81 protein-coding genes and 1 pseudogene (1 of these 82 cut by a window edge) are annotated in these 83,188 nt (G+C 53.4%); 46 read left to right on the forward strand and 36 right to left on the reverse strand.

The genetic code is table 11. From position 1 onward, the window contains the following. The 4 genes from flhA to bglB all read left to right on the forward strand — a co-directional run. A protein-coding gene (gene flhA, locus ACS603_RS01110; RefSeq protein WP_182061513.1) for a flagellar biosynthesis protein FlhA crosses the window boundary here: on the forward strand, positions 1-1,720 show its 3' portion. It extends 359 nt beyond the left edge of the window; only the last 1,720 of its 2,079 coding nucleotides appear in the window; its start codon lies off the left edge, out of view; the stop codon is at positions 1,718-1,720. After that, a complete protein-coding gene (gene flhE / locus ACS603_RS01115) occupies positions 1,720-2,112 on the forward strand; it encodes a flagellar protein FlhE (RefSeq protein ID WP_474943611.1) in 393 nt (130 codons plus the stop codon). The genes flhA and flhE overlap by 1 nt, the downstream gene beginning before the upstream one ends. A 260-nt stretch (positions 2,113-2,372) precedes the next feature. Then, positions 2,373-3,956, forward strand: coding sequence for an MFS transporter (locus ACS603_RS01120; protein WP_395677143.1), 1,584 nt, complete (start codon positions 2,373-2,375; stop codon positions 3,954-3,956). 4 nt (positions 3,957-3,960) lie between these two features. After that, complete coding sequence (gene bglB, locus ACS603_RS01125) at positions 3,961-5,100, forward strand: beta-galactosidase BglB (RefSeq protein WP_182061511.1); 1,140 nt, start codon at positions 3,961-3,963, stop codon at positions 5,098-5,100. A gap of 35 nt (positions 5,101-5,135) precedes the next feature. Here the strand turns inward: bglB and argS are convergent, their stop codons facing one another. Continuing rightward, the gene (argS, locus tag ACS603_RS01130) at positions 5,136-6,869 is read right to left on the reverse strand and encodes an arginine--tRNA ligase (protein WP_315686064.1); all 1,734 of its coding nucleotides are present in this window, start codon (positions 6,867-6,869) and stop codon (positions 5,136-5,138) included. Positions 6,870-7,107: 238 nt separating this feature from the next. Here argS and ACS603_RS01135 point away from each other — a divergent pair, with 238 nt between their 5' ends. Then, positions 7,108-7,668 (forward strand): VOC family protein, encoded by a 561-nt coding sequence (locus tag ACS603_RS01135; protein ID WP_474943612.1) that lies wholly within the window; start codon positions 7,108-7,110, stop codon positions 7,666-7,668. 85 nt (positions 7,669-7,753) lie between these two features. Beyond that, positions 7,754-8,497 carry a copper homeostasis protein CutC gene (gene cutC / locus ACS603_RS01140; protein ID WP_474943613.1) on the forward strand — a complete coding sequence of 248 codons (744 nt, stop codon included), beginning with the start codon at positions 7,754-7,756 and terminating at the stop codon, positions 8,495-8,497. Positions 8,498-8,638: 141 nt separating this feature from the next. Here cutC and cmoB read toward each other — a convergent pair whose 3' ends face one another. The 5 genes from cmoB to ACS603_RS01165 are packed head-to-tail and all read right to left on the reverse strand — an operon-like array spanning position 8,639 to position 12,219. After that, a complete protein-coding gene (gene cmoB / locus ACS603_RS01145) occupies positions 8,639-9,610 on the reverse strand; it encodes a tRNA 5-methoxyuridine(34)/uridine 5-oxyacetic acid(34) synthase CmoB (protein WP_182061507.1) in 972 nt (323 codons plus the stop codon). Beyond that, entirely contained in the window at positions 9,607-10,350 is a 744-nt protein-coding gene (gene cmoA / locus ACS603_RS01150; RefSeq protein WP_182061506.1) for a carboxy-S-adenosyl-L-methionine synthase CmoA, read from the reverse strand. The genes cmoB and cmoA overlap by 4 nt, the downstream gene beginning before the upstream one ends. 40 nt (positions 10,351-10,390) lie before the next feature. Further along, on the reverse strand, positions 10,391-10,786 hold the full coding sequence (locus tag ACS603_RS01155) for an MAPEG family protein (protein WP_182061505.1): 396 nt from the start codon (positions 10,784-10,786) through the stop codon (positions 10,391-10,393). 51 nt (positions 10,787-10,837) lie between these two features. Then, the gene (locus ACS603_RS01160) at positions 10,838-11,656 is read right to left on the reverse strand and encodes a DUF72 domain-containing protein (RefSeq protein WP_446493426.1); all 819 of its coding nucleotides are present in this window, start codon (positions 11,654-11,656) and stop codon (positions 10,838-10,840) included. Next, a complete protein-coding gene (locus ACS603_RS01165; protein ID WP_315686060.1) occupies positions 11,653-12,219 on the reverse strand; it encodes a hydrolase in 567 nt (188 codons plus the stop codon). The genes ACS603_RS01160 and ACS603_RS01165 overlap by 4 nt, the downstream gene beginning before the upstream one ends. 266 nt (positions 12,220-12,485) lie before the next feature. Between ACS603_RS01165 and aspS the strand changes: the two genes are divergently transcribed. The 6 genes from aspS (at position 12,486) to ruvB (ending at position 17,848) form a co-directional block, all read left to right on the forward strand. Continuing rightward, positions 12,486-14,258, forward strand: a complete 1,773-nt coding sequence (gene aspS, locus ACS603_RS01170; RefSeq protein ID WP_474943614.1) for an aspartate--tRNA ligase — start codon at positions 12,486-12,488, stop codon at positions 14,256-14,258. 1 nt (position 14,259) lies between these two features. After that, positions 14,260-14,703, forward strand: a complete 444-nt coding sequence (nudB, locus tag ACS603_RS01175; RefSeq protein ID WP_182061501.1) for a dihydroneopterin triphosphate diphosphatase — start codon at positions 14,260-14,262, stop codon at positions 14,701-14,703. 139 nt (positions 14,704-14,842) lie between these two features. Beyond that, complete coding sequence (locus ACS603_RS01180) at positions 14,843-15,583, forward strand: YebC/PmpR family DNA-binding transcriptional regulator (protein ID WP_014070693.1); 741 nt, start codon at positions 14,843-14,845, stop codon at positions 15,581-15,583. Positions 15,584-15,616: 33 nt separating this feature from the next. Further along, on the forward strand, positions 15,617-16,138 hold the full coding sequence (gene ruvC, locus ACS603_RS01185) for a crossover junction endodeoxyribonuclease RuvC (protein ID WP_182061500.1): 522 nt from the start codon (positions 15,617-15,619) through the stop codon (positions 16,136-16,138). A 79-nt stretch (positions 16,139-16,217) separates the two neighbouring features. Further along, entirely contained in the window at positions 16,218-16,829 is a 612-nt protein-coding gene (gene ruvA / locus ACS603_RS01190) for a Holliday junction branch migration protein RuvA (protein ID WP_014070691.1), read from the forward strand. 8 nt (positions 16,830-16,837) lie between these two features. Continuing rightward, positions 16,838-17,848 carry a Holliday junction branch migration DNA helicase RuvB gene (gene ruvB, locus ACS603_RS01195; protein ID WP_315686059.1) on the forward strand — a complete coding sequence of 337 codons (1,011 nt, stop codon included), beginning with the start codon at positions 16,838-16,840 and terminating at the stop codon, positions 17,846-17,848. Positions 17,849-17,907: 59 nt separating this feature from the next. Here ruvB and znuB read toward each other — a convergent pair whose 3' ends face one another. Next, positions 17,908-18,693 (reverse strand): zinc ABC transporter permease subunit ZnuB, encoded by a 786-nt coding sequence (znuB, locus tag ACS603_RS01200; protein WP_474943615.1) that lies wholly within the window; start codon positions 18,691-18,693, stop codon positions 17,908-17,910. Further along, a complete protein-coding gene (gene znuC, locus ACS603_RS01205; RefSeq protein WP_182061497.1) occupies positions 18,690-19,445 on the reverse strand; it encodes a zinc ABC transporter ATP-binding protein ZnuC in 756 nt (251 codons plus the stop codon). Before znuC ends, znuB begins: the two co-directional genes overlap by 4 nt. A 77-nt stretch (positions 19,446-19,522) precedes the next feature. Between znuC and znuA the strand changes: the two genes are divergently transcribed. The 3 genes from znuA to lpxM all read left to right on the forward strand — a co-directional run bounded on the left by znuA (position 19,523) and on the right by lpxM (position 22,893). Further along, positions 19,523-20,467, forward strand: a complete 945-nt coding sequence (znuA, locus tag ACS603_RS01210) for a zinc ABC transporter substrate-binding protein ZnuA (protein ID WP_182063597.1) — start codon at positions 19,523-19,525, stop codon at positions 20,465-20,467. Positions 20,468-20,482: 15 nt separating this feature from the next. Continuing rightward, positions 20,483-21,802, forward strand: coding sequence for a murein DD-endopeptidase MepM (gene mepM, locus ACS603_RS01215; RefSeq protein ID WP_315686058.1), 1,320 nt, complete (start codon positions 20,483-20,485; stop codon positions 21,800-21,802). 119 nt (positions 21,803-21,921) lie between these two features. Beyond that, positions 21,922-22,893, forward strand: coding sequence for a lauroyl-Kdo(2)-lipid IV(A) myristoyltransferase (gene lpxM / locus ACS603_RS01220; RefSeq protein WP_182061495.1), 972 nt, complete (start codon positions 21,922-21,924; stop codon positions 22,891-22,893). Positions 22,894-23,164: 271 nt separating this feature from the next. Here lpxM and pyk read toward each other — a convergent pair whose 3' ends face one another. Both pyk and ACS603_RS01230 read right to left on the reverse strand, forming a co-directional pair. Next, positions 23,165-24,607, reverse strand: coding sequence for a pyruvate kinase (gene pyk, locus ACS603_RS01225; protein WP_182061494.1), 1,443 nt, complete (start codon positions 24,605-24,607; stop codon positions 23,165-23,167). A 123-nt stretch (positions 24,608-24,730) separates the two neighbouring features. Next, entirely contained in the window at positions 24,731-25,600 is an 870-nt protein-coding gene (locus tag ACS603_RS01230; protein ID WP_041162241.1) for a MurR/RpiR family transcriptional regulator, read from the reverse strand. 356 nt (positions 25,601-25,956) lie between these two features. Between ACS603_RS01230 and zwf the strand changes: the two genes are divergently transcribed. The 3 genes from zwf to kdgA all read left to right on the forward strand — a co-directional run bounded on the left by zwf (position 25,957) and on the right by kdgA (position 30,157). Further along, positions 25,957-27,432, forward strand: a complete 1,476-nt coding sequence (gene zwf / locus ACS603_RS01235) for a glucose-6-phosphate dehydrogenase (RefSeq protein ID WP_182061493.1) — start codon at positions 25,957-25,959, stop codon at positions 27,430-27,432. Positions 27,433-27,666: 234 nt separating this feature from the next. Next, positions 27,667-29,478, forward strand: a complete 1,812-nt coding sequence (edd, locus tag ACS603_RS01240; RefSeq protein WP_474943616.1) for a phosphogluconate dehydratase — start codon at positions 27,667-27,669, stop codon at positions 29,476-29,478. 37 nt (positions 29,479-29,515) lie between these two features. Further along, positions 29,516-30,157, forward strand: coding sequence for a bifunctional 4-hydroxy-2-oxoglutarate aldolase/2-dehydro-3-deoxy-phosphogluconate aldolase (gene kdgA / locus ACS603_RS01245; RefSeq protein ID WP_014070680.1), 642 nt, complete (start codon positions 29,516-29,518; stop codon positions 30,155-30,157). A 59-nt stretch (positions 30,158-30,216) separates the two neighbouring features. Here kdgA and purT read toward each other — a convergent pair whose 3' ends face one another. Beyond that, positions 30,217-31,395: a formate-dependent phosphoribosylglycinamide formyltransferase gene (purT, locus tag ACS603_RS01250; RefSeq protein ID WP_182061491.1), complete on the reverse strand. Its 1,179-nt coding sequence runs from the start codon at positions 31,393-31,395 to the stop codon at positions 30,217-30,219. Positions 31,396-31,593: 198 nt separating this feature from the next. On the opposite strand from purT, the gene ptrB reads away from it, so the two are divergent. Beyond that, positions 31,594-33,654 (forward strand): oligopeptidase B, encoded by a 2,061-nt coding sequence (gene ptrB / locus ACS603_RS01255; RefSeq protein WP_474943617.1) that lies wholly within the window; start codon positions 31,594-31,596, stop codon positions 33,652-33,654. Here the strand turns inward: ptrB and exoX are convergent. The 3 genes from exoX to ACS603_RS01270 form a co-directional block, all read right to left on the reverse strand. Beyond that, the gene (exoX, locus tag ACS603_RS01260; protein ID WP_182061489.1) at positions 33,651-34,313 is read right to left on the reverse strand and encodes an exodeoxyribonuclease X; all 663 of its coding nucleotides are present in this window, start codon (positions 34,311-34,313) and stop codon (positions 33,651-33,653) included. The two genes, ptrB and exoX, sit on opposite strands and share 4 nt — an antisense overlap. 24 nt (positions 34,314-34,337) lie before the next feature. Then, positions 34,338-34,988 carry a nitrilase-related carbon-nitrogen hydrolase gene (locus ACS603_RS01265; protein ID WP_315686055.1) on the reverse strand — a complete coding sequence of 217 codons (651 nt, stop codon included), beginning with the start codon at positions 34,986-34,988 and terminating at the stop codon, positions 34,338-34,340. Positions 34,989-35,097: 109 nt separating this feature from the next. Then, positions 35,098-35,328: a DNA polymerase III subunit theta gene (locus tag ACS603_RS01270; protein WP_182061487.1), complete on the reverse strand. Its 231-nt coding sequence runs from the start codon at positions 35,326-35,328 to the stop codon at positions 35,098-35,100. Positions 35,329-35,466: 138 nt separating this feature from the next. Between ACS603_RS01270 and yobA the strand changes: the two genes are divergently transcribed. Genes yobA through ACS603_RS01285 form a run of 3 tightly spaced genes read left to right on the forward strand, consistent with a single transcriptional unit; the run spans position 35,467 to position 37,065 of the window. After that, positions 35,467-35,841: a CopC domain-containing protein YobA gene (gene yobA, locus ACS603_RS01275; protein ID WP_182061486.1), complete on the forward strand. Its 375-nt coding sequence runs from the start codon at positions 35,467-35,469 to the stop codon at positions 35,839-35,841. A gap of 1 nt (position 35,842) precedes the next feature. Continuing rightward, a complete protein-coding gene (gene copD, locus ACS603_RS01280) occupies positions 35,843-36,712 on the forward strand; it encodes a copper homeostasis membrane protein CopD (RefSeq protein ID WP_474943618.1) in 870 nt (289 codons plus the stop codon). Positions 36,713-36,726: 14 nt separating this feature from the next. Continuing rightward, complete coding sequence (locus ACS603_RS01285; RefSeq protein ID WP_446493407.1) at positions 36,727-37,065, forward strand: YebY family protein; 339 nt, start codon at positions 36,727-36,729, stop codon at positions 37,063-37,065. 528 nt (positions 37,066-37,593) lie between these two features. Here the strand turns inward: ACS603_RS01285 and ACS603_RS01290 are convergent. After that, the gene (locus ACS603_RS01290; protein WP_182061483.1) at positions 37,594-38,535 is read right to left on the reverse strand and encodes a VirK/YbjX family protein; all 942 of its coding nucleotides are present in this window, start codon (positions 38,533-38,535) and stop codon (positions 37,594-37,596) included. A gap of 178 nt (positions 38,536-38,713) precedes the next feature. Here ACS603_RS01290 and pphA point away from each other — a divergent pair, with 178 nt between their 5' ends. Next, entirely contained in the window at positions 38,714-39,358 is a 645-nt protein-coding gene (gene pphA, locus ACS603_RS01295; protein ID WP_474943619.1) for a protein-serine/threonine phosphatase, read from the forward strand. 38 nt (positions 39,359-39,396) lie between these two features. Here the strand turns inward: pphA and ACS603_RS01300 are convergent, their stop codons facing one another. The 4 genes from ACS603_RS01300 to yebS form a co-directional block, all read right to left on the reverse strand. Continuing rightward, the gene (locus tag ACS603_RS01300) at positions 39,397-39,636 is read right to left on the reverse strand and encodes a YebV family protein (RefSeq protein ID WP_014070670.1); all 240 of its coding nucleotides are present in this window, start codon (positions 39,634-39,636) and stop codon (positions 39,397-39,399) included. Positions 39,637-39,741: 105 nt separating this feature from the next. Beyond that, positions 39,742-41,184, reverse strand: coding sequence for a 16S rRNA (cytosine(1407)-C(5))-methyltransferase RsmF (gene rsmF / locus ACS603_RS01305; protein WP_474943620.1), 1,443 nt, complete (start codon positions 41,182-41,184; stop codon positions 39,742-39,744). A gap of 76 nt (positions 41,185-41,260) precedes the next feature. Next, positions 41,261-43,894: a PqiB family protein gene (locus tag ACS603_RS01310; RefSeq protein ID WP_182061480.1), complete on the reverse strand. Its 2,634-nt coding sequence runs from the start codon at positions 43,892-43,894 to the stop codon at positions 41,261-41,263. Continuing rightward, entirely contained in the window at positions 43,863-45,146 is a 1,284-nt protein-coding gene (gene yebS, locus ACS603_RS01315; RefSeq protein ID WP_182061479.1) for a membrane integrity lipid transport subunit YebS, read from the reverse strand. The genes ACS603_RS01310 and yebS overlap by 32 nt, the downstream gene beginning before the upstream one ends. 132 nt (positions 45,147-45,278) lie before the next feature. Between yebS and ACS603_RS01320 the strand changes: the two genes are divergently transcribed. The 4 genes from ACS603_RS01320 to htpX all read left to right on the forward strand — a co-directional run bounded on the left by ACS603_RS01320 (position 45,279) and on the right by htpX (position 49,705). Further along, positions 45,279-45,776: a GAF domain-containing protein gene (locus ACS603_RS01320; RefSeq protein ID WP_182061478.1), complete on the forward strand. Its 498-nt coding sequence runs from the start codon at positions 45,279-45,281 to the stop codon at positions 45,774-45,776. Between the two features lie 96 nt (positions 45,777-45,872). Further along, on the forward strand, positions 45,873-46,562 hold the full coding sequence (gene proQ / locus ACS603_RS01325; RefSeq protein ID WP_474943621.1) for an RNA chaperone ProQ: 690 nt from the start codon (positions 45,873-45,875) through the stop codon (positions 46,560-46,562). Positions 46,563-46,581: 19 nt separating this feature from the next. After that, on the forward strand, positions 46,582-48,630 hold the full coding sequence (gene prc, locus ACS603_RS01330) for a carboxy terminal-processing peptidase (RefSeq protein WP_446493403.1): 2,049 nt from the start codon (positions 46,582-46,584) through the stop codon (positions 48,628-48,630). Between the two features lie 193 nt (positions 48,631-48,823). Beyond that, positions 48,824-49,705 (forward strand): protease HtpX, encoded by an 882-nt coding sequence (gene htpX, locus ACS603_RS01335; protein WP_182061475.1) that lies wholly within the window; start codon positions 48,824-48,826, stop codon positions 49,703-49,705. 49 nt (positions 49,706-49,754) lie between these two features. Here the strand turns inward: htpX and ACS603_RS01340 are convergent, their stop codons facing one another. Then, entirely contained in the window at positions 49,755-51,128 is a 1,374-nt protein-coding gene (locus ACS603_RS01340) for an MFS transporter (RefSeq protein ID WP_182061474.1), read from the reverse strand. Positions 51,129-51,306: 178 nt separating this feature from the next. Here ACS603_RS01340 and kdgR point away from each other — a divergent pair, with 178 nt between their 5' ends. Then, positions 51,307-52,098 (forward strand): DNA-binding transcriptional regulator KdgR, encoded by a 792-nt coding sequence (gene kdgR / locus ACS603_RS01345; protein WP_182061473.1) that lies wholly within the window; start codon positions 51,307-51,309, stop codon positions 52,096-52,098. A gap of 62 nt (positions 52,099-52,160) precedes the next feature. On the opposite strand, the gene ACS603_RS01350 is transcribed toward kdgR, so the two are convergent. Continuing rightward, positions 52,161-52,400, reverse strand: coding sequence for a YobH family protein (locus ACS603_RS01350; protein WP_182063596.1), 240 nt, complete (start codon positions 52,398-52,400; stop codon positions 52,161-52,163). Positions 52,401-52,560: 160 nt separating this feature from the next. Here ACS603_RS01350 and mgrB point away from each other — a divergent pair, with 160 nt between their 5' ends. The 7 genes and pseudogenes from mgrB (at position 52,561) to rlmA (ending at position 57,788) form a co-directional block, all read left to right on the forward strand. After that, entirely contained in the window at positions 52,561-52,704 is a 144-nt protein-coding gene (gene mgrB / locus ACS603_RS01355) for a PhoP/PhoQ regulatory lipoprotein MgrB (protein ID WP_474943622.1), read from the forward strand. A gap of 74 nt (positions 52,705-52,778) precedes the next feature. Beyond that, positions 52,779-53,066, forward strand: a complete 288-nt coding sequence (locus ACS603_RS01360) for a YebO family protein (RefSeq protein ID WP_182061472.1) — start codon at positions 52,779-52,781, stop codon at positions 53,064-53,066. Between the two features lie 23 nt (positions 53,067-53,089). After that, entirely contained in the window at positions 53,090-54,079 is a 990-nt protein-coding gene (locus ACS603_RS01365; protein ID WP_474943623.1) for an MBL fold metallo-hydrolase, read from the forward strand. Between the two features lie 527 nt (positions 54,080-54,606). After that, positions 54,607-54,751: pseudogene (locus ACS603_RS01370) on the forward strand (DUF2627 domain-containing protein). Positions 54,752-54,763: 12 nt separating this feature from the next. Further along, positions 54,764-54,973, forward strand: coding sequence for a transcription antiterminator/RNA stability regulator CspE (gene cspE, locus ACS603_RS01375; protein WP_001062678.1), 210 nt, complete (start codon positions 54,764-54,766; stop codon positions 54,971-54,973). A gap of 218 nt (positions 54,974-55,191) precedes the next feature. Then, positions 55,192-56,910, forward strand: coding sequence for a peptidoglycan glycosyltransferase FtsI (ftsI, locus tag ACS603_RS01380; protein ID WP_182061470.1), 1,719 nt, complete (start codon positions 55,192-55,194; stop codon positions 56,908-56,910). A 65-nt stretch (positions 56,911-56,975) separates the two neighbouring features. Beyond that, complete coding sequence (gene rlmA / locus ACS603_RS01385; protein WP_474943624.1) at positions 56,976-57,788, forward strand: 23S rRNA (guanine(745)-N(1))-methyltransferase; 813 nt, start codon at positions 56,976-56,978, stop codon at positions 57,786-57,788. On the opposite strand, the gene mntP is transcribed toward rlmA, so the two are convergent. The 5 genes from mntP to manX form a co-directional block, all read right to left on the reverse strand. Next, positions 57,785-58,351, reverse strand: a complete 567-nt coding sequence (mntP, locus tag ACS603_RS01390; RefSeq protein WP_182061468.1) for a manganese efflux pump MntP — start codon at positions 58,349-58,351, stop codon at positions 57,785-57,787. The two genes, rlmA and mntP, sit on opposite strands and share 4 nt — an antisense overlap. A 399-nt stretch (positions 58,352-58,750) precedes the next feature. After that, positions 58,751-59,209 (reverse strand): DUF986 family protein, encoded by a 459-nt coding sequence (locus tag ACS603_RS01395; RefSeq protein WP_446493398.1) that lies wholly within the window; start codon positions 59,207-59,209, stop codon positions 58,751-58,753. Positions 59,210-59,269: 60 nt separating this feature from the next. Next, a complete protein-coding gene (locus tag ACS603_RS01400; protein WP_014070653.1) occupies positions 59,270-60,121 on the reverse strand; it encodes a PTS mannose transporter subunit IID in 852 nt (283 codons plus the stop codon). Positions 60,122-60,133: 12 nt separating this feature from the next. Then, entirely contained in the window at positions 60,134-60,934 is an 801-nt protein-coding gene (manY, locus tag ACS603_RS01405; protein ID WP_008500490.1) for a PTS mannose transporter subunit IIC, read from the reverse strand. Between the two features lie 47 nt (positions 60,935-60,981). Further along, on the reverse strand, positions 60,982-61,944 hold the full coding sequence (manX, locus tag ACS603_RS01410) for a PTS mannose transporter subunit IIAB (RefSeq protein WP_474943625.1): 963 nt from the start codon (positions 61,942-61,944) through the stop codon (positions 60,982-60,984). 463 nt (positions 61,945-62,407) lie between these two features. Here manX and yoaE point away from each other — a divergent pair, with 463 nt between their 5' ends. After that, on the forward strand, positions 62,408-63,967 hold the full coding sequence (gene yoaE / locus ACS603_RS01415; protein ID WP_315686045.1) for a CNNM family cation transport protein YoaE: 1,560 nt from the start codon (positions 62,408-62,410) through the stop codon (positions 63,965-63,967). A 6-nt stretch (positions 63,968-63,973) separates the two neighbouring features. Here the strand turns inward: yoaE and ACS603_RS01420 are convergent, their stop codons facing one another. The 4 genes from ACS603_RS01420 to pabB all read right to left on the reverse strand — a co-directional run bounded on the left by ACS603_RS01420 (position 63,974) and on the right by pabB (position 69,194). Then, complete coding sequence (locus ACS603_RS01420) at positions 63,974-65,572, reverse strand: EAL domain-containing protein (protein ID WP_315686042.1); 1,599 nt, start codon at positions 65,570-65,572, stop codon at positions 63,974-63,976. 132 nt (positions 65,573-65,704) lie between these two features. After that, positions 65,705-67,069, reverse strand: coding sequence for an L-serine ammonia-lyase (gene sdaA, locus ACS603_RS01425; protein WP_474943626.1), 1,365 nt, complete (start codon positions 67,067-67,069; stop codon positions 65,705-65,707). 184 nt (positions 67,070-67,253) lie between these two features. After that, on the reverse strand, positions 67,254-67,832 hold the full coding sequence (locus tag ACS603_RS01430; protein WP_014070648.1) for a CoA pyrophosphatase: 579 nt from the start codon (positions 67,830-67,832) through the stop codon (positions 67,254-67,256). A 3-nt stretch (positions 67,833-67,835) separates the two neighbouring features. Next, positions 67,836-69,194, reverse strand: a complete 1,359-nt coding sequence (pabB, locus tag ACS603_RS01435; RefSeq protein ID WP_474943630.1) for an aminodeoxychorismate synthase component 1 — start codon at positions 69,192-69,194, stop codon at positions 67,836-67,838. A 61-nt stretch (positions 69,195-69,255) separates the two neighbouring features. On the opposite strand from pabB, the gene ACS603_RS01440 reads away from it, so the two are divergent. Continuing rightward, entirely contained in the window at positions 69,256-69,441 is a 186-nt protein-coding gene (locus ACS603_RS01440) for a YoaH family protein (protein ID WP_182061461.1), read from the forward strand. A gap of 6 nt (positions 69,442-69,447) precedes the next feature. Here ACS603_RS01440 and ACS603_RS01445 read toward each other — a convergent pair whose 3' ends face one another. Next, the gene (locus ACS603_RS01445) at positions 69,448-69,792 is read right to left on the reverse strand and encodes a RidA family protein (protein ID WP_182061460.1); all 345 of its coding nucleotides are present in this window, start codon (positions 69,790-69,792) and stop codon (positions 69,448-69,450) included. Positions 69,793-69,924: 132 nt separating this feature from the next. Here ACS603_RS01445 and ACS603_RS01450 point away from each other — a divergent pair, with 132 nt between their 5' ends. From ACS603_RS01450 to rnd, 5 genes are all read left to right on the forward strand, one after another. After that, positions 69,925-71,835 carry a DNA repair helicase YoaA gene (locus ACS603_RS01450; protein ID WP_182061459.1) on the forward strand — a complete coding sequence of 637 codons (1,911 nt, stop codon included), beginning with the start codon at positions 69,925-69,927 and terminating at the stop codon, positions 71,833-71,835. A gap of 66 nt (positions 71,836-71,901) precedes the next feature. Beyond that, positions 71,902-72,597 (forward strand): tRNA (adenosine(37)-N6)-threonylcarbamoyltransferase complex dimerization subunit type 1 TsaB, encoded by a 696-nt coding sequence (gene tsaB, locus ACS603_RS01455; protein ID WP_474943627.1) that lies wholly within the window; start codon positions 71,902-71,904, stop codon positions 72,595-72,597. Positions 72,598-72,634: 37 nt separating this feature from the next. Next, complete coding sequence (locus ACS603_RS01460; protein WP_182061457.1) at positions 72,635-73,216, forward strand: Slp family lipoprotein; 582 nt, start codon at positions 72,635-72,637, stop codon at positions 73,214-73,216. Between the two features lie 203 nt (positions 73,217-73,419). Then, the gene (gene fadD, locus ACS603_RS01465; protein ID WP_182061456.1) at positions 73,420-75,105 is read left to right on the forward strand and encodes a long-chain-fatty-acid--CoA ligase FadD; all 1,686 of its coding nucleotides are present in this window, start codon (positions 73,420-73,422) and stop codon (positions 75,103-75,105) included. Between the two features lie 83 nt (positions 75,106-75,188). Further along, positions 75,189-76,304, forward strand: coding sequence for a ribonuclease D (gene rnd, locus ACS603_RS01470; RefSeq protein ID WP_474943631.1), 1,116 nt, complete (start codon positions 75,189-75,191; stop codon positions 76,302-76,304). 82 nt (positions 76,305-76,386) lie between these two features. Here the strand turns inward: rnd and minE are convergent, their stop codons facing one another. The 3 genes from minE to minC are packed head-to-tail and all read right to left on the reverse strand — an operon-like array spanning position 76,387 to position 78,200. Continuing rightward, positions 76,387-76,653 (reverse strand): cell division topological specificity factor MinE, encoded by a 267-nt coding sequence (gene minE, locus ACS603_RS01475; RefSeq protein WP_003859937.1) that lies wholly within the window; start codon positions 76,651-76,653, stop codon positions 76,387-76,389. A gap of 3 nt (positions 76,654-76,656) precedes the next feature. Next, positions 76,657-77,469: a septum site-determining protein MinD gene (gene minD / locus ACS603_RS01480; RefSeq protein WP_182061455.1), complete on the reverse strand. Its 813-nt coding sequence runs from the start codon at positions 77,467-77,469 to the stop codon at positions 76,657-76,659. A 23-nt stretch (positions 77,470-77,492) separates the two neighbouring features. Beyond that, complete coding sequence (gene minC, locus ACS603_RS01485; protein WP_182061454.1) at positions 77,493-78,200, reverse strand: septum site-determining protein MinC; 708 nt, start codon at positions 78,198-78,200, stop codon at positions 77,493-77,495. 124 nt (positions 78,201-78,324) lie between these two features. On the opposite strand from minC, the gene ACS603_RS01490 reads away from it, so the two are divergent. The 3 genes from ACS603_RS01490 to ACS603_RS01500 all read left to right on the forward strand — a co-directional run bounded on the left by ACS603_RS01490 (position 78,325) and on the right by ACS603_RS01500 (position 79,841). Then, positions 78,325-78,600, forward strand: a complete 276-nt coding sequence (locus tag ACS603_RS01490) for a YcgL domain-containing protein (protein WP_182063594.1) — start codon at positions 78,325-78,327, stop codon at positions 78,598-78,600. 47 nt (positions 78,601-78,647) lie between these two features. Further along, positions 78,648-79,307, forward strand: coding sequence for a fumarylacetoacetate hydrolase family protein (locus tag ACS603_RS01495; protein ID WP_182061453.1), 660 nt, complete (start codon positions 78,648-78,650; stop codon positions 79,305-79,307). Between the two features lie 93 nt (positions 79,308-79,400). Then, positions 79,401-79,841, forward strand: coding sequence for a YcgN family cysteine cluster protein (locus ACS603_RS01500; RefSeq protein ID WP_315686031.1), 441 nt, complete (start codon positions 79,401-79,403; stop codon positions 79,839-79,841). 124 nt (positions 79,842-79,965) lie between these two features. On the opposite strand, the gene dsbB is transcribed toward ACS603_RS01500, so the two are convergent. After that, positions 79,966-80,496 (reverse strand): disulfide bond formation protein DsbB, encoded by a 531-nt coding sequence (gene dsbB, locus ACS603_RS01505; RefSeq protein ID WP_014070634.1) that lies wholly within the window; start codon positions 80,494-80,496, stop codon positions 79,966-79,968. Between the two features lie 143 nt (positions 80,497-80,639). Further along, positions 80,640-82,178, reverse strand: coding sequence for a Na(+)/H(+) antiporter NhaB (nhaB, locus tag ACS603_RS01510; protein ID WP_182061451.1), 1,539 nt, complete (start codon positions 82,176-82,178; stop codon positions 80,640-80,642). 201 nt (positions 82,179-82,379) lie between these two features. Between nhaB and fadR the strand changes: the two genes are divergently transcribed. Beyond that, positions 82,380-83,099 carry a fatty acid metabolism transcriptional regulator FadR gene (gene fadR, locus ACS603_RS01515; RefSeq protein ID WP_182061450.1) on the forward strand — a complete coding sequence of 240 codons (720 nt, stop codon included), beginning with the start codon at positions 82,380-82,382 and terminating at the stop codon, positions 83,097-83,099. Positions 83,100-83,188 lie beyond the last annotated feature (89 nt).

Genomic DNA, 83,188 nt, shown 5'->3' on the forward strand with positions numbered 1-83,188 from the left:
CGGTAACTTTGCCATCGGTATCGTGGTGTTCGTGATCCTCGTTATCATCAACTTTATGGTTATCACCAAAGGTGCAGGGCGTATCGCAGAAGTCGGTGCGCGCTTCGTGCTGGACGGGATGCCGGGTAAGCAGATGGCGATCGACGCCGACCTTAACGCGGGTCTTATTGCTGAAGATGAAGCCAAAAAGCGCCGTTCGGAAGTGACTCAGGAAGCCGACTTCTACGGTTCGATGGACGGTGCGAGTAAGTTTGTGCGTGGGGATGCCATTGCGGGCATCCTGATTATGGTTATCAACGTGGTGGGCGGCCTGCTGGTCGGTGTTTTGCAACATGGTATGGACATGGGCCACGCGGCGGAAAGCTATACGCTGCTGACCATCGGTGACGGTCTGGTTGCACAGATCCCGGCGCTGGTTATCTCTACTGCTGCGGGTGTTATTGTTACCCGCGTCAGTACGGACCAGGACGTTGGCGAGCAGATGGTTGGCCAGCTGTTCAGCAACCCACGCGTGATGCTGCTGGCTGCGGCTGTGCTGGGGCTGCTCGGTATGGTTCCGGGGATGCCGAATCTGGTGTTCCTGCTGTTTACCGCCGCTCTGCTTGGCCTTGCCTGGTGGATGCGCGGGCGTGAAACCCAACCCGCTGCCGAGCCTGTTCCCGTTAAAATGCAGGAGAATACCCAGGCGGTCGAAGCCACCTGGAACGATGTCCAGCTGGAGGATTCACTGGGGATGGAGGTGGGCTATCGCCTGATCCCGATGGTGGATTTCCAGCAGGATGGTGAACTGCTTGGGCGTATTCGCAGTATTCGTAAGAAATTCGCGCAGGAGATGGGCTTTTTGCCTCCGGTTGTTCATATCCGCGACAACATGGATTTACCGCCAGCGCGATACCGTATTCTGATGAAAGGTGTGGAAATTGGCAGCGGTGATGCTTATCCGGGACGCTGGCTTGCTATCAACCCGGGCACGGCTGCCGGTACTCTGCCGGGTGAACAAACCATCGATCCGGCCTTCGGTCTGGCCGCTATCTGGATCGAGAGCGCGCTAAAAGAGCAGGCGCAGATCCAGGGGTATACCGTGGTGGAAGCCAGTACCGTAGTGGCAACCCATCTTAACCATCTGATTGGGCAATTCTCGTCTGAACTGTTTGGCCGCCAGGAAGCGCAGCAACTTCTTGACCGCGTCACGCAAGAGATGCCGAAGTTGACCGAAGATCTGGTACCTGGTGTGGTGACCTTGACTACGTTGCACAAAGTGCTGCAAAACCTGCTCGACGAGAAAGTGCCCATCCGTGATATGCGCACCATTCTGGAAACCCTGGCGGAACATGCCCCGCTGCAAAGCGATCCGCATGAGCTGACGGCGGTGGTTCGTGTGGCGCTGGGACGTGCTATTACCCAACAGTGGTTCCCGGGAACAGGTGAAGTGCAGGTAATTGGTCTTGATACTCCGCTGGAACGCTTACTGCTCCAGGCCTTGCAGGGTGGTGGCGGTCTTGAACCTGGGCTTGCAGACCGACTGCTGGCACAAACCCAGGAAGCGCTGGGGCGTCAGGAGATGCTGGGTGCGCCACCTGTTCTGCTGGTGAACCATGCCCTGCGTCCGTTGTTGTCCCGCTTCCTGCGCCGCAGCCTGACGCAGCTGGTGGTGCTGTCGAACATGGAGCTGTCGGATAACCGCCATATCCGCATGACGGCAACCATTGGAGGTAAATAATGCATAAGTGGTTATGGGTACTGTTCTTCCCGCTGGCGGCACAGGCCGCAGGCGAGGGGACATGGCAGGCCAGCAGCATGGGGATTACGCTCAATCATCGTGGTGAGTCGATGTCTTCACGCCCGCTATCGCCTTCAGAACCTGCTTCTGGCCAGATAACGATGGTGGCATGGAATTACAGACTGATTGGCCCAACGCCCGCAGGGTTGCGCGTACGTTTGTGTACACAGACCCGCTGCGCGGAAATCGACGGGGAAAATGGCACAACTCAGGCGTTTGACGGCGTATCGGCCCTCGAACCACTGCGCTTTATCTGGGAAGTTCCTGGCGGCGGGCGTTTGATTCCGGCGCTGAAAGTTCAGAGCAACTCTGTCATCGTCAACTACCGCTAACTGCCCGCTTTAACGCCCGACATCAGGTGATTCTGATGGCGGGCTCGCAAAAATGACACCTGCTTTTGATGCAAAAGAAACGCTGTTTTATAAATCAGTGACACGCGTAGCGACACTCTTTGCATTTTTGCCATCCCCTTGTTTGAGGTGGCAAAAACAGAAAGGTATCACCCTGACGATACTTTTACTGTAGCCGTGTAAAAACTCCCGGATGAGGTTGCTTACAGGGAGTCTCCCAACACTGATTAGGGTTGACGGCAATGAAAACACGTAAAATTGGACTCGCAAATTACCTTGCTTATGGCTCGGGCGATTTCCTTGGCGCAGGGACGACTGCGCTGACCTCCGCCTGGCTTTTATATTTTTATACGACCTTCTGTGGACTCTCGCCGATTGAGGCAACATTTATCTTTGCTGCTGCAAGGGTACTGGATGCTGTGGTCAGCCCGTTAATGGGCTTTTTAACCGATAACTTTGGCACGACCTGGTTTGGAAAACGCTTCGGTCGGCGTAAGTTCTTTATCCTGCTCGGCATTCCTTGCGTGTTCAGCTATTCACTGATGTGGGTAGGGGACATGAATTTCTGGTACTACCTGTTGACCTATCTGGTGTTCGATGTCGTCTACACCATGATTCTGGTGCCATACGAAACGCTGGTACCGGAGATGACCGATGACTTCAAACAGAAAACCAAATTCTCTGGCGCGCGTATCTCAATGGCGCAGATGTCGGCCATTCTTGCTTCATTCCTGCCGGGTGTCTTACTGACTCACTTTGGTAAAGACAACGCGGTTTCCTTCTTCTATGCAAGCCTGGTCTTCTCTGTGCTCTGCGCGGTGATGCTGACCTTCGTCTGGTGCTTTACCTGGGAACGCCCGCGCGAAGACTGGACAGAAGCGGCGCTGCGTGCCGAAGAAGAGAAGAAAAAACTGTCTCTGAAACAGAGTCTCAACCGCCTGTTTGTGGAGTTAAGCTCTACGCTGCGCATTAAAATCTTCCGTCAGCACCTGGGGATGTACCTGGGGGGTTACATCGCGCAGGACGTGTTCAATGCGGTATTCACCTACTACGTGGTGTTTGTCCTGATGCAGGAAGCGTCAATGGCGTCGACCCTGCTCGGCACGATGGCGAGCTTCCAGTTTATTGCGGTCATCGCCATGATCCCGTTGTGCATCCGCTTCGGACCTGCGCCGTCCTACCGCATGGTGGTGGTGCTGTTTGGCCTGGCGTCTGTTTCGTATGCCGTGCTTTATTACGCCGGACTGAGTGACATCTTCTCACTGCTGTTGCTGGTTTCCGCGGTGGCGGGGCTGGGCCGCGGTGGTATCAACTACGTGCCGTGGAATACCTACACCTACATTGCTGACGTGGACGAAGTGATCACCGGTCAGCGCCGCGAAGGGATCTTTGCCGGCATCATGACCCTGACACGTAAAGCATCTCAGGCGGGTGCGGTAATGCTGGTGGGGATCGTGATGCAGATGTCCGGCTTTGTCAGCGGGCAGAAGGTTCAGCCTGCTGAAGTGAGCCACACCATTCTGATGATACTGAGTGTGGGAACCGTTCTGGTGCTGTTCTGCGGCTTCCTGGTGTCCCTGCGGTTCAAACTCAATTTGCAGACCCACAGTACGCTGCGTGAAGAGACCGCCAAAATGCGTGAGTCTGGCAGGGCGATGCCTGAAGCCGCAACCCCGCAAGCCCGTGCGACGGTGGAGATGCTCGCCGGGATGCCATTCGAGTCACTGTGGGGCAACAACAACATCGGTTACCTGAATCGTAATAAGCCAGCGGCACCTTCTCTGAAGGATGGCGCAGTACTGAATTCGACATACAACAGAGGTTAAGATTATGAAAGTTTGGCCTGTCAAACAGAGTCCGTTACTGCGTCAGCCTGAGCGTTTTATCGCCAGGGATGAGCTGAAGTCACTGATTCAGAAGGTGACACATAATCTGGTGAACATTCACGATAAAACGGGCGAATTTTTACTGCGACTGGACGACGGGCGCGTGATCGACACCAAAGGCTGGGCGGGATGGGAGTGGACGCATGGCGTCGGCTTATACGGCATCTGGCAGTATTACTGCCAGACCGGCGACGTAGCGATGCGTGACATTATTGACAGCTGGTTTACCAACCGCTTCGCGGAAGGGGCGACCACCAAAAACGTCAACACGATGTCACCGTTTCTGACCCTGGCTTATCGCTACGAAGAGACGAAAAACCCGGCCTGGCTGCCGTGGCTGGAAAGCTGGGCAGAATGGGCGATGAACGAGATGCCGCGCACCGATCACGGCGGGATGCAGCACATCACACTGGCTGAAGAGAACCATCAGCAGATGTGGGATGACACGCTGATGATGACGGTGCTGCCGCTGGCGAAAATCGGTAAGTTGCTGAACAAACCGGAATACGTTGAGGAAGCGGTGTATCAGTTCCTGCTGCACGTGCAGAACCTGATGGACAGGGAAACCGGGTTGTGGTTCCACGGCTGGAATTACGAAGGAAACCACAACTTTGCCAGGGCCCGCTGGGCGCGCGGCAACAGCTGGCTGACCATCGTCATCCCGGATTTCCTCGAGCTTGTGGATCTGCCGGAAAACAGCGCCGTGCGTCGTTATCTGGTGCAGGTGCTGAACGCACAGATTACCGCTCTGGCAAAATGTCAGGACGACAGCGGCCTGTGGCACACGCTGCTTGACGATCCAGATTCCTACCTCGAGGCATCAGCAACTGCGGGGTTTGCTTACGGTATTCTGAAAGCAGTGCGTAAGCGCTATGTCGGGGCGGAGTATGCCGACGTCGCCGATAAAGCGATTCGCGGAATTGTGAAAAATATTTCGCCGGAAGGGGAGTTACTGCAAACGTCATTCGGTACGGGGATGGGGAGCGACCTGGCGTTTTATCGCCAGATCCCGTTGACGTCGATGCCGTACGGCCAGGCGATGGCAATCTTGTGTTTAACGGAATATTTGCGTAAGTACTTCTGATAATAAAAAACCCGGCGCTTGCCGGGTTTCTTTTTTTACATACGCTCTACGGTTTCGATACCCAGGGTATCCAGACCCAGTTTCAGGGTCTTCGCCGTCAACTGCGCCAGCTTCAGGCGGCTGTTGCGCACCTCTTCGCTTTCTGCTGACAGGATAGGGCAGTGCTCGTAGAAGCCAGAGAACAGGCCAGCCAGATCGTACAGATACGCACACATCACGTGCGGGGTGCCATCGCGGGCAACGACTGACAGCGTCTCTTCGAATTGCAGCAGGCGGGCGGCCAACTGGGCTTCACGATCTTCGCTGATCTGAACCGCGGCATTGGCCAGTACGCTTTCGTCGATATTCGCTTTACGGAACACAGACAACACACGGGTGTAGGCATACTGCATATACGGCGCAGTGTTACCTTCGAACGCCAGCATGTTATCCCAGTCGAACACATAGTCGGTGGTACGATTCTTGGACAGATCCGCATATTTCACGGCACCAATACCTACCGCGTTAGCCAGTTTTTCCAGTTCATCGGCTGGCATATCCGGGTTTTTCTCAGCCACCAGACGACGGGCGCGTTCCAGCGCTTCATCCAGCAGGTCAGCCAGTTTTACTGTGCCGCCAGCGCGGGTTTTGAATGGTTTACCGTCTTTGCCGAGCATCATCCCGAACATGTGGTGTTCCAGTGGAACAGAATCAGGCACGTAGCCTGCTTTACGCACAATCGTCCACGCCTGCATCAGATGCTGGTGCTGACGGGAATCGATGTAGTACAGCACGCGATCGGCATGAAGGGTTTCGTAACGGTATTTCGCGCAGGCAATATCGGTGGTGGTGTACAGATAGCCGCCATCCTTTTTCTGGATGATCACGCCCATCGGTTCGCCTTCCTTGTTTTTGTACTCATCAAGGAACACAACCGTTGCGCCTTCGCTCTCTACCGCCAGACCTTTCGCTTTAAGGTCAGCCACAATACCTGGCAGCATTGGGTTGTACAGGCTTTCACCCATCACATCGTTACGGGTCAGAGTCACGTTCAGGCGGTTATAGGTTAACTGGTTCTGGGACATGGTGATGTCTACCAGTTTGCGCCACATATCGAGGAAGTACGCATCGCCGCCCTGCAATTTCACCACGTAGCTACGGGCACGCTCGGCGAAGACTTCGTCTTCGTCGTAGTGTTTTTTCGCTTCGCGGTAGAAACCTTCCAGGTCTGACAGCGCCATTTCGCCTGCATTTTCCTGCTGCTGTTTTTCCAGGTAAGCAATCAGCATCCCGAACTGCGTACCCCAGTCACCCACGTGGTTCGCACGGATAACGTTGTGGCCGAGGAACTCCAGCGTGCGCACGGACGCATCACCAATGATGGTGGAGCGCAGGTGACCGACGTGCATCTCTTTCGCCACGTTTGGCGCAGAGTAGTCAACCACGATGGTCTGCGCTTCTGGCTGCGTTACGCCCAGACGGTCAGACTTCAGCGCTGCATCAACGTTGCCTGCCAGGAATGTCGGGTCAAGGAAGATATTGATAAAGCCAGGGCCGGCAATTTCAGTTTTGCTGGCAATACCGGTGAGATCCAGATGAGTCAGCACCTGCTCAGCGAGTTGTCGCGGCGGCATGCCCAGTTTTTTAGCTACTGCCATCACGCCATTAGCCTGATAGTCGCCAAACTGTACTTTTGCTGACTGACGAACCTGCGGTTCGCAATCCGCAGGTGCGCCTGCGGCAATCAGTGCCTGACTGACTTTTTCTGAGAGAAGAGCCTGAATATTCACCTGGATACCTTACATTTTTGATGCGGACTCAACACATCCGCGCCAGTTTAAGAATTTAGGGCGGGAGTATACTGCAAATGCCTTCTGGCGTCAGCACTGCGGGGGCCTTTGATTGTACAGAATCCAGGCTAAGGCAGCATGCATAATCATGCAGTCATAAAAACCGCAACGCTGCGGTTGGTAGAAACGAGGCAACAGAGTAAATTAGCGGCTTTGCGACATATTGAGAGACGATTTTATGGCGAACTGGCAATCCATTGACGAACTGCATGATATTTCCGCAGATCTCCCGCGTTTCACCCAGGCGTTCACAGAACTTGCCACCCGTCTTGGTCTGGATATTGCGCCGCTTGAGGCCGATCACATTTCGCTGCGCTGCCACCAGAATGCCACCGCCGAACGCTGGCGTCGTGGGTTTGAGTTGTGCGGGGAGTTGCTGTCAGAAAACATCATCAACGGACGCCCAATTTGCCTGTTTAAGCTGCACGAACCGGTTTGCGTTGCCCACTGGCAATTCAGCGTTGTTGAGCTGCCGTGGCCGGGTGAAAAACGCTACCCGCATGAAGGCTGGGAACACATCGAAATTGTGCTGCCGGGCGAGCCTGAAAACCTGAATGCCCGCGCGCTGGCCCTGTTGTCTGACGAAGGATTAAGCAAGCCGGGTATCTTCGTGAAAACCAGCTCACCAAAAGGGGAGCGCGAGCGTTTGCCAAACCCGACGCTTGCCGTGACAGACGGGCAGGTTACCGTGAAGTTTCATCCGTGGACGATTGAACAGATTGTTGCCAGCGAAGCCTGAGTGTAAGACTTGTGAGTTCACGCCAGGACCCACGGCGGCAGGCGTGTCATGATAGTTCGTTTCGTGGATTTTTAAGGAGGATTGAATGGCGCTGCTGGAGATTTGTTGTTACAGCGTGGAGTGTGCCGTGACCGCACAACAACATGGGGCCGATCGCATTGAACTGTGCGCGGCGCCCAAAGAAGGGGGCTTAACACCCTCTTACGGGATGCTGAACTCTGCCCGTCAGGCGGTTTCCATTCCGGTTCACCCGATCATTCGTCCGCGCGGCGGTGATTTTTGTTACACGGCGGGTGAATTCAGTGCCATGCTGGAAGATATCGCCCTCGTTCGCGACCTGGGATTCCCGGGCCTGGTTATCGGCCTGCTTGATGAAGACGGCAATGTCGATATGCCGAGGATGCGTCAGGTCATGGATGCGGCGAAAGGGCTGGCAGTCACTTTTCATCGTGCATTTGATATGTGTAAAAATCCAGTGCAAGCCTTTGATAATCTGGCAGAACTTGGCGTTTCGCGTATCCTGACATCGGGTCAGCAGTCGTCCGCAGAAAAAGGACTGCAATTAATTACGGAACTAAAAGCACATTCCGGTGTTCTAACAATAATGGCAGGTGCAGGAGTTCGCACCAGCAATCTGAATCTGTTTTTAAACGCAGGGGTAGAAGAGCTTCATAGCTCAGCAGGCAAATGGATGCCTTCGCCTATGCGTTATCGCAATACAGGGTTGTCAATGTCGACGGATGCTGAGGCGGATGAGTATTCACGCTACGGTGTAGATGGAGAGTCGGTTGCGGTAATGAAATCGATGATTGAACGTCATCACGTGTAGCAACGTACCGATTTTTACCGCGCATCATGTCGCCCAATATGATGCTTGCTTGTACCAGGCCCCTGCCAATTACACAGGGGCCTTTTTTTCTTCTTCATATTTCAAGCCGCAGCTGCGTTAGCCGCCACCCGGCAAAAAAGACTACGGCTTCGTCGCAATCAGCACCGCACGCATCGGTGCCGGATAGCCTTCAATCGTTTTACTGTGGTCTGCCGGGTCGAGGAACTGCTCCAGCGATTCGGTAATCATCCAGTCTGTACGGCGCTGCTCTTCGATTGAGGTCACGCTCACATCGGCAATGCGCACATCCACAAAACCGCACTTCTCAAGCCAGTTTTTCAGCGCCAGCGCGGAAGGAATAAAGTACACGTTGCGCATCTGCGCGTAGCGGTCACCAGGCACCAGAACGGCATTCTCGTCACCTTCGATAACCAGCGTTTCCAGCACCAACTCACCACCGCTGACCAGCTGATCTTTCAGCTGCCACAGATGCTCAAGCGGGGAACGACGGTGATAAAGCACGCCCATAGAGAACACGGTATCAAAGGCTTTCAGCGCCGGTAATTGCTCGATACCCAGCGGCAGCAGATGCGCTCGCTGGTCATTGCCGAGCAATTTACGCACGGCTTCAAACTGACACAGGAACAGCTGCATAGGATCGATGCCGACCGCCAGATGCGCGCCTGCACCAATCATGCGCCACATGTGGTAACCGCTGCCGCAGCCCACATCCAGAATGGTGCGCCCGCTGAGGTCAGACAGATGCGGCAGAACGCGATCCCATTTCCAGTCTGAACGCCATTCCGTGTTGATGTTCACACCGTAAAGCGAAAACGGCCCTTTGCGCCACGGCATCAGGTTACGCATCAGCGTTTCGATACGGTTCGTCTGGCCTGCGGAGAGGGGCTCTTCGCTTTCGGCCGTTACACTGTGAAGCAAATCAAGACGATGAGGAGCCAGTTCCGGCAAAAACTCCACCGCATTCGACCACTGCTTTAACAGACCATGCTGCTGATCGCGCTGCCAGGTGGCGATTTGCGCAGGCAGTGTTTCCAGCCAGTGAGAAAGGTGATTTTTGGCGATCAACTGATAGAAATTACCGAACTCGATCATGCTGCGTCTCCGGCTTTCAGCGCCACCAGAGAGCCAAAGTTGAAGCACTGGAACCACAGTTCGCTATGCTCAAACCCGGCTTTGCGCAGACGCGCTTTGTGGGTATCAACGGAGTCTGTCAGCATGACATTTTCAAGCATACTGCGCTTCTGGCTGATCTCCAGCTCGCTATAGCCGTTCGCCCGTTTAAAGTCGTGGTGCATGTTAAACAGCAGCTCACCCACATCGGCATCCTCGAAACTGAATTTCTCGGATAACACCAGCGCGCCGCCCGGGTTTAGGCCTTTATAAATCTTGTCCAGCAGCAGCTGGCGGTCTTCCGGCACCAGGAACTGAAGGGTGAAATTCAGTACTACCATTGAGGCGTTCTGAATGTCGATATCGCGGATATCGCCTTCAACAACCTCAACCGGCGTTGGGGCTTTATACGCGTCAATATGGCGACGGCAGCGTTCAACCATGGCCGGAGAATTATCAACAGCGATGATTTTACAACCTTCGTGATGAACGTTACGACGAACCGACAGCGTTGATGCGCCAAGCGAACACCCCAGATCGTAGACCTGCGTGCCGGGCTGAACAAAACGTTCAGCCAGCATCCCAATCATGGAGACAATATTGGAGTAACCAGGAACAGAGCGCTGGATCATGTCAGGGAAGACTTCGGCTACCCGTTCATCAAAGGTCCAGTCGCCCAGACTGGCGATAGGCGCGGAAAAAAGCGTGTCGCGATCAGACATAACGTAAAAATCCGGGAAAAATAAAGTGGCGTATTGTGCGCTAATGGAAGGAGAAAACCAACTCCCACGGCATATACCAAAGGTTAGCCAGCACCATCAGCAAAAGCGAACACCAGGTTGCGCTCATGCCGGAACGACGCCAGCGGAATAAGCGGTGGTGAAAGCCGTAATAATGCATTAACCGGCCTGCAATCAGAAGCAGACCACAGATGTGGACCATCCAGGTTTCCGCGCCGTTCATCTCCATAAACAGCAGCAATATCAGCGCAACGGGAATGTACTCAACCGCATTACCGTGGACGCGGATCGCGCTTTGCAGCTCGGAAAAACCACCGTCGCCGTAGGACACGCGGTACTGCATTCTGAGGCGCACAACATCAAACGAAAACTTAATCAGCAGTAATGCACCTAACACCGCATAGAGCGCGCTGACCATACAAACTCCCTGTTTTTGGCAGATGGCACGTCTATATGATAGGGGGTGATATCAGAAAAGAGAAGATTGTTGTGGGATAGAGGGCGCGTCGCCTACAGACGGAACTGCATTCTGCAAGGCCTGCCAGAGCGCATCGACCAGTTCGGGAGCCTGGGCAATATCAGGCGTATGCAAAAAAAGGAACGGGGTTGTTGTCTGTTCCCATTTCGGCAGGGTTTGCAGCCAGACGGCGAACATCTCCTGATTTTGCAGCATGTTATCGCTGCCGATAAACCGCACTATCGGGTTACTGGCCGTTACCACGGCATGGACGGGAACCTTGGGTTTCTTACGCTGCGCGTCAATAATGGCCTCGTTATGCGCAATGGCACTATGCACCGGGCGGCTATCGAGGATCACGCGGTTAACCGCGCGTTCATGCAAACCGCGATTGAGGGCTGTTTCAGCCTCGCCTTTGGCAAAAAAATCGGGATGCCGCACTTCAACGCCGTAGGTAAATTCTCGGGGCAGGGCATCGAGAAACTGCCACAGGGCGGGGAGGTCGCGAGGGCCAAATGTCGCAGGAAGCTGGAGCCAGTACTGGCCGATACGATGTGCCAGCGGCGACATCCGAGCAAAAAATTCAGCGGTTAAATCACCACAGTTACGCAATGCCGCGGTATGACTTATGGTTGCCGGAAACTTAAAGCAGAAGCGGAAGTCATCGCTGGTTTGCTCCCGCCAGCGTTCGACGATCTCTGCTCTCGGAAGGGCATACAGGGTGGTATTGCCCTCTACGCAGTTAAAGTAGCGGGCATACTCTTCGAGGCTGGTTATCCCAAGACGCACCCATTTCGGGTGCGACCACTGGGGCAGACCCACATACATCATAGGGCGCTTAAAACCTCATCGGTGCTGCGCACACGACCAATGCGCGGGAAGATATTGGTCATGCTCCCCTGGTGTTGTTCCGCAGAGCCTGCGCTGCACGCATCTTCCACGATGACCAGATTAAAGCCCAGCTCCCATGCGTTACGGGCGGTGGACTCGACGCCGATATTGGTGGAGATCCCGCACAAAATGATGGTGTCTATCCCGCGACGACGCAGCTGTAACTCCAGGTCGGTGCCATAGAAGGCGCCCCACTGGCGTTTAGTGACTTCGATATCGCTGTCGCGTTTGCCAAGGGATACCGGATATGTCCACCAGTTTTCCGGCAGCGCATGTCCTGCTGCCTGTGCATCGACAGGCTGTTTTAACGCTTCGGCGAAATCCGCAGACCAGCCGACACGCACCATGACAACAGGCGCGCCACTGGCGCGGCATTTTTCCGCCAGACGGGCGGCACGGCTGACTACGTCATCAGCCGCGTGCGGGCCGCCGGCAAATGGCAGGATCCCTTCCTGTAAATCAATCACCACAAGTGCGGTTTTGGCGGCATCGAGTGTAAACATAGTAACTCCAGTCAAATTAATCGCTTCGGCTACACCTTACGATGTTCCGGCCTGTTACCGGGCGGATAATTTTGTTAATTTTTGTGAGAATGCGCAATAAGAGTGCAGCAAACGTGCCTCAGACAGTGCTTCTCTCTTATCGTCGGGCGGAATTTCCAGTATAATAGCCGCCTTTTTTCATCCAGTTGTGACATACAGTTAAAGCTGCGACAACGTAGCCTGATTTAAAGGCGACAAACAGCCTGCGGCTAAATAAGGGATATCTCATGCGTACAGAATATTGCGGGCAGCTGCGTCAGTCCCACGTCGGGCAGCAGGTTACCCTGTGTGGTTGGGTCAACCGTCGTCGTGATCTTGGTAGCCTTATCTTCATCGATATGCGCGACCGCGAAGGTATCGTTCAGGTGTTCTTCGATCCTGATCGCGCAGAGGTGTTGAAACTGGCTTCTGAGCTGCGTAATGAGTTCTGCATTCAGGTCACTGGCACCGTTCGTGCGCGTGACGAGAAAAATATCAACGCGGACATGGCGACCGGCGCAATCGAAGTGCTGGCATCTGACCTGGTTATCATCAACCGTGCTGAAGCGCTGCCGCTGGACTCCAACCACGTCAACACTGAAGAAGCGCGTCTGAAATACCGCTATCTTGATCTGCGTCGCCCGGAAATGGCTCAACGCCTGAAAACGCGCGCGAAGATCACAAGCCTTGTGCGCCGCTTTATGGACGACCACGGTTTCCTCGATATCGAAACCCCGATGCTGACCAAAGCCACGCCGGAAGGCGCGCGCGATTACCTGGTCCCGTCCCGCGTTCATAAAGGCAAATTCTACGCGCTGCCGCAGTCACCACAGCTGTTTAAACAGCTGCTGATGATGTCCGGCTTCGACCGTTACTATCAGATTGTTAAGTGCTTCCGTGACGAAGACCTGCGTGCTGACCGTCAGCCTGAATTTACCCAGATCGACGTAGAAACCTCCTTCATGACTGCAGAGCAGGTGCGTGAAGTGATGGAAGCGCTGGTGCGTAGCCTGTGGAACGACGTAAAAGGTGTTGAGCTGGGCGATTTCCCAATCATGACCTTTGCTGAAGCCGAGCGTCGCTACGGCTCTGATAAACCTGACCTGCGTAACCCGATGGAGCTGGTGGACGTGGCAGACCTGGTGAAAGCCGTTGAGTTCGCGGTGTTCTCTGGCCCGGCTAACGATCCGAAAGGCCGTGTTGCTGCCCTGCGTGTACCGGGTGGCGCAAGCTTAAGCCGTAAGCAGATTGACGACTACGGCAACTTCATCAAGATCTACGGCGCGAAAGGTCTGGCCTATATTAAAGTTACCGAGCGTGCAAAAGGTCTGGAAGGCATTACCAGCCCGGTTGCTAAATTCCTGAACGCAGAGATCGTAGAAGCTATCCTTGAGCGCACTGGTGCGCAGGACGGCGACATGATCTTCTTCGGTGCAGACAACAAGAAAGTGGTTGCCGATGCGATGGGTGCGCTGCGTCTGAAGCTCGGCAAAGACCTGAACCTGACCGACGAAACCAAATGGGCGCCGCTGTGGGTTATCGACTTCCCGATGTTTGAAGACGACGGTGAAGGCGGCCTGACTGCGATGCACCACCCGTTCACCTCGGCAAAAGACATGAGCGCGACAGAGCTGAAAGCGGCACCGGAAGAGGCTGTGGCGAATGCCTACGACATGGTTATCAACGGCTATGAAGTGGGTGGCGGTTCCGTACGTATTCATAGTGGCGAAATGCAGCAGACCGTGTTCGGTATTCTGGGCATTAACGAGCAAGAGCAGCGCGAGAAGTTCGGCTTCCTGCTGGATGCCCTGAAATACGGCACGCCTCCGCACGCGGGTCTGGCATTCGGTCTTGACCGTCTGACCATGTTGCTGACCGGTACCGACAACATCCGTGATGTTATTGCCTTCCCGAAAACGACCGCCGCGGCGTGCCTGATGACGGAAGCACCAAGCTTTGCCAACCCGGCCTCACTGGCTGAACTGGGCATCGACGTGGTGAAAAAGGAAGAGAAAAACTGATATGACATATAAGCTTCCCGTTTCTGTCTTAGTTGTCATTTATGCCCTGGACACGAAGCGGGTGCTGATGTTGCAGCGGCGTGACGATCCTGATTTCTGGCAGTCGGTTACCGGCAGCCTGGAAGAGGGTGAAACTGCACCGCAGGCCGCCGCGCGCGAAGTAAAGGAAGAGGTCGCCATTGATGTTGCTTGCGAGCAATTGACCCTGAAGGACTGTCAGCGCACGGTGGAGTTTGAAATTTTTAGCCATTTACGTCATCGCTATGCTCCGGATATCGAGCGCAATACGGAATCGTGGTTCTGTCTCGCGCTCCCCCATGAACGGGAGATCGTGTTCACTGAACACCTGAGCTACCGCTGGGTGGATGCGGCGGATGCCGCCGCACTGACCAAGTCGTGGAGCAACCGGCAGGCGATTGAAGAATTTGTAATTAATGTTAATTAATTTCCAGGCATTTCAGTTTCCAGGAAGGCGGCAAGGCCGTGAAGTGCCAGGAGCTTACATTAGTAAGTGACTGGTATGAGCGGGCGCAGCCAACGCATCTGGAAGCTGAAAGGCGCAGGATAATTTTGGAGAACTTTTTATGGCAGGTCATAGTAAGTGGGCCAACACCAAACACCGCAAAGCGGCACAGGATGCCAAACGCGGTAAGATCTTTACCAAAATCATTCGTGAGCTGGTAACAGCAGCACGTCTGGGTGGCGGCGATGCGGGTTCTAACCCACGTCTGCGTGCAGCGATTGATAAAGCACTGTCTAACAACATGACGCGTGACACCCTGAACCGTGCAATCGCTCGTGGCGTGGGCGGTGATGACGACGCGAACATGGAAACCATCATTTATGAAGGTTACGGCCCTGGCGGTACTGCGGTCATGGTTGAATGTCTGTCTGACAACCGTAACCGTACCGTTGCCGAAGTGCGCCACGCGTTCACCAAAACCGGTGGCAATCTGGGTACTGATGGCTCCGTCGCTTACCTGTTCAGCAAAAAAGGCGTGATTTCTTTCGAGAAAGGCGACGAAGATGTGATCATGGAAGCGGCGCTGGAAGCCGGTGCTGAAGACGTTGTGACCTTCGATGACGGTGCTATCGACGTGTACACCGCGTGGGAAGAGATGGGTGCGGTACGTGATGCGCTGGAAGCGGCGGGTCTGAAAGCAGACAACGCTGAAGTCTCTATGATCCCGTCAACCAAAGCGGACATGGACGCAGAAACTGCACCTAAACTGCTGCGTCTGATCGACATGCTCGAAGACTGCGACGATGTGCAGGAAGTGTACCACAACGGTGAAATCTCTGATGAGGTTGCAGCGACTCTCTGATGAGAGCGTTTAAACCGTTACAGGAGGCGCGTGATGTCGATTATCCTCGGGATTGACCCCGGCTCACGCGTCACCGGTTATGGCGTCATCCGCCAGGTTGGACGCCAGCTAACCTACCTGGGCAGTGGCTGTATTCGTACCAAAGTGGACGATCTGCCATCACGTCTTAAGTTGATCTACGCAGGCGTGTCAGAGATTATCACTCAGTTTCAGCCTGACTATTTCGCTATCGAGCAGGTCTTTATGGCGAAAAACGCCGATTCGGCGTTAAAGCTTGGCCAGGCGCGCGGCGTAGCGATTGTTGCTGCCGTGAACCAGGATCTTCCGGTGTTCGAATACGCGGCAAGACAGGTTAAGCAGACGGTGGTAGGAAATGGTGGCGCGGAGAAAAGCCAGGTGCAGCACATGGTGCGCACGCTGTTGAAGCTCCCCGCAAACCCGCAGGCTGACGCCGCCGATGCGCTGGCGATTGCGATAACCCACTGTCATGTCAGCCAGAACGCGATGCAAATGAGTGATTCGCGGCTCAATCTGGCGCGAGGCAGGTTACGATAATGACAAATCAGGCTGGATGTTTATCCAGCCTTTTTTTATTATACCCGCAGTTAACTCTTCCAGAACGCAGGAGCGTCATGTGATAGGCAGACTCAGAGGCATCATCATTGAAAAACAACCCCCGTTAGTGCTGCTTGAAGCGGGAGGCGTAGGCTATGAAGTCCATATGCCAATGACCTGTTTCTATGAACTTCCTGACGCGGGCAAAGAAGCCATTGTCTTCACCCAGTTCGTCGTGCGCGAAGATGCGCAGCTGCTTTACGGTTTTAATAACAAGCAGGAACGCACCCTGTTCCGGGAGCTTATTAAAACCAATGGTGTCGGGCCGAAACTGGCGCTGGCGATTTTATCCGGCATGTCTGCACAGCAGTTTGTGAATGCCGTAGAGCGCGAAGATCCAGTGGCGCTGATTAAACTGCCTGGCATCGGTAAGAAGACCGCAGAGCGCCTGATTGTTGAAATGAAAGACCGCTTTAAAGGCCTGCACGGCGATCTGTTTACCCCTGCGGCAGACCTGGTGCTGACATCGCCGGGTGCGCCAACGGCTGATGATGCCGAGCAGGAAGCGGTTGCTGCCCTGGTGGCGCTGGGCTATAAACCTCAGGAGGCCAGCCGTATGGTGAGCAAAATCGCCAAACCGGATGCCAGCAGTGAAACCCTGATTCGTGAAGCGCTGCGCGCTGCATTGTGAGGTAAAGGATGATTGAAGCAGACCGCCTGGTATCGGCAGGCACCCTTCAGGCAGAAGACGTCGTGGATCGCGCGATCCGCCCGAAACTGCTTGATGAGTACATTGGCCAGCCGCAGGTTCGTTCCCAGATGGAGATCTTCATCCAGGCGGCAAAACTGCGTGGCGATGCGCTCGATCATCTGCTGATTTTCGGCCCGCCGGGGTTAGGTAAAACCACGCTGGCAAATATCGTTGCCAATGAAATGGGCGTAAATCTGCGCACCACTTCAGGCCCGGTGCTTGAAAAAGCGGGCGACCTGGCAGCGATGCTGACCAACCTTGAACCGCATGATGTGCTGTTCATTGATGAGATCCACCGTCTTTCCCCGGTAGTGGAAGAGGTACTCTATCCGGCGATGGAAGATTACCAGCTGGACATCATGATTGGTGAAGGCCCGGCTGCGCGCTCCATTAAAATCGACCTGCCGCCGTTTACGTTGATTGGTGCCACAACCCGCGCTGGTTCATTAACATCACCACTGCGTGATCGCTTCGGAATTGTGCAGCGCCTTGAGTTTTATCAGGTTCCTGATCTCCAGCATATCGTCAGCCGTAGCGCGCGTTACATGGGGCTGGAGATGAGCGATGAAGGGGCGTTTGAGGTTGCAAAGCGTTCTCGAGGCACGCCGCGTATTGCTAACCGTCTGCTGCGACGCGTCCGTGACTTCGCTGAAGTGAAGCACGACGGCACTATCTCGTCAGATATCGCTTCACAGGCTCTGGACATGCTGAATGTGGATGCGGAAGGTTTCGACTATATGGACCGCAAGCTGCTGCTGGCGGTGCTGGATAAATTCTTTGGCGGGCCGGTGGGGCTGGATAACCTGGCGGCAGCGATTGGTGAAGAGCGCGAAACCATAGAAGATGTGCTGGAGCCGTATCTTATCCAGCAGGGCTTTTTACAGCGCACCCCGCGTGGACGCATGGCGACGGTGCGGGCGTGGAATCACTTTGGGATTACGCCACCGGCAATGCCGTAGCCTTATTTTCCCTCTCCCTGTAGGAGAGGGTTAGGGTGAGGGCATCAGCGCCCTCGATGTTAACCTGCAGCCTTCTTCATCATACTGAAGATAAACAGCACCGCTGCACAGAGAACCACTGACGGCCCCGCTGGCGTGTCGTAGAACGCCGAGAAGGTCAACCCGCCTGTTACTGCAATCATCCCTACAATAACGGCCACAACGGCCATTTGTTCTGGCGTACGGGCAAAACGACGTGCGGTCGCAGCCGGGATGATCAGCAGGGACGTAATAATCAACGCCCCGACAAACTTCATCGCCACACCAATGGTCAAGGCGGTTACCAGCATCAGGAGCAGTTTCACGCGCTGAAGCTTAACGCCATCGACGAATGCCAGATCCGGGCTAACGGTCATCGCCAGCAGGTTGCGCCACTGCCATAACAGAATAGCCAGCACCACTACCACACCGATGGCGATAGAGATCAGGTCTTCCGGGGTAACGGCCAGCAGGTCACCAAACAGGTAGGCCATCAGGTCGACACGAATATTCGACATCAGACTCACAACGACCAGACCCAGTGACAATGCGCTGTGCGCCATAATGCCGAGTAAAGTATCAATGGCGAGGTGCGGCCGTTTTTCCAGCCACACCAGACCGGCTGCCAGCATCAGCGTCACCGCGATCACCGCATAAAACGGGTTTACATTCAGCAGCAGACCAAAGGCAACGCCGAGCAGCGAGGCGTGCGCCAGCGTATCGCCGAAATAGGACATTCTGCGCCACACAACAAAAGAGCCCAGCGGCCCTGCGGCGCAGGCGAGCATAATCCCGGCCAGCCAGCCGGGCAGTAACAATTCAATCATGAGTGTCCATTTCCCCGACGCAGCACAATTCGTCCCTGTAAATCATGGCGGTGATTGTGGTGATGGCGATAGATGCCAAGTTGTTCGGCTCCGCGAGGGCCAAACATAGAGATAAATTCCGGGTGCATCGACACCACTTCCGGCGTGCCGGAGCAGCAGATGTGGTGGTTCAGGCACAGCACTTCGTCGGTTTTTGCCATCACCAGATGCAGGTCGTGAGAAACCATCAGCACTGCGCAGTCAAGTTCACGGCGAAGCTGATCAATCAAATCGTACAGCGCAACCTGGCCGTTCACGTCAACACCCTGGGTCGGTTCATCGAGGACCAGCAATTGCGGACTGCTCAGTAATGCGCGAGCCAGCAGAACACGCTGCGTTTCGCCGCCAGAGAGCTTTTGCAAGGGTGCCTCGATCAGATGCCCTGCCTGCACGCGTTTCAGGGCTGGCAGAATTTCGTCTTTACGTGTGCCAGGGCGCAGGCGCAGGAAACGGCTCACCGTGAGTGGCAGGGTGGCGTCCAGGTGTAATTTTTGCGGCACATAGCCAATACGCAGTTTGTTATCACGTTTGATAACACCTTCATCGGGTGCAACCAAACCCAGAACCACGCGCACCAGGGTGGATTTCCCGGCACCATTAGGGCCGAGCAGCGTCAGTATTTTACCGGGTTTCAGTTCCAGCGAAACGTCAGAAAGGACGCGACGCTGACCGAATGACACCGAAATATTTTCGAGAGAAACCAAAGTCGTCATGTCAATTTAAGCTTGCAGAAGTCATCGAATGTTATAATATCACATTCCCCGAACTTATTACGATGAATAGTCGCATTATGTTACATAAAAATACGCTTCTTTTCGCAGCATTATCCGCTGCCCTTTGGGGTACAACAGCACAAGATGTTAACGCTGCCGTTGTCGCTTCGCTTAAACCCCTTGGCTTCATCGCATCTGCCATTGCAGAGGGCGTAACGGAGACCCAGGTTTTGCTCCCTGATGGTGCCTCTGAGCATGATTATTCTCTGCGTCCGTCAGATGTAAAACGCTTACAAAACGCGGACTTAGTCGTTTGGATCGGTCCGGAAATGGAAGCGTTTATGCAGAAGTCTGCCCAACAGGTTCCGGCGCAAAAGCAGGTCACCATTGCGGACCTTGCAGGCGTGAAACCGTTACTCATGAAAGGGGCTGACGACGACGAGCACGAAAGTGAGCATAACCACGCTGAAGGTGAAAAAGGTGACGACCATCACCATCACGGCGAGTACAACATGCATCTTTGGCTCTCGCCAGAGATAGCGCGGCTTTCGGCGGTTGCAATCCATGACAAATTAGTGGAACTTATGCCGCAAAGTCGAGCCAAATTAGACGCCAACCTGAAAGATTTTGAGGCAAGTTTAGCCGCAACCGATAAACAGGTGGGTAACGAGCTCGCACCGCTGAAAGGCAAAGGGTATTTCGTTTTTCATGACGCTTATGGCTACTACGAAAAACACTACGGTTTGACCCCGCTCGGTCACTTTACCGTCAACCCTGAAATTCAGCCTGGTGCGCAGCGTTTACATGAAATCAGAACACAGTTGGTTGAGCAAAAAGCGACATGCGTTTTTGCTGAGCCACAGTTCAGGCCAGCGGTCGTAGAAGCCGTGGCCAGGGGAACATCCGTGCGCATGGGTACCCTTGACCCGCTAGGAACGAACATCCAGTTGAGCAAAGCGAGCTATTCGCAGTTCCTCAGCCAACTGGCGAACCAGTATGCGAGCTGCCTGAAAGGAGATTAACGAGGAAGTGAATACGTGCAACAGATAGCCCGCTCTGTCGCTCTGGCATTTAACAATCTGCCCCGACCCCATCGCGTTATGCTGGGGTCGCTTACAGTTCTCACTCTGGCGGTCGCCGTATGGCGGCCCTATGTCTACCACCCGAGTTCTACCCCTGTCATCAAAACCATCGAGCTTGAGAAGAGCGAAATCCGTTCTCTGTTGCCTGAGGCCAGTGAGCCTATCGATCAGGCGGCCCAGGAAGATGAAGCTATTCCGCAGGATGAGCTTGACGACAAAACCGATACCGAAGCGGGTAACCACGAATACGTGGTATCCACCGGAGATACACTCAGTAGTGTACTGAACCAGTACGGCATCGAGCTGGGGGATATCAGCCAGCTTGCCGCCGCAGATAAAGATTTACGTAACCTCAAAATCGGTCAACAACTCTCCTGGACCTTAACCGCAGAGGGCGATTTACAACGTCTGACGTGGGAAGTTTCCCGCCGTGAAACCCGTACTTACGATCGCACTGCAAACGGTTTCAAAATGAGCAGTGAAATGCAGCAGGGCGACTGGGTTAACAGCGTGCTGAAAGGCACGGTAGGGGCGAGTTTCGTCAGCAGCGCGCGTGATGCGGGCCTGACCAGCGCGGAAATCAGCTCGGTGATTAAAGCGATGCAGTGGCAGATGGACTTCCGCAAGCTGAAAAAAGGCGATGAGTTCTCAGTGCTGATGTCTCGTGAGATGCTGGACGGTAAGCGTGAGCAAAGCCAACTGGTGGGCGTGCGTCTGCGTTCTGATGGCAAGGATTACTACGCAATCCGCGCTGAAGACGGCAAGTTCTATGACCGAAACGGTACGGGGCTGGCGAAAGGCTTCCTGCGATTCCCGACTGCGAAGCAGTTCCGTGTCTCTTCTAACTTTAACCCGCGTCGTCTGAACCCGGTTACTGGCCGCGTTGCGCCGCACCGTGGTGTTGACTTCGCCATGCCTCAGGGGACCCCTGTGCTGGCGGTGGGTGATGGCGAGGTGGTCATGGCGAAACGCAGTGGTGCCGCAGGTTACTATGTTGCCGTGCGCCACGGTCGTACCTACACCACCCGCTATATGCACTTGCGTAAACTGCTGGTTCAGCCGGGGCAGAAGGTAAAACGTGGCGATCGTATCGCGCTTTCCGGTAATACTGGACGTTCAACCGGGCCACACCTGCACTATGAAGTGTGGATCAACCAGCAGGCGGTTAACCCGCTGACGGCGAAGCTGCCGCGCACCGAAGGCCTGATCGGTAAAGATCGCACCGATTATCTGGCACAGGTGAAAGAGGTGATGCCGCAACTGCGTTTTGACTAAGCTCGTGTTTTGCAAAGCCGGTGCCCTCGCGCGCCGGCTTTTTCTTTTGTACGTAAGCGCCAGCCTCGCTACACTATCCGCATTGTTCTTTATTTTGCGTCACCTTCCCTGGAATCAGCATGGAAACAAAAAAAAATAACATTGAGTACATTCCTGAGTTTGAGCCGTCGTTTCGCCATCCGTCTAACTGGGGCGCCTGGCTGGGTGTCTATGCGTTTGCCGGTATCGCGCTGCTCCCGGCGGCCGTCCGCGATCCCATTCTGGGCAAAATAGGCCGCCTTGCCGGGCGGATGGGTAAAAGCGCCCGTCGCCGCGCACAAATTAACCTCTACTACTGCTTCCCTGAGAAAAGCGACGCCGAGCGTGAAGCTATCATTGATGCGATGTACACCACAGCACCGCAGGCAATGGCGATGATGGCAGAGCTGGCGCTGCGCGGGCCGGAGAAGCTGCTCAGCCGCGTTGACTGGAAAGGGCTGGAAATCATTGAAGAGATGCGCCGCAATGACGAGAAGGTGATCTTCCTTGTTCCTCACGGCTGGGGTGTTGATATCCCGGCCATGCTTATGGCATCGCAAGGTCAGAAGATGGCTGCCATGTTCCATAATCAGGGCAATAAGATCTTTGATTATGTGTGGAACACCGTCCGCCGTCGTTTTGGTGGTCGCCTGCACGCGCGTAACGACGGCATTAAACCTTTTATTCAGTCTGTGCGTCAGGGCTACTGGGGATACTATCTACCGGATCAGGACCACGGTCCTGAGCACAGTGAGTTTGTCGATTTCTTTGCCACTTACAAAGCCACGCTGCCTGCGATTGGCCGCCTGATGAAAGTGTGTCGCGCCCGCGTTATTCCGCTGTTCCCAGTTTATGACGGCAACACGCACCGCCTGAGCATTGAGGTGCGCCCGCCAATGGATGACCTGCTAACGGCAGACGATCACACCATTGCGCGCCGGATGAATGAAGAGGTTGAGCTGCTGGTGGGGCCGCATACGGAACAGTACACGTGGATACTCAAGCTGCTTAAAACGCGTAAACCGGGCGAAAAAGAGCCTTATAAACGCAAAGAGCTTTTCCCGAAGAAATAAAAAAACCTCGGCAAGGAGCAATGCCAGTCAGTTAAACGATATTAAGCCACTCTGTTATTTTCGTGGCATCGTTCCGTTCACTCAGACTTTCCTGCTACCTGCATAATCCGCTGCGGTGAACGTGCTAAGGGGGCCGCGGTGGCCCCCTTATCCCGTTCACGTGTGCTGAACGAATTATTTTCTGCGGATGTTAAGGTGAACGGAATCCTGCACCGTACTTAACTGGCAAGCCTAACCTCCGCAAGGAGGAGGCTTTTTAACAGCATCGGGATTATTCGACGGTCATAACACGGGTAGTGTTGGTTGAACCCACGGTGCTCATCACGTCACCCTGAGTCACGATAACGATATCACCGGACACCAGGTAGCCTTTGTCGCGCAGCAGGTTAACGGCATCGTTCGCAGCGGCAACGCCATCGCTGGTGCTGTCGAAGTAAACCGGGGTCACACCACGATACAGCGCAGTCAGGTTCAGGGTGCGCTCGTGACGGGACATAGCAAAGATTGGCAGACCGGAGCTGATACGGGACGTCATCAGCGCGGTACGGCCAGATTCGGTCATGGTGATGATAGCAGTAACACCTTTCAGGTGGTTTGCCGCGTACATTGCGGACATCGCAATGGCTTCTTCCACGTTGTCGAACTGCACGTCCAGACGGTGTTTAGACACGTTGATGCTTGGGATCTTCTCAGCGCCCAGGCACACGCGCGCCATGGCAGCAACGGTTTCAGCCGGGTACTGGCCTGCCGCAGTTTCAGCAGACAGCATGACCGCATCGGTACCATCCAGCACGGCGTTTGCCACGTCCATGACTTCTGCACGGGTTGGCATTGGGTTGGTAATCATTGACTCCATCATCTGGGTCGCAGTGATCACCGCGCGGTTCAGCTGACGCGCACGGCGGATCAGCGCTTTCTGGATACCTACCAGTTCCGGGTCGCCGATTTCAACGCCCAGGTCACCACGGGCAACCATCACCACGTCGGAGGCCAGGATAACGTCATCCATCGCGTCCTGATCGCAAACGGCTTCTGCACGCTCAACTTTGGCAACGATTTTCGCATCGCAACCTGCATCACGCGCCAGACGACGAGCGTAGTTCAGGTCTTCACCACAGCGTGGGAAGGAGACCGCCAGGTAATCCACACTAATCTGGGCGGCAGTAACGATGTCGGCTTTGTCTTTATCGGTCAGCGCTTCAGCAGAGAGACCGCCACCGAGTTTGTTAATACCTTTGTTGTTGGAAAGCGGGCCACCCACGGTCACTTCGGTGAACACTTTCATGCCCTGAACTTCCAGCACTTTCAGCTGAACGCGGCCATCGTCGAGCAGCAGAATGTCGCCAGTCACCACGTCAGCAGGCAGACCTTTATAGTCGATGCCCACTTTCTCTTTATCGCCTTCACCTTTGCTCAGGTTGGCATCAAGCAGGAACTTATCGCCAACATTAAGGAAAACTTTGCCTTCTTTAAATGTTGATACACGGATTTTTGGCCCTTGCAGGTCACCGAGGATAGCAACATGGCGGCCCAGTTTAGCCGCGATCTCACGTACTTTATCTGCACGCAGTTTATGGTCTTCTGGCGTACCGTGAGAGAAGTTCATACGTACCACGTTGGCGCCTGCGGCGATAATTTTCTCGAGGTTATTATCGCGATCGGTAGCCGGGCCTAAGGTGGTTACGATCTTGGTTCTGCGAAGCCTTCTGGACATGTAATACTCCGTTGACTGAAACAATTTTGGTGTTGCGTGAACATTGAATCGGCGTTCTGCCTGCTGCAAGGCAACAGTGAACTGACCGAGTGCCGTGAATCGTTAAAACATCATTATTAACTATTAGGGAACATCGCTCTTTATGAGCAATTCTTTATCAAAACGCGATTCCTTGAGCGCTTCCTTGACCCGCTTCAAGTTATCTCTGAATTTTGCCCCTCGACGTAAGGTAAAACCGGTCGCCAGTACGTCAATCACAGTGAGTTGCGCAAGACGTGACACCATTGGCATATACATGTCGGTGTCTTCAGGCACATCCAGAGTGATGGCGAGAGTCGCTTCTCGTGCCAACGGCGTACCTGCTGTTGTAAGCGCTATCACCATAGCATCGTTATCACGCGCCAGCTGAGCAAGTTCTACCTGGCTTTTGGTGCGTCCGGTATGCGAGATAAGAACCACCACATCATCTTCGCTACAATTCATACAACTCATGCGTTGCAGCACAATGTCATCGGAATAAATGACCGGGACATTAAAGCGAAAGAACTTGTTCATGGCATCGTGAGCAACCGCTGCGGACGAGCCCAGACCGAAGAAGGCTATCTTCTTGGCCTGGGTCAGTAAATCGACCGCGCGATTAACCGATGTCATATCCAGCGACTGCCGGACATGATCGAGCGTTGCCATCGCGGATTCAAATATTTTCGCGGTATAGGCATCAACGCTGTCGTCTTCATCTACATTGCGATTAACATACGGCGTACCGTTTGCCAGACTTTGTGCCAGATGAAGTTTAAAATCGGGGAAGCCACGCGTTTCAAGGCTTCGACAGAACCGGTTAACCGTCGGTTCGCTAACGCCCGATTCCTGTGCCAGAGCGGCGATGCTTGAATGAATCGCCTGAGCGGGGGAGGCGAGAATAACTTCAGCCACTTTTCGCTCGGATTTGCTAAGGTGTTCCAGTTGAAACTGGATTTTTTCCAGCATGTTCATCGTTAACCAGGCGCTCATGGGTGGAAACGATTTCATTGATTGATGAAATCATGATTCGATTGAGTCGATATTACCCCTCAGGCTTCCTTAAAGGGTAATGTACGACAAGAAATGTTGTTGTTTTTTTTCATTACTTGATCGCTGTCGGGTTTTGCAGTGACCGTGCAGTACAAAGATTCAACGGATCCAGCGTTTTTGCCGTGCCACAGGCGTTTTACGGGCGAAAAATCGCGGTATCGCACGTGACGATAAGCGCTAATGGTTTCGGGAATGACGTAAAAGCAGTACAGTGCATTGTAATAAAATTACAACGATACCTGGCAGAAGTACCAGGTTATCCAACTGAGGAGAATGACATGGCGGTAACGCAAACAGCCCAGGCATGTGACCTGGTCATTTTCGGCGCGAAAGGCGATCTTGCACGCCGGAAATTGCTGCCTTCCCTGTATCAACTGGAAAAAGCGGGCCAACTTCATCCGGATACCCGTATCCTGGGTGTCGGGCGCGCCGAATGGGACAAGGACGCTTATACCAAAGTCGTGCGTGAAGCGCTCGAAACTTTCATGAAAGAGAAAATCGATGAAAGTTTGTGGGATACGCTGAGCGGACGCCTCGATTTCTGTAACCTGGACGTGAACGACGTTAGCGCGTTTTCTCGTCTGGGCGAGATGCTGGACCAGAAAAACCGCGTCACCATCAACTATTTCGCGATGCCACCAAGCACCTTCGGCGCCATCTGCAAAGGCCTGGGCGAAGCGAAACTGAACGCCAAACCTGCACGCGTCGTGATGGAAAAACCGCTGGGTACATCGCTTGCGACCTCCCGCGAAATCAACGATCAGGTGGGCGAGTTCTTTGAAGAGTGCCAGGTTTACCGTATCGACCACTATCTTGGTAAAGAGACGGTACTGAACCTGCTGGCGCTGCGTTTTGCGAACTCCCTGTTTGTGAACAACTGGGACAACCGTACTATCGATCACGTGGAAATTACCGTGGCCGAAGAGGTGGGTATCGAAGGGCGCTGGGGTTACTTTGACCAGGCCGGCCAGATGCGCGACATGATCCAGAACCACCTGCTGCAAATTCTGTGCATGATCGCCATGTCTCCACCTTCTGACCTGACGGCTGACAGCATCCGCGATGCAAAAGTGAAAGTGCTGAAATCTCTGCGCCGCATTGACCGTTCAAATGTGCGTGAGAAAACCGTGCGCGGCCAGTACACCGCAGGCTTTGCCCAGGGTAAAAAAGTGCCGGGCTACCTGGAGGAAGAGGGCGCGAACAAGGCCAGCAACACTGAGACCTTTGTGGCGATCCGTGTGGATATCGATGACTGGCGCTGGGCGGGTGTTCCGTTCTACCTGCGTACCGGTAAACGTCTGCCAGCCAAATGCTCCGAAGTGGTTGTGTACTTTAAAAACCCTGAGCTGAACCTGTTCAAAGAGTCCTGGCAGGAGCTGCCGCAGAACAAGTTGACCATCCGTCTGCAACCGGACGAAGGTGTGGATATTCAGATCCTGAACAAAGTGCCAGGTCTGGATCACAAACACAACCTGCAAACCACTAAGCTTGATCTGAGCTACTCCGAGACTTTCAACCAAACACACCTTGCGGATGCTTACGAGCGTCTGCTGCTGGAAACCATGCGTGGTATTCAGGCGCTGTTCGTACGTCGCGATGAAGTGGAAGAGGCGTGGAAATGGGTCGATTCTATTACCGAAGCCTGGGCTGCCGATCAGGACGCGCCAAAACCGTATCAGGCGGGTACCTGGGGACCTGTCGCCTCTGTGGCGATGATCACCCGTGATGGCCGCTCCTGGAATGAGTTTGAGTAGGATAATCCTCTAGCCCGAAGGTGTTATTTTACCGGTAACATGATCTAACACAGTTAGTGGCACAATTTTTAATCTTTTAAGCTCCGCGTGGATTTCCCCGCGGAGCTTTTTTTATTACACTGCCGGAAGCGATTTTGCCCCTGAGCTCCGGACAGCAAGCGTTTCAGCGTTGTTAACAACTGCCAGAGACTTTGTAAACTCCCGAGCCCGGACAGATAAATTAGAGGAGCTTTTATGAATCCGACATTGTTACGCGTAACACAACGCATTATTGAGCGCTCGAAAGATACGCGTTCTGCCTACCTCGCCCGTGTTGAACAGGCCAAAAGCAACACCGTACATCGTTCACAGCTGGCCTGCGGTAATCTGGCCCACGGCTTTGCTGCCTGCCAGCCGGGTGACAAAGACTCGCTGAAAAGCATGCTGCGTAACAATATCGCCATCATTACCTCCTATAACGATATGCTCTCGGCGCACCAGCCGTATGAGGTCTACCCGAATATCATTCGTAAAGCGCTGCACAGCGTCAATGCGGTGGGGCAGGTTGCAGGTGGCGTACCGGCCATGTGCGACGGTGTGACCCAGGGCCAGGATGGGATGGAGTTGTCCCTGCTGAGCCGTGAAGTGATTGCCATGTCTGCGGCTGTAGGGCTATCGCACAATATGTTCGATGGCGCGCTTTACCTGGGCGTGTGCGACAAAATTGTCCCGGGCCTGGTGATGGCGGCGCTCTCCTTTGGTCATCTGCCTGCGATTTTCGTGCCGTCAGGCCCGATGGCAAGTGGCCTGCCAAACAAAGAAAAAGTGCGTATCCGTCAGCTGTATGCCGAAGGTAAAGCGGATCGTCAGGCGCTGCTGGAAGCCGAAGCTGCCTCCTACCACGCACCAGGTACCTGTACGTTCTACGGTACGGCCAACACCAATCAGATGGTGGTGGAATTTATGGGTATGCAGCTTCCGGGTTCATCCTTCATTCAGCCGGATGCGCCACTGCGTCAGGCGCTGACCGAAGCCGCTGCCCGCCAGGTTACTCGCCTCACCGGAAACGGTAACGAGTGGATGCCGATGGGCAAAATGGTGGATGAGAAAGTTATCGTCAACGGGATTGTTGCCCTGCTGGCAACCGGCGGCTCAACCAACCACACCATGCACCTTGTGGCGATGGCACGTGCGGCGGGCATTCTGATTAACTGGGATGATTTCTCTGACATCTCAGCCGTTGTGCCGCTGATGGCGCGTCTGTACCCGAATGGTCCGGCAGACATTAACCACTTCCAGGCGGCTGGCGGCGTACCGGTACTGATGCGTGAACTGCTCAAAGGCGGCTTGCTACATGAAGATGTGAATACGGTGGCAGGCTTTGGCTTGCAGCGTTACACCATGGAGCCGTGGCTGAACAATGGTGAACTGGACTGGCGTGATGGGGCTACTGCCTCCCTGGACGCACAGGTTATCGCAACCTTCGATACCCCGTTCTCCCGTCACGGTGGCACAAAAGTGCTGAGCGGCAACCTGGGGCGCGCGGTAATGAAAACCTCTGCCGTACCGGAAGAGAACCAGATTATCGAAGCTCCGGCTGTGGTATTTGAAAGCCAGCACGATGTTTTACCTGCCTTCGATGCCGGTCTTCTCGACAGGGATTGCGTGGTGGTCGTGCGCCATCAGGGGCCAAAAGCGAACGGGATGCCAGAATTACATAAACTTATGCCGCCACTTGGTGTATTATTGGACCGCCGTTTCAAAATTGCGTTGGTTACCGATGGACGCCTCTCTGGTGCTTCAGGTAAAGTGCCTTCAGCAATCCACGTGACGCCTGAAGCGTACGATGGTGGATTGCTGGCGAAAGTCCGTGACGGCGATATGATTCGCGTCAATGGCCAGACAGGCGAGTTAACCCTGCTGGTGGATGAGGCTGAACTTGCTGCCCGTAAACCGCATATTCCTGACCTGAGCGCATCGCGCGTGGGAACCGGACGCGAAATGTTCAGTGCGCTGCGCGAGAAACTCTCCGGCGCGGAACAGGGTGCGACCTGTATTACGTTTTAAGACGACCTGAATTATCGATCTGGCGAGAGAAACTCTGATGAAAAACTGGAAAACAAGTGCAGAAGCAATCCTGAAAACTGGCCCTGTCGTGCCGGTAATCGTGGTGAATAAGCTGGAACACGCCGTACCTATGGCAAAAGCGCTGGTTGCTGGCGGCGTTCGCGTGCTGGAAGTGACCCTGCGTACTGCCTGTGCAATGGACGCGATCCGCGCGATCGCCAAAGAAGTACCGGAAGCAATTATCGGTGCAGGCACGGTTCTGAACCCACAACAGCTGGCTGACGTGACAGAAGCAGGCGCGCAGTTCGCTATCAGCCCTGGCCTGACTGAGCCACTGCTGAAAGCCGCTACCGAAGGCACCATTCCTTTGATCCCAGGTATCAGCACCGTTTCTGAACTGATGCTGGGCATGGACTACGGTCTGAAAGAGTTCAAATTCTTCCCGGCTGAAGCTAACGGCGGCACCAAAGCGTTGCAGGCCATTGCTGGCCCATTCTCTCAGGTTCGTTTCTGCCCGACTGGCGGTATTTCACCGGCGAACTACCGTGACTACCTGGCGCTGAAAAGCGTGCTGTGCATCGGTGGTTCATGGCTGGTTCCGGCGGATGCGCTGGAAGCGGGTGACTGGGATCGCATCACCAAACTGGCTCGCGAAGCGGTTGAAGGCGCGAAACAGTAAGTTTGCTTGCCGGGTGACCCGGCCTGCGAAATAAAAAACGGGCCTTTTGGCCCGTTTTTTTATCCTGCGACGATAATATTCGCCGCGGCTACTTTGGCTCTTGCCACTGCATCGTCCACGTTATCACCGGTGGCTAGCGCCACGCCAAGACGGCGCGTGCCGTCGATTTCCGGCTTACCAAACAGACGTACCTGCAACCCTGCGCCAACGGCACCGTTGACGTTATCAAACGTCACGTTCTGACTGGTCAATTGCGGCAGGATCACCGCCGATGCTGCCGGGCCGTACTGACGAATGCCGCCAACTGGCAGGCCAAGGAATGCGCGGACGTGCAGGGCAAACTCTGAGAGATCCTGTGAAATTAACGTCACCATCCCGGTATCGTGCGGACGAGGGGAGACTTCGCTGAACACCACATCGTCGCCACAGACAAACAGCTCAACGCCAAACAGACCATAACCGCCCAGGGCCAGAACCACTTTGCGGGCGATATCCTGCGCACGCTCCAGCGCCAGTGCGCTCATCTGTTGAGGCTGCCAGGATTCACGATAATCGCCATCTTCCTGACGATGGCCGATTGCTTCGCAGAAATGCACACCGTCCACAGCGCTGACGGTCAGAAGGGTGATCTCGAAATCAAACTTCACCACGCCTTCAACAATCACGCGTCCGGCGCCTGCACGGCCACCTTGTTGCGCGTAATCCCAGGCCTTGTCCAGCGTGGTGCTGTCGCGGATAAAGCTTTGTCCTTTGCCGGAAGAGCTCATCACTGGCTTAATGATGCACGGGTAGCCAATCTCTTCCACAGCGTTGATAAAGGCCTCTTTGCTGTCGGCAAAACGGTAGCTGGAGGTCGGCAGAGCCAGCTCTTCTGCCGCCAGGCGGCGAATGCCTTCGCGATTCATGGTGAGCTTTGCCGCTTTCGCACAAGGCACAACGCGCTGGCCTTCCTGCTCAAGCGCAATCAGCGTATCGGTGGCAATGGCTTCGATTTCGGGCACCACAAAATCCGGTTTTTCTTGTGCAATCAGCGCACGCAGGGCATCGCCATCCAGCATATTTATCACATGTGAGCGATGGGCAACATGCATGGCAGGTGCATCGGCATAACGGTCGACCGCAATCACTTCCACGCCTAAACGCTGGCACTCAATGGCGACTTCTTTACCCAGTTCACCCGAGCCCAGCAGCATTACGCGGGTGGCTGCCGGACGCAGCGCAGTTCCTAAACGAATCATAACAATCCCCCTGAAAAAGTTGCGCGCAGTATAAACGAAAACGTTTGCGTCTGTCTTGTCTCTGGCCCGATGAGGGGCTTAAGAAATTGTGCTTTCGAATTTCAGGGCTAACTTGCGGGGCTGACGGCGATGTTTCGCTTGCATCGTGCGCGTGTTTTGCCAACCTTATAAGGTGTAAAACCAAAACGAATAAACAACATGTCACCAAAAGCCCGACGCGAGCCTCACGCCATTACCACGCATGGCGATACACGCATAGACAACTATTACTGGCTGCGGGACGATTCACGTTCCCGCCCGGAGGTTCTCGACTATCTTCACCAGGAAAATGACTATGGCCGCAAGGTTATGGCCAGCCAGCAGGCGCTTCAGGACCGGCTATTAGCCGAAATGGTGGAACGTATCCCGCAGCGCGATATCTCCGCGCCCTGGACCAAAAATGGCTATCGCTATCGCCATATCTACGAGCCCGGCAACGAATACCCGGTGTATCAACGCCAGTCTGCCCTGAGCGCAGAATGGGACGACTGGGAAATCCTGCTGGATGCCAATCAGCGTGCTGCCCACAGCGAATTTTATACCCTGGGCGGTATATCCATCTCGCCGGATAACGCCATTATGGCGCTGGCCGAGGATTATCTTTCGCGTCGGCAGTACGGTCTGCGCTTTCGTAATCTTGAAAGCGGGAACTGGTATCCCGAAATGCTCGACAATGTGTCACCGGATTTTGTCTGGGCGAATGATTCCGAAACGGTCTACTACGTTAAAAAACATGCGGTGACATTGCTGCCTTATCAGATCTGGCGCCATACCATTGGGACATCTGCGGTTCAGGATGAGCTGGTGTATGAAGAGAAAGACGAAACCTTTTACGTCAGCCTGAGTAAAACTACATCCCGTCATTATGTCGTCATCTCTCTTGCCAGTGCGACCACCTCAGAAGTACTGCTGCTGGATGCGGAGCTTCCTGACGCACAGCCTTTGTGCTTCCTGCCGCGTCGTAAAGACCATGAGTACAGCCTGGATCACTACCAGCACAGCTTTTACCTGCGCTCAAATCGCGAGGGTAAAAACTTCGGCCTTTATAAAACCAAAGTGCGCGAAGAGCTGAAATGGGAGGTGTTAATTCCGGCCCGCGAACAGGTGATGCTGGAAGGATTTACGCTGTTCACTGACTGGCTGGTGGTGGAAGAGCGCCAGCGTGGGCTGACCAGCCTGCGGCAGATCAATCGTAAAACGCGGGAAGTGGTGGGGATTGCCTTTGATGACCCGGCCTATGTGACGTGGATTGGCTTCAACCCTGAGCCGGAATCGTCTCGCCTTCGCTATGGCTACTCGTCAATGACCACACCTGACACGCTGTTCGAGCTGGATATGGACACCGGGCAGCGGCAGGTGCTGAAACAGGCTGCGGTTGCCGGTTTTGAGTCGGAGAATTATCGCAGTGAACACCTGTGGGTGAAAGCCCGGGATGGCGCGGAAGTGCCGGTATCGCTGGTGTATCGACCTGAACATTTTCGTAAGGGCAAAAATCCATTGCTGGTCTACGGTTACGGCTCGTATGGCGCCAGCATGGATGCCGATTTTAGCAGCAGCAGGCTAAGCCTCCTCGATCGAGGTTTCGTTTTTGCGATAGCACATGTGCGTGGCGGCAGTGAGCTGGGACATCACTGGTATGAAGAGGGGAAATTCCTCAGAAAGAAAAACACCTTCAATGACTATCTTGATGTCTGTGATGCGTTGATAGAGCAGGGCTATGGCGATCCGGGGCTCTGTTTCGGTATGGGGGGGAGTGCCGGTGGAATGCTGATGGGGGCAGTGATAAATGCGCGGCCCGAGCGTTTTAAAGGTATCGTCGCCCAGGTGCCGTTTGTCGATGTATTAACCACGATGCTGGATGAATCCATCCCGCTGACCACCGGTGAGTTTGAAGAGTGGGGCAATCCGCAGGACGAAGCCTATTACCGCTACATGAAAGAATACAGCCCTTACGACAACGTAGAGGCCAAAGCCTATCCGCATCTGCTGGTGACCACCGGATTACATGACTCGCAGGTACAATACTGGGAGCCGGCAAAATGGGTCGCTAAGCTGCGCGAGTTAAAAACCGACGATAATCTGTTGTTGCTCTGCACGGACATGGATTCCGGCCACGGCGGGAAATCGGGGCGTTTTAAATCCTACGAAGGGGTGGCGCTGGAGTATGCCTTTTTGATTGGCCTGGCGCAGGATACGCTGCCAGGCCGTGCCGGGCATTAAGATTCGCCCAGGTAGTGCCGGAGGGTTAAACGAAGCTCCGGGCTCATTCTGTCGAGGTTGTTGTACAGCCAGCGCAGATAGCCCGGATCTTTGTCGGCTATTTCGGACACCGCTTTTCCGCGATATTTGCCGAACGTAAACGTTGTCAGCAATGCCGGGCGTCCGGTTATGTTTGCCATATCATCTGGCGTCCAGCCAGAGGTATTCATAATATCGATGAGCAGTGCAGCGGTGATATAGCAATCATACAGCGCACGGTGATGGTGAAGCCCTTCCGGGGTTCTCACGCTCAGCTTGCGCGATTTGTAGAGCGCCATATTGCTGTATTTGATCCCCGGCCATAAGCGGCGGGCCAGCTTCATGGTACAGATCCACTCGCCGGGCATTTCCGGCAAGACGCGGCGGTCAAAGCTGGCGTTATGCGCCACGTACCACATGCTGCCGTAGTAGTGAGGGATGACCTCTTCAATCCAGGGCTTATCCGCCACCATCGACTCCGTAATGCGGTGAATGGCCATCGCCTGCGGGCTTATTGGACGATCGGGACGCACCAGGTGACTCATGGGATTGACTATTTTACCGTCAACCACGTCCACAGAGGCAACTTCCACAATTCCGCCCTGAAGATCGCAAGTTTCGGTATCGATTACGCGCAGCATTGATCGCTCCTGACCCTAAAACGCTTAGCCTAAAGGAATGATATCGCCTTGCCAACCCTGTCTGTCCCGGGAACCTGTCAATAACAGTTCACCTTTATCGGCCCGGACGATGAGTTGTCCTTTTTCATCCCACAGCGCGCTGCCGTTGCGGGCATTCGCCATCAACACGGCAATCGAATATTTGTGGGAAAACCGCTGTAACGTACTAATAGACTGACGCCAGCGATGGTCGCCCACATCCTGACTGCTGGTCAATAAGGCGGCCATTGGGTCGAGATTCGGCGTGTCGGAGTGGGTATCTATTATGGTGAGTTGCGTATCATCGCGGGTAATACATGCGCCACTGCCTTGCGGATAGCGCAGAGAGGTATCGCAACACGGGCTAAACAGGGCCAATCCTTTCTGGCGCTGACCCTGGTTTTCCAGCGTGATCCCGGCGATAACGGTAATACGGTAAATCTGGGCTGCGCGCAGCAGAGGTTCTAGCTGGCGATCGCTGGGGGGCGCAGGCAAATCCTCATCACCGGGGCCGGTTAACGAAAGCTCTGGGAATACCAGTAAATCGCACTGCTGTCGTGCGGCTTCGGCAATGAACCGTAAATGGTGCTCGACGTGCGCGTCCACGCAGTGATGCTGGGGGGCATACTGGGCGGCAGCAATATTCCATCGTGACATCGTGACATCCTTATACACAGAGTCGCAGAATTTAAGAATACACCTTATAACATCAGGGTTTTCTTATCCTGCCACAATCCCTGTAAGGAAATGTAACACGTCGTTAAGGTTACTTAACTTTAGGTTCGTAGGGTAAACGCGAAAGATTAACTGAGGCAAGACGGTGGGCAATAAGGCGTTCGCGGAACCAGTCGCGCAGGTGCGCAGGCTGTTCACGTTCGACAACTTCGGCCACGACAGGCATGTTGTAACGCTCTTTAAATACCACGCCAGCGGCAGCGAGATCGACATTGACTTTGTCCATCTCGTCCTGAGGAAGGGCGGCCAGATTGATCTTCATTTCCTTCTCCTTTTTTTTGCGGCGGCAACGTTACCGCGATTGCACGGCGTTGACAAGCAGGCGCAGGATGATCCTCGACTCGTTTATTATACAGAGTTATCCTCTGTCATGTAGACATAACAAAAAGGAATGATTGCGATGGTTTTTTCCTCGACCCGCGCGGTTTGCGCGTTAACCTTTCTGATTGCTTCGGTGGTAACACCTTCTGTACTGGCGCACGCGCATCTTAAACAGCAAACCCCGGCGGCAGACGCAGTGGTCGCAACGGCGCCACAGGCATTAACACTGCATTTTTCAGAAGGCATTGAACCTGCCTTTAGCGGAGTGACCGTAACGGGGGAGCAGCAGCAAACGGTCAAAACGGGCGCGGTTAAGCGTGACGAGAAAGACAAAACGCAGCTAATTGTGCCGTTAGATCAAACACTGGCGACGGGGACGTATCTCGTCGAATGGCATGTGGTTTCTGTGGATGGCCACAAAACCAAAGGCAGCTATCGTTTCAGCGTGAAATAACATGCTGGCGTTAAGCTACGTGGTGCTGCGTTTTATCCACTTCGGCGCGCTGATGCTGATTTTTGGCAATGCGTTGTACAGCGCATGGCTCGCGCCTTTTTCGCTGCACAGACTGATGACGCGGCGTTTTCAGCAACAGCAAAAAGCCATGGTAATAGTCAGCCTGCTGTCTGCCCTCCTGATGTTTGGCCTTCAGGGTGGGTTGATGGGGAATGGCTGGAGTGATGTGTTGCGCCCGGAAATCTGGAGTACGGTGGCCTCCACGCAATATGGCAGCGTCTGGGTGTGGCAGATAATTCTGGCATTAATCACCACCGCATCCGCCTGGATTGCGCCGCAGAAAGGGGCGCGATTACTTTTGCTGGCGATGGGGCAATTTTTTCTGCTGGCGGGCGTCGGCCATGCAGCAATGAATGAAGGCATTGCCGGAGGCGTGCAGCGCGTGAATCATGCAGTGCACCTGCTGTGTGCTGCAACCTGGCTCGGCGGATTGCTGCCATTGCTGTTTTGTATGCAACTGGCGAAAGGTCGTTGGCACGTTGCCGCCATCTACACCATGATGCGTTTTTCCCGCGTGGGGCATTATGCGGTGGCGGGGGTTATTGTTACCGGGGTAATCAATGCGCTGTTTATCCTCGGGTTTAATGCCCCCTGGCAGATGCACTACGGGCAACTTTTGTTGTTCAAATGTGCGCTGGTGGCAATGATGGTGGTAATTGCGCTGACGAATCGGTATTTTCTGGTTCCACGATTTCGACCGGATGCCGGACGAGAACAACAGATTTTTATCAGGATGACACAGGCAGAGGTTGTGCTGGGTGCGCTGGTGCTGGCAACTGTCAGCCTTTTTGCCACCTGGGAGCCCTTCTGAGAAGGTTAAAACATATGAAAAAGACACTACTTTCGCTCTTACTGCTGGCCAGCGCCACAAATGTACTGGCGGCGCAGCAGGTGATCACGGTTAGCCGTTTTGAAGTGGGCAAAGAGAAATGGGCGTTCGATCGTGAAGAGGTGATGCTGACCTGTCGCCCTGGTCATGCCCTGTATGCCATTAATCCAAGCACCCTGGTGCAATACCCGCTCAATGATATTGCGGAGCAGCAGGTCGCCAGCGGAAAAAGCAGCGGGAAACCTATCAGCGTGATCCAGATTGACGATCCAGCAAATCCGGGCCACAAAATGAGCCTGGCTCCGTTTATCGAGCGAGCCGACAAGCTCTGCTAGTACTCTGGTTTCCAATAAAAAAACCGCAGGCGCTTGCGAGAGCACTGCGGTTTTTCAGTTTTATGATGTTGATACGCTTTTTTTCAGGCCACTTTTACCGTGGACTGGAAAACCTGGCGCTCTCATCTATTCTTAAAAGGCAAGGCGATTTTAGCCTGCATTAATGCCAACTTTTAGCGCACGGCTCTCTCCCAAGAGCCATTTCCCTGGACCGAATACAGGAATCGTATTCGGTCTCTTTTTATGTGCTTGTTTTTTCACAGTGCTTGTCGGTGTTAACCCGAAACCACCCGAAAATTTCTCGAATTTTCCATATCCTTTCTAAACCATAACATACTCAGCACCGCGTTCGTCCAGGTATTTTTTGTCATTATTACGTTTTCGTGTTTGAGCGATTCGGTGATTGTGTTTTTAAGGTCTGAAGGACATTACTAAAGAAAAACAAGGATATTGAGGCTGGTCAAACCGTAGATGTGGGCGAGGGCAATATAAAAATGCCGCCCGAAAGCGGCATAACGTAAACCGGGCTTAAAAGCGTGATTTTACTGACGCTTCAATTTCGTCGAGCAGTTCAAAACGACGGCGGTATTCAGCACGTTTTTTACTGGCAATCTCTTCCAGAGATTTACGTTCCATCTGCAAAGGTAACTGCCAGCGGAAGGTAGACAGTTTTTTGCCGTCAATAGACTCCCAGAACTCATCGTAGCTGGCGTGGAAATGGCGGCCTTTGCTCAGACGGTAACGCAACGCGCGGAAGATGTGGCCTTCGTCGCTGACGGCGTAAATGGCTTTGATGCCAGAAAGCGTTGCCAGCTGGAACAGCACTTCCATCAGCACGCGTTTCGGGAACAGGCCATGGCAGGCGCGGGTGGCTTGCTTAATCACATCACGAGACACGCTGCGGCGCGGGCCTTGCAGACCGCCGATCACCAGCACCGGCTGGCCGTTTTCTCGGGCGACACAGAACGTCAGGCTCGCCAGCAAGGTATTTTCGTTATCACGCAGCCACAACGTACATTCACCTTCACGTTCAGCTTTGCTGGCATTCATGGCGTTGACGTTATAGCTGACGCCTTCTTTCGCATGAAACTCAACAATCGACTGTTCCTGCGGGCCCGTTAACGCCTTGACCAGACTGGCGTCTTTCAGGGAATCGATCCACTCATAGTGGCTGACGATGGCTTCGGCACGATCGTTGGCATTCATGCCGCGCATCAGATACTGGCGGTGAGTTTTGCTCGGCAAGGTGATTTGCGAGGCCAGAAGCTGATCAAAATCGTCACGGCGAGACAGTGCTTCCAGCATTCGGTGAGTTGAAGACCAGAACAGCAGCGAGCGAAGAAGAAATTTCATTCGATACTCGCGTTTTTGCCAGATTGGGCCTGGGACGAGTTTACCTTTCACCAGATCGGAAATAATAGTTGCGCGATGAGAATGTGCTACATCGTTTTGCAGGCGCGAATTTGACACGTGAGAACCTCAGATTTTATGCATTGCATATTTTAGGGGGCATGCAAAAGTGAATTAATACTGGTGAGAGATTTATTTATCCTTAGTTTACTGTTTGTTTAGCATTATGAAAAGGTGCATCACAGAGCGGCTCCGTATGGTCTTTTACGTTGCGGCTATACTCCTTTGAGGAGGGATTATGTATCAACGAATCGATGGTTCACAGTGGCGTCATGTCTGGGTGGTCAGCGATATACATGGCTGCTATCAATGGCTTATGGACGAACTCAAACGCCGGCATTTTAATCCTTATGAGGATCTGCTTATCTCGGTTGGGGATCTCATCGACCGTGGGCCAGACAGTGTTAGTTGCCTCGCACTGATGCATGAAAAGTGGTTTCGTGCGGTTCGGGGTAATCATGAGCAAATGGCCCTGGACAGCCTTCAGGATAATGATTTCGCACTCTGGACGATAAATGGCGGCATATGGTTTGCCAGGCTTGAGAGCGGGCAGCAAAAACGAGCCCTGGCGTTGCTTGAGGAGTGTCGAACGTTACCACTTATTATTGAAATCACCTGTACAAACGGCCTCAATGTGATTGCTCATGCAGATTATCCATCAGAGGAGTATGCCTGGAACAAGCCCGTTAGCGCGCAGCGGGTCTTATGGGACCGTAACCGCTTAATGGGTTTTATGGCGGGTAAAGGGCAGGGGATTAGCGGCGCGGATCACTTCTGGTTTGGGCATACGCCCCTCGATAAACGCTATGATTTTAATAACCTGCACTATATCGATACCGGCGCAGTCTTTGACGGGTATTTTACACTGGCGCAGCTACAGTAACGCATAAATAACCCGCCTTCGGGCGGGTTCTCTTTAGGTCAGACAAGCCGCATGACCCAGGCATCGGAATTACGATCGTAGTGCTCACGGTAAAGAACAGAGTGTTCGCCATCAAGAATGGCAGGAATGCTGATATCGGCATCCCAGGCATCCAATTGCATACATAAATCCGGGTCGGATTTGCAGGGAATACTTAACGTTCGGTCGCCTTGTGTTTCGCCGCGCAATTCTGCATCGTCGATTTCAAAAGCGCCAATACGCACGCTGGTTTTCGTCATAATGCTCTCCGGGGTTTAAGCTAAAAATCTGGTATGACCAGTAGGTCACCCAGATTTTAGAGTAGCCAGGGGGAGCAAAATCGCCAGTAAAAAAGTGCGCTTTTTTCAGGCGGTGCGATCATTACCGGTAAACAGGCGGCCATCGCGCACCAGTTCACGCGGGTAGCTGTTTTTCAGGCGCGAGCCCACCTTCTTCGCCAGCCCTATCGGGTATCCCTGATGGGTGACGACCACTTCGTCAGACGCAGGCGTATTTTCAGGGTAAACATCCCGGCCGCGATACCACTCTTCGGCTTCCTGATGAGTCAGGGCGAAGGTATTTGCCTCACCGGCAAGCGCAATGACCGCTTCATGTTGCCAGCGATACCCTTTGTTATGCACCTCTGCGAGGCGAATACCAATGCGCGAAAAACGAACTTTGCCGATCAGCGGCTCAATATTGACCGGGAAAAGCCAAATCTCTTTGTCACGCATCCAGAGGCGCAGGCTCTCATCCCAGGAAATCCCGGCCTTACGTGCAGCCTCTTCGGTCTGTGCCGCTTCACGTCCTTTTAACGGCGTGAAGGGGAAATTACCGACTTTGAATTTCGGGGCGGGCAGTGGTGCGATTGCGCAGATTTTACGCAGTCGGGCGACGAAGAACCCTTCGCAGTCGTAAATCTGCGGGAAAACATGCAGGAAGCCTTCAGGCGTCAGTGCCTCTTTTGCCGAAGAAAACAGCTCGCCAAGCGGCAGAAATTCGACAGCATCCGGGTATTGCGCCTTGAGCCACAGGCAGACGTCTTCGTTCTCGTCGCGGTTTAATGTGCAAGTGGAGTAGACCAGCGTGCCGCCGGGGCGCAATGCATGGAATGCGCTGTCGATAAGTTCACGCTGCGTGGCGGCGATATCCAGATTACTTTCAACGGACCAGTTCTTAAGAGCATCGGGATCTTTACGTACCACACCTTCACCTGAGCAGGGCGCATCCAGCAAAATGGCATCGAAAGCTTCAGGTAATGCCGCGCCAAACACGCGGCCATCAAAGTGCGTAAGGGCAACGTTGTGGATTCCGCAGCGGCTAATATTGGCGTGCAGTACCTTAACGCGACTGGCGGAGAATTCGTTCGCGAGTATTGCCCCATGGTTACCCATGCGTGCGGCAATCTGTGTGGTTTTTGAACCGGGCGCGGCGGCGACATCCATAACCCGGTCCGGCGTATTGCCGTCGGCGAACAACGCAGCAACCGGCAGCATTGAGCTGGCTTCCTGAATATAAAACAGCCCGCTCAGGTGTTCGGCGGTGCTGCCCAGCGGCAGGGCTTCTTCGTCATCACGCTCAATCCAAAAACCTTCTTCACACCAGGGGACGGGCGTCAGCTGCCAGTTGTAGGGCGACACCAGCGTCAAAAAATCGGTCACGCTGATTTTCAACGTATTGACGCGGATGCTGCGGCGTAACGGACGCTGGCAGGCCGCAATAAAATCGTCAAACGAAAGATGAGAAGGAAGCGCCTCGCGCATTTGCGCCAGGAATTGTTCAGGAAGAAATACGGAGTTTTGAGCCACGGGCACACCACAGGGAATAATTCAGGTGCGCAGTGTAACATAAAGGCTCCGGCGCGTTGACACCGGAGCCCTGAGATTAACGCGGTAACGCGGTTCCCCACTCACGCCACTCTTTTGGTTCGCTTTCCAGCAGCAGGAAGTGTTTATCCGGCTGCGCTTTTGGCGCAAGCGGTGTGCCCGGCGGTGTGGCGAAGGCAATACCACCGCGGATGAACTGGTTGAAGGTCCCGGTTTTCACCACGCCCCCTGTCAGACCAAAGTCCAGCGAATAACCGGATGCCAGCCAGAATACCGAGTTATTCCGCACCAGATGCTGGTAGCGTTCACTGATCCTGAGGGCAACCATCACGCGGTCAGACAATGTCCCGAGCGTCAGGCCGGTGACGGTCCCGACTTCGATGCCGCGGAACAGCACCGGTGTCCCGATGTTCAGTGAACCTGCTTCCGGCACTTCGACCACAATGCTCAGGCCGTCAAGATAACGGGAATCGGTAATGGTGGCTTCCTGGAGCTCAAAATCGCGACGCGCGTTGCCACGACCGGGTTCGACGTTGATGTACGGTTGCAGGATGGTATCCAGATGCTCAACACCCGCGGCAGAAATTTGCGGTGTGACCACCGAAAAACGGCTGCCCGTTCTGGCGAAGGTCTGCACATATTCCGGGTAAAGTACGGCGGTTGCCTGCACTTCGTTACGCGCGGTAATAAGCGTTAACTTCTGGATCTGCCCGATGTCGATACCCAGATAGCGGATAGGCATTCCTTCCGCCAGCTTGCCCGCATCGAATGCATGAAGCGTTATCTGCCCACCGACAGCGCGTGCTGCTGTCTCTGACGGGAAGAGGATACGTTTATCACCTTTACGCAGGTTAGCACCTGCACCGCTGAGGTTGTCGAAGCTGATCGCCCCTCGCAGGGCGCGGGAGAGCGGAGAGGCCTGAACGGTTAAACCGCTGCCATTGAGCTGCACTTTCGCGCCACCTTCTGCCCAGAAGACGCTATTCGGTGTCAGCAGATGGCGGTATTCCGGTTTGATATGCAATTCGATATCAAAGGCATCGGCACGCGGACGTACGGTGATCACTTCACCCACTTCAAACTTACGGTAAAGCACCACCGAGCCGGCCTGGACATCAGGCAGGGTTTCGGCGTTGAGCGTCAGTGTGGTTGTGGGTAAATCACTCAGGCTGTTTTCAATCGCCTTGTCGAGATTGGCATACAGCGGATAATTGTCGCGCAGCGGGCCTTTATCGCCCGGTAGAATACGAATACCCCCGTTGACCCATTCGCTGGCGCTGGCGCCAAGAAACTCCACGCCATCCAGACCGACCTTCACATCAACACGGCTGTTAACCACAAATTTGCTGTCGCCATGCAGCAGGTCACGATACTGCGGCTCGACGGCAACAGAGAAGGTCACTCCCTGTTCTGTCAGTTTACGCTCCAGCACCTGGCCGACCTGGACACCGTGCAAGATCAGCGGCTGACCCGCTTCGATACCGTAACTTTCCGGGGCATTCAGCGTCACGGTGATAACGCCGGGCTGTTGCAGCAGTGATTTATCTGCCGGGGCGATAACAAAACTGCTGACTGGCTCGCCGTCACCGGGTATCAGTTCAAAGGTGCTGCCGGTCAACAGACTACTGATGTTCGCATCGCTCAGGGATAACTTCGGATTACGCATTTCAATGCGCGTTTTTTCACGCAAGAGGTCGACCACGCCAGGGTCGACAGTCATCTCTCCGGTGACCGAGCCGCCAGGATTGAGCGTCATTTTGGTGAGCTGCCCCACCTGTAAGCCCTGATACATCAGCGGCGTGGAACCTGCTTTCAGACCTTTGGCATCTGGCAGAGCCAGTTTTATGATAACGCCACGCTGGCTGTGGGCAAGGTCGGCGTATAGCCCGAAGGTATCGTCTGCTGTTGCTGCGCTGGAATTGTCCGGGGAGTCGAACGCGATGGCACCATTGACAAGGGCCGCCAGACTCTCAAGTCTCACTTTGGCGCCGCTCAGGCTCAGGTCTGCGTCCACGCCAGAAACATTCCAGAAACGGCTGCCTTTTTTGACCAGATTGGTGAAACGGCGTTCGATCAGGACGTCAATAGTCACCCCCTGTTTGTTGGGGTTGATGGTGTAGTCATAGACACGCCCGACAGGGATTTTACGGAAATAGACCAGTGAACCGCTGTTCAGCGAGCCCAAATCCGGGGATTGCAGGTGAATCATCAAATCACCGTTGTTGAGACGGTATTTGGGTTGGGTATCCAGGGCGGTGAAGTGATCCTGGGGTTCGCCTTTACCGGGCATCATGCCGATGTAGTTCCCGCCCACGAGTGCATCCAGGCCCGATACGCCAGCCAGCGAGGCTTTTGGCGTAACCAGCCAGAACTGTGTTTCACTGCGCAGGGCGTCCTGCATATCGGATTTAATACTGGCGCGAACCTGAATCTTATTCAGGCTTTTTCCCAGCGTAATATCCTGAACCGTACCCACTTCCACACCCTGGAAGCGAACAGGGGTTCGTCCGGCGACAATGCCGTCCGCGGACTGGAAATCAATGGTGATGGTATTACCGCGATCTTGATAGCTCGTCCAGACGAGCCAGCCTGCAATCATCAGCGCGATGACCGGCAGCAACCAGAATGGCGAAATGCGGCGTTTTGTTTTAATTCTCGCTTCAGTCGGCGAAGCGGGCGTTTCCTGACTCATGTGCATCCCAAAGTAAGCGGCTATCCAGCCATTCCACTGCAAGAATAGTCAATATCACCGCAGAGCCGAAGTAAAAAGCTGCGGGTCCCATTGTAAAAGCAAGTAACTGATCGCGATTGATGAGCGACATCATCAACGAAATCACAAACAGATCCAACATCGACCAGCGACCAATCCAGGTGACGAGCCGCAGGAGAAGGACGCGCGTGCGTAATCCTTGCTCACATTTAAAGTGAATGCTGATAAGCAGCGTAAACATCACCACAACTTTGGTAAATGGCACCAGAATACTGGCGATGAATACAATGGAGGCCACGGCAACGTTGCTGTGACCCAGCGAGATAATACCCGAGAGGATAGTATCTTCCTGTCGACCTCCGTTAACATAAATGATTGAAATTGGAAGCATGTTCGCAGGTATCAGTAACACCACCGAAGCAATCAGTGCCGCCCAGCATTTTTGCAGGCTGTTGTTGCGGCGTAATCTTAACGGGATATGGCAGCGTTTGCAGCGATCACGGGCGTCGGGCAAGCCGGTATAGTGGCAGCCCAGACACACGCGTAGGTTGTTATCGGGGCGCGTGGCAGGTCGCTGGGGATAAAACCGCTCCCAGAGTTGTTCCACATTGAGATGGATGAGCGTCAGAATACTGAGCAACACCAGTGAGAGAAACGCCACCAGGCCAATGCCTGGCTGCAAAAATGCATAGTCCTGTACCTTAATAGAAGCAACGCCAACGCCGACCAGGTAGATATCGAGCATTACCCACTCTTTGAGCTTTTCCAGCATCAGCAGCACAGGGCGCAGGTTCATCCCCAGAATGTTGCCGAACCACAGGTAGGCAATGGACGCAACCAATACCAGCGGCGCGCCAACGGTACAAAACAGCACCATCGCTGCCGTCAACGGGTCGCCCTGACGGGTCATTTGCCAGATACCTTGCAACACGTTGGCATCAATGCGAACGCCAAGCAGATAGAGCTTGAGCAGCGGTTCGCTCCAGGCGAAAGGCATCAGCATCAGCATGGTCACCGCCATCGCCGCGAGCCGGGTTAACGACCAGTCGCGACCACTGCGGATTTTTGCGTCGCAGCGGGGACAAAATGCACTTTGGTGCGATTTCATCTTCGGCAACGTAAAAAGCGTATCGCACTGAGGACAACGCTGATAATGTGCACGAGGCAGCGCATCGCTTACCGCATGGACTGTTATCTTTTTTGCCGGCGTAATTTTGGGTGTTTTTAGAGCCATCAGTCGCGCACAGATAAGTATTGTTGAAGGTTATATTAACTCATGAACTGATTCATCTTGAGCATGAACGCATTTAATGCTTATTTTAATAGGCTATGCGGTGATTTTGTAAGACAACCAAGTGATTGTATAATGAACAAAACAGAATTCTACGCGGATCTCAACCGCGACTTCCAGGCATTAATGGCAGGTGAAACCAGCTTTTTAGCCACTCTGGCAAATACAAGTGCGTTATTGTTTGAACGTCTTTCCGGCGTTAACTGGGCCGGTTTTTATCTTCTTGAAGATAAGACGCTGGTGCTTGGGCCATTCCAGGGGAAAATCGCCTGTGTGCGCATTCCTGTAGGTCGTGGCGTATGTGGCACTGCAGTTGCGACAAACCAGGTTCAGCGTGTAGAAGACGTCCACGCCTTTGACGGACATATTGCATGTGATGCGGCCAGTAATTCTGAAATCGTTCTTCCGCTGGTGGTGAATGATCAGATTATTGGCGTTCTGGACATCGACAGTACGGTCTTCAGCCGCTTCACAACTGAAGATGAGCAGGGGCTTCGCGAGCTGGTCGCTCATCTTGAAAAAGTATTAGCAGCCACCGATTATCAAAAATTCTTTGCGAGCGTCGCAGGATAATCAACGGATAACGTAGCATTTACTGATGGCGTCATTATAATGTCGCCTGTTCATGCCTGCGCTTGTTGGCAACGTCCGTTGTAATCAGGAAATTTCATGGAAAATCAACCTAAGTTGAATAGCAGTAAAGAAGTTATCGCATTTCTGGCCGAGCGTTTCCCACAGTGCTTTAGCGCTGAAGGTGAAGCTCGTCCCCTGAAAGTCGGTATTTTTCAGGATTTGGTAGCACGCGTTGAAGGTGAGATGAATCTCAGCAAAACTCAGCTGCGTTCTGCCTTACGTCTTTATACTTCGAGCTGGCGTTACCTGTACGGTATCAAAGCGGGCGCGACGCGTGTCGATCTCGACGGCAACCCTTGCGGTGAGCTGGACGAACAGCACGTAGAGCACGCTCGTAAGCAGCTGGAAGAAGCGAAAGCCCGTGTTCAGGCACAACGTGCTGAGCAGCAAGCGAAAAAACGCGAAGCCGCAGCGGCAAACGGTCAGGAAGAAGCGCCTCGTCGTGAGCGCAAACCGCGTCCTGCCCCACGTCGCAATGAGAATAACGATCGTAAACCGCGTACCGACAAACCAGCAGCAGCGAAAGCCCCGCGTGTGCCTCGTGAAGAGCCGCGCCACACCCCAGTTTCTGACATCAACGCACTGAGCGTGGGTCAGTCGCTGAAGGTCAAAGCGGGTAACAATGCTATGGACGCCACCGTACTGGAAATCACCAAAGATGGCGTTCGGGTACAGCTGACTTCTGGTATGTCAATGATTGTACGCGCAGAACACTTGTTGTTCTGAAACGGAGGCCAAGCCTGGCATGAACACTTTTTTTAAGCTCACCGCGCTGGCGGGCCTGTTTGCTATAACAGGTCACGCTTTCGCAGTGGACGATATTACGCGTGTTGATCAAATTCCGGTTTTAAAGGAAGAGACTCAGCACGCGACGGTGAGTGAGCGTGTGACGTCACGCTTTACTCGTTCGCATTATCGTCAGTTCGATCTCGATCAGGCCTTTTCGGCCAAAATCTTCGACCGCTATTTAAACTTGCTGGACTACAGCCATAACGTGCTGTTGGCCAGCGATGTTGAACAGTTCGCAAAACGTAAGGCCGACGTGGGTGATGAACTGCGCTCCGGTAAGCTGGATCTGTTCTACGACCTGTATAATCTGGCACAGAAGCGCCGTTTTGAACGTTACCAGTACGCGCTGAAAGTGCTGGAACGTCCGATGGACTTCACCGGAAATGACACCTTTAATCTGGATCGCAGTAAATCTCCCTGGCCGAAAGATGAAGCCGAGCTGAATGCGTTGTGGGACGGAAAGGTAAAATATGACGAGCTGAGCCTTAAGCTCGCCGGCAAAGACGAAAAAGAGATCCGTGACACGCTGACGCGTCGTTATAAATCGGCCATTCGTCGTCTGGCGCAAACCAACAGTGAAGATGTGTTCTCGCTGGCAATGACCGCGTTTGCCCACGAAATCGATCCGCATACCAACTACCTTTCCCCGCGTAATACCGAACAATTCAATACTGAAATGAGCCTGTCTCTGGAAGGTATTGGTGCGGTGCTGCAAATGGACGATGATTACACGGTCATCAACTCCATGGTGGCGGGTGGCCCTGCATCCAAAAGCAAAGCGATTAGCGTTGGCGATCGTATTGTCGGTGTCGGCCAGACCGGGCAGAGCATGGTTGATGTTATCGGTTGGCGTCTGGATGATGTTGTCGCGCTGATCAAAGGACCAAAAGGCAGCAAGGTTCGCCTGGAAGTCCTGCCTGCCGGTAAAGGCACCAAAACCCGTATCGTTACCTTGACCCGCGAACGTATCCGTCTGGAAGACCGCGCGGTGAAAATGTCGGTCAAAACCGTGGGTAAAGAGAAGGTCGGTGTTCTGGATATTCCTGGCTTCTACGTTGGCCTGACGGATGACGTAAAAGTGCAGTTGCAGAAACTGGAAAAGCAAAACGTCAGCAGCATTATCATCGATCTGCGTAGCAACGGTGGTGGTGCATTGACCGAAGCCGTCTCACTTTCCGGGTTGTTCATTCCGTCTGGTCCGGTGGTTCAGGTACGCGATAACAACGGTAAAGTGCGTGAAGACTCTGATACCGATGGTGTGGTTTATTACAAGGGCCCGCTGGTGGTGTTGGTCGATCGCTTCAGTGCTTCAGCTTCTGAGATCTTTGCGGCTGCAATGCAGGATTATGGCCGTGCGCTGATTGTGGGTGAGCCAACCTTCGGTAAAGGTACTGTTCAGCAATACCGTTCTCTGAACCGTATTTACGATCAGATGCTGCGCCCTGAATGGCCAGCGCTGGGTTCCGTACAGTACACCATTCAGAAGTTCTATCGTGTGAATGGCGGCAGTACGCAGCGTAAAGGCGTAACGCCGGATATCATGATGCCTACGGGCACGGAAGAGACAGAAACCGGCGAGAAGTTTGAAGATAACGCACTGCCGTGGGATAGCATCAACGCCGCGACATATGTGAAATCCGGTGACATGACCCAGTTTGGTCCTGAACTGCTGAAAGATCATAACGATCGCATCGCAAAAGATCCTGAGTTCCAGTACATCATGAAAGACATTGCGCGTTTCAATGCCATGAAAGATAAACGGAACATTGCTTCTCTGAATTACGCACAGCGTGAGAAAGAGAACACGGAAGATGATGCAACCCGTCTGGCGCGTATCAACGATCGCTTCAAACGTGAAGGCAAACCGCTGCTGAAAAAACTGGACGATCTGCCTAAAGATTACCAGGAGCCAGATCCGTATCTGGACGAGACGGTGCATATCGCTCTCGACCTGGCGAATCTTGAAAAAGACAAGCCAGCCGTGCAGCCTGCACCGGCAAAATAACCCCCAGACAGGCACAAGTAATTGTGCCTGTTCTTTTTAGTTCTGCATCCTCCCGTCAATCAGCTTTTCAATTGTGTAAAGTTGTGTCTTTCTGGTGACTTACGCCCGTCGAATCCTTGAAAATAGATGCAATACCCATACGATGTGGGTAATCGCATAGTGCGTTTTGTTAAACTGAGGTTAAAAGAAAATTATGATGCGAATCGCGCTCTTCCTGCTCACCAACCTGGCGGTTATGGTGGTATTCGGGCTCGTGCTAAGCCTGACAGGAATTCAGTCGAGCAGCGTTCAGGGTCTTTTGATTATGGCGCTGCTGTTTGGTTTTGGTGGTTCCTTCGTTTCTCTGCTGATGTCGAAGTGGATGGCACTGAAATCTGTGGGTGGTGAGGTCATTGAGCAGCCACGTAACGATATGGAACGGTGGCTGATGAACACTGTTGCGCAGCAGTCGCAACAGGCGGGTATCGCCATGCCGCAGGTCGCCATTTACCATGCACCGGACATCAATGCGTTCGCCACGGGCGCGCGCCGCGATGCATCCCTGGTTGCGGTCAGCACTGGTCTGTTGCAGAACATGAGCCGTGACGAAGCCGAAGCGGTTATCGCTCACGAGATTAGCCATATTGCCAACGGTGACATGGTGACCATGACTCTGATTCAGGGCGTGGTGAACACCTTTGTTATCTTTATTTCGCGTATCCTGGCGCAGATTGCCGCTGGTTTTATGAGCGGAAACCGTGACGAGGGTGAAGAGAGCAACGGTAACCCGCTGATCTATCTCGCTGTGTCGATAGTACTGGAGCTGGTGTTTGGTATTCTCGCAAGCATCATTACCATGTGGTTCTCTCGTCACCGTGAATTCCATGCGGATGCGGGCTCTGCGAAACTGGTAGGGCGTGAAAAGATGATTGCCGCGTTGCAGCGTCTGAAAACCAGCTACGAGCCGCAGGAAGCAACCAGCATGATGGCATTCTGCATCAACGGTAAATCTAAATCGTTGAGTGAGCTGTTTATGTCTCACCCGCCGCTGGATAAACGTATCGAAGCGCTGCGTAGTGGGGAATACCTGAAGTAACGCAGTTTGTGATGAAGAGCCGGGCAGGAGCCACTCCGCCCGGCTTTTTTTATGCCTGAACACCGGGCTGAGTGACGCGAAGCCCGCTGATAATCGCAGCAATGGTAGCGAGTGTCCCGGCGGTAAACAGCGCCACGTGTGTGCCATTCTGACCGGCGAGGTTAAACATCAGAGCGACCAGCGCAGCCCCGGTACTTTGTCCAAGTAAACGTGCCGTACCCAGCATTCCGCTGGCACCACCGCTGCGATGGCGTGGGGCGGAAGTGATAATGGTGTGGTTGTTCGGTGACTGGAACAGACCAAACCCGGCGCCGCAGAGGATCATTCGCCAGATAATATCCAGGTCAGAGGGCGAGGAGGGGAGCAATGCCAGAGCGAATAGCCCTGTTGCCATCACCACCAGACCGAGTGCACCCAACAGCCCGGCATGAACCCGCTCAATTAAATAACCTGCCAACGGTGCCATCACCATCGTGGCCAGCGGCCACGGGGTTAACAACAGCCCCGTTTCAACCTCAGTACGGCCAATCACGCTCTGTAAGAAGAAGGGCAGAGATACCAGCGCCAGCATCTGCGCGCAGAATGAACAGATTGACGTACCAATAGAGAGTGAAAACAGTGGAATGCGTAACAAATCAACTGGCAGCAGGGGCACAGGCAAGGACAACTGGCGGCGAACAAAGAAGAAGCCGATAACCAGCATCGCGGCAATTTCTGCGGCGATTAAGGTGATGGACTGACCTTGAGCAAATCCACTCAGGGCGGTGATCAGCAGACCGAAGGTCAGCGCATTCATCACCGCACTGGGTAAATCGAATCGCGGCATGGTGTTTTTCGGGCCATTTGCCGGGAGGTAGCGCAGGGCAAAGACGATAGCAATGATGCCAAGAGGCACGTTGATGGCAAAAAGCCACTGCCACGATGCAACGGAGAGGATTGCAGCGGCAATGGTTGGCCCGGCCGCCGAGGACACCGCGACAATAAAGGAGTTTATCCCCATGCCGCGTCCCAGATGGCGCTGCGGGTAGATAAGGCGTATCAGGGCCGTATTCACGCTCATCAATGCCGCGCCGCCAAATCCCTGGGCGATACGGGCGAGAGTAAGTGTATGCAGGGAATCCGACAGGGCACAGAAAAGTGAGGTGAGCGTAAAGACCACCAGACCGCACTGATAGACCCGGCGATAGCCAAACATATCACCGAGGAAAGAGAGCGAAAGAAGAGAAACCACGATTGCTATCTGGTACGCATTCACAATCCAGATGGAACTGGCGGGTGAGGCATGAAGGTCGCTGGCGATGGTTGGCAGGGCAACGTTAGCAATTGCACCGTCAAGGACAGCCATCGAAATACCGATAATAATGGTGGCAATGGCGCCGTACCGCTGGGGTAAAGGCAGTCCATCAGAAGGAATTTTTTCCATGGGGAATAAAAAGCTCAACGTGAAATTATTCTCAGAGTAACTACTTTAGCATTGTTAATTCCGTTTTATGTCGCAGATTTGTAACGAAGTAAACAGGGATTGATTGCAGGTATCATGACAGGAATTTATAATAAAAACCGGTTCTGATTTTTATAAAACACTCTCCATGAGGTGATAAATGGCAATCGCAGATTTGGATAAGCAGCCAGATTCTGTTTCTTCCGTGCTGAAGGTGTTTGGCATCTTACAGGCGCTCGGAGAAGAGCGTGAAATTGGTATTACAGAGTTGTCGCAGCGTGTGATGATGTCGAAAAGCACCGTTTATCGCTTTTTGCAAACCATGAAGTCTTTAGGGTATGTCGCGCAGGAAGGCGAATCTGAAAAATATTCTCTGACGCTGAAACTGTTCGAACTGGGCGCCCGCGCGCTCCAGAACGTCGATCTGATTCGCAGCGCCGATATCCAGATGCGTGAATTATCTCGTTTAACCAAAGAGACGGTTCACCTGGGGGCGCTGGATGAAGACAGCATTGTTTACATCCACAAAATTGACTCCATGTACAACCTGCGCATGTATTCGCGCATTGGCCGTCGTAACCCGCTGTACAGTACTGCAATCGGTAAAGTGCTGCTGGCCTGGCGCGATCGTGAAGAAGTGACCCAGATCCTCGATGGCGTGGAATATAAACGCAGCACCGAGCGAACCATCACCAGCACTGATGAGCTGTTAACGGTTCTCGATAAGGTTCGCGAGCAGGGTTACGGCGAAGATAACGAAGAGCAGGAAGAAGGTTTGCGTTGCATCGGTGTGCCGGTGTTTGATCGCTTCGGGGTGGTGATTGCCGGCCTGAGTATTTCATTCCCGACACTGCGTTTCTCTGAGGAACGTCTGCACGAGTATGTAGCGATGCTGCATACCGCTGCGCGTAAAATCTCCGAGCAGATGGGTTATAACGAGTATCCGTTTTAATCCAGGCTAAGATAAAAACGCCGCGTAATCGCGGCGTTTTTTTATTAATTCCCGTTATGGTGTTAACCGTTATCGATAACAACCGTCATCTTGCGCAGCACCGGACAGTTCGTTAACCCAATGAAGCCGCTGTCTGAATGCAGGTATTGTGCAGTACTGACTCCACGGGCCGTCACATACTTACACTGAATACCTAAGCCCGCCGCATTTTCGGTACTTCCCACAAGTACACCGTATCCGGTTAACAACAGGCCAATCCAGATAATGGCCAGTGCAATAATAGTGCGAATGATAAAATGCATCATTGCCTCTTTTTGTTAGTTGTCATGCCTTTAAGCGTAACGGGTTTACGCAATGAAACAAGTGCACTATTCCGAAAAGTACTTGATGACAGTACAGTTAGCCCCTGTTTAAGATAGCCATGCTAACCTGGTTACATCAGGTCATAAGACGGAGTGTGGAGTGAAAAAAATACGCTGGGTAATTCTGGTTATCGTGCTGATAGCATGCGTGGTGTTGTGGACGCAGACTATCAATGTGATGTGCGATCAGGATGTACAGTTCTTCAGTGGCGTTTGTGCAATCAATAAGTTTATTCAGTGGTAAGACTCATTTTTTCTCAAGGTGATTTCCTTCCTTCGCGCCAGTGGTAAAATAGACGTTTTTATTGAGGTGGTGAAATGGGTGAGTTACTGAATTCAGGGCTGCTGAGCATGGCGTCCCTGGTTATCTCTTTGGTTATTATGGTTGTGGGTTTGGTTCTGTGGTTTTTCGTCAATCGCGCCAGTTCCCGTACAAACGAGCAAATTGAGTTACTGGAAGCATTGCTCGATCAGCAGAAACGACAGAATGCCTTGCTGCGCCGTCTGTGTGAAGCCAACGAGCCAGAAGAGAAAGAAGCGGCAAAAGAAGCGGTTGTTGAAGATAAAGAAGAAGACGATTTTATTCGCCTGGTGGCTGAACGTTAATCTGTGATTCACGGGAGGTGGCTGTGGTCTGGAAAAATCCCTGGTATGACCCCTCCCTGAAGCATCACACCCCCGCTGGTTTTCGCAATACGCTGCCCGCTGGCCATCAGCAGGGCGATGTCGAACGCTGGCGAAAAGAGCGTAAATCAGCCGGGTTGCCTAAACCGCCCGCAGCGGGCTATGACACCTTTCTTAAGCAGTGGTGGCAGCCTGTAACCCTTAACACGTTATCCGAAGATGGCGTATGGTGGCTGGGCCATGCCAGTATGCTATTGCGTATGGACGGGAATTACATCCTGACCGATCCCGTTTTTTCCCGACGTGCCTCTCCGTTTCCTTTTCTTGGGCCCGAGCGTAAAACGCCTCCGGTTATCTCTGTCGAAAAACTCCCGCAGCTCGATATTCTGGTCATTTCCCATAATCACTATGATCACCTCGATGCCGCCACCGTTCGTCATCTGTTGCGTCGTTTCCCCGATCTGCACGTGTTTGTGCCATTAGGTCTGGCGAGCTGGTTTCGTCGTCGGGGAGCAAAAAATGTGACTGAACTCGACTGGTGGCAGAGCATAACGTGGCAGGGTATGACGCTCACGGCTGTACCCGCGCAGCACTGGAGTATGCGCACGCCGTGGAACCGAAATCGCTCCCTCTGGTGCGGCTGGGTTTTTGAAAGCCGTCATCATCGCTTTTGGTTTAGCGGTGATACGGGTTATACGCCGGAGCTGCTCACCATCCCCGAACGGCTTGGAAAGATTGACGCTGCCGCATTGCCGGTTGGCGCGTATGCACCCCGCTGGTTCATGTCAGTACATCATATGGACCCGCAATCTGCCGTTGCGTTATGGCAACAACTGGGTGCTCCGCTGGCATTCCCCATTCACTGGGGCGTGTTTGAATTGGGGGATGAATCGCTGGAAGAACCGGTGCAGGAGTTAAATCAGGCACTCGCCAATTTAGCACCAGTTAATGATTCATTCAGGACACTGAAAATTGGTGAATATTTACCCTTCTAAACGCAGCGCTGATTTGTTGCATATATTCTGTATTTTAATCACGCAAAGAGAATTTTATTTTTATCGAAACGTTTTGCTTGCCTTCTTTTGAGGCAGAGTCATAAAAATTTCATTATTTTGGTGCATAACGATATTTATTAAGCGGTGAATTTTAATACAACTCGGGCGGGTTTATTAACAACGTATTTTCATTACAACAGCTCCGGTACGTTGGAATGATTTAAGCATAACTTTTCACAATTTGTTCTAACTCAATCATTGCATGGAGGATTCTTTTGCCTGGCGCTGGACGCACCGAAGTGATTGAGCTAAGGTAAAAAAGTCTTAGATTACAGCGGTTGTGAAAACATCGTTAATGCAGTTCAGGCTGGTAATGCCGATCGCAAACATTGCGCATAATTGTGCAGAAGGTTGCAAGGCAGCGCCAGAATTTGTGCGGCGGATCTAGACACGTTTAAAAATGGCTTGCCATAATTAACGTTGTGTGTGATAACACGTTTTGGGTCAAACGAGGTACAGTTCTGTTTATGTGTGGCATTTTCAGTAAAGAAGTCCTGAGTAAACACGTTGTCGTTGAATACCGCTTCTCTGCCGAACCTTATATTAGTGCCTCAAGCAGTAATGTCTCAGTTTTATCTCAGTCAATGCCTGCGGGCTAAGAAAACACTCTAAGGAATTTTGCAAATGGCAAAGATTAAAGGTCAAGTTAAGTGGTTCAACGAGTCTAAAGGTTTTGGTTTCATTACTCCTGCTGACGGCAGCAAAGATGTGTTCGTACACTTCTCTGCAATCCAGGGTAACGGCTTCAAAACTCTGGCTGAAGGCCAGAACGTTGAGTTCGAAATTCAGGACGGCCAGAAAGGCCCAGCTGCAGTTAACGTAACTGCTATCTGATCGAACCACTGCTGACTGAAGTGCTTCTGCGCTTCGATCTCAGATATAAAGCCTCGCTTATGCGGGGCTTTTTTATTGCCTTATCTTTCAAAATATTACGAATGAACGCCTTGTTAGCAACTTGTTGCAAAGCTACGAGGTTATTAGCATTGTTTTCACCGCGTCAGCCGGCCTTTTCCCGTTAAATCAGGGCGTTGTTCAACGGACCTGGGGTTCAGGTGAAAAAGAAAACGATAACGACAGCCGGAAACTTTACCCCGGCTCGTTTTGCGCTGCTGTGTCTTGCTATTTTTTGTAGTCTGGCTTTCTTACTAGGCCGTGTTGCCTGGTTGCAAATCATCAAACCTGACAATCTCGTTAAGCAGGAAGATATGCGCTCGCTGCGTGAAGTCGCGATTGATGCGCCGCGCGGGATGATTGTTGACAGGGAAAACAGACCGCTTGCTGTCAGTGTACCGGTAAGAGCCGTCTGGGCTGATCCGAAAACCGTGCTGGCAAAAGGCGGTGTGGGGTTTGATGAACGCTGGCAGGCGCTGGCGAATGCATTACATCTCTCTCTTGGCACACTCTCTGCCCGAATCAACAGCACACCGCAGGGGCGCTTTATTTATCTTGCCCGTCAGGTTGACCCTTCTCAGGCGCAATGGATCGATAAACTCAATCTGCCAGGCATCAACTTGCGCGACGAATCGCGGCGCTTTTATCCCGCCGGTCATGTTGCAGCCAACCTGATAGGGTTCACGAATATTGACGGGCAGGGCATTGAAGGGGTTGAGAAAAGCTTTAACGCACAACTTTCAGGGAAAGCCGGCGTCAGGCAGGTGAGGGAAGACCGCTACGGGCGCGTGGTTGAAAACCTGACTGAGATAGCGCCGGTTCCAGCGCACAACATCCAGCTTAGTATTGATGAGCGTCTGCAAACCATTACGGAAGATGCGCTGGATAACGCTGTCGTGTGGAATAAAGCCGAATCTGGCGCCTCTGTTCTGATTAACGTCCAGACGGGCGAGATCCTGGCGATGGCGAGTTTCCCTGATTTCAACCCTAATAATCGTGATGGTGCGACTTTGAACGATTTTCGCAATCGCGCCATCAGCGACACCTTTGAACCGGGCTCTACCGTCAAGCCTCTGGTGTTGATGACCGCGTTACAGCAAGGGCTGGTAAAGCCCGACAGCGTGATAGATACCCATCCGTACATGCTTGATGGCCACCGCATTCGGGATGTGGGGTATTACCCTGAACTGACGATGACCGGTATATTGCAAAAATCGAGCGACACAGGGGTGTCGCGGCTCTCGCTGGCGATGCCGATCCAGCGATTGCTTGATACCTATAAGAACTTTGGTTTTGGTACGAACACCGGGCTTGGCTTAACGGGGGAAAGCTCGGGCTTGCTGCCGCAGCGTAAATTCTGGAGCCAGCTCGACCGGGCCACCTTCGCGTTTGGCTACGGGCTGATGGTCACGCCACTGCAACTGGCGCATGTCTACGCTACCATTGGCAGCTATGGGCTGGAGCGCCCGTTGTCGATAACCCGAATTGATCCTCCGGTAATCGGGCACAGGGTGATGTCTGAGGAGATTGCCCATGAAGTTGAGCATATGATGGAAAGCGTGGCGCTGCCGGGTGGCGGTGGCATTAAGGCTGCGGTACGCGATTATCGTGTAGCGGTTAAAACCGGGACAGCGAAAAAAATCGGTGATGACGGTAAATATGTTGATAAATACGTGGCTTACACCGCAGGTGTTGCGCCCGCCAGTCAGCCGCGTTTTGCATTAGTGGTGGTGATTAACGATCCGCAAAACGGGGATTATTACGGCGGGGCAGTATCAGCACCGGTTTTCAGCGAGATCATGGGGAACGTGCTACGCCTTGAAAACGTCAAACCTGATGGTTTAGCGGCGGATTCCACTCACCTTATCGTCATGCGTTAGCCAGGCGTTTATAACCCGGGCGAATAGCGGTACACTTTCGCCCTTTATGATTGCCCGGAGCCACCATGTCCTTCAGTTGCCCACTTTGCCACGCGCGCCTGACGCGTTCTGAGAAAAGTTTTACCTGCCCGCAAGGGCACCAGTTTGATATGGCGAAAGAGGGCTATGTGAATCTTCTTCCGGTGCAACATAAACGTTCGCGCGACCCGGGCGACAGCGCGGAGATGATGCAGGCGCGCCGAGCATTTCTTGATGCCGGACATTATCAGCCCCTGAGAGACACTGTTGCACAGCTACTGACAGAAAACCTTTCGACGCCTTCAGCCATTCTGGATATTGGCTGTGGTGAGGGTTACTACACAGCATTGTTTGCTGATGTGGCCCGCGAGAAAGGCGCTGAAACCTACGGTCTGGATGTCTCTAAAGTGGCTATCCGCGCGGCGGCGAAGCGCTATTCGTCGGTGACGTTCTGCGTGGCGTCCAGCCATCGCTTGCCATTTGAGGATGCCAGCATGGATGCCGTGGTGCGAATTTATGCGCCCTGTAAAGCTGAAGAGCTGGCGCGGGTCGTAAAACCCGGTGGCTGGGTGATTACCGTTACGCCGGGCCCGCGTCATCTGATGGAGCTGAAAGGTTTGATTTACGATGACGTGCGCTTACATGCACCGCATTCTGAACAGCTGGAGGGTTTTAGCCTGCAACAGGAACAGACGGTCGCGTATGAGATGAAACTCAAAGGGGATGAAGCGGTAGCCTTGCTGCAAATGACGCCCTTTGCGTGGCGGGCGAAACCTGCTGTGTGGGAGACGTTAGCGAAACAGAACGAGTTTTGCTGCCAGACGGATTTCAGTATCCACTGCTGGCAGCGCAAAGATTAACCGGCGAAGTGTGCCCACAGGATTTGGGCACCAATCCCGATTAACACGATACCCCCCAGAATTTCGGCTCGCTTGCCAAGCAGCGGGCCGATAAAGCGGCCAACCATCATCCCCAGCGTCGACATAATCAGGGTGGCACAGCCAATCGCCAGGGCGGTGGCGATAATGTTGACCTGAAGGAATGCCAGACCAACCCCTACAGCCATCGCGTCAAGACTTGTGGCGATCGCGGTCGTGACCAGCAACCAGAAGCCATGGCGGTGTTGCGGTGCTTCATCTTCATCGCTGCTTGCGCGAAAACCTTCGATAACCATTCGCCCGCCGAGGAACACCAGCAGAACAAACGCGATCCAATGATTCCACTCCAGGACGAACTGGCTGGCGAGCATTCCCAGACCCCAGCCAATCAGCGGTGTCAGCGTTTCGATGGCACCAAAGATAAGACCGGTGCGTAACGCTTCAGAGAATTTTGGTTTGTGGAGAGTGGCACCTTTACCAATGGAGGCTGCAAAAGCGTCCATGGACATGCCGAAAGCCAGAAGAATTGTTGCAGAGATATTCATAAGAGCGTCCAGACCGGGAGATATCCATATGACACATCACTGCCCCCAGTAAACAGCAGTTAATGTATCTATGGTCTCGCCTGATCTTTTCGAACACCGCAACTGTGCAAAAAGATCCGTACGCGCCACGTTTTTCAACGAGTATGTTGACACGTACATTTCCTGGAAAACAGGAAATCAGCTACTCCCCAACGACGGGCGCAACCTTAACATATTTTTAGAATATAAAACAACAACAGAAAACTATTATTCCATTAACTACTTGATAACGATTTTCATTTAGATTTAAGCGTAAACTTATCGTTAATAAATATAAGTGTTTTTGGCTTCTTAATATAGCTAAGGCTATATTCTCAGCGTGAAAATACTGCAATATATAGCCAATGCTATAAGTGTAACTTATTGAGTTTTAACGAGTAATTTGTATATCTTTTCGAGGTCATCAATATTTTTGACCCGGATAAGAAGGCGGCGTTGTTCTAATTGCATAACCAGAACACCATCTTCCGATAAATTCATCTCTTTAATGCGGTTATATTCTATCCACACATTAGCAAAGAAAAACCCCTGACTTTTAAAGATGACCTTCGGTGTGCGGACCCAGAACAAATAAATCGCCATTAATACCAGCGCACATAATAACCATGTGGTTAATAATGCACCGTGACTCATGATGTTGTTGTAAATCAGAATGACCAGTAAACCCACAAAGATGACGGCATCGATGCGGTTACGGCGCAGAAGAGGGATGGTGAGCAATGATTCGCCATGGCGGCGGGGCATGATGAACTCATCATAAATGGCGTAAGCCAGAAGGGCAGCAATAAAAAGAACCAGTACGATGTCCGTGGCAGTCATTCATCCTCCAGATAAAAAAACCGGGGGCAAGCCCAAGCCCCCGGTATATAAAGCAGTAACTTACAGACCCAGCAAGCCGACAGCGTAGCCCGCGATACCGATGACGAAGAAGCCAACGATGATCCACAGTGGGTTTACTTTCTTACGCAACAGCCACATACAGGCGAAGGTCAACAGCAGTGGAACCAGGCCTGGCATCAGCTGATCCAGAATGGTTTGCACTGTGGTAACGCGCGTCTGACCATCCTGACCGGTAATGGTCGACACCACCAGCGGGATGTTCACATGCGTCCATTTGTTAACCAGTGCCCCCATAACAAAGAGGCCGAGAATAGACGCCCCCTCGGTCAGTTTTTGCAGGAAGCCGCCACCCATGTCCTTAACGATGTCAACACCTTTACGGTAGCCGTATGCCACGCCGTAATAACGGGTCAGCAGACGCACAGCGTTGAACAGGATGAAGAACAGCAGTGGGCCGAGCAGGCTCCCACTCATCGCGATACCTGCGCCAAGCGCCGCAAATACCGGACGAACAGTACCCCAGAAGATGGGGTCGCCTACGCCTGCCAGCGGCCCCATCAGACCCACTTTGATACCGTTGATGGCACCATCGTCAATCTCTGCGCCGTTAGCACGCTGCTCTTCCATCGCCAGGGTAACGCCCAGAACCGGTGCCGCTACATAAGGATGGGTGTTGAAGAATTCCAGGTGACGCTTAATCGCCTGACGACGCGCTTCGTTGTTTTCCGGATACAGGCGTTTGATCGCCGGTACCATGGAGAAGCAGAAGCCGAGCGCCTGCATACGTTCGAAGTTCCATGAACCCTGAAACAGGTTAGAACGGATGAACACGCCACGAATATCACCCGGAGTGAGTTTCTTCTCAGTGGTATTTTTTGTCATATCAACCATTTCGCTCACCTGCTAGTCCAGTTCGTTATCGAGATCGTTATTACCAGCAGCCTGTGCCGGAGCACCCGCTACGCGGTTGTATTTCGGGCTGAGCTGGATGTAGAGAATCGCCATGACCGCACCAATCACACCCAGAGCAACCAGGTTGAAGTTAGTGAACGCAGCGGTAACGAAGCCGAGGTAGAAGAACGGCATCAGATAGCCTGCGCGCATCATGTTGATGACCATCGCATAACCTACTACCACGATCATGCCACCTGCGATGTTCAGGCCGCCGGTCACCACTTCAGGAATGGCGTTCAGCATACTCTGCACTTCGCTGGTACCGACAGAGATAGCAACGATAACGGCCGGGATTGCAATACGCATTGCTTGCAGGAACAGGGATGAAACGTGGATCCAGGACAACGCCGTCAGGTTGCCATTTTCGGCCGCCTTATCCGCCGCGTGCTGGAAGGCTACGGTGATGGTACGAACGATGATGGTCAGTACCTGGCCTGCCGCTGCCAGTGGAATCGCCAGCGCGATACCTGCACCGATGCTTTGGTGGCCGGCAATAACCAGAACGGTAGAAATAATGGATGCCAGCGCGGCATCTGGCGCAACCGCCGCACCGATGTTCATCCAGCCGAGGGCGATCATTTCCAGGGTACCACCGATGATGATACCGGTTTTCATATCACCGAGAACGGCACCAATCAACGTACAGGCCACCAGAGGGCGGTGGAACTGAAATTCATCAAGTACGGATTCCATACCCGCAATACATGCGACGACGAACACCAGCACAATCTGAAGAGTGGTAATCTCCATTGCACTTCTCCTATTACATAAGCTTTATGTGAAAAATCAGCGCGGGGTTATTTCCCAACTTTGCCGATCAAATCCATCATTTTCAGTTTCTGGTCTGTGGAAACTTTACGGGCTTCCAGCTCAATACCGCGTGCATTCAGTTTGTTGAATGCTTCGATATCTTTCTCATCGACTGAAATCGCGTTGTTGACCTGAGTTTTCCCCTGACGGAAAGCCATACCACCAATGTTAACAGAGGTGATTTTCACGCCGCCTTCAACAATGCGCTCTACGTCTGTCGGGTTAGTAAACAGAAGCATCACGCGCTCACCAGCATATTTCGGGTTGTTATAAACGCGGAGCATCTTGGCGATATCCACAACGTGCGCGGTTACACCCGGTGGGGCAACCTGCGTCAGCAGGGTGCTTCGCACCGTGTCGGCGGCAACTTCGTCGCTGACCACGATAATGCGTTTAACGTTGGTTTCTTTGGTCCAGCGTGTTGCTACCTGACCGTGGATTAAACGGTCATCGATACGTGCGAGGCCGATAACCATGTAGTCGTTAGGGCCCATCGGTTTCGCTGGTGCGGCGGCTTTTGGTGCCACGGAAGCAGGTACAGGCTTCGCAACCGGTTGTGCTTTCAGCGCTTTCACGCCTTCGCGACCGGTTTCAACGGCCAATGCCACCAGCTCATCGAAAGACGGGTTGTCGTCACGCGCCATGAAGGTTTCTACCAACATCGGGACATTGACCCCGGCGATGACTTCATAGTGCTCTTTATCGACGACAATGCGACTGGCAGCGTTGAATGGGCTGCCGCCCCATGTATCGACGAGAAACAGCACGCCTTTGCTGGTATCCAGCTTCTCCAGTTGAGCAGTGTATTTCTCAATCAGCGTTTCGGCGTTCTCACCGGGAACGAAATCGATCCAGCCCACGTTTTCCTGCTCGCCCAACAGCATTTCTGCTGTTTTGAGTAACTGCTCTGCAGCCCAACCATGTGTGCCTATTACAATAGCAATGGTCACTTGCTACCTCCTTTTATTATCATTAATACGTCTGCCAGGCATTCGTACTGAGAATCGTATTAGGTGAACCGAATCGATTCAGATAAGGGTTAGAGTTAAATTAACTAAGACTTCCGCGATTTATTTTAGATAGTGAAAAAATAATTTATGTGATGAAGATCCGTAATTTAGCTACGGATTTCAGATTTTTCGGTAAGGTAAAGCACTTGTGTTACAGATGTTTGCAAAGGAACGTAAATCTTTGCTAATAACCCATTGTCTCTGATATGTTTAGCCTCCGTTTAATTGTTCAGGAGTATAGGGCAGCAGCCCACTGTATGGACCGTCACCGACGTCAGACATCTTCCAGGCTATTTCATGCCTTTTTCACCGGCGTTTCTCGCCACACATCAATTCTGTCTACCCTTGATTTGCCCACGTTGAGTGGGGCACCGTTTCGTCATTCCTTTAGCAGGAGCTTGTCATGGAATTCTTAATGGACCCGTCAATCTGGGTGGGATTACTCACGCTGGTGGTACTTGAGATTGTTCTCGGTATCGATAACCTGGTGTTTATTGCCATTCTCGCGGACAAACTACCGCCGAAACAGCGTGATAAAGCGCGTCTGATCGGCCTCTCGCTGGCGCTGTTTATGCGACTGGCGCTGCTGTCCGTCATCTCCTGGATGGTTACGCTGACCAAACCGCTGTTCTCCGTGATGGATTACACCTTCTCCGGCCGTGATTTGATCATGCTGGTCGGGGGTATATTCCTGCTTTTCAAAGCGACGACGGAGCTTCACGAACGGTTAGAGAACAGGCAGCACGATGATGGCCACGGTAAAGGCTATGCCAGCTTCTGGGTTGTGGTACTGCAAATTGTGGTGCTGGATGCCGTGTTTTCGCTGGATGCGGTGATTACTGCGGTCGGTATGGTGAACCATCTGCCGGTCATGATGGCGGCTGTTGTTATTGCGATGGCGGTCATGCTGCTGGCGTCTAAACCGCTGACGCGCTTCGTGAACCAGCATCCGACGGTCGTTGTACTTTGTCTGAGCTTCCTTCTGATGATTGGCCTGAGCCTGGTGGCAGAAGGGTTTGGCTTCCATATTCCGAAAGGTTACCTGTATGCCGCAATTGGCTTCTCGATCCTCATCGAGCTGTTTAATCAGATTGCGCGTCGTAACTTTATCAAACAGCAGTCGAATCAGCCGCTGCGCGCCCGTACAGCTGATGCGATCTTACGTCTGATGGGCGGTCGCCGTCAGGTGAACGTGCAGGCTGATTCAGACAACCGTAACCCGGTTCCGGTACCTGAAGGGGCGTTTGTCGAAGAAGAGCGTTACATGATTAACGGTGTGCTTTCTCTGGCCTCCCGTTCGCTACGCGGGATAATGACTCCACGCGGTGAAATCAGTTGGGTAGACGCTAATCTCAGTATTGATGAAATTCGCCAGCAGTTGCTCTCGTCGCCGCACAGCCTGTTCCCGGTGTGCCGTGGTGAACTTGATGAGATAGTCGGTATCGTGCGCGCGAAAGAGCTGCTGGTGGCCCTGGAAGAGGGGGGCAACGTTGAAGCCATTGCCGCAGCATCGCCTGCTATCGTGGTGCCTGAAACGCTGGATCCGATTAACCTGCTGGGCGTGTTGCGTCGTGCCCGCGGCAGCTTTGTTATCGTGACTAACGAGTTTGGTGTCGTGCAGGGGCTAGTCACGCCGCTGGACGTGCTGGAAGCTATTGCAGGTGAATTCCCGGATGCGGATGAAACCCCGGAAATCGTCGCCGATGGTGAAGGATGGCTGGTAAAAGGTACCACCGATCTGCACGCGTTATCCCATACGCTGGGCGTTGAAAACGTGCTCAACGATGAGGAAGACATTGCCACCGTGGCAGGTCTGGTCATTTCGGTAAACGGACAAATTCCGCGTGCTGGCGACATCATCGAACTGCCGCCGTTGCACATCACGATTGTCGAAGCGAACGACTACCGTGTTGATTTGGTGCGTATTGTTAAAGAGCAATCAGTGCATGACGAAGATGAATAAGTGTTTCTAACGTAACGGCATTAAGGGCACGATGTGCCCGTTATGACGCGCTGGCGGAGGCGAGCTCCCCGCCAGCCATTTTGGAAACTCCCGCAACGGCATCGGCCGGGCGTAAAAAAATCCCTGCAAGATATGCACACCGTGGCAGCGCAGATACTGTGCCTGCTCCTCGGTTTCTACACCTTCCGCAACCAGTTCAATATTGAGTCGCTGACCCAGCGCGATGATGATATCCGTCACGGTCGAATTCACCGCGTCCGTACCAATCGCCGTAGTAAATGACTGATCGATTTTCAGTACATCCGGGTGCAGCTTTTCCAGCCAGGAGAGCGAACTGTTTCCTGTCCCAAAATCATCAATGGCGAGCTTCACCCCTTTATTGTGAAGCTCACGCACTATCCGGTAGTCCACATCCATAAGTGCATCGCGCTCGGTTAATTCGATAACCAACTGCTGAGCCGGACCCACGTTAAACCAGGAATGGTTGAGATCCTGCAATAGGGTGGCGTGGCGAAAATGGCTGGCGGCAACGTTAATACCTATCTGAAACCCAGAGGACGCGGGAAAAAAGCCAATCTGACGAACCGTTTCGGTAATAACATAGCGGGTTAGCGGGACTATCAGGTTGTGCTCTTCTGCCAGAGGGATAAACACTTCAGGAGAAATCCATCCCTGACGCGGGTTATTCCAGCGCAGTAAAATTTCAACGCCAACACAATTCTGCGTTCGGGCATTCACCAGCGGCTGACAGAAGAGTTCAAATTCACGCGCCGCCAGCCCCATGTTAATTTCCCACGTGAAGCTCATTCTCCTGGCCGTTGCAAGCCAGGCGACATAGCCCAGCAGCAGGCTGAGAATGAGCGCCAGCGGTAACTGGGTTGGCAGGTTTTTCAGCGCCAGTTTCCCGGGCCCGGGACCACTCACCGTAATGCTGAAGGGATAGTGTGATGACGCTTTGTGCAGAAGTGAATCGCCATCATCAAAGGTCAGGTTATCTGTCACCTGTTGCCCGTAGCGCAGGAAGTTGTTGCCTACCCTCAGTACAACGTCAGCGATCAGTGGAGGGTGCGGCTCCAGCATCATTCGGGTGATGAGATCAATGTTAACAATCTCCATCACCCCATCTTCACCACTTTGTGAAACGGGATACCACTGGATGAGGATTGGGCTGCCTTTCAGCAGCCACTGATCGGTCGATAAAATGAGTCGGGGTTCGTTATTGGGTAAAGTGGGCTGTACCTCACGCACAAGAATGTCCCGCGTTCCGAAGATACTCGAACAATACAGCACGCCATCCTTGACCAGCGCAATGGAGCGAACGGTTTGCAAAATGGCGGCTTGCTTTCGCAGCACCAGATGCGCTTGCGTGCAGGGCTGGCCGACCAATGATTGCAGCACACCGCGACGGTTTTCTAACGAAAGCAGGACTTTATCCATCGAATCAACGGTGTGGCTGGTAAAGTCGCGGATCTGTTCCTGATTTAAATTGCGCTGCGAAATAAACCGAATTCCCAGCGTAAGGATGAGCGTAAGAAGCGCGACCGTGACACTGACGATAACGCGTTTTCGGCGGTAGTTTTTAATGATCGTTTGTGCAGTTTGCATAAAACGGTCGCCTGAAACGCTACTGGCACCAAAAGCCAGAAGCAACAGAGAAAGTGTAGTGGGGAAATGCTAAGGCGACGAGAAAGAAGGGGAAAATTCGCCCATCCGTTGCAGATGGGCGAGAGCGAGGTATTAGTCGCACTGCACCTTAATGGCCAGCCCGCCACGCGAGGTTTCGCGATATTTGGCGTTCATGTCTTTGCCCGTTTCGTACATGGTTTCGATAACCTTATCCAGCGATACGCGTGGTTCACTGGTACGGCGCATCGCCATGCGGGACGCATTGATCGCTTTCACGGATGCGATTGCGTTACGCTCGATACAAGGCACCTGCACCTGGCCTGCGACCGGGTCACAGGTCAGACCGAGGTTATGCTCCATACCGATTTCGGCAGCAACACACACCTGCTCAGGGCTTGCACCCAGTAGTTCTGCAAGACCGGCAGCCGCCATAGAACAGGCCACGCCCACTTCGCCCTGGCAACCGACTTCAGCGCCAGAGATAGAGGCGTTCATTTTATACAGCGCGCCAATTGCACCTGCCGCCAGGAAGTAACGGATATAGATATCCGGGCTGACAGATTCAATAAAGTGATCGTAATAGGCCAGCACCGCCGGAACAATGCCGCACGCGCCGTTGGTTGGTGCGGTAACAACACGACCGCCAGCGGCGTTCTCTTCGTTTACCGCAAGCGCAAACATGTTCACCCAGTCGACCACATTCATCGGGTCGTTGGAGAATTTATCGGTTGTAACCAGCATCCGGCGAAGGGCAGAAGCACGACGCGGAACGCGCAGTGGGCCAGGCAGTACGCCTTCGGTATTCATACCGCGATCGATACAGGCACGCATGGTTTGCCACACGTTAGCAAAGTAGTCTTCAATCTCTTTCTTGCTGTGCAGCGCCAGTTCGTTCTGCATCACCATGCCGGAGAGTGACAGCCCCGTCTCTTTGCAATACGCCAGCATTTCGGTGGCAGACTTGAACGGATACGGCACGCTGACGTCGCCAGCACTGTCTTTGCCAAAGTGCTCTTCATCAACGATAAAACCACCGCCGATGGAGTAGTACGTTTTGCTGTAAATCTCTTTTTCGCCGTTCCAGGCATGGATGGTCATGCCATTTTCATGCAGCGGCAGGTTGTCGCTGCGAAAACGCATTCCGTCATCCTGCGGGAAATCCACTTCGTGATGGCCGTTTGCCAGCAGCAGGCGACCGCGTGTTTCAACGTCGCGGATGAATGCCGGGATGGCATCAATATCAACAGTGTCCGGCATATTGCCCGCCAGACCCATAATAATGGCGATATCGGTGTGGTGGCCTTTACCCGTCAATGACAGCGAGCCGTAGACATCCACGGCAACACGGGTAACGCTTTCCAGTAATCCTTTTTCGACCAGGTCATCGACGAACTGTTTACCGGCCTTCATCGGCCCTACAGTATGGGAAGAAGAAGGACCAATTCCCACTTTGAACATGTCGAATATACTAATCACTTTCACACTCCTGACAGGGTTACCGGGTTTCCAGTAACGATGTTATAACTGCGCATAGTGTAAGAGGGAACACTGGCCTCGGCTTAACTATTCACATGAATTAAACTAATGGATAACAGCTGTTTTGCTAATAGCGCGACAGCGATCGCAAACCTGGCAGAAAAGGGTGGAATGTAAAGTATAGTCAAGGCTTCAGGCCGATTTGCAGCGCCAGCTCACGAATGATACCCGCCGTCATGCCCCAGACAAAATAATGCTGATACCAGGAGAGCCACACACGGTGAGCATGTCCACGGCGCTGAATATCCAGAGGATGATAGCGACCAAGACGAAGGGCCTCTTCCAGCGGCATTTCAAATACCGCAGAGACTTCATCCACGCTGGCGTGATACTGAAGGTCGGGGGGAATGATGCCCACCACCGGCGTGACCTGAAAGCCCGTTACGCTGTCGACCGGCGGCAAAACTCCAATAATTTCAACAGACTCAGGCGGGATGGCAACCTCTTCCTGTGCTTCACGCAGCGCCGCGGCAATTAATGACGCATCAGTGCTGTCAACCGCACCGCCCGGAAACGCGACCTGCCCGGCGTGCTTGCGCAAGTGCGGTGAACGCTGAGTGAGCAATAAGCCCGGGTGTTCGCGCCGCACAACCGGGATCAGCACGGCAGCCTGACGGTTGTTCAGCGTTTCGCGGCGCGTCTGCGGACGCAAAAGCTGGAATCGCGACAAAAAATCATCCAGCGTCAGGTTATCTTTCTCCACCCGTTAGTTCTCCAGTTGTTTCAGGATACGGTTAACTTTATCAAAGGTTTCCTGATATTCCGCCTCAACCTGGCTGTCAGCAACGATGCCTCCTCCGGCAGAGCAATACAGTGTTCCCTCACAGGCCGTCAGGGTGCGGATCGTAATGCTGGTGTCCATTGTGCCGCACAGGCTCACATACCCAATACTGCCGCACCATGCGTTACGACGGTGAGGCTCCAGCTCATCGATAATTTCCATCGCCCGCACCTTTGGCGCTCCGGTGATTGAGCCACCCGGAAATGCGGCACGCAGCAGGTCGCAAGCGGTGCGCGAGTCCGGCAGGTGCGCGGTAATGGTACTGACCAGATGATGTACGGCCGGGAAGGGTTCGACAACAAATAGCTCAGGTACGCGCACGCTACCTGGCTCGGCAACACGGCCAATATCGTTACGCATCAAATCCACAATCATCAGATTCTCAGCCCGGTCTTTCGGGGAAGCGGCGAGTTTTTCTGCCTGCTGACGGTCGGCGACAGGGTCGGCAAGACGCGGTAGCGTACCTTTAATTGGCCGGGTCTGAATGGTCCCTTCCGACAGATGAATAAAACGTTCCGGCGACAGGCTTAAAATCGCGCCATGTTCAAGGCGCAGGAACGCGCTGAACGGTGCCTTATTGCTGGCATTTAGGCGGGTAAACGCCTGCCACTCATCCCCCTGATACGTCGCCTGGAAACGCTGCGCAAGGTTGACCTGATAACAGTCGCCGCTTTGCAGATACGCCTGAACGCTGGCGAATTTATCCGCGTATTCCTGCGCCGTCATATTCGAACGCCACCCGGAAGTAAGGCGAAAATCGCGACTGGCGACAGGCGTTTGCGCGTCGAGCCAGGCGCGGCGTTGCGCGATATCAGTATGACTTAACAGGGAAACGACCTGTTTGCGGTGATCAACAATGATTGCCCAGTCATACAGCCCCACGGCCATGTCCGGCAGGGCAATATCCTGCTTTGCGAGGTCCGGCAGCGTTTCGAAACGGCGACCTAAATCATAGCCAAATAAGCCCAGAGCACCGCCCTGGAATGGCAGGTTGGGGTTTGCTGGCGCGTGTAAGTCCAGTGAATCGAGAGCCTGCTGAAGCAGGAGGAGCGGGTCATCAGTGGAGGTCTGAACATCAGCCAGGGATACCGTCGTGGTGTCACCCTGCGTCACCAGCGTACCCCGCGGGTCAGCCACCAGAATATCAAAGCGGCTATAGGGGTGGTCTGCGTGGCCGGAGTGCAGCAGCATCGCAAAAGGAAGATGGCTCAGACGGGCAAACCAAAATTCAGCAGCGTCTGTACGCCAGGGCAAGATAATAACAGTGGGGAAGCGCATGTTCATGTGTGGCATACTACCGGGCAGCGTGAAATAATTAGCGCGAATAATTTAGCAGGAGTTGACGATGTTTGCAGGTTTACCTTCTCTGAGCCACGAGCAACAGCAGAAAGCTGTAGAGCGCATTCAGGAACTGATGACCCAGGGCATGAGCAGCGGCGAGGCGATAACCGTTGTCGCGCAGGAAATTCGCGCCAGTCATACCGGCGAGCGGATCGTGGCGCGATTTGAAGACGAAGATGAAGAAGAGTAATCGGGCTTAGACCGCCGCGATAATCTTGATCTCAACCTTATATTCCGGTTTCATCAGCGTGGCCTGTACGGTACAGCGTACAGGCGCGTGACCCGCCACTACCCACGCATCCCAGGCTTTGTTCATCGCCGCGAAATCCTCTTTATTCGCCAGGAAAATGGTCGCATCCAGAATGCGGGACTTGTCGCTGCCTTGCTTGACCAGCACGGCATCAATTTGCGCCAGCGTGTTGGCCGTCTGTTCGAAAGCGTCTGCATCCAGGTTTGCCGGCACGCCGGTGTAGTACAGCGTCTGATTATGGATAACCACATCAGACCAGCGGGCTTCGGCATCAATGCGCACAATTGTCATAAACGTTTCCTCGTTATTTTTCATATCAGGCGGCAAGACTGCCATATTGTTCTCGCCTCGTCACTATTTGGGGTGGCACTGGCGAGAGCGGGCTGACATAATCCCTGTGTAAAAATACAGTGAGAGAGCACCGTGGCAGACGATTTTTCAGCAGATGGTCAGTTAGCGCAGGCGATCCCCGGCTTTAAGCCGCGTGAACCTCAGCGCCATATGGCGCACGCCGTTGCGCACGCAATCGACAATGCACAACCGCTGGTGGTGGAGGCAGGCACTGGAACCGGTAAAACCTACGCCTATCTGGCCCCGGCGCTGCGTGCAAAAAAGAAAGTGATCATCTCCACGGGATCTAAAGCGTTACAGGATCAGCTCTATAGCCGCGATCTGCCCACGGTGGCTAAGGCACTGAAATACAAAGGGCGACTGGCATTGCTGAAAGGCCGCTCCAACTACCTTTGCCTTGAGCGTCTGGAACAGCAGGCGCTGGCCGGGGGCGATCTCCCGGTACAAACACTGAGTGATGTCATCATCCTGCGGGCGTGGGCGAATCAGACCGAAGACGGAGATATCAGCACCTGTGCGAGCGTGGCGGAAGACTCGCAGGCCTGGCCGCTGGTGACGAGCACCAACGATAACTGCCTTGGCAGCGACTGCCCGCTGTATAAAGACTGTTTTGTGGTAAAGGCGCGTAAAACGGCAATGGATGCGGATGTGGTGGTGGTAAACCATCATCTGTTTCTGGCGGATATGGTGGTGAAGGACAGCGGGTTTGGCGAGCTGATCCCGGAAGCCGACGTCATGATCTTCGATGAAGCACATCAACTGCCCGATATTGCCAGCCAGTATTTTGGCCAGTCGATCTCCAGCCGTCAGCTTCTGGACCTGGCGAAAGATTTCACCATTGCCTATCGCACAGAGTTAAAAGATACCCAACAGCTGCAAAAATGTGCCGACCGTCTGGCGCAAAGCGCGCAGGATTTCCGCTTACAGCTCGGGGAGCCGGGTTATCGCGGTAACCTGCGCGAGCTGCTGGCCGATAAAAATATCCAGCGCGCATTGCTGTTGCTGGATGATTCGCTGGAGCTTTGCTACGACGTGGCAAAACTGTCGCTTGGGCGCTCTGCGTTGCTTGACGCCGCTTTTGAGCGTGCGGCTGTGTATCGTGGCCGTCTGAAACGACTCAAAGAGATCAACCAGCCAGGATTCAGTTACTGGTACGAATGCACTTCACGCCATTTCACCCTGGCCCTGACGCCTTTAACCGTGGCGGATAAATTCAAAGAGGTGATGGCGCAAAAGCCGGGGAGCTGGATTTTTACCTCGGCAACGCTGTCGGTGAATGACGATTTACACCACTTCACCGAACGTCTGGGAATTGAGCAGGCCGAATCCCTGCTGCTGCCAAGCCCGTTTGATTACGAAAAACAGGCGCTGCTCTGTGTGCCGCGCAATCTGCCGCTGCCAAACCAGCCCGGTGCCGCACGCCACCTGGCGGCGATGCTGAAGCCGATGATCGAAGCCAATAATGGCCGCTGCTTTATGCTCTGTACCTCCCACGCCATGATGCGCGACCTGGCAGAACAGTTCCGCGCCACCATGACTTTGCCGGTACTGCTCCAGGGGGAAACCAGTAAAGGGCAACTGCTGCAACAGTTTGTCAGCGCCGGTAATGCCCTGCTGGTGGCAACCAGCAGTTTCTGGGAAGGCGTAGACGTGCGCGGTGATACGCTCTCACTGGTTATTATCGATAAACTGCCGTTTACTTCGCCGGACGATCCATTACTCAAAGCGCGTATGGAAGACTGCCGCCTGCGTGGAGGCGATCCCTTTGACGAGGTGCAACTGCCTGATGCGGTGATTACCCTGAAGCAAGGGGTAGGGCGTCTTATTCGCGATGTCACCGACCGTGGCGTGCTGGTTATCTGCGACAACCGGCTGGTGATGCGCCCGTATGGTGCCACTTTCCTGGCAAGCCTGCCGCCCGCGCCGCGTACGCGGGACATTAAACGCGCGGTTCGGTTCCTCGCGAACCCAACAGCGGAGTAATTTGCTCCGGGGTGTGCTAAAATGCGCGCCATTTTGTGACTGACCACTGCGAGAGCGCGACGACTCATGCGAATTCTGGCTATTGATACCGCCACAGAGGCCTGTTCTGTTGCCCTGTGGAACGACGGTGCTATCTGTGCTCATTTCGAAGAGTGCCCACGAGAACATACCCAACGGATCCTGCCGCTGGTAAAAGAGATCCTCAACAAGGGCAATACCACCTTAACTCACCTTGATGCGCTGGCCTACGGCCGTGGCCCGGGCAGTTTTACGGGCGTACGTATCGGTATCGGCATTGCGCAGGGGCTGGCCCTGGGCGCAGAACTGCCGATGATCGGTGTTTCTACACTGGCAACCATGGCGCAGGGCGCATGGCGCATGACCGGTGCAACGCGCGTGCTGGCGGCAATTGACGCACGTATGGGTGAAGTTTACTGGGCGGAATATACCCGCGACGAAAACGGCGTCTGGCACGGTGAAGAGACTGAAGCGGTACTTAAACCGGAAGCAGTAACCGAACGTCTGCAACAGCTCTCAGGCGAATGGGCAACGGTAGGTACTGGCTGGCCCTCGTGGCCGGAGATGGCGAACGATACCGGCGTAACGCTGGTAGACGGCAACATACTTCTGCCTGCCGCGGAAGACATGTTACCTATCGCTTGCCAGTTGCTCGGCGCAGGAAAAACCGTTGCAGTTGAACAAGCTGAACCAGTTTATTTGCGAAACACGGTCGCGTGGAAGAAACTTCCGGGCCGCGAGTGAATCTCAGTAACAGGAACTGAGAAAAAGGAGTCGCACCATGGCGGTTCAAACTAAAGTAGTACGTCTGATGATGGCGGGTATTGTTGCCGCAGCGCTGAGCGGGTGCGTTACCGTTCCTGATGTGATCAAGGGAACAAGCCCAACGCCGCAGCAGGATCTGGTGCGCGTAATGAATGCGCCTGAGCTCTATGTTGGCCAGGAAGCGCGTTTTGGCGGTAAGGTGGTTGAAGTCTTAAACCAGCAGGGGAAAACCCGCCTGGAAATAGCCACCGTCCCTCTGGATAGCGGCGCAAGACCGGTCCTGGGTGAGGCCTCGCGCGGGCGTATCTATGCTGACGTCAGCGGCTTCCTCGACCCGGTTGATTTTCGCGGACAACTGGTGACCGTTGTCGGCCCCATTACCGGCACGGTACAGGGCAAAATCGGCAGTACGTCGTATAAATTCATGACCATGCAGGTAAACGGCTATAAACGCTGGCGGCTTGAGCAGCAGGTGATAATGCCACCGCAGCCTATTGATCCGTGGATGTGGGGCCCACATCCATACCGTTACGGCTATCCGGGATGGGGCTGGTATAACCCAGGACCTGCACATGTTCAGACCGTTGTAACCGAGTAACTAACTGTTATTAATAGGAAAGAGACAGCGGCTCAGCCGCTGTCTCTGTTTTTTTACGGACAAAACTAAAAAAAAGAGTGACGCGCTTCGCAACCTTAAATCTGAACAATTAATAAACTGGTACGCTGAGTTAATATAATGTTAACAAACTGTTTATTATCGGGGTTGTGATGACGACGAACACTCATTTCAGAGGTGATGCATTGAAGAAGGTTTGGCTTAACCGTTATCCCGCAGATGTCCCTGCGGAGATCAATCCTGACCGTTATCAATCCCTGATTGAATTATTTGAGAATTCAGTTGCGCGTTATGCCGATCAGCCTGCGTTCGTGAATATGGGCGAGGTGATGACGTTCCGTAAGCTTGAGGAACGTAGCCGTGCATTCGCGGCTTATTTACAGCAAGGGTTAGGGCTGCAAAAAGGGGATCGCGTTGCGTTAATGATGCCGAACCTGTTGCAGTATCCAGTGGCGTTATTTGGCATCCTGCGTGCCGGGATGATTGTGGTCAACGTTAACCCGCTGTACACCCCACGCGAGCTGGAGCACCAGTTAAACGACAGCGGCGCTGCGGCGATTGTGATTGTCTCTAACTTTGCCCATACCCTCGAGAAAATAGTCGAAAAGACTCAGGTTAAACACGTCATTCTGACCCGCATGGGCGATCAGCTTTCCACCGCCAAAGGGACGCTGGTTAACTTTGTTGTGAAATACGTCAAACGCCTGGTGCCGAAATACCACCTGCCGGATGCCATCTCTTTTCGCCGAGCGCTTCATGCGGGCTACCGGATGCAATACGTTAAGCCGGACGTGGTCGCGGAAGACCTGGCGTTTCTGCAATACACCGGCGGTACGACGGGTGTGGCAAAAGGAGCCATGCTGACGCACCGCAATATGCTGGCAAACCTCGAACAGGTGAATGCGACCTATGGGCCATTGCTTCACCGTGGCAAAGAACTGGTCGTGACGGCACTGCCGCTGTATCACATTTTTGCCCTGACAATGAACTGCCTGCTGTTTATTGAACTGGGTGGTCAGAACCTACTGATTACCAACCCGCGCGATATCCCGGGACTGGTCAAAGAGCTGGCAAAATATCCTTTCACGGCCATGACCGGGGTGAATACCCTGTTCAACGCACTGCTCAATAACAAAGAGTTCCAGCAGCTCGATTTCTCAACGCTGCATCTGTCCGCCGGCGGCGGGATGCCGGTGCAACAGGCCGTTGCCGAACGTTGGGTTAAACTCACCGGACAGTATCTTCTGGAAGGTTATGGCCTGACGGAATGTGCTCCGCTGGTCAGTGTAAACCCGCACGATATCGACTACCACAGTGGCAGTATCGGGCTGCCTGTTCCGTCGACGGAAGCCAGACTGGTTGACGACGACGATAACGAAGTCGAACCCGGTCAACCCGGTGAGTTATGCGTAAAAGGCCCGCAGGTAATGCTGGGTTACTGGCAGCGCCCGGACGCCACGGATGAGATAATCAAAAATGGCTGGCTTCACACCGGTGATATCGCCGTAATGGATGAAGAGGGCTTCCTGCGCATCGTTGACCGTAAGAAAGACATGATCCTGGTGTCCGGTTTTAACGTTTATCCGAACGAAATTGAAGACGTGGTCATGCAGCACTCCGGCGTGCAGGAAGTGGCGGCGGTGGGTGTCCCTTCCGGCAGCAGCGGTGAAGCGGTGAAGATTTTTGTGGTCAAAAAAGATGCATCGCTTAGCGAAGAGGAACTTATTACCTTCTGCCGCCGCCAGTTAACGGGCTATAAAGTACCGAAGCTGGTTGAGTTTCGCGATGAGCTGCCGAAATCCAACGTCGGGAAGATATTACGACGAGAATTACGTGACGAAGCCCGTGCCAAAGTGGACAATAAGGCATGAGCTTCACGCTAATCGCCCAGACGCCGGTTTAGCCGGCGTTTTTTATGGGCGCAAACAAAAGAGAATCCGTTTTGAATTACCAGATGATCACCACCAACGACGAGCTGGCTTCGCTGTGCGAGGTTACGCGTGATTTTCCCGCCATCGCGCTGGATACCGAGTTTGTCCGCACCCGAACGTACTACCCGCAGCTGGGTTTGATTCAGATGTACGACGGTAAACATGTTTCACTTATCGATCCGCTTGGTATTACCGACTGGTCGCCGATGCGTGAGCTGCTGCTGGATACTGGCGTCACCAAATACCTGCACGCCGGCAGTGAAGATCTGGAAGTGTTTCTCAACACCTTTGGCATCATGCCGCAACCCCTGATTGATACGCAGATCCTGGCGGCATTCAGCAATCGTCCACTCTCATGGGGCTTTGCGGCAATGGTTGAGGAGTACACGGGTATCGCGCTGGATAAAAGCGAATCCCGTACCGACTGGCTGGCGCGCCCGTTAACCGAACGTCAGCTGGAATATGCTGCGGCAGACGTGTTTTACCTGCTGCCGATCGCTGGCCAACTGATGAAAGAAGCTGAAGCCTCTGGCTGGTTGCCTGCGGCGCTGGACGAGTGTCGCATGACACAGCAGCGTCGTCAGGAAGTGGTCTCCCCGAAAGAGGCCTGGCGCGATATCAGCAACGCATGGCAGCTGCGTACGCGTCAGTTGGCCTGTTTGCAGTTGCTGGCCGACTGGCGCCTGCGTAAAGCGCGCGAGCGCGATCTGGCCGTTAACTTTGTGGTTCGTGAAGAACATCTCTGGTCGGTGGCGCGTTATATGCCAGGTAGCATGGGCGAGCTGGACAGCATTGGCCTTTCCGGGAGCGAGATCCGTTTCCACGGTAAAACCCTGCTGGCGCTGGTGGAAAAAGCTCAGCAAACGCCGGATGACGCGCTGCCTGAACCGCTGTTGAATCTGATGGACATGCCGGGTTACCGCAAGGCGTTCAAAGACATTAAGGCACTGGTGCAGGACGTTGCAACCGAGAGCAAACTTGGTGCTGAATTGCTGGCGTCGCGTCGTCAGATCAATCAGTTGCTGAACTGGCACTGGAAGCTGAAAACACAGAATGGATTGCCGGAAATGATGGCAGGCTGGCGCGGGGAACTGATGGCCGATCGCCTGAATACGCTGCTGGAAGGGTATCCGCGATAAAATATGCCGGGTCATGAAACCATGCCCGGAATATCTCCCCGGTGGCGCTAGCGCTTACCGGGGCTACAAAAACAAAACCTGATTAACGTGACTCTTCCGCTTCTGGTAGCGTAACGTTCAGCTCCAGAATCGAAATATCCCCGTCTTTTTGTTCCAGCTGTACAGTGACCATTTCCGGGTCAATCTGCACATACTTACAGATCACTTCCAGGATGTCCTTGCGCAGCTGCGGCAGGTAATGCGGCTCGGCGTCACTACGACGACGCTCCGCAACGATGATTTGCAGACGCTCTTTAGCGATGTTGGCGGTGCTTTTTTTCCGCGAGAGAAAAAAGTCCAGTAATGCCATAACTTATCCTCCGAACAGGCGTTTGAGGAAACCTTTCTTCTCTTCTTCAATGAAGCGGAAAGGACGTTCTTCTCCCAGCAGACGATCAACGGTATCGGCGTAAGCTTTACCTGCGTCTGCCATCGTATCCAGAATAACCGGCTCACCCTGGTTAGAGGCGCGTAACACGGATTGGTCTTCCGGGATGACACCCACCAGTTTAATGCGCAGGATCTCCAGCACGTCTTCCATGCTCAGCATATCACCTTTGTTCACGCGACCCGGGTTGTAACGGGTCAGCAGCAGGTGCTCTTTGATTGGGTCTTGGCCATTTTCCGCACGACGTGATTTAGAGGCGAGGATACCCAGAATTCGGTCAGAGTCACGTACGGACGATACTTCAGGGTTAGTGGTGATGATCGCTTCATCAGCGAAGTAGAGCGCCATCAGTGCACCCGTTTCGATACCGGCAGGGGAGTCGCAAACCACAAAGTCGAACTCCATCTTTTTCAGATCGTCGAGCACCTTTTCCACGCCTTCGCGGGTCAGGGCATCTTTGTCACGCGTCTGAGAGGCCGGGAGAACATAGAGATTCTCGGTGCGCTTATCTTTAATCAGCGCCTGGTTCAGCGTGGCATCGCCCTGAATGACGTTCACAAAGTCATACACCACACGACGCTCACAACCCATAATCAGGTCCAGGTTACGCAGGCCGATATCGAAATCGATAACGACGGTTTTCTTTCCCTTCTGGGCCAAACCAGTAGCGATGGCCGCGCTGGAGGTGGTCTTGCCAACGCCTCCTTTACCCGAAGTAACAACAATAATGCGTGCCATAGAAATTCCTTGTTAAAAAGGGATCAATTCAACGGTTGAACGGTCAACGCGTCGTCTGCCAGTCGCAGACGAGCCGCTTTGCCATAAAATTCGGCTGGGATCTTGTCGCTCAGCCAATATTCACCTGCGATGGAAACCAGTTCCGCCGTCAGGTGAGTACAAAATATTTGTGCATCCCGATCGCCACCTGCACCTGCAAGTGCACGCCCACGCATCATACCGTAGACGTGAATATTGCCATCCGCAATGAGTTCTGCACCGGCGCTGACGTGGCTTGTAACAATCAGATCACAGTTTGGTGCATAAATTCGCTGACCGGAACGAACCGGCACATCAATCAATCGCGTTTTTGTGACAGGTGTAACGTTCTGAACTGGCAGCGGGGGTGTTTGCACGGCAACAGGTGCCGGACGTGGGGCTTTCTCTTTGCCTTCCGTCAGAATGGGTAGCCCTGCGCGGTCAATCTCAGCTTTCAGTTCGGCGTCTTTGCAACCGCTGATGCCGACAATGCGCAGCCCGGTTGATGACACTGCCTGCTGGAGAAGTTTCCAGTTAACAGGGGCATCAAGACCGCTGACATTGACGACGACGGGGGCGTGCTTCAGAAAAGCAGGAGCCTGCGCGATTTTGTCTTCTAACGCCTGACGAATAACCTCGGGTTTTGCATCATGCAAATGAACCACTGATAAGGTGAAACTACTGCCTTTAAGCTCGATGGGCGTGTTTGACATCCTGGCCTTACTCAATTTGCTATTAACCACAACACTGTCGTTGCGATATTCCGAAGAGTATCAGGCATGTTATAGTCAGGAGTATATTGAGGCAAGCAACCACCCGAGAATTCAGAGTAAAAACATGTTTTGTGTGATCTATAGAAGTACCAGCCGCGACCAGACCTATCTTTATGTCGAAAAGAAAGACGATTTCTCCCGCGTGCCTGAAGAATTAATGAAGAACTTTGGCCGTCCGCAGCTGGCAATGCTGCTGCCGCTGGATGGACGAAAGAAACTGGTTAATGCCGATCTGGAAAAAGTGAAATCAGCATTAGCTGAACAGGGCTATTATTTACAGCTTCCGCCACCACCCGAGAATTTATTAAAACAGCATCTTGAGGTGAACGGAAAGAAATAGTCCGGCGCGCGTCCGGGCACAACACATCAACCGTTTAGGGGTCGTAAATGTATCAACATCATAACTGGCAAGGTGCATTACTGGATTATCCCGTCAGCAAAGTTGTCTGCGTTGGCAGCAATTATGCAAAACACATTCAGGAAATGGGCAGTGCCACGCCAGAAGAGCCGGTGCTGTTCATTAAACCGGAAACTGCGCTTTGCGACATTCGCCAGCCGCTGGCGCTACCACAGGGGTTAGGTTCGGTTCATCACGAAGTGGAGCTGGCCGTACTGATTGGCGCAACCCTGCGTCAGGCCTCTGAAGAGCATGTGCAAAAAGCGATTGCTGGCTACGGTGTCGCGCTGGATCTCACGCTGCGTGATGTGCAGGGCAAAATGAAAAAAGCCGGGCAGCCGTGGGAAAAAGCTAAAGGGTTTGATAATTCCTGCCCGATCTCCGGTTTTGTGCCAGTGGGTGAGTTCAGTGCTGACCCGCAGGATACCCCGCTTTCTCTGAAGGTTAACGGTGAATTCCGCCAGCAGGGCACCACCGCCGATATGATCCACAAGATCCTGCCGCTGATTGCCTATATGAGCCGTTTCTTTACCCTGAAACCGGGTGATGTGATCCTGACCGGTACGCCAGAAGGTGTTGGCCCGCTAAACAGCGGCGACGAACTGGAAGTCAGTTTTAACGGCCAGTCCTTGAAAACTCGCGTGCTGTAAAAGCAACTTGCCGCCTTCTTCGGGCGGCAAAACTTGCATCAACGTGCCAGACTCGTTATAAGGTGCGCTTTCTTTTGACGTGTGGACATCCCGATGAACAACATCCCTTTCTGGCAAAGCAAAACTCTCGACGAAATGACCGACGAGGAGTGGGAATCGTTGTGCGATGGCTGCGGGCAGTGCTGCCTGCATAAGCTGATGGATGAAGACTCGGACGAGATCTATTTCACCAACGTTGCCTGCAAACAGCTGAACATCAAAACCTGCCAGTGCCGCAACTATGAGCGTCGCTTCGAGTTTGAGCCGGACTGCATCAAGTTAACCCGTGATAACCTGCCAACCTTCGAATGGCTGCCGCATACCTGCGCCTATCGTTTGCTGGCGGAAGGTCAGGACCTGCCGAAGTGGCATCCGTTGCTGACGGGGTCAAAAGCGGCGATGCACGGTGAGCGTATTTCCGTGCGCCATATTGCGGTGAAAGAGTCAGAGGTGCGGGACTGGGAAGACCACATCATGAATCATCCCAACCGTTGATACGAAAAAAACCGCCGAGGCGGTTTTTTTAATGTGGTGTGCGGCCTGATGCCCTCACCCCAACCCTCTCCCACGGGAGAGGGCGCAAACACTAAAAACGGCAACCGAAGTTGCCGTTTTGCTTTTATCTTCCGAACAAATCGCGTTTCTTCGGTTTGAACGGCTGAGCAATCAGCACCAGTAGCGCCACCACGAAGTAAGCAACAAAAATCCCTACCAGCCACTGAGGCATCTCCAGCGTCAGGAACTCCCACTGACGCACAGAGCAGTCACCGGATGCTACGAACACCTGCGGCAGCCATTTATCCAGCGGCAGCCAGCTCGGGAAGCGGGCGGCAAAATCACAGGTCATAAACGGTGACGGATGCAGTTGCATCATAGTGTGCTGCCAGGACAGCTCAATACCTTTCCAGGCGCTGTAAATCCAGATGGCGAGGCCGGCATAGCGAAGCGGGGATTTTGGCGCAATAGCTCCAACCAGACCCGCCCCCATAATGCCGAACAGTGCGCAACGTTCGTAGATACACAGCACACAAGGCTTAAGCCCCATAACGTGCTGGAACCACAGAGCGACCATTTCCAGCGCAAAGGCGGTCAGGGCCATTAACAACCACGCTCCGCGACCGCGAGAGCACTGGTTTAAAAATCTCAACATAATCATTTCCCTGGAACATGCTTAGAAAGCGCAGTGTAAACGAATTCATTTCCTGCGCCACCTGTGCCTTGCGAATTAAAGCGTAATCGGATGTTTATCATGCGAAAACGCAAACGGGCAGCGAACTGCCCGATATGCCTGACTTACTGCGCCGCAAGTATACCTGCTTGTAGCAACCAGTGCGTATAGGGAATGAGGGTAATTTTGACGCAAAGCAATCCCACGAGCGTCAGCACCATCGTGTACGGCAGCGCCATCCATACCATTCTTCCATAAGAAAGTCGTATGAGTGGGGCGAGGGCAGACGTCAGCAGGAATAAAAAGGCCGCCTGTCCGTTCGGCGTCGCAACGGAAGGTAGGTTCGTCCCGGTATTAATGGCGACCGCAAGCAGTTCAAACTGCCCGGCGCTGATAGCCCCATGCTCCATCGCGGCTTTTGCCTCATTGATATAGACGGTACCGACAAAGACGTTATCCGAAATAGACGATAACAGGCCATTAAACAGGTAGAAGAGCGTCAGCTGTGAATCAGGGGCGGCCTGGAGTACGAAAGCGATGATCGGCGTGAACAGCTGCTGGTCAATAATGACCGCCACAACCGCGAAAAATACCGCCAGCAATGCGGTAAACGGAAGAGCTTCGGTAAAGGCTTTGCCTATAGCATGTTCGTCTGTAACGCCGGTAAATGACGTGGCCAGAATAATCACCGACAGGCCGATTAAGCCTACTTCCGCGAGATGGAACGCCAGCGCGGCGATAAGCCAGAGGCCGATAATTCCCTGGGCTATCAGGCGCAATGTTTCCTGTCGGGTGCGCTGGCTGCGACTCTGTTGGTCAAATTTTCGTAACTCCAGGAGTACCGGCTCCGGGAGTTTTGCGCCGTAACCAAAGACGCTGAATTTCTCGACCAGAATGCAGGTGACCAAACCGCAGATAAGCACCGGTACGCTGACAGACGCCATGCGTAGAAAGAACTCGCCGAAATGCCAGCCTGCGGCTTTAGCGATAATCAGGTTTTGCGGTTCGCCGACCATGGTCATCACCCCGCCCAACGCGGTACCGACACCCGCGTGCATCATCAGGCTGCGCAGGAATGCGCGGAACTGCTCCAGCACAACACGATTATGCGCGTCGATGTGGCTGTCGTCCTGCAGGTCATCGCCCTGGCGTGATGAAGCAACACGGTGATAAATGCCGTAAAACCCGACTGCCACGCTTATCACCACCGCGACCACGGTTAGGGCATCGAGAAACGCAGACAAGAAGGCTGCGGCAAGGCAGAAGGAGAGCGACAGCAGCGTTTTCGAAGGAATGCTTAACAGCAGGCGCGTGAAAATAAATAGCAGAAGCTGCTTCATAAAATAGATGCCAGCCACCATAAACATCAGCAGCAGAAGCACTTCAAGATTCGATGCCAGCTCTTCTTTCACATGTTCGGCACTGGTCATACCGATGACAACAGCTTCAAATGCCAGCAAGCCACCAGGCAATAATGGATAGCATTTCAGCGCCATTGCCAGGGTAAAGATGAACTCTGCAACCAGCAGCCACCCGGCATAAAAGGGACTGACGATAAAAATGATCGGATTAACAACCAGAAATACCAACAGAGTGAGTTTGTACCAGTCAGGTGACTGGCCTAAAAAATTGCGCCACAGTGCGCGACCAAATGAAATTTCCACGACAGACGTCCTTCCCCGTCAAGACAGCTAAAACATCAGTATACGCAAAATTAGCGCCCGGGAGGACAACAAGGCAGTATTGTAAATTTCACAAAAATGAAACGGCGATCCCTCTTTTCTCTTGCTGCTGCGCTACCTGCCGCTTCTGGCCTCTGGTATGATGAGTCCAATTTGCTAAAGCTGTGTAATGGAAATCTCACTATGGTCATTAAGGCGCAGAGCCCGGCGGGTTTCGCGGAAGAGTACATCATTGAAAGCATCTGGAATAATCGTTTCCCTGCGGGATCAATTCTTCCTGCTGAACGCGAACTCTCTGAACTGATTGGTGTCACCCGTACCACGTTGCGAGAAGTTCTTCAGCGACTGGCGCGTGATGGCTGGTTGACGATTCAGCACGGCAAGCCAACAAAAGTAAACAACTTCTGGGAAACGTCCGGGCTGAATATTCTCGAAACGCTCGCGCGTCTTGATCACGAAAGCGTGCCACAGCTGATTGATAACCTGCTGTCTGTTCGTACCAACATTGCCACCATCTTTATCCGTACAGCGTTCCGCCAGCACCCGGACAACGCGCTGGAAGTGCTGGAAAGCGCAAAAGCAGTTGAAGATCATGCCGATGCCTTTGCCACCCTCGATTACAACGTATTCCGTGGGCTGGCGTTTGCATCTGGTAACCCGATTTATGGCCTGATCCTCAATGGCATGAAAGGGCTGTACACCCGCATTGGTCGTCACTATTTTGCGAACCCGGAAGCCCGTAGCCTGGCACTGGGGTTCTATCACAAGCTGAGCGAGCTGTGCACATCGGGTCAGCACGATCAGGTTTATGAAACCGTGCGTCGCTATGGTCACGACTCCGGCGAGATCTGGCACCGGATGCAGAAAACGCTGCCAGGCGACCTGGTTATCCAGGGCCGCTAAAATAAAAAACCTCTCGCTTGAGAGGTTTTTTTCGCCCGGTGGCGCTTAGCTTACCGGGCCTACAAAACCCGTAGGCCGGGTAAGCTAAG

This window comes from Enterobacter sp. Li2LvB3, from assembly GCF_056156645.1.

Coding starts and splice junctions, on each gene's coding strand:
- pphA (WP_474943619.1), top strand. CDS start 38,714: ATGTATCAACGAATCGATGGTTCACAGTGGCGTCATGTCTGGGTGGTC.
- dsbB (WP_014070634.1), bottom strand. CDS start 80,496: ATGTTGAGATTTTTAAACCAGTGCTCTCGCGGTCGCGGAGCGTGGTTG.
- purT (WP_182061491.1), bottom strand. CDS start 31,395: ATGATTCGTTTAGGAACTGCGCTGCGTCCGGCAGCCACCCGCGTAATG.
- bglB (WP_182061511.1), top strand. CDS start 3,961: ATGAAAGTTTGGCCTGTCAAACAGAGTCCGTTACTGCGTCAGCCTGAG.
- ruvC (WP_182061500.1), top strand. CDS start 15,617: ATGTCGATTATCCTCGGGATTGACCCCGGCTCACGCGTCACCGGTTAT.
- ACS603_RS01270 (WP_182061487.1), bottom strand. CDS start 35,328: ATGAAGATCAATCTGGCCGCCCTTCCTCAGGACGAGATGGACAAAGTC.
- cmoB (WP_182061507.1), bottom strand. CDS start 9,610: ATGATCGAGTTCGGTAATTTCTATCAGTTGATCGCCAAAAATCACCTT.
- ACS603_RS01230 (WP_041162241.1), bottom strand. CDS start 25,600: ATGAACATGCTGGAAAAAATCCAGTTTCAACTGGAACACCTTAGCAAA.
- aspS (WP_474943614.1), top strand. CDS start 12,486: ATGCGTACAGAATATTGCGGGCAGCTGCGTCAGTCCCACGTCGGGCAG.
- flhE (WP_474943611.1), top strand. CDS start 1,720: ATGCATAAGTGGTTATGGGTACTGTTCTTCCCGCTGGCGGCACAGGCC.
- ACS603_RS01395 (WP_446493398.1), bottom strand. CDS start 59,209: ATGACTGCCACGGACATCGTACTGGTTCTTTTTATTGCTGCCCTTCTG.
- rnd (WP_474943631.1), top strand. CDS start 75,189: ATGATCACCACCAACGACGAGCTGGCTTCGCTGTGCGAGGTTACGCGT.
- ACS603_RS01120 (WP_395677143.1), top strand. CDS start 2,373: ATGAAAACACGTAAAATTGGACTCGCAAATTACCTTGCTTATGGCTCG.
- edd (WP_474943616.1), top strand. CDS start 27,667: ATGAATCCGACATTGTTACGCGTAACACAACGCATTATTGAGCGCTCG.
- ACS603_RS01165 (WP_315686060.1), bottom strand. CDS start 12,219: ATGTTTACACTCGATGCCGCCAAAACCGCACTTGTGGTGATTGATTTA.
- kdgR (WP_182061473.1), top strand. CDS start 51,307: ATGGCAATCGCAGATTTGGATAAGCAGCCAGATTCTGTTTCTTCCGTG.
- ACS603_RS01160 (WP_446493426.1), bottom strand. CDS start 11,656: ATGATGTATGTGGGTCTGCCCCAGTGGTCGCACCCGAAATGGGTGCGT.
- ACS603_RS01360 (WP_182061472.1), top strand. CDS start 52,779: ATGGGTGAGTTACTGAATTCAGGGCTGCTGAGCATGGCGTCCCTGGTT.
- pabB (WP_474943630.1), bottom strand. CDS start 69,194: ATGAACATGCGCTTCCCCACTGTTATTATCTTGCCCTGGCGTACAGAC.
- ACS603_RS01155 (WP_182061505.1), bottom strand. CDS start 10,786: ATGGTCAGCGCGCTCTATGCGGTGTTAGGTGCATTACTGCTGATTAAG.
- cutC (WP_474943613.1), top strand. CDS start 7,754: ATGGCGCTGCTGGAGATTTGTTGTTACAGCGTGGAGTGTGCCGTGACC.
- ACS603_RS01340 (WP_182061474.1), bottom strand. CDS start 51,128: ATGGAAAAAATTCCTTCTGATGGACTGCCTTTACCCCAGCGGTACGGC.
- ACS603_RS01400 (WP_014070653.1), bottom strand. CDS start 60,121: ATGGTTGATATGACAAAAAATACCACTGAGAAGAAACTCACTCCGGGT.
- minE (WP_003859937.1), bottom strand. CDS start 76,653: ATGGCATTACTGGACTTTTTTCTCTCGCGGAAAAAAAGCACCGCCAAC.
- ACS603_RS01420 (WP_315686042.1), bottom strand. CDS start 65,572: ATGCAAACTGCACAAACGATCATTAAAAACTACCGCCGAAAACGCGTT.
- mntP (WP_182061468.1), bottom strand. CDS start 58,351: ATGAATATCTCTGCAACAATTCTTCTGGCTTTCGGCATGTCCATGGAC.
- manY (WP_008500490.1), bottom strand. CDS start 60,934: ATGGAGATTACCACTCTTCAGATTGTGCTGGTGTTCGTCGTCGCATGT.
- ACS603_RS01135 (WP_474943612.1), top strand. CDS start 7,108: ATGGCGAACTGGCAATCCATTGACGAACTGCATGATATTTCCGCAGAT.
- yoaE (WP_315686045.1), top strand. CDS start 62,408: ATGGAATTCTTAATGGACCCGTCAATCTGGGTGGGATTACTCACGCTG.
- htpX (WP_182061475.1), top strand. CDS start 48,824: ATGATGCGAATCGCGCTCTTCCTGCTCACCAACCTGGCGGTTATGGTG.
- ACS603_RS01460 (WP_182061457.1), top strand. CDS start 72,635: ATGGCGGTTCAAACTAAAGTAGTACGTCTGATGATGGCGGGTATTGTT.
- ACS603_RS01445 (WP_182061460.1), bottom strand. CDS start 69,792: ATGACAATTGTGCGCATTGATGCCGAAGCCCGCTGGTCTGATGTGGTT.
- ACS603_RS01300 (WP_014070670.1), bottom strand. CDS start 39,636: ATGACGAAAACCAGCGTGCGTATTGGCGCTTTTGAAATCGACGATGCA.
- ACS603_RS01350 (WP_182063596.1), bottom strand. CDS start 52,400: ATGCATTTTATCATTCGCACTATTATTGCACTGGCCATTATCTGGATT.
- prc (WP_446493403.1), top strand. CDS start 46,582: ATGAACACTTTTTTTAAGCTCACCGCGCTGGCGGGCCTGTTTGCTATA.
- znuA (WP_182063597.1), top strand. CDS start 19,523: ATGTTACATAAAAATACGCTTCTTTTCGCAGCATTATCCGCTGCCCTT.
- rlmA (WP_474943624.1), top strand. CDS start 56,976: ATGTCCTTCAGTTGCCCACTTTGCCACGCGCGCCTGACGCGTTCTGAG.
- nudB (WP_182061501.1), top strand. CDS start 14,260: ATGACATATAAGCTTCCCGTTTCTGTCTTAGTTGTCATTTATGCCCTG.
- ptrB (WP_474943617.1), top strand. CDS start 31,594: ATGTCACCAAAAGCCCGACGCGAGCCTCACGCCATTACCACGCATGGC.
- yebS (WP_182061479.1), bottom strand. CDS start 45,146: ATGGCTCTAAAAACACCCAAAATTACGCCGGCAAAAAAGATAACAGTC.
- zwf (WP_182061493.1), top strand. CDS start 25,957: ATGGCGGTAACGCAAACAGCCCAGGCATGTGACCTGGTCATTTTCGGC.
- ruvB (WP_315686059.1), top strand. CDS start 16,838: ATGATTGAAGCAGACCGCCTGGTATCGGCAGGCACCCTTCAGGCAGAA.
- lpxM (WP_182061495.1), top strand. CDS start 21,922: ATGGAAACAAAAAAAAATAACATTGAGTACATTCCTGAGTTTGAGCCG.
- kdgA (WP_014070680.1), top strand. CDS start 29,516: ATGAAAAACTGGAAAACAAGTGCAGAAGCAATCCTGAAAACTGGCCCT.
- exoX (WP_182061489.1), bottom strand. CDS start 34,313: ATGCTGCGCGTAATCGATACCGAAACTTGCGATCTTCAGGGCGGAATT.
- ACS603_RS01265 (WP_315686055.1), bottom strand. CDS start 34,988: ATGTCACGATGGAATATTGCTGCCGCCCAGTATGCCCCCCAGCATCAC.
- copD (WP_474943618.1), top strand. CDS start 35,843: ATGCTGGCGTTAAGCTACGTGGTGCTGCGTTTTATCCACTTCGGCGCG.
- znuC (WP_182061497.1), bottom strand. CDS start 19,445: ATGACGACTTTGGTTTCTCTCGAAAATATTTCGGTGTCATTCGGTCAG.
- pyk (WP_182061494.1), bottom strand. CDS start 24,607: ATGTCCAGAAGGCTTCGCAGAACCAAGATCGTAACCACCTTAGGCCCG.
- ACS603_RS01495 (WP_182061453.1), top strand. CDS start 78,648: ATGTATCAACATCATAACTGGCAAGGTGCATTACTGGATTATCCCGTC.
- proQ (WP_474943621.1), top strand. CDS start 45,873: ATGGAAAATCAACCTAAGTTGAATAGCAGTAAAGAAGTTATCGCATTT.
- ACS603_RS01320 (WP_182061478.1), top strand. CDS start 45,279: ATGAACAAAACAGAATTCTACGCGGATCTCAACCGCGACTTCCAGGCA.
- yobA (WP_182061486.1), top strand. CDS start 35,467: ATGGTTTTTTCCTCGACCCGCGCGGTTTGCGCGTTAACCTTTCTGATT.
- tsaB (WP_474943627.1), top strand. CDS start 71,902: ATGCGAATTCTGGCTATTGATACCGCCACAGAGGCCTGTTCTGTTGCC.
- cspE (WP_001062678.1), top strand. CDS start 54,764: ATGGCAAAGATTAAAGGTCAAGTTAAGTGGTTCAACGAGTCTAAAGGT.
- ACS603_RS01310 (WP_182061480.1), bottom strand. CDS start 43,894: ATGAGTCAGGAAACGCCCGCTTCGCCGACTGAAGCGAGAATTAAAACA.
- ACS603_RS01285 (WP_446493407.1), top strand. CDS start 36,727: ATGAAAAAGACACTACTTTCGCTCTTACTGCTGGCCAGCGCCACAAAT.
- ACS603_RS01180 (WP_014070693.1), top strand. CDS start 14,843: ATGGCAGGTCATAGTAAGTGGGCCAACACCAAACACCGCAAAGCGGCA.
- minC (WP_182061454.1), bottom strand. CDS start 78,200: ATGTCAAACACGCCCATCGAGCTTAAAGGCAGTAGTTTCACCTTATCA.
- cmoA (WP_182061506.1), bottom strand. CDS start 10,350: ATGTCTGATCGCGACACGCTTTTTTCCGCGCCTATCGCCAGTCTGGGC.
- ACS603_RS01440 (WP_182061461.1), top strand. CDS start 69,256: ATGTTTGCAGGTTTACCTTCTCTGAGCCACGAGCAACAGCAGAAAGCT.
- minD (WP_182061455.1), bottom strand. CDS start 77,469: ATGGCACGCATTATTGTTGTTACTTCGGGTAAAGGAGGCGTTGGCAAG.
- fadR (WP_182061450.1), top strand. CDS start 82,380: ATGGTCATTAAGGCGCAGAGCCCGGCGGGTTTCGCGGAAGAGTACATC.
- znuB (WP_474943615.1), bottom strand. CDS start 18,693: ATGATTGAATTGTTACTGCCCGGCTGGCTGGCCGGGATTATGCTCGCC.
- ACS603_RS01500 (WP_315686031.1), top strand. CDS start 79,401: ATGAACAACATCCCTTTCTGGCAAAGCAAAACTCTCGACGAAATGACC.
- ACS603_RS01490 (WP_182063594.1), top strand. CDS start 78,325: ATGTTTTGTGTGATCTATAGAAGTACCAGCCGCGACCAGACCTATCTT.